Origin of the sequence: Ensifer adhaerens (genome assembly GCF_001270265.1) — a bacterium.
Classification (GTDB): domain Bacteria; phylum Pseudomonadota; class Alphaproteobacteria; order Rhizobiales; family Rhizobiaceae; genus Ensifer; species Ensifer adhaerens_B.
Genome location: NZ_LGAP01000008.1, coordinates 1 through 115,343 on the forward strand (window position 1 = coordinate 1; position 115,343 = coordinate 115,343).

The 115,343-nt window shown below is 62.8% G+C and carries 96 protein-coding genes, 1 tRNA gene and 2 pseudogenes; 42 read left to right on the forward strand and 57 right to left on the reverse strand.

What is annotated here, in order from left to right:
* Positions 1-212: 212 nt before the first annotated feature.
* From AC244_RS14465 to AC244_RS14475, 3 genes are all read right to left on the reverse strand, one after another.
* The gene (locus AC244_RS14465) at positions 213-1,157 is read right to left on the reverse strand and encodes a rhodanese-related sulfurtransferase (RefSeq protein WP_053249533.1); all 945 of its coding nucleotides are present in this window, start codon (positions 1,155-1,157) and stop codon (positions 213-215) included.
* 91 nt (positions 1,158-1,248) lie between these two features.
* Complete coding sequence (locus tag AC244_RS14470; protein WP_053249534.1) at positions 1,249-2,157, reverse strand: CHAD domain-containing protein; 909 nt, start codon at positions 2,155-2,157, stop codon at positions 1,249-1,251.
* Positions 2,154-2,627, reverse strand: coding sequence for a CYTH domain-containing protein (locus tag AC244_RS14475; protein ID WP_053249535.1), 474 nt, complete (start codon positions 2,625-2,627; stop codon positions 2,154-2,156). Before AC244_RS14475 ends, AC244_RS14470 begins: the two co-directional genes overlap by 4 nt.
* Before the next feature lie 200 nt (positions 2,628-2,827).
* Here AC244_RS14475 and AC244_RS14480 point away from each other — a divergent pair, with 200 nt between their 5' ends.
* From AC244_RS14480 to AC244_RS14495, 4 genes are all read left to right on the forward strand, one after another.
* Positions 2,828-3,466: a 2-dehydro-3-deoxy-phosphogluconate aldolase gene (locus AC244_RS14480; RefSeq protein ID WP_053249536.1), complete on the forward strand. Its 639-nt coding sequence runs from the start codon at positions 2,828-2,830 to the stop codon at positions 3,464-3,466.
* Positions 3,467-3,666: 200 nt separating this feature from the next.
* Entirely contained in the window at positions 3,667-4,374 is a 708-nt protein-coding gene (locus AC244_RS14485; RefSeq protein ID WP_053249537.1) for a tellurite resistance TerB family protein, read from the forward strand.
* A 145-nt stretch (positions 4,375-4,519) separates the two neighbouring features.
* Positions 4,520-5,209, forward strand: coding sequence for a GNAT family N-acetyltransferase (locus AC244_RS14490; RefSeq protein WP_053249538.1), 690 nt, complete (start codon positions 4,520-4,522; stop codon positions 5,207-5,209).
* 2 nt (positions 5,210-5,211) lie between these two features.
* Positions 5,212-5,448 (forward strand): hypothetical protein, encoded by a 237-nt coding sequence (locus AC244_RS14495; RefSeq protein ID WP_053249539.1) that lies wholly within the window; start codon positions 5,212-5,214, stop codon positions 5,446-5,448.
* Between the two features lie 63 nt (positions 5,449-5,511).
* Here AC244_RS14495 and AC244_RS14500 read toward each other — a convergent pair whose 3' ends face one another.
* The 4 genes from AC244_RS14500 to AC244_RS14515 form a co-directional block, all read right to left on the reverse strand.
* Positions 5,512-5,823 carry a hypothetical protein gene (locus tag AC244_RS14500; RefSeq protein WP_053249540.1) on the reverse strand — a complete coding sequence of 104 codons (312 nt, stop codon included), beginning with the start codon at positions 5,821-5,823 and terminating at the stop codon, positions 5,512-5,514.
* 111 nt (positions 5,824-5,934) lie between these two features.
* Positions 5,935-6,984, reverse strand: a complete 1,050-nt coding sequence (locus AC244_RS14505) for a nickel/cobalt transporter (protein WP_053249541.1) — start codon at positions 6,982-6,984, stop codon at positions 5,935-5,937.
* Positions 6,978-7,622, reverse strand: a complete 645-nt coding sequence (locus AC244_RS14510; protein ID WP_053249677.1) for a DUF1007 family protein — start codon at positions 7,620-7,622, stop codon at positions 6,978-6,980. Before AC244_RS14510 ends, AC244_RS14505 begins: the two co-directional genes overlap by 7 nt.
* Positions 7,623-7,713: 91 nt before the next feature.
* A complete protein-coding gene (locus AC244_RS14515; protein ID WP_053249542.1) occupies positions 7,714-8,607 on the reverse strand; it encodes a LysR family transcriptional regulator in 894 nt (297 codons plus the stop codon).
* Positions 8,608-9,315: 708 nt separating this feature from the next.
* On the opposite strand from AC244_RS14515, the gene odc2 reads away from it, so the two are divergent.
* Positions 9,316-10,449 carry an ornithine/lysine decarboxylase gene (gene odc2, locus AC244_RS14520; RefSeq protein ID WP_053249543.1) on the forward strand — a complete coding sequence of 378 codons (1,134 nt, stop codon included), beginning with the start codon at positions 9,316-9,318 and terminating at the stop codon, positions 10,447-10,449.
* A gap of 89 nt (positions 10,450-10,538) precedes the next feature.
* Entirely contained in the window at positions 10,539-11,129 is a 591-nt protein-coding gene (locus tag AC244_RS14525; RefSeq protein ID WP_053249544.1) for a GNAT family N-acetyltransferase, read from the forward strand.
* A gap of 104 nt (positions 11,130-11,233) precedes the next feature.
* Here AC244_RS14525 and AC244_RS14530 read toward each other — a convergent pair whose 3' ends face one another.
* The 3 genes from AC244_RS14530 to AC244_RS14540 are packed head-to-tail and all read right to left on the reverse strand — an operon-like array spanning position 11,234 to position 12,875.
* Complete coding sequence (locus AC244_RS14530; protein ID WP_053249545.1) at positions 11,234-11,641, reverse strand: VOC family protein; 408 nt, start codon at positions 11,639-11,641, stop codon at positions 11,234-11,236.
* Between the two features lie 30 nt (positions 11,642-11,671).
* Positions 11,672-12,244 (reverse strand): winged helix-turn-helix transcriptional regulator, encoded by a 573-nt coding sequence (locus tag AC244_RS14535; protein ID WP_053249546.1) that lies wholly within the window; start codon positions 12,242-12,244, stop codon positions 11,672-11,674.
* Position 12,245: 1 nt separating this feature from the next.
* Positions 12,246-12,875, reverse strand: coding sequence for a LysE family translocator (locus tag AC244_RS14540; RefSeq protein ID WP_053249547.1), 630 nt, complete (start codon positions 12,873-12,875; stop codon positions 12,246-12,248).
* A 257-nt stretch (positions 12,876-13,132) separates the two neighbouring features.
* Between AC244_RS14540 and AC244_RS14545 the strand changes: the two genes are divergently transcribed.
* A complete protein-coding gene (locus tag AC244_RS14545) occupies positions 13,133-13,576 on the forward strand; it encodes a glyoxalase superfamily protein (protein WP_053249548.1) in 444 nt (147 codons plus the stop codon).
* A gap of 285 nt (positions 13,577-13,861) precedes the next feature.
* On the opposite strand, the gene AC244_RS14550 is transcribed toward AC244_RS14545, so the two are convergent.
* Positions 13,862-14,851 (reverse strand): WD40 repeat domain-containing protein, encoded by a 990-nt coding sequence (locus AC244_RS14550; protein WP_053249549.1) that lies wholly within the window; start codon positions 14,849-14,851, stop codon positions 13,862-13,864.
* Between the two features lie 123 nt (positions 14,852-14,974).
* Positions 14,975-16,063, reverse strand: coding sequence for a CobW family GTP-binding protein (locus tag AC244_RS14555; RefSeq protein WP_053249678.1), 1,089 nt, complete (start codon positions 16,061-16,063; stop codon positions 14,975-14,977).
* A 198-nt stretch (positions 16,064-16,261) separates the two neighbouring features.
* On the opposite strand from AC244_RS14555, the gene AC244_RS14560 reads away from it, so the two are divergent.
* Positions 16,262-17,353 (forward strand): glycosyltransferase family 4 protein, encoded by a 1,092-nt coding sequence (locus tag AC244_RS14560; RefSeq protein ID WP_053249550.1) that lies wholly within the window; start codon positions 16,262-16,264, stop codon positions 17,351-17,353.
* A gap of 31 nt (positions 17,354-17,384) precedes the next feature.
* On the opposite strand, the gene AC244_RS14565 is transcribed toward AC244_RS14560, so the two are convergent.
* From AC244_RS14565 to AC244_RS14575, 3 genes are all read right to left on the reverse strand, one after another.
* Positions 17,385-18,263 (reverse strand): glycosyltransferase family 2 protein, encoded by an 879-nt coding sequence (locus tag AC244_RS14565; RefSeq protein ID WP_053249551.1) that lies wholly within the window; start codon positions 18,261-18,263, stop codon positions 17,385-17,387.
* 123 nt (positions 18,264-18,386) lie between these two features.
* On the reverse strand, positions 18,387-19,784 hold the full coding sequence (locus AC244_RS14570; protein WP_053249552.1) for a hypothetical protein: 1,398 nt from the start codon (positions 19,782-19,784) through the stop codon (positions 18,387-18,389).
* A gap of 97 nt (positions 19,785-19,881) precedes the next feature.
* Positions 19,882-20,673 (reverse strand): creatininase family protein, encoded by a 792-nt coding sequence (locus tag AC244_RS14575; RefSeq protein ID WP_053249553.1) that lies wholly within the window; start codon positions 20,671-20,673, stop codon positions 19,882-19,884.
* Between the two features lie 113 nt (positions 20,674-20,786).
* On the opposite strand from AC244_RS14575, the gene AC244_RS14580 reads away from it, so the two are divergent.
* From AC244_RS14580 to AC244_RS14590, 3 genes are all read left to right on the forward strand, one after another.
* Entirely contained in the window at positions 20,787-21,284 is a 498-nt protein-coding gene (locus AC244_RS14580) for a MarR family winged helix-turn-helix transcriptional regulator (protein WP_053249554.1), read from the forward strand.
* A gap of 93 nt (positions 21,285-21,377) precedes the next feature.
* Positions 21,378-22,400: a LacI family DNA-binding transcriptional regulator gene (locus tag AC244_RS14585; RefSeq protein WP_025424869.1), complete on the forward strand. Its 1,023-nt coding sequence runs from the start codon at positions 21,378-21,380 to the stop codon at positions 22,398-22,400.
* Positions 22,401-22,524: 124 nt separating this feature from the next.
* Entirely contained in the window at positions 22,525-23,493 is a 969-nt protein-coding gene (locus AC244_RS14590) for a 2-hydroxyacid dehydrogenase (protein WP_053249555.1), read from the forward strand.
* Positions 23,494-23,591: 98 nt separating this feature from the next.
* On the opposite strand, the gene AC244_RS14595 is transcribed toward AC244_RS14590, so the two are convergent.
* Positions 23,592-24,350: a gamma-glutamyl-gamma-aminobutyrate hydrolase family protein gene (locus AC244_RS14595; protein ID WP_053249679.1), complete on the reverse strand. Its 759-nt coding sequence runs from the start codon at positions 24,348-24,350 to the stop codon at positions 23,592-23,594.
* A gap of 419 nt (positions 24,351-24,769) precedes the next feature.
* Between AC244_RS14595 and AC244_RS14600 the strand changes: the two genes are divergently transcribed.
* The 6 genes from AC244_RS14600 (at position 24,770) to AC244_RS14625 (ending at position 31,909) form a co-directional block, all read left to right on the forward strand.
* Positions 24,770-27,079 (forward strand): putative bifunctional diguanylate cyclase/phosphodiesterase, encoded by a 2,310-nt coding sequence (locus AC244_RS14600; RefSeq protein WP_053249556.1) that lies wholly within the window; start codon positions 24,770-24,772, stop codon positions 27,077-27,079.
* A 278-nt stretch (positions 27,080-27,357) separates the two neighbouring features.
* Positions 27,358-28,080 carry an N-acyl amino acid synthase FeeM domain-containing protein gene (locus AC244_RS14605; protein WP_234716941.1) on the forward strand — a complete coding sequence of 241 codons (723 nt, stop codon included), beginning with the start codon at positions 27,358-27,360 and terminating at the stop codon, positions 28,078-28,080.
* A 289-nt stretch (positions 28,081-28,369) separates the two neighbouring features.
* Positions 28,370-28,594, forward strand: a complete 225-nt coding sequence (locus AC244_RS14610; protein ID WP_053249558.1) for an aa3-type cytochrome c oxidase subunit IV — start codon at positions 28,370-28,372, stop codon at positions 28,592-28,594.
* Between the two features lie 337 nt (positions 28,595-28,931).
* Positions 28,932-30,080 (forward strand): Re/Si-specific NAD(P)(+) transhydrogenase subunit alpha, encoded by a 1,149-nt coding sequence (locus AC244_RS14615; RefSeq protein ID WP_053249559.1) that lies wholly within the window; start codon positions 28,932-28,934, stop codon positions 30,078-30,080.
* The gene (locus AC244_RS14620) at positions 30,080-30,499 is read left to right on the forward strand and encodes an NAD(P) transhydrogenase subunit alpha (RefSeq protein ID WP_053249560.1); all 420 of its coding nucleotides are present in this window, start codon (positions 30,080-30,082) and stop codon (positions 30,497-30,499) included. The genes AC244_RS14615 and AC244_RS14620 overlap by 1 nt, the downstream gene beginning before the upstream one ends.
* 9 nt (positions 30,500-30,508) lie before the next feature.
* Positions 30,509-31,909, forward strand: a complete 1,401-nt coding sequence (locus tag AC244_RS14625) for an NAD(P)(+) transhydrogenase (Re/Si-specific) subunit beta (protein ID WP_053249561.1) — start codon at positions 30,509-30,511, stop codon at positions 31,907-31,909.
* 98 nt (positions 31,910-32,007) lie between these two features.
* Here AC244_RS14625 and AC244_RS14630 read toward each other — a convergent pair whose 3' ends face one another.
* The 3 genes from AC244_RS14630 to rpsU all read right to left on the reverse strand — a co-directional run bounded on the left by AC244_RS14630 (position 32,008) and on the right by rpsU (position 34,095).
* Positions 32,008-32,484 (reverse strand): DUF992 domain-containing protein, encoded by a 477-nt coding sequence (locus AC244_RS14630; protein ID WP_053249562.1) that lies wholly within the window; start codon positions 32,482-32,484, stop codon positions 32,008-32,010.
* 249 nt (positions 32,485-32,733) lie between these two features.
* Positions 32,734-33,618, reverse strand: coding sequence for a tetratricopeptide repeat protein (locus tag AC244_RS14635; RefSeq protein ID WP_082366857.1), 885 nt, complete (start codon positions 33,616-33,618; stop codon positions 32,734-32,736).
* A gap of 264 nt (positions 33,619-33,882) precedes the next feature.
* On the reverse strand, positions 33,883-34,095 hold the full coding sequence (gene rpsU, locus AC244_RS14640) for a 30S ribosomal protein S21 (protein WP_025424858.1): 213 nt from the start codon (positions 34,093-34,095) through the stop codon (positions 33,883-33,885).
* Positions 34,096-34,431: 336 nt separating this feature from the next.
* On the opposite strand from rpsU, the gene AC244_RS14645 reads away from it, so the two are divergent.
* From AC244_RS14645 to AC244_RS14665, 5 genes are all read left to right on the forward strand, one after another.
* Positions 34,432-35,685 (forward strand): sarcosine oxidase subunit beta family protein, encoded by a 1,254-nt coding sequence (locus tag AC244_RS14645; RefSeq protein ID WP_053249564.1) that lies wholly within the window; start codon positions 34,432-34,434, stop codon positions 35,683-35,685.
* A gap of 17 nt (positions 35,686-35,702) precedes the next feature.
* Entirely contained in the window at positions 35,703-36,023 is a 321-nt protein-coding gene (locus tag AC244_RS14650; RefSeq protein WP_053249565.1) for a sarcosine oxidase subunit delta, read from the forward strand.
* On the forward strand, positions 36,020-39,013 hold the full coding sequence (locus AC244_RS14655; RefSeq protein WP_053249566.1) for a sarcosine oxidase subunit alpha: 2,994 nt from the start codon (positions 36,020-36,022) through the stop codon (positions 39,011-39,013). Before AC244_RS14650 ends, AC244_RS14655 begins: the two co-directional genes overlap by 4 nt.
* Positions 39,006-39,557 carry a sarcosine oxidase subunit gamma family protein gene (gene soxG / locus AC244_RS14660; protein WP_053249567.1) on the forward strand — a complete coding sequence of 184 codons (552 nt, stop codon included), beginning with the start codon at positions 39,006-39,008 and terminating at the stop codon, positions 39,555-39,557. The genes AC244_RS14655 and soxG overlap by 8 nt, the downstream gene beginning before the upstream one ends.
* Positions 39,558-39,779: 222 nt before the next feature.
* The gene (locus tag AC244_RS14665) at positions 39,780-40,904 is read left to right on the forward strand and encodes a zinc-dependent alcohol dehydrogenase family protein (RefSeq protein WP_053249568.1); all 1,125 of its coding nucleotides are present in this window, start codon (positions 39,780-39,782) and stop codon (positions 40,902-40,904) included.
* Between the two features lie 167 nt (positions 40,905-41,071).
* On the opposite strand, the gene AC244_RS14670 is transcribed toward AC244_RS14665, so the two are convergent.
* From AC244_RS14670 to AC244_RS14725, 12 genes are all read right to left on the reverse strand, one after another.
* Positions 41,072-41,560, reverse strand: coding sequence for a MaoC family dehydratase (locus AC244_RS14670; protein WP_053249569.1), 489 nt, complete (start codon positions 41,558-41,560; stop codon positions 41,072-41,074).
* Positions 41,561-41,635: 75 nt separating this feature from the next.
* Complete coding sequence (gene glgX / locus AC244_RS14675; RefSeq protein WP_053249570.1) at positions 41,636-43,600, reverse strand: glycogen debranching protein GlgX; 1,965 nt, start codon at positions 43,598-43,600, stop codon at positions 41,636-41,638.
* Positions 43,601-43,671: 71 nt separating this feature from the next.
* Positions 43,672-45,300, reverse strand: a complete 1,629-nt coding sequence (locus AC244_RS14680; RefSeq protein WP_053249571.1) for an alpha-D-glucose phosphate-specific phosphoglucomutase — start codon at positions 45,298-45,300, stop codon at positions 43,672-43,674.
* 6 nt (positions 45,301-45,306) lie between these two features.
* The gene (gene glgA / locus AC244_RS14685) at positions 45,307-46,749 is read right to left on the reverse strand and encodes a glycogen synthase GlgA (protein WP_053249572.1); all 1,443 of its coding nucleotides are present in this window, start codon (positions 46,747-46,749) and stop codon (positions 45,307-45,309) included.
* An 11-nt stretch (positions 46,750-46,760) separates the two neighbouring features.
* Positions 46,761-48,023 carry a glucose-1-phosphate adenylyltransferase gene (glgC, locus tag AC244_RS14690; RefSeq protein ID WP_053249573.1) on the reverse strand — a complete coding sequence of 421 codons (1,263 nt, stop codon included), beginning with the start codon at positions 48,021-48,023 and terminating at the stop codon, positions 46,761-46,763.
* 222 nt (positions 48,024-48,245) lie between these two features.
* Positions 48,246-50,456 carry a 1,4-alpha-glucan branching protein GlgB gene (gene glgB / locus AC244_RS14695; RefSeq protein WP_053249574.1) on the reverse strand — a complete coding sequence of 737 codons (2,211 nt, stop codon included), beginning with the start codon at positions 50,454-50,456 and terminating at the stop codon, positions 48,246-48,248.
* Positions 50,453-52,918, reverse strand: coding sequence for a glycogen/starch/alpha-glucan phosphorylase (locus tag AC244_RS14700; protein ID WP_152975959.1), 2,466 nt, complete (start codon positions 52,916-52,918; stop codon positions 50,453-50,455). The genes glgB and AC244_RS14700 overlap by 4 nt, the downstream gene beginning before the upstream one ends.
* 226 nt (positions 52,919-53,144) lie before the next feature.
* A complete protein-coding gene (locus AC244_RS14705) occupies positions 53,145-54,398 on the reverse strand; it encodes a TadE/TadG family type IV pilus assembly protein (RefSeq protein WP_082366858.1) in 1,254 nt (417 codons plus the stop codon).
* A 176-nt stretch (positions 54,399-54,574) separates the two neighbouring features.
* The gene (locus tag AC244_RS14710) at positions 54,575-55,453 is read right to left on the reverse strand and encodes a transglutaminase family protein (RefSeq protein WP_053249576.1); all 879 of its coding nucleotides are present in this window, start codon (positions 55,451-55,453) and stop codon (positions 54,575-54,577) included.
* Between the two features lie 14 nt (positions 55,454-55,467).
* Complete coding sequence (locus tag AC244_RS14715; RefSeq protein WP_053249577.1) at positions 55,468-57,876, reverse strand: circularly permuted type 2 ATP-grasp protein; 2,409 nt, start codon at positions 57,874-57,876, stop codon at positions 55,468-55,470.
* Positions 57,877-61,203, reverse strand: a complete 3,327-nt coding sequence (locus AC244_RS14720) for a DUF2126 domain-containing protein (protein WP_053249578.1) — start codon at positions 61,201-61,203, stop codon at positions 57,877-57,879.
* Between the two features lie 136 nt (positions 61,204-61,339).
* Positions 61,340-62,374, reverse strand: a complete 1,035-nt coding sequence (locus AC244_RS14725; RefSeq protein WP_053249681.1) for an aldo/keto reductase — start codon at positions 62,372-62,374, stop codon at positions 61,340-61,342.
* A 111-nt stretch (positions 62,375-62,485) separates the two neighbouring features.
* Here AC244_RS14725 and AC244_RS14730 point away from each other — a divergent pair, with 111 nt between their 5' ends.
* Positions 62,486-63,394, forward strand: a complete 909-nt coding sequence (locus AC244_RS14730) for a LysR family transcriptional regulator (RefSeq protein WP_053249579.1) — start codon at positions 62,486-62,488, stop codon at positions 63,392-63,394.
* A 28-nt stretch (positions 63,395-63,422) separates the two neighbouring features.
* Here the strand turns inward: AC244_RS14730 and AC244_RS14735 are convergent, their stop codons facing one another.
* The 4 genes from AC244_RS14735 to AC244_RS14750 form a co-directional block, all read right to left on the reverse strand.
* Positions 63,423-65,183 (reverse strand): GGDEF domain-containing protein, encoded by a 1,761-nt coding sequence (locus tag AC244_RS14735; protein WP_082366859.1) that lies wholly within the window; start codon positions 65,181-65,183, stop codon positions 63,423-63,425.
* Between the two features lie 284 nt (positions 65,184-65,467).
* Positions 65,468-66,238, reverse strand: a complete 771-nt coding sequence (locus tag AC244_RS14740) for a VOC family protein (RefSeq protein WP_053249581.1) — start codon at positions 66,236-66,238, stop codon at positions 65,468-65,470.
* An 80-nt stretch (positions 66,239-66,318) separates the two neighbouring features.
* Positions 66,319-66,783: a DUF1579 domain-containing protein gene (locus AC244_RS14745; RefSeq protein ID WP_053249582.1), complete on the reverse strand. Its 465-nt coding sequence runs from the start codon at positions 66,781-66,783 to the stop codon at positions 66,319-66,321.
* A 169-nt stretch (positions 66,784-66,952) separates the two neighbouring features.
* Positions 66,953-67,681 (reverse strand): DUF899 domain-containing protein, encoded by a 729-nt coding sequence (locus AC244_RS14750; RefSeq protein WP_053249583.1) that lies wholly within the window; start codon positions 67,679-67,681, stop codon positions 66,953-66,955.
* A gap of 61 nt (positions 67,682-67,742) precedes the next feature.
* Here AC244_RS14750 and AC244_RS14755 point away from each other — a divergent pair, with 61 nt between their 5' ends.
* Positions 67,743-68,189 (forward strand): MarR family winged helix-turn-helix transcriptional regulator, encoded by a 447-nt coding sequence (locus tag AC244_RS14755; protein ID WP_053249584.1) that lies wholly within the window; start codon positions 67,743-67,745, stop codon positions 68,187-68,189.
* Positions 68,190-68,204: 15 nt separating this feature from the next.
* Here the strand turns inward: AC244_RS14755 and AC244_RS14760 are convergent, their stop codons facing one another.
* Positions 68,205-68,666 carry a MarR family winged helix-turn-helix transcriptional regulator gene (locus AC244_RS14760; protein WP_053249682.1) on the reverse strand — a complete coding sequence of 154 codons (462 nt, stop codon included), beginning with the start codon at positions 68,664-68,666 and terminating at the stop codon, positions 68,205-68,207.
* 100 nt (positions 68,667-68,766) lie between these two features.
* Between AC244_RS14760 and AC244_RS14765 the strand changes: the two genes are divergently transcribed.
* Both AC244_RS14765 and AC244_RS14770 read left to right on the forward strand, forming a co-directional pair.
* Entirely contained in the window at positions 68,767-69,174 is a 408-nt protein-coding gene (locus tag AC244_RS14765) for a GFA family protein (RefSeq protein WP_053249585.1), read from the forward strand.
* A gap of 163 nt (positions 69,175-69,337) precedes the next feature.
* Positions 69,338-69,742, forward strand: a complete 405-nt coding sequence (locus AC244_RS14770) for a GFA family protein (protein WP_053249586.1) — start codon at positions 69,338-69,340, stop codon at positions 69,740-69,742.
* 58 nt (positions 69,743-69,800) lie between these two features.
* On the opposite strand, the gene AC244_RS14775 is transcribed toward AC244_RS14770, so the two are convergent.
* Positions 69,801-70,229, reverse strand: coding sequence for a lipocalin-like domain-containing protein (locus tag AC244_RS14775; protein ID WP_053249587.1), 429 nt, complete (start codon positions 70,227-70,229; stop codon positions 69,801-69,803).
* A 281-nt stretch (positions 70,230-70,510) separates the two neighbouring features.
* On the reverse strand, positions 70,511-72,349 hold the full coding sequence (ilvD, locus tag AC244_RS14780; RefSeq protein ID WP_053249588.1) for a dihydroxy-acid dehydratase: 1,839 nt from the start codon (positions 72,347-72,349) through the stop codon (positions 70,511-70,513).
* Between the two features lie 302 nt (positions 72,350-72,651).
* Here ilvD and AC244_RS14785 point away from each other — a divergent pair, with 302 nt between their 5' ends.
* From AC244_RS14785 to AC244_RS14810, 6 genes are all read left to right on the forward strand, one after another.
* Entirely contained in the window at positions 72,652-73,158 is a 507-nt protein-coding gene (locus tag AC244_RS14785; RefSeq protein ID WP_053249589.1) for a hypothetical protein, read from the forward strand.
* Between the two features lie 11 nt (positions 73,159-73,169).
* The gene (dapA, locus tag AC244_RS14790) at positions 73,170-74,108 is read left to right on the forward strand and encodes a 4-hydroxy-tetrahydrodipicolinate synthase (protein ID WP_053249590.1); all 939 of its coding nucleotides are present in this window, start codon (positions 73,170-73,172) and stop codon (positions 74,106-74,108) included.
* A 114-nt stretch (positions 74,109-74,222) separates the two neighbouring features.
* Positions 74,223-74,405 carry a hypothetical protein gene (locus tag AC244_RS14795; RefSeq protein WP_053249591.1) on the forward strand — a complete coding sequence of 61 codons (183 nt, stop codon included), beginning with the start codon at positions 74,223-74,225 and terminating at the stop codon, positions 74,403-74,405.
* A gap of 36 nt (positions 74,406-74,441) precedes the next feature.
* Positions 74,442-74,717 carry a hypothetical protein gene (locus AC244_RS14800; RefSeq protein ID WP_053249592.1) on the forward strand — a complete coding sequence of 92 codons (276 nt, stop codon included), beginning with the start codon at positions 74,442-74,444 and terminating at the stop codon, positions 74,715-74,717.
* A 236-nt stretch (positions 74,718-74,953) separates the two neighbouring features.
* Complete coding sequence (locus AC244_RS14805; RefSeq protein ID WP_053249683.1) at positions 74,954-78,232, forward strand: adenylate/guanylate cyclase domain-containing protein; 3,279 nt, start codon at positions 74,954-74,956, stop codon at positions 78,230-78,232.
* 192 nt (positions 78,233-78,424) lie between these two features.
* A complete protein-coding gene (locus AC244_RS14810; protein WP_053249593.1) occupies positions 78,425-79,102 on the forward strand; it encodes a peroxiredoxin-like family protein in 678 nt (225 codons plus the stop codon).
* Positions 79,103-79,205: 103 nt separating this feature from the next.
* On the opposite strand, the gene AC244_RS14815 is transcribed toward AC244_RS14810, so the two are convergent.
* The 3 genes from AC244_RS14815 to cpdR1 form a co-directional block, all read right to left on the reverse strand.
* Positions 79,206-79,898, reverse strand: a complete 693-nt coding sequence (locus tag AC244_RS14815) for an alpha/beta fold hydrolase (protein ID WP_053249594.1) — start codon at positions 79,896-79,898, stop codon at positions 79,206-79,208.
* 375 nt (positions 79,899-80,273) lie between these two features.
* Positions 80,274-80,348: transfer RNA gene (locus tag AC244_RS14820), tRNA-Val, on the reverse strand.
* 272 nt (positions 80,349-80,620) lie between these two features.
* The gene (cpdR1, locus tag AC244_RS14825) at positions 80,621-80,983 is read right to left on the reverse strand and encodes a response regulator CpdR1 (RefSeq protein ID WP_025424823.1); all 363 of its coding nucleotides are present in this window, start codon (positions 80,981-80,983) and stop codon (positions 80,621-80,623) included.
* A gap of 195 nt (positions 80,984-81,178) precedes the next feature.
* On the opposite strand from cpdR1, the gene AC244_RS14830 reads away from it, so the two are divergent.
* Together AC244_RS14830 and hisN are read left to right on the forward strand one after the other, a co-directional pair.
* Positions 81,179-82,060 (forward strand): N-formylglutamate amidohydrolase, encoded by an 882-nt coding sequence (locus AC244_RS14830; RefSeq protein ID WP_053249595.1) that lies wholly within the window; start codon positions 81,179-81,181, stop codon positions 82,058-82,060.
* A 317-nt stretch (positions 82,061-82,377) separates the two neighbouring features.
* The gene (gene hisN, locus AC244_RS14835) at positions 82,378-83,151 is read left to right on the forward strand and encodes a histidinol-phosphatase (protein WP_053249596.1); all 774 of its coding nucleotides are present in this window, start codon (positions 82,378-82,380) and stop codon (positions 83,149-83,151) included.
* 27 nt (positions 83,152-83,178) lie between these two features.
* On the opposite strand, the gene AC244_RS14840 is transcribed toward hisN, so the two are convergent.
* Positions 83,179-84,144, reverse strand: coding sequence for an alpha/beta fold hydrolase (locus AC244_RS14840; RefSeq protein WP_053249597.1), 966 nt, complete (start codon positions 84,142-84,144; stop codon positions 83,179-83,181).
* 394 nt (positions 84,145-84,538) lie between these two features.
* Between AC244_RS14840 and AC244_RS14845 the strand changes: the two genes are divergently transcribed.
* Positions 84,539-85,000, forward strand: coding sequence for an Hsp20 family protein (locus tag AC244_RS14845; protein ID WP_025424819.1), 462 nt, complete (start codon positions 84,539-84,541; stop codon positions 84,998-85,000).
* A gap of 92 nt (positions 85,001-85,092) precedes the next feature.
* Here AC244_RS14845 and AC244_RS14850 read toward each other — a convergent pair whose 3' ends face one another.
* Complete coding sequence (locus AC244_RS14850; protein ID WP_053249598.1) at positions 85,093-86,082, reverse strand: bile acid:sodium symporter family protein; 990 nt, start codon at positions 86,080-86,082, stop codon at positions 85,093-85,095.
* A 96-nt stretch (positions 86,083-86,178) separates the two neighbouring features.
* Between AC244_RS14850 and AC244_RS14855 the strand changes: the two genes are divergently transcribed.
* Positions 86,179-87,036 carry a LysR substrate-binding domain-containing protein gene (locus AC244_RS14855; RefSeq protein ID WP_053249599.1) on the forward strand — a complete coding sequence of 286 codons (858 nt, stop codon included), beginning with the start codon at positions 86,179-86,181 and terminating at the stop codon, positions 87,034-87,036.
* 40 nt (positions 87,037-87,076) lie between these two features.
* On the opposite strand, the gene AC244_RS14860 is transcribed toward AC244_RS14855, so the two are convergent.
* Entirely contained in the window at positions 87,077-88,123 is a 1,047-nt protein-coding gene (locus AC244_RS14860) for a threonine aldolase family protein (protein ID WP_053249600.1), read from the reverse strand.
* Positions 88,124-88,679: 556 nt separating this feature from the next.
* On the opposite strand from AC244_RS14860, the gene gltB reads away from it, so the two are divergent.
* A complete protein-coding gene (gene gltB, locus AC244_RS14865; protein ID WP_053249601.1) occupies positions 88,680-93,404 on the forward strand; it encodes a glutamate synthase large subunit in 4,725 nt (1,574 codons plus the stop codon).
* A gap of 104 nt (positions 93,405-93,508) precedes the next feature.
* Positions 93,509-94,966 (forward strand): glutamate synthase subunit beta, encoded by a 1,458-nt coding sequence (locus AC244_RS14870; protein ID WP_053249602.1) that lies wholly within the window; start codon positions 93,509-93,511, stop codon positions 94,964-94,966.
* Positions 94,967-95,220: 254 nt separating this feature from the next.
* Here the strand turns inward: AC244_RS14870 and AC244_RS14875 are convergent, their stop codons facing one another.
* Positions 95,221-96,483 (reverse strand): DUF459 domain-containing protein, encoded by a 1,263-nt coding sequence (locus AC244_RS14875; RefSeq protein ID WP_053249603.1) that lies wholly within the window; start codon positions 96,481-96,483, stop codon positions 95,221-95,223.
* Positions 96,484-96,543: 60 nt separating this feature from the next.
* Complete coding sequence (locus AC244_RS14880; RefSeq protein WP_053249604.1) at positions 96,544-97,764, reverse strand: lytic murein transglycosylase; 1,221 nt, start codon at positions 97,762-97,764, stop codon at positions 96,544-96,546.
* A 415-nt stretch (positions 97,765-98,179) separates the two neighbouring features.
* On the opposite strand from AC244_RS14880, the gene galU reads away from it, so the two are divergent.
* On the forward strand, positions 98,180-99,067 hold the full coding sequence (gene galU, locus AC244_RS14885) for a UTP--glucose-1-phosphate uridylyltransferase GalU (protein ID WP_053249605.1): 888 nt from the start codon (positions 98,180-98,182) through the stop codon (positions 99,065-99,067).
* Between the two features lie 115 nt (positions 99,068-99,182).
* On the opposite strand, the gene AC244_RS14890 is transcribed toward galU, so the two are convergent.
* From AC244_RS14890 to AC244_RS14925, 8 genes are all read right to left on the reverse strand, one after another.
* The gene (locus tag AC244_RS14890) at positions 99,183-100,625 is read right to left on the reverse strand and encodes an outer membrane beta-barrel protein (protein WP_053249606.1); all 1,443 of its coding nucleotides are present in this window, start codon (positions 100,623-100,625) and stop codon (positions 99,183-99,185) included.
* A 215-nt stretch (positions 100,626-100,840) separates the two neighbouring features.
* Positions 100,841-101,299, reverse strand: coding sequence for an NfeD family protein (locus tag AC244_RS14895; RefSeq protein ID WP_053249607.1), 459 nt, complete (start codon positions 101,297-101,299; stop codon positions 100,841-100,843).
* 3 nt (positions 101,300-101,302) lie between these two features.
* A complete protein-coding gene (locus AC244_RS14900) occupies positions 101,303-102,301 on the reverse strand; it encodes an SPFH domain-containing protein (RefSeq protein ID WP_152975965.1) in 999 nt (332 codons plus the stop codon).
* 101 nt (positions 102,302-102,402) lie between these two features.
* Positions 102,403-103,440 (reverse strand): ferrochelatase, encoded by a 1,038-nt coding sequence (hemH, locus tag AC244_RS14905; protein WP_053249685.1) that lies wholly within the window; start codon positions 103,438-103,440, stop codon positions 102,403-102,405.
* 115 nt (positions 103,441-103,555) lie between these two features.
* On the reverse strand, positions 103,556-105,397 hold the full coding sequence (locus AC244_RS14910) for a bifunctional metallophosphatase/5'-nucleotidase (RefSeq protein ID WP_053249608.1): 1,842 nt from the start codon (positions 105,395-105,397) through the stop codon (positions 103,556-103,558).
* A gap of 231 nt (positions 105,398-105,628) precedes the next feature.
* Complete coding sequence (gene omp10 / locus AC244_RS14915) at positions 105,629-105,997, reverse strand: outer membrane lipoprotein Omp10 (protein ID WP_053249609.1); 369 nt, start codon at positions 105,995-105,997, stop codon at positions 105,629-105,631.
* Positions 105,998-106,168: 171 nt separating this feature from the next.
* Positions 106,169-107,620 carry a homospermidine synthase gene (locus AC244_RS14920; RefSeq protein ID WP_053249610.1) on the reverse strand — a complete coding sequence of 484 codons (1,452 nt, stop codon included), beginning with the start codon at positions 107,618-107,620 and terminating at the stop codon, positions 106,169-106,171.
* Between the two features lie 143 nt (positions 107,621-107,763).
* On the reverse strand, positions 107,764-108,642 hold the full coding sequence (locus AC244_RS14925; protein WP_234716942.1) for a heme-dependent oxidative N-demethylase family protein: 879 nt from the start codon (positions 108,640-108,642) through the stop codon (positions 107,764-107,766).
* 161 nt (positions 108,643-108,803) lie between these two features.
* Between AC244_RS14925 and AC244_RS14930 the strand changes: the two genes are divergently transcribed.
* Positions 108,804-109,754 carry a GGDEF domain-containing protein gene (locus AC244_RS14930; RefSeq protein WP_082366860.1) on the forward strand — a complete coding sequence of 317 codons (951 nt, stop codon included), beginning with the start codon at positions 108,804-108,806 and terminating at the stop codon, positions 109,752-109,754.
* Here AC244_RS14930 and AC244_RS14935 read toward each other — a convergent pair.
* The 3 genes from AC244_RS14935 to AC244_RS14945 form a co-directional block, all read right to left on the reverse strand.
* Positions 109,719-110,345 (reverse strand): aminotransferase class IV family protein, encoded by a 627-nt coding sequence (locus tag AC244_RS14935; protein WP_053249612.1) that lies wholly within the window; start codon positions 110,343-110,345, stop codon positions 109,719-109,721. The genes AC244_RS14930 and AC244_RS14935 overlap by 36 nt on opposite strands.
* Positions 110,342-111,499, reverse strand: coding sequence for an aminodeoxychorismate synthase component I (locus AC244_RS14940; RefSeq protein WP_053249613.1), 1,158 nt, complete (start codon positions 111,497-111,499; stop codon positions 110,342-110,344). The genes AC244_RS14935 and AC244_RS14940 overlap by 4 nt, the downstream gene beginning before the upstream one ends.
* 160 nt (positions 111,500-111,659) lie before the next feature.
* A complete protein-coding gene (locus tag AC244_RS14945) occupies positions 111,660-113,519 on the reverse strand; it encodes a M3 family oligoendopeptidase (RefSeq protein WP_053249614.1) in 1,860 nt (619 codons plus the stop codon).
* Positions 113,520-113,707: 188 nt separating this feature from the next.
* On the opposite strand from AC244_RS14945, the pseudogene AC244_RS14950 reads away from it, so the two are divergent.
* Positions 113,708-114,956 (forward strand): annotated as a pseudogene (locus AC244_RS14950) (sigma-54-dependent transcriptional regulator); the annotation flags it as partial.
* Positions 114,957-115,033: 77 nt separating this feature from the next.
* Positions 115,034-115,249 (forward strand): annotated as a pseudogene (locus AC244_RS38850) (helix-turn-helix domain-containing protein); the annotation flags it as partial.
* Between the last annotated feature and the right edge of the window lie 94 nt (positions 115,250-115,343).

Genomic DNA, 115,343 nt, shown 5'->3' on the forward strand with positions numbered 1-115,343 from the left:
ATCGGGCTTCGCTTGCGCAAGCGGCCCTGGCGACTGTTCGGGTTCGATGGAACGGCGGGCGAGGACCCAAGCTCTCCCACGGGCTTGCTGTCCCAAAGGTGCTTCGGTCTTTCGCCCGCTACCGCATCGTCCATTACACCTGCGAATGCGGTGATAGGGAAGTTACAAAGGTGGCGGCAGGCGGATGAGAGGCGACGTCTTCGACAGTCGCTTCAGCTTCCGAGATGTTTTTCGCCGCGCTTTTTGGCAAGCGTGATCTGGCGTTGCCGCTGCCGGTAGCGCTCGCGGTCCTCGTCGGTGCGGACCTCGTGGCAATGAATACAGGACACGCCTTCCTCGTGGTGCGGGGAGGCGAGGTCGGCCGGGGTCAGCGGCTGGCGGCAGGCATGGCACAGCGTGTGCTCGCCCTCTTCAAGCCCGTGCGTGACCGACACGCGGTCATCGAAGACGAAGCAGGCGCCTTCCCACAGGCTTTCTTCCTGAGGCACTTCTTCGAGATACTTCAGGATGCCGCCCTTGAGATGGAAGACTTCGTCGAAGCCCTGCTCCTTCATGAAGGCGGTCGCCTTTTCGCAGCGGATGCCGCCGGTGCAGTACATGGCGATCTTCGGCTTGTTGTGCAGGCCGGCGTTGTTGCGCACCCAGTCGGGAAACTCGCGGAAGGTCTTGGTCTGCGGGTCGACCGCGCCCCTGAAGATGCCGATCGCCGTCTCGTAGTCGTTGCGCGTGTCGATGACGATCGTTTCGGGATCGGAGATCAGCGCATTCCAATCCTTCGCATCGACATAGGTGCCGACGATCTTGTTGGGGTCGATGTTGTCGACGCCCATGGTGACGATTTCCTTTTTCAGCCGCACCTTCATACGCAGGAACGGCATGGAGGAGGCACGGCTTTCCTTGTGCTCCAGGCCCGCGAATTCCGGCTGGGAGCGCAGATAGGCGAGCACCGTCGTGATGCCGGCATCGGTGCCGGCGATCGTGCCGTTGATACCCTCATGGGCGAGAAGCAGGGTTCCCTTGACACCGTTCTCGTCGCAAACGGCTTGCAGCGGTTCGCGGAATTCGGCGAAACGCGAGAAGGCGACGAAATGGTAGAGCGCTGCGACCATGAACTGGCCATGCGTCTCCGGGCGCGGGGTCGTTGAAATGTCGGTCATGGGCCGTGCAAATACAGCTTTCGCGCCGCAAGTGCAATCCGGACCTCCTGTGCAGGGCCATCTGTCGCGGCCAGCGGCCAGCGGCCAGCGGCTAGCGGCTGGCGTCGAGCCAGAGCAGCCGGATGGTCCGGCTCTCGTCATCCGGCGCATCGAGAAAGACGCTCGCTGCGCGGTCCAGCGCGTCCGAGCGCAGGCTGTCCTGCCGAGCGATGACGGCGGAGATCAGGTATGCCTGATCCTGGCTGTTGCCGGCGAGACTGGGATCCTCGTTGACGAGCGAGGTCATGACGTCGAGATCATTGAGGTGGCCGAGAACATCGACCAGTGCCTTGGCATCCAGGCGCTTCGGCTGCATCGCCGACGGCCATGCCTCGCGCATCAGAGCCAGGTGCATGCGATAATCCTGCGCGCGCTTGCGCAACTCGTGGAAAGAGGCGGCCTCGGTGCTCGCCTGGCAATCCTCGCGGGCGCGGGCAGCACGCTTCAACGTGCGCCGCCAGCCCTTTGCCAGCCGGTCGGCCGTCTTGCGGCGACGGTCGTCGAAGGAGACATGGCCGAGCGCTGCCATGGCCTGTTCGCAATTGACGATGGTCGCCGCGATCCTGTCCTCGATATCGGTCTCGCCAGCGGCGATCCGGTCGCGCCGCTCGATCAGTCGCGAGCAGACGTGGTCGAGGGCCTTCTCTTCGTCGTCGCTGCGGGCGCCTTGATGCAGATAGCGGGCATTCTCGACGAGCGCGGCGGCGTCCCTGACGGTCGAGAGACTGCGCGCCATGTCGCGAATGCGCGCATTTTCCTGTTTTTGAAACGGCGACGCATCGGAGGCGATCAGCCGGTAGAGCGCGCGCACGCGCTTGAAGCATTTGCGGGCGTCGTGGATAGCCTCGTGCACGCCGTCCGGGCGAAGCCGGAGGACTTCGATCGCCTGCTCGAATTGTTCGGCGCCCACACTCCTGAAATCGTCGGTGAAGGCCCGACCGGGCCTGAAGGCGTAGGTCATGCCCGCTCTTCCATAAGTCCGTCGGTGGCGAGCGACTGGTTGGAATAGCGCCGGTCGCCGGTGATCTCCCGTCCGAGCCAATCGGGCAGCGCCGGCAGATCGGTTTCCCGCTTCATCTCGACCTCGGCGACGACGAGCCCTTCAAGCGCGCCTTCGTAGACGTCGACCTCCCAGGTGAAGCCCTTGTGCGGCACGCGGTAGCGCCGCTTCTCGATGACTACCCCCACCGCCTGGGTCAGCATTTCCCTGGCGTCGTCCATCGGCAGGTCATACTCGTATTCGTTGCGAACGAGCGCCGACTTGCCGATCTTGATCGTCAGCCTCGCCCATTTGTTGCCGTGGATCCGCACACGCACGGACCGGTCGTCCATGGTGACGACATAGGCCTGGCGGAGCTGGGTGCCCTTATCGGCCTGCTCCCGCCATCCGCTGGATGCCACCAGGAACTTGCGCTCTATCTCCTTCGCCATGGGTATCCCGCATTTCGAGAGGGTCGATCGTCATCAAACTATCGTTTTGCGGGCAAGGCTCAAGTATCTCTTTGTTGTCGATGTTATTTTCTTTTTTGCTTATGTACGAACGGCGTACGTGCTCTGCGTTCGGCCTCGACAAGCGACGGCAGGCGGAGTATGCGGAACGCATATTCAATCGTTTTAAAAGGACGATCTGCATGAGTGCGAAAACCGACAAGCTTCTTTCCATCCTCAAACTGCAGCCGGTCGTGCCGGTTCTGGTGATCGACGATGTGGCGACCGCCGTGCCGCTGGCGCGGGCACTTGTCGCCGGTGGACTGAAAGCGATCGAGATCACGTTGCGTACGCCCGCCGCCCTCGAAGCGATCAGTGCCGTCGCCAACGAGGTCGAGGGCGCGGTTGCCGGCGCCGGCACCATCCTCAATGCCGCCCAGTTCGAGGCAGCGATCGAGGCCGGTTCGCAGTTCATCGTCAGCCCCGGTACGACGCAGGAGCTGATCGACGTTGCCAAAGACCATGACGCCCCGCTTTTGCCGGGCGCTGCGACCGCGAGCGAAGTCATGGGCCTGCGCGAAGAAGGCTACGACGTCATGAAGTTCTTCCCGGCCGAGCAGGCCGGCGGCGCTGCCTACCTCAAGTCGCTGTCGTCGCCGCTTGCTGGCACCTTCTTCTGCCCGACCGGCGGCATCTCGCTTTCGAATGCGCGCGACTACCTGTCGCTGCCGAACGTCGTCTGCGTCGGCGGCTCGTGGGTAGCGCCGAAGGATCTGGTGGCAAAGGGCGACTGGGCAGGCATCACCAAGCTCGCGGCCGAAGCCTTTGCGCTCAAGGGCTGAGGCCTGCCCGATCGCGTGAGAATTCGAAGGCCGGGCGTCAGTCCGGCCTTTTTCGTGTGCCCGGCCCTTTTCGTGTGCAACGCGAATTTGTATTTCCGTTGCAACGTTCCTATGTCTCAATCGGTTTGATGGAGCGGGTGCAGGCGGCGCCCTGTTCCGCACGTTTTCATCCGCCTGGAACCGACAAGGAGCGAAACCCCATGTTCGACGCGAAGAAATTGCTGGACCAGTTTCTCGGATCGCAGGTCCCGGGAGCGGGCGGCTCGGTGCGCGACCGCGCCGGCCAGGTAACGCAGCTCGCCAAGGACAACCCGCTTGCGACAGGCGCGATCGCTGCGGTTCTGCTCGGCACCAAATCGGGTAGGCAGTTTGCCGGCAATGCGGCCGTGCTCGGGGGGCTCGCGGCCATCGCCGGCCTCGGTTACCAGGCCTACAAGAACTATCAGTCGGGCAACGCCCCGGTCACCGATCCCGCCGCCCAGAAACAGCCGGAGCTGCTGCCGCCGCCGGCCGATTCCGGATTTGCCGCCGAGCCGGAAAAAATCAGCAACGACTTCGCGCTTGTGCTCGTGCGCGCCATGATCGCCGCCTCTCGCGCGGATGGTCATATCGACGAGGTCGAGCGTCGCCATATCATGGACAAGCTCTCGGTGTCCGGCCTGTCGGCCGATGCGTCGGCGTTCCTTGAGGGCGAGCTTGCCAATCCGGTCGATATCGACGCCATCGTCGGTGCCGCGAAGACGGAAGAAGAGCGCGTCGAGGTCTACACCGCATCGCGCCTGGCGATCGAGCCGGAAAGCCGCGCCGAGCGGGGCTATCTCGATCTGCTCGCCGGTCGTCTCGGCCTTCCCGATGCGCTCGTCGATCATATCGAGGCGACGGTGTCGTCGGCCAAGGTCCCGGCGTGATCACATCGCTCATGGATTGATCACCAGTTTGAATTTGTGTCGGCTGCCACTCTGCCCTATGCGAAAGACTATAGCGCCGCGCGTCGTATCAGACGCGCAAAGGTCGCTATAGCACTTTGAATTGCTGCAGCAGGAGAGGTGGCCGATGCGTGATCTGAGCAACTGGAAGGGATGTCCCGCGCCGAAGCCGGTGGCGATCGAGGGGCGCTACATCAGGCTCGAACCCTATGACCGCGCCAAGCACCGGCAGGACCTGTGGGACGGGCTCGGCGGCATGGGCATCAACCCGCTGCTGAAGTATTTCGCGCAGGCTGATTTCGGCGGCATCGACGATTTCGATGCCTGGCTGACCGCCGCCCAGGAAAAATCCGGCTGGGTCACCGAAGTGTTTCGCGACAAGGCGAGCGGCAAGGTCGTCGGCATGGCGAACTATATGCGTGCCGACCCGGCGAACGGCGTCGTCGAGGTCGGGTCCGTTGCGCACGGCGCGGCGATGGCCCGCTCGCCGCTGTCGACCGAGGCGCATTACCTCATGGCCAAGCACGTGTTCGAGGACCTCGGCTATCGCCGCTACGAGTGGAAATGCAACAGCGAGAATGAGGCGAGCCGGACGACCGCCGTGCGTCTCGGTTTCAGTTTCGAAGGCATTTTCCGCCAGCATATGATATCCAAGGGTGGCAATCGCGACACGGCCTGGTTTTCGATGATCGACAGCGAATGGCCGCTGCTCAATGCCGCATTCGAAAACTGGCTGTCGCCTGATAATTTCGATGCCGACGGTCGCCAGAAGCGGCGGCTGGAAGATATTCGCGCGGACCTCGCGCCAAAGGAGTGAGCGTGAACGCGCCCGAGAAGAGCAGAGAAAACCAAGCGAACAAGGAAAAATCGCCGGCGATCGCCGCGGCGGTCATTCTGGCCGTTGTCGGCGTCGGCTTCTTCGTGTTGCCGTCGATCATGCTGAGGCTTGGCGATATCTCGGTGTGGCTGGCCGGCGCCTTCGGCGTGTTCTTCGTTCTCTGCTTCTTCCTGATCTTCTGGCTGCGGGCGCGGCATCAGCGCAAGCGCGGGCTGTGATCTAAGGTCGGGGACCGAGGTGCAGGGCGTTGCCTCGGAAGACCCGTCCACTGTGTGCCTGGCTCAAGAGCGTTTTTTCGTTCGGACACGCGTGAAGCCGATTTGATCGGGCGTCAATTCCGGCTCGTCTTCGAGGCGGTAGCCGAATGAATACCACGCGTCAGAGACATTCCGGGCGTCGGAAGGCGGTACCCAGTAGTGATCGACGACCCAGAACGAGTAGCCGCCTTTAACGTCGGTCGCCGCAATCCCGTGCGTTTCGGAAAGCCAGAGCCTGAAGGCGGCGGTTTCACCGGACCAGATGTATTTGATGGCCCAGCCGTCCCTTGCAAGTTTGGCGGCGATTTCCTCAAACTCAAGCGTGTCGAAGTTCATCTACCGTGTCCGTGTGGCGGCTCCGCGCGAGACGTAAATTGACCTCCCCTGGGTGGGGAAAGGGTTCGGGCTTGCGGAAGCGGCGCACGTCCTGGCGAACACATAACTGCCTTACCCCTGCAGCGCGGCGCCCAGCAAGACCAATCCGAGGATCAGAACGAGCAGCGCGCCGGCGATCTCGATGCCGTTCGCGATGCGGGTGGCCGAGGCGGCGCTTGAGGCGTAGCGCACGGCAAAACCCTTTGCCGTGACGGCCAGGGTCGCCAGGATCGATACCGTGATTGCCGTGCCGATCGACATGGCGAAGACCGACAGGATGCCGCCGAGATAAAGGCCGTTGAGCAGGGCGAAGGACAATACGATCAGCGCGCCCGAGCAGGGGCGCAGGCCGACGGCGACGATCGCCGACCAGGCCTCGCTGATGGCGAAGCGATCCCCCTTGAGCATCGACGGATCCGGCGCATGCGCATGGCCGCAGGTGGAGCAGACTTCGCCGGCGCCGTGGCTATGATCGTGGTGATGGTGCGTGTGGTCATGGCGATGGTGGGCGTGATCGTGATGGTCATGCTCGAGATGAACATGCCCGCCGCCAGCCGCTGCCATGACGACCGCTGGGCGCATCATCGAGCGCAGCTTGCGAAACAGAAGCCAGCCGCCAAAGGCGGCGATCAGCGCGTAGCTGGCAATTTCCAGCGAGCGGGTCGCGTCGGTCATGCTGATCGAGGAGCCGCGCAACAGCAGATAAACCGCGCCGACGAGCAGGATGGCGACGACCCCCTGCAGGATCGACGACATGAAGGAGAGCAGCACGCCGCGCTTCAGCTCGGTCTCGTTGGCGATCATGTAGGAGGAGATGACCGCCTTGCCGTGGCCGGGGCCGGCGGCATGGAAGACGCCATAGGTGAAGGAAAGGCCGATCAGCGACCAGAGCTGCCACGGGTTTTCGCGCATGCCCTTCAGCGCACCGGTCAGCGTGCGGTAGAAGCCCTGTTGTTCCGAGTTCACCCAGGCAAAGAAACCGCCGAGGAAGCCGGTCGTCTGAAAGGACGGTTCGGCGGTGCCGATGCCGAGCGGCGATTGTGCCGCGGCAAGGCCGGCCGTGGGGGCGGTCAACACAAGCGTGGCGGCAATCAGGCGGCCGATCCTGCGGGTGTTCAGCATGTGATCTCTATCCTGGTTGCAAAGAGCTTCGACATGTCGGTGCCGGTCGGGTCGCTCCAGAAGGCATCGGTCAGCGTGTCCTTGTTTTCAGCAAGGACTTCGTCAGGATCAGGGCGGACGACCTTGTGCTCGCAGGCGGCGATCTTGTCGCCGACCACGGTCAGGTCGTCGTCGGTCGGGAAATCCATGGCCGTGTACATGGTCGGGTCATAGACGCCGAAGGAGAGCTTGCCCTTGAGCGGCATCGGCTCGGCCGGCCTGACCGCGAACATCATCAGCAACTGGCCGTCCTTGTAGTCGACGGTGATATGCTCGGGCTTGTTGACCTTGATGGATTTGCCGTTTTCGAGCGCCGTCGTGTAGTAATTGTACTCCGACAGCGACTCCAGCACCGTCTGGCCGACTTCGGCCAGTTCGTCCGGATCGAGCGTGGCGTTCGAATTCTTGTCGAAGTCGAGAACGACACTTGCGGAAAACAGCTCGTCGAAACGCCAGACATTCCTCAGCTCGCTGACCTCGCCCTTGTCGTCGGAAGCCACTTCCAGGCGGGCCTCGGCGAAGATGTGCGGATGGGCGAAGACCAGCGTCGGCGCAAGCAGGGTGGCAAGGCCGGCCATGACGAGGCGCTTTATTCTCATGAAACGGCAATCCTTTTGGTCAGGGCGTGACAGCGCCTTCGAATCGTTCCGCAATGTACTGGAAATGGGACGGATTTGGGACCTTGCCGCGTTACCGCGGCTTGCGGAACCAGGCATGCAGGTAGTCGACGAGGGTGCGCACCTTGGCCGGCAGGTAGCGGCGGTGCGGATAGATCGCGTAGATGCCGCGGTCCCTGGGCAGGAAATCGTCAAAGAGCGTGACGAGTTCGCCGGTGGCGAGCTTGGGGCGGGCGATGAAGTCGGGAACCAGTGCCACGCCGATGCCGGAGACGGCGGCGCGCACGGAGGCGAGCGGGCTGTTGACCTCGATCGGGCCGCTGACGGGAACGGTGAAGGAGGAGCCGTCGGGTTCGATGAAGCGCCAGTTGGAATAGGATCTGCCATTGGTGTCGAGAATGCAGGGGAGCTTCGAAAGGTCGGTTGGGTGGGCGATCGGCCCGACCTTCTCCAGGAAATCCGGAGCGGCACAGATCAGGACCTGGAAATCGTCGAGCTTGCGGGCGATCAGCGTCGAATCCTCCAGCCGCGTGATGCGGATGGCGACATCGAAGCCCTCTTCAACGAGATCGACGAAACGGTCGTCGGAAACGATCTCCAGCGACAGCTCCGGATGCTGCTTGCCGAAATCCATCAGCGACTGGCCGATCTCGGCATCGACGAAGGTGCGGGGCGCGGTAATCCGCAGGCGGCCCTTGAGATCGGAATTGTTGGCGCGCACGAGATCGGCGAGATTGTCGATCTCCTTCAGGATTTCCGACGCGGTTCGGTAATAGGTGTGGCCGGCTTCCGTCAGCGAGAATTGCCGGGTGGTGCGGTTGAGCAAAAGCGCACCGAGTTCGTCCTCGAGCTCGCGCACGTATTTCGACAGCAGCGCCTTCGACTTGCCGACGCGGCGGGCAGCGGCCGAAAACCCTTCGGCGTCCACGACATCGATGAAGGCGCGGATGCGGGTGAGCGTGTCCATGGGCCGGTCTTTCTCTCGTCTTTTCTGGTCGCGGGAGCATTGATTCGCCGCGAATGCTTCTTTCACGTTTCTCTGTTCGACGGCTGTCTTTCCGGCCGGTTTCATCCGCTGCCGGGATTTTGACGACCGGATAGGCCAGGCGTCGAAATAAATCCAGATCTTTCAATCGCTTGCGGCGGTCGTCGTATCGGTGTCGATTGTTCAGTAAACGTGAACGCTGACAGTGTTGCCGGTCTCAAAAAAAATTCAACAGCCGACGCGAAAAAACTCTTGATTACGACAAGGTTTTTTCTTACCTACGCCCTTGCCCAAAGTCGCACGTGCCTGTGGGTGTCCGCCGACCCTCGATTAGGTGAGGGTATCGGTAAGGTACCTGGAACTAACCCCTCCAGTCGCTATTCCGGCCAACCGGGAAATGCGAGGACATCTTGAAGCAACGACGGTGCGGGCCTTTCTGGTGTCTGCCGGCTCTCCAACAGCCGGGGTTACTGAAGAGGCACACCTTCATTGCCGGAAGTGCGGTTGGGTTATCCCCTCCAATCCATGGCAGACAAAGCCGAATTGAAGCCTAGGCGGGCTTCGGTTCACCGTTCGCGCATCGAGCGCATGCTTGGTTCCGGGGTCTCCACCGGCTGGTTCCAGAGCATTCGCGCGTATGCCCTTTGTCCTTCGCGAAAGCGGAGCATTTTGGATCAGGGGAATAAGGCCATGACCACGGCACGCATCATCGACTTCATCAACACCCGACGACCCGAAGGCCCGTGCCTCGTTGTCGATCTCGACGTCGTGCGCAACAATTTCAAGGCCTTCCGCCACGCGCTGCCCGACAGCTCGATCTATTACGCCGTCAAGGCAAACCCGGCGCCGGAAATCCTGCGCCTGCTCGCCGGCATGGGCTCCTCCTTCGATTGCGCGTCCGTCGCCGAAATCGAAATGGCGCTCGACGCCGGTGCGACCGCGCAGCGCATTTCCTACGGCAACACCATCAAGAAGGAGCGCGACATTGCCCGCGCTCATGCGCTTGGGATCAACCTGTTCGCGGTCGACAGTCATGAGGAAGTCGAGAAGATTGCGCGTGCCGCCCCCGGCGCCCGCGTGTTCTGCCGCGTCCTGACCGATGGCGAAGGCGCCGAATGGCCGCTGTCGCGCAAGTTCGGCTGCGTCCCGCAGATGGCCGTCGACGTGCTCGTCTACGCCCATCAGCATGGCCTCGTTTCCTACGGCGTCTCGTTCCATGTCGGTTCGCAGATGACGAAGCTCGACGCCTGGGATTCGGCCCTTGCCGATGCCAAGCGCGTCTTCGTGCAGCTGGCCAAGCAGGGCATCGAGCTCAAGATGGTCAACATGGGTGGTGGCTTCCCGACGAAGTACCTGAAGGACGTGCCGACGGCTGAAGCCTACGGTCAGGCGATCTTCGGCGCGCTGAAGAAGCACTTCGGCAACCACATCCCGGAAACGATCATCGAGCCGGGCCGCGGCATGGTCGGCAATGCCGGCGTGATCAAGGCGGAAGTCGTTCTCGTCTCGAAGAAATCGGACAACGACGCCCACCGCTGGGTGTTCCTCGACATCGGCAAGTTCGGCGGTCTCGCCGAAACCATGGACGAGGCGATCCGCTACCCGATCCGCACGGCCCGTGACGGCGACGAAATGGAGCCCTGCGTGCTCGCCGGCCCGACCTGCGATTCGGCAGACGTGCTCTATGAGAAGAACATGTATCCGCTGCCGATCACGCTCTCGATCGGCGACGAGGTTCTGATCGAAGGCACCGGCGCCTACACGACGACGTACTCGGCCGTCGCCTTCAACGGCTTCGAGCCCTTGAAGTCCTACGTGATCTGATCCGGTCTGCTCCCGTCTTCGGGCGGGAGCGCCACTTCACAATTTTTTCTAGATGCCGCCTGAAGCGGTTTTGATGACGGGAGGCCCGAATGGCCGCTGTTGTTGATGCCCTGCGCGCGTTTTTCGCGCCGTCCACATTCGTTATCGATAGCGAAAACCCGGGTGACGTCGTTGCCCGCGAGAACCTGCTCGACCGGGCAATGGGTCCGGAGCGGCGCCGCAAGTCGTCGGAAAAGCTGCGGAATGGCCGCGTGCCGGCCGAAGGCCTCGCCTTCGTCGCCCGCGATCTCGATGGCCACGTCATCGGCAGCGTTCGCCTGTGGAACGTCGAGGCGGGCGTCAATCGCGAAGGTCACAGCATTCCGGCGCTGTTGCTCGGTCCGCTTGCAGTCGACCCTGCCCATGAAGGCAAGGGCATCGGCGGCATGCTGATGCGTGCGGCCATCGAGGAGGCCAAGAACCGCGGCCACGGCGCGATCCTGCTCGTCGGCGATGCCACCTATTACGAGCGTTTCGGCTTCTTCGCCACCCACACGCAGCATCTGGTCATGCCCGGCCCGTTCGAGCGCAACCGCTTCCTCGCGCTCGAACTTCGGGACGCCTGGCTGGAAGGCGCTGCCGGCCTGATCGTTGCCAGCGGCCGCAAGCTGGCGCTGCCCCCGGTCAAGCGCGCCGCCTGATCCCTTTCCGCCTCCAACCCTGCGGAGGCGGATTTTTCGCTGCTCCCCCGCCTGTCTCGTTCAATAGGTGGGGGAGCAGGGCATAACGCCCCATGCTCTTGAGATCACATCTCCGCGGCAGACGGCCGCGCGTCATAGCAGACGAAGGCAAGCTTGTTGCCGTCGGGGTCGCGCACATAGGCGGCGTAGAAACCCTCGCCATACTGCGGGCGAAAGCCCGGCTCGCCCTCGACACTCCCACCTTGTTCGATTGCCGTTGCAAACAGCCGGTCGATGACCGCAGCGCTTGGCGCGAGAAAAGCAGTCATGGCGCCATTGCCGACGCCGGCGGGATTTCCGTCGAAGGGATAGCCGGTGAAGAAACGCGGCGCGCGATCGTCATCCCTGCGTCCCCAGGATGCCACCTGTTCGTCGCACCAGCAGCGTTCCTGGCCGATCAGCGCCATCAGCGGATCGTAGAACCGTTCGGCGCGCTTGAGATCGGTCGTTCCGACCATCGTATATCCGATCATATCGTCTCCATTGCCTTTGCTGCGTGCCGCTCAAGCCCCGCCAAGAAAGGACCGGCCGCGCGGCGACAGCCGATAGCCGACCGTCAGGCTTTCCGTCAGTCCCATTTCCTTCAGCTTGCGGATGCGCGCCTTGAGCTTGAGCTTGTCCATGCCGACCTGTTCGGCAATCTCGGCGGCGGTGATGCCGTCGCGCGAACCGATCAGGCGGAGGGTCGGCTCGGCCCAGACCTTGTCGGCCGCCTCGTCGAACCGGCCGAGCCTGGCGGCGATCGCGGCCCGGTCGGCTTTCCCAAGCGTCGCGTCATCACGCAAGGCCAGGCGCGGATCGTCACCCGCACGGTGGAAGGCGACGCGGTAAAGCGTGCCTTCGGGGCGGCTATCGAGCTCGGCAAACAGCGCCTCGCGCGTCGGGTAGCCGGCGCGGCGTGCATCTTCCTTGCTGATGTCTTCGGGATCGATGACGTCGATCGTGCCGATCGACAATAGGCCGGCCGCCGTGCGCAGGTTGCCACCGGCCTTGACGGTCGGCCTCGTCCAGCGCCGGAAGGCCAGTGTTACGTCTCCTGTGGCAATCTGGTCGAGGATGACCTTGCGGAACAGCATGTCAGTTGGTGGCGCGGCGATAGAGGGCAAGCGAACCGGCAAGGGCGAGCAGGGCGCCGCCGCAGAGGCGATCGAGCCAAACGGCTCCGGAATGCTTGAGAAAGCGAGCGGCCTGCGAGCCGAGCAGGGCGTAGCCGAGCATGACGGCGAAGTCGACAAGGGCGAAGACGACGGCCAGCGCTGCATATTGCGGCGGCTGCGGCAAGGCGAGGTCGATGAGCTGCGGCAGGAAGGCCGAGAAGAAGAGATAGCCCTTCGGGTTGGTGACGGCGACCAGAAAGCTCTTCAGAAAGATCGCAGCGGTGGTGACGTCGGAGCTGTCCTTGTCGGCGGCGACATCGAGTGTTCCCTTCGACCGCAACAGCATGATCCCGAGAAAGGCGAGATAGGCGGCACCGAGCCATTTGACCACGGTAAACCAGAACTCGGAGGCGGCGAGCAGGGCGCCGAGGCCCAGCGCCACCGCGCCGATCAGCACAAAATCCGAGAGCACGGCGCCGACCATGCCGGCAAGTGCGCGCTTGATGCCGTAGCGCGAGCCGTTGGTGAGCGCCAACAGAACGGTCGGGCCGGGCGTGGCAATACCGATGAAAGCGACAAAGGCGAATGCGAGAATGGTGATTGCACTCATGATATCCTCCAGTGTGGCGCGGCAGGGGAAGTCGTCCCACACCTCAAGCTCCTGCGCAACAGGTGGCAGGGGCTGCATTTGACAGCTTCGGGCGCTTCCCCTATGGAGAGGGCAGGGCGAGGGCCCCTGCCGTCCGCGAGCGTCATGCTTTGGTGAAGCCCTTATTTTCAGACACGGTCAGCCGAAACGGCATGCGAACCGGTGGCAATGCGGGCTCCCATCCCTCAAAATGCATGCCGCAGCAGGAGACCCCGTCAATGCGCGGATCAAACACGCTACCATCGCTCGATGCCCTCAAGGACCAGGCCAAACGCCTGCGATCGCGGCTATCCTCAGAAGGCGAGGATATCAGCCACTCCCGTTCCCTCGAACTGATCGCCGCCCAATACGGCTACCGCGATTGGAATATCCTTCATGCTGCCGCCGGCAATCGGCCGCCGTTCAATCCCTGGATGCTCGGTTCGCGCGTCAAAGGTCTTTACCTCGGCCAGCCCTTCGAAGGCGAGATCCTTTCGGTGCAGGCGCTGACGGCCCAGCCCGGGCGCTACCGGTTGACGATGAAGTTCGACGAGCCGGTCGATGTCGTGACCTTCGAGAGCTTCTCTGCGTTTCGCCAGCGAGTGACGGCGACTGTGGACGAGACCGGGCGTACAATCGAGAAGACGTCCAACGGCCGTCGGCAATTGGAACTGGAATGGTGAGCAGCTCTTGCTGCGATTGCGCCTCGGCCATTGAGGTTGCCGCCTGCCGGCCATTTGTTGCTCAGCCTATGTCTCCGAAGCCGGGCGCTTCGGGGGCATAGCCATCGCATCTTTCCCGTCTGGACGGGGAGGAGGAACTTGTGGCGCGGTTTCGCCCGGCCAGTTGCTACGGCATCCTTTGACAGAGCGTGTGCCACGTCCCCTCGCCCCGCTTGCGGGGAGAGGGTTAGGGTGAGGGGCCGGTGCCAGCGTGCACCATAGGCGGGACGCAGCAGGGAGTGGACTTTATCCGGCGATATCGACGACGCCGCAGTCGCCCTCGGCCGAACCGAAGACGAGCTGGCGTCCATCCTTGCTCCAGGCCATGGCGGTGACCGCGCCCTTGCCGGGGCGGCGCAGCAGCACTTCCTTGCTGTCGGCGAAACGCGCGGCCAGGATCATGCCGTCCTGATAGCCGATGGCGACGATGTCTTCGGCCGGATGGCAGGAAACGGAGGTGACCATGATGTCGGCGCGGGTGCCGAGTTCCAGCGGCGCCTTGCCCATCGGCCCGTCCTTGCCCTGGAAGGGCCAGACGATGGCGGCTGGCGCGCCTGAGGAGGCGAGCCATTTGCCCTTGGCGGACCAGGAGAGCGACTTCACCTTGGCGGGATATCCGGTCATGCGCATGTGGCGCGCCTCGGCGCCGGGCTTGGCGTCGAGCTTCCAGCCATGCAGGGCGTTTTCCTGCATCGTGGTCACGAGGAAACGGCCGTCGGGGGAGAAGGTGACGCCGGTATGGGCACCCTTCCAGTCGAGATCGATCGGTTGGCCCGCGGTCGCGACCCAGTGCATCGACACGCCGTTGTAGCGGGCGGCGGCAACGCGCAGGCCCTTGGGCGCAAAGGCGACGCCCTCGACCGTGCGCTCCTCGGCAAACTCCTTCGACGTGCCGTCGGCGAGCCGCACATGCGTGGTCTTGCCATAGGCATAGCCGACGGCACCTTGCGGGCCGGCGGCGATCTGGGTGATCCACTTGCGCGGCGCTTCAGCCACCAGCGTCGCCGTGCCGTCGGCGGCTGTGCGCATCACCTTGCCGTCCTCGCCGCCGGTCAAAAGCGTGTCGTTCGCCTCGTCGAGAACCAGAGACAGCAGGCCTTCATGGACTTCCGTCGTCTTGTGGCCATGGTCGAGACGGTGGATGGCGCCGGTGGCTTCGGCGAAGAAAGGTATGCCCTTGAGAAAGGCCACGCCAACGACGTGGCCTTCAAGATCGAGCGGAGCGACTGTCGGCATCAGATTGTTACGGTCCCCTGGTTCGGCATGCTCTGCCTATTTGATCTTAGGGCGGATGATTTCAGCGCGATTTGACCTGGAATCATCCGGCTCTAGAGTGAAGCCGCATCGCGGCTTCCAATATCAGGCTGAAGCTTCGCAGGCCTTGAAGGTGCGCTCCAGCTTTTCGCGGTCGAGGTCGCGGCCGATGAAGACCAGACGGCTTTCGCGCTTTTCGCCTTCCTTCCAGGCGCGCTGATGGTCGCCCTCGATGATCATGTGCACGCCCTGCACGACATAGCGCTCGGCGTCGCCGGCAAAGGCGATGATGCCCTTCAGACGCAGAATGTTCGGGCCGTCCGTCTGGGTGATCTTCTGGATCCAGGGGAAGAAGCGATCAGGGTTCATCTCGCCACCGCGCAGCGAGATCGACTGCACCGTCACGTCATGGATCGGCGAGGGGGCGTGGTCATGGTGGTGATGGTCGTGGTCATGATCATGGTGGTCATGATCGTGGTGATGATGATCGTGGCCGCAATCCGGACCGCAGGTGTGATCGTGTTCATGATCGTCCTGCTCAAGGAAATGCGGGTCGTTTTCCAGCGCCTTCTCGAGGTTGAACGCGCCCTGGTCGAGAACCTTGGTCAGGTCGATGTCGGAGCGCTGCGTCTTGTAGATGCGGGCCGACGGGTTGATCACCCGAACGGTGGCTTCGATCCGATCGAGTTCCTCGGGGGTGACGAGATCGGTCTTGTTCAAGAGCACGACGTCGGCGAAGGCGATCTGGTCCTCGGCCTCGCGGCTGTCCTTCAGCCGGAGCGGCAGGTGCTTGGCGTCGACCAGTGCGACAACGGCGTCAAGCTCGGTCTTGGCGCGAACGTCGTCGTCCATGAAGAAGGTCTGGGCGACCGGAACCGGGTCGGCAAGGCCGGTGGTCTCGACGATGATCGCATCGAAGCGGCCGGGGCGGCGCATCAGGCCTTCCACCACGCGGATCAGGTCGCCGCGCACGGTGCAGCAGACGCAGCCGTTGTTCATCTCGTAGATTTCCTCGTCGGATTCCACGATCAGGTCGTTGTCGATGCCGATCTCGCCGAATTCGTTGACGATGACGGCGTATTTGCGCCCGTGGTTCTCGCTGAGGATGCGGTTCAACAGCGTCGTCTTGCCGGCGCCGAGATATCCGGTGAGCACGGTGACGGGAATCGGCTTCTGCGGGGATGTTTCAGTCATGGGAACCTCTGGGATCTCGGGATGCTGGGAGCGGGCATCCATGTCGCGTTTCATATAGGAGATGCGGCGGCGATGCGCAAATGGCCAAGCCCATTTTGGCAGCGCCTTTGCCGCCACCAAGACGGGCCAGCCGGGCAGCGATAACGCTCCTTTCATCAAAATCAGGGAGAGTTCGCGTCCTATCGAAGGGGTGCGTGCGTGAAGACGATTTCCATCAACGGCCGGTTCCTGACCCAGCCGCTTACCGGCGTGCAGCGCTTTGCCCGCGAAATCACCCGGGCGCTCGACGCCCGCATTGCCGCAGGCGACGTGCCGGCGGCGCTGAAGGATGTGCGCTGGCGGCTGCTGGCTCCGGCGTCGGCACCGGATGATCTTCAGCTATCGGCGATATCGATCGAGCGTTTTGGTTCCGGCCCCGGCCATCTCTGGGAGCAGGGACCACTTTATTGGCGGACGCGTGGCGACACGCTGATCGGCCTCGGCGGCAGCGGACCGGTGCTGCATTCCGATCAGGTGGTGGTGATCCATGACGTTACGCTCTTTCGTCATCCGGCTTCCTTCGGTCGCGGCTACCGTCTGTTCCATGGCGCGCTCGGCTACATCCTGACCCGCCGCGCGAAGATCGGTACCGTTTCGTATTTTTCTCGTGGCGAGTTGGCGGACGTTTTTCGCGTCCCGGCTACGGGCATCGACGTGATCTACAACGCCACCGACCATTTTTCGGGCCTGCAGCCGGATCGAGAAATCGTTGCGAAGCTTGGCCTTGCCGATACCCCCTTCTTCCTTCTCGTCGGCACCTTGAAGCCCAACAAGAACGTCGAATTCGCCGTGCGTGCCTTCGAGGCTTTAGGGGAGACGGGCAGCAAGCTCGTCGTCGTCGGCGGCACGGACCCCAGCGTTTTTCGCGACATCGCCCCGACGTCTCGCGGCAACCTGGTCTTTCCCGGGCGTCTCACCGACGCCGAGATCGCCGGGCTGCAGCGTCACGCCACGGCCTTTTTGTTCCCGAGCCTCTATGAAGGGTTCGGTATCCCGCCGCTCGAGGCGATGACGCAAGGGTGTCCGGTGCTTGCGGCCGACATCCCGCCGGTCAGAGAGGCCTGCGGCGAGGCCGCTCTCTACTTCGATCCGACGAAGGCGGAAACTCTGGTCGAGGTCATGCGGCACATATCCGTCGATGCTGCCCTTCGGCGGCAGCTTGCGCGCGCCGGGCACGAGAATGCCGAGCGGTTCTCATGGAACGCAAGTGCGGTCGTTCTGCTCAACCTGCTGGCGGCAGGGCGGGGCTGACCAGCTTGCCTGGTCGGAGCTGAATGCCCAATCAGAGTTCGAGCATGCGCAGGGGGTCGATCCGGCCGCGCAGGAGATCGGCGAAGGCGATGAGGTTTCCCTTGAGCCGACCGCGTCGATCGACGAGCCCTGGAGGTCTCAGGCTGCCGATCGTGTTTGCGGCGACATTGCTGCCCATGAGATGGAGGGTCCACTTCAAGCTGACACTGCCCTTGCGGAAGAGGTAGAGCGGGTTGGCCACCTGGGAGTAGCCGAAGCGCAGGCCCGAGGTGCGGCCGCGTTTGTTGCCGAGGTGCACGCCACGCAAGTCGCCGCTTCGAACGATGCGGCCGTAACGCGCGAGACGGCGGCAGAAATCGACATCCTCCTGCCAGCCATAGAGCGGCAGTCGTTCGTCGAACCGGGTGCCGTCGACTTCAATGGCCGACAGTCGGAACACCATGTTGCAGCCATAGGCGTTGTAAACAGGTTCGAGCGTGGCCTGGCTGCCCGCCGCCCGATCGCGCTCGAGGATTTCCAGCCCTTCCTTGACCGGGATGCCGGGACCATGGATGCCATCCGCCAGCACCAGCCCCGTCGCAACCACAATGTCCCGTTCCTTGAGGAAAAGCGTCTCCGCGTTTGCCAAGAAGTCGACTTGCGGCAGAAAGTCGTCGTCAAAAAAGACGAGCAGGTCGCCGGCGTCGATCGCCGACAGAATGGCATTTCGCTGTTTTGTCAGCCCGCGCTCGCCCGCGACGATCGTCACCGGAACAGAGAGTGTTTCGGCGAATGTTTCATCCACGTCGTCCTGCGAAGAGGGGCAGACGAGGATCGCGTCCGGTTTGCGATCCTGCCGGGTCAGGTGCAGCAATGTTTCGGACAGCACCTCGCGGCGACCCGCCGTGGCTATTCCGACAATGATCTTCATGGTGTTCGTCGCCTCTACGTTGGCTCAGATATACGCGCAAAGAGGTTCAGTTTTCCTTATCGCCCGAGGTCACTATCGCGCCTGAGGTCACTATCGCGCCTGAGGTCACTATCGCGCCCGAGGTCACGTAGCGTTTGACGCGCGCATGCCAAGCCGCAGGCGATTGAGCGACAAGAGGCAGCAGGCCCCACCAATGACGATGCCGGCCGCTGTGGCGACGTAAGCGGACTGGTACGACAGCGCGAAGGCGAGAATGGTAACGCTGAGGCCCGCGGCGGCGAAGAGGACCGGCGGCCAGGTGAAATCGAAGGCCAAAGTCGCCATCAGGCGCAGGCCGATCAACGATGCGAATATGGCGCCGAGCGCGCCGCCGGCCATCATGATTGCATCGGTCGGCGCCAACAGGAAGCCGGCGGTAAGGGCGACAAGATTGAGAAGCGCGCAGTCGATGGCGGCGAGCGCGAAGATTGCGGTAAGGCGCTGCTTCAGGTGCAGCGGTGTCGGCAGCATGATTTGTGTCAGCACGCGCGCGAGCGAAAGGATGATGACGAAGGGGGCCGTCGCAAGGAATCCTGTCTGCAGGTTCGGGCTGATCACCAGCCATGTCGCCGGCACCAGCACTGCGAAGATGCCGGCCGCCATCATCAGTGCGAAACTCGTCAGCAAGGCGTAATACTGTCCGAGCTGGCGGCGAAGCACCGGGGTTTCGCCGCCCTTGTCATGTGCGGCGACGATTTCGGGATACTGGATCGCCTGCAGGGCGGAGACGATCAGCACGAACGGGCGCTGCAGCAGATCGAGTGCGAGCAGCGCACCGGCCGCACCGCCGGGCCCGAGAGCCGATGTGAAGATCGCCTTCAGTGCAAGCGGCGCGAACATCGAGGCGCTGGCCGCACCCGCGGAAACGCTGCCATAGACGAGATGCTTTCGCACGCGTGCCATGTCCAGCGATGCGGAAGGCCGCGGCCCTGCTCTCCGCGACAGCAGTGCTGCCAGCAGCGCGTAGAGGGCATAACCGCCAAGCAGGCCCGTGACCGTCGACAGGAAGGTCGGCGACACCATCGCACCGATCAGCGTTCCCATCGCCAGAATGGTGGCACGAGAACCCTGCAGCACCGAGAAGGCGCGAAAATCCTGGCGGAAGCGCAGCATGGTCAGGTGCAGGTCGCTGCCGCCTTGTGCGACGGCAACGAGGCCGCCGACGAGCGCCACCAGCGGAGAGATGCCGAATGCGAGCGACACGGCCGCAGCGACAAGACAGAAAAGCGCGCAGGCCGCTGCCTCCGCAGCAATCGTTCGCCGCTCCGCCGCTTCGCTTTCCACCGTCTGGCCGGGGTAGAACCGCATGCAGGAGAAACGCACCCATTCGAAGGCGGCGATCGCGCCGAACTGGCTGAGCGAAATGAAGAGCGAATAGGCGGCATAGTCGGCTGGGGCCAGCCAATGGGCGATGATGATCAACAGGCCGAAGGCGATCAGGGCCTGATAGAAATAGGCGCCGAGCGCGATGATCTTCGCCATGGGTTTCCGGCCGTGCCGCCTGTCGTCGTTTGCTGTTGCCAATGCTGATAGCGCAAAAGCACAAACAAAGTGTTTGCCGGCGCGACCGCCCGATTGCTCAGGCGAGTTCGGCCATGTCGAAGCCGGCGACATCGGTCAAAAGCTCGATCACGCCCTTGACCGCGTGCGCCAGCAATTGCTCGCCGCGCGCGGCGGTAGCCACTGAAGCATTGCCGGCAACACCGTCGCGGTTGAGGTCGGACATCTTCCAGCCGAAGGCATGCGGACCATAGGCGCGCAAATGCCTGAAGCGTCCGGCATAGTCGCTCTGGCGCGAGGGGAAGGCACGGGCCTTCGCCATCTCGACCTTTTCCGGATGCAGCGCCAGCATCACCGACGTCTCGATATCGCCGCCGTGAATGTCGATCGCCTTGTCCTCGGGCGCGATCCAGCCGTCCGGCTGACCGAAGCGGGTCCAGCTGGTCGCAACCGCCAGCATGCCGAAACGCACCCGTGCCTCGGTCGCAACGATCGTCATCAACGGCGAATTGCCGCCATGGGCGTTCAGCATCACGAACTTGCGGATGCCGAGACCGTGCAGGTTTTCGGCGATGCCGAGCCAACGGCGCACAGCCTCGTCGTAGGCGAGCGACCGGCTGCCGGCGACATCCATGTGCTCGATCGAATAACCGACCGGTTCGGCCGGCAGGAAGGTCACCGGCAAGTCGTCGGGCAGAGCCGCGATGCAGCGTTCGACGATTCCTTCGGCAATCAGAGTGTCCGTGTCGAAGGGCAGGTGCGGGCCATGCTGCTCATGAGCGCCGAGCGGCAGCACGGCGATCCAGTCGCGCCGGGCTTGTCGCGGAAGGTCGGTCGGATTGTCCTGCCATCGGGCCTGGGGCATCGACATTTCTCTTCGATCCTTCACGTCAATCGTCGTAAAAATGTTATTTGAGTCATACAGTTCGTAATCTCAAGCTGTATTGCTATAAATGTCGGAGACGGGATTCGGCAGGAGGTCCAATGGGCAAGAAGAACAAGGCCGAAAAGAAGGGCAAGAACGGCAAGAAGAAGGACGAGCTTCTCGCCGAACCGCACGATCTCGCCTCGATCCTGGTCCAGGCGGCACGCTCCATGCGCACGGTCCTGTCGCGCAACCTGCTCGAAAGCGGCCTTTATGCCGGCCAGGACGGCGTGATGCTGGCACTTGCCGAAACGGACGGGCTGACGGCGGGCGGGCTTGCCGCCAAGCTCGGCGTCAAGGCGCCGACGATGACGCGCACCATCGGCCGCATGGAAGCGCAGGGGTTCCTCGAACGCCGACCCGACGATGACGATGCGCGGCTGACCAAGGTCTATCTCACCGAGCCCGGGCGCAACCGGCTGCAGACGATCGCCGAGGCCGGACAGCATTCGGAAAATCTGGCGACGCGCGGACTGACCGACAAGCAGGTGCGCACGCTGATGAAGCTTTTGCGGGCTGTCGACAGCAATCTGCAGGCGGCGCGGGCCGCCGACTGAGCCTTGTTTCGCGGCATATTGCGGCGGCGATTTAAACAGTTTAAATAGGATTTAAATTCGAGGGTAGGCAACTAGGCTTAAACAGGGGGCATCGTGGCGCAAAAGGTCAAGCTTTCGACGATCGCGGAAACACTCGGTCTTTCGACGGCAACGGTATCCCTGGCATTGCGGGACAGCCCGCTAGTGGCGACCCTCACACGCGACAAGATCAAGGAACAGGCCCGCGCGCTCGGCTATATCTATAACCGCCGCGCCGCCAGCCTCAGGACGTCGCGCTCCGGCATCATCGGCGTGGTCGTGCACGACATCATGAACCCGTTCTACGGGGAAATTCTGAAGGCGATCGAAGCGGAGCTCGATCGCGACAAGCAGACCTTCATCCTCTCCAACCATTACGACTCGGTCGACAAGCAGCGTGACTTCATCGAGACGCTGCTGCAGCTCGGCGGCGACGGCGTCATCATGTCGCCGGCCATCGGCACACCGCCGGAGGATATCCAGCTTGCCGAGGACAACGGCATGCCGGCGATCCTGATCGCCCGATCGATCGAGGGGCTGGACGTGCCGATCTTCCGTGGCGATGACGCCTATGGCATTTCGCTGGCGACCAACCACCTGATCGGCCTTGGCCACCGCTGTATCGCCATGGTCGGCGGCACCGACCAGACCTCGACCGGTCGTGACCGCTACCAGGGTTATGTCAACGCGCTGCGCAAGGCCAACATCGAGGTCGATCCCGAGCTGCGCATTCCCGGTCCGCGCTCCAAGCAAGGCGGCTTCGAGGCGGCGGTGCATCTGCTGTCGCTGCCGCAGAAGCCGACCGCGGTCGTCTGCTGGAACGATCTGGTGGCGATCGGCATGATGAACGGCATCGCGCGCGCGGGGCTCGTTCCCGGCGTCGATATCTCCGTCACCGGCTATGACGACCTGGAAGAGGCGTCGATCGCGACGCCGGCATTGACCACCGTCTGGAACGGCCAGGCCGATGTCGGCCGCAGTGCGGCGCGCGCGCTTCTCGACAAGCTTTCCGGCAGCCATGAGCCAGACGGCATCCACCTGATCAAGCCGGAAATGCGCATCCGCCAGTCGACCGGCCCGCTGCGCGTCACCGCCTGAAGAAATCCAAACGCGTGTCGCGCAAAAGTGTGCAGCGGTTTTGCGCGGCATGCGCAAAACAAGAACTTAAACTGCGGTAAGCGAATCCCATAGATCGCGACGCGCTTTAATATCAGGAGTACCCATGTCCGCGACCCTTCCCCGCATCCTCGTGCCCGGAAAAATCAACGAACGGGTGCTGCAGCGGCTGCCCGACACGTTTGAAATCGTGCGGCTGGAACGTGCGGACCCTGACCTGGTCACCGCTGACATGATCGACGTCAAGGGCATTGCCGTCTCCGGTCGCGTTCCCGCCGGCCTGATGGATGCGCTGCCCGGTCTCGAGATCATTGCCAATTTCGGCGTCGGCTATGACGGGGTCGATGTGAAACATGCCGCCTCCAAGGGCATTGTCGTCACCAATACCCCCGACGTTCTGACAGAAGAGGTCGCCGACACCGCCATCGGTCTGCTCATCAATACGCTGCGGCAGCTGCCGCAGGCAGAGCAATGGCTGCGCCAGGGCCGCTGGGCACGGGACGGCGCCTTTGCGCTGTCGCCCTTGTCGCTGCGTGGCCGCACGGTCGGGCTTTATGGTCTCGGACGCATCGGGCTTGCCATTGCCAAGCGGCTCGAAGCCTTCGGTGTTTCGGTCGCCTATCACACCCGCAGCCCACGCGATGGCCTGACCTATGCCTACTATCCGACGCTCGAAAGGCTTGCCGCCGCCGTCGATACGCTTGTTGTCATCGTTCCGGGAACGGAAGCGACACGAAAGACGGTGAACGCCCAGGTGCTTTCGGCACTCGGAAGCAACGGCGTTCTGATCAATGTCGGCCGCGGTTCGACTGTCGATGAGGCAGCGCTGGTCGCGGCGCTTCAGACCGGCGTGATTGCGGGGGCGGGGCTCGACGTTTTCGACAACGAACCGTATGTGCCTGATGCGCTGTTGGCGCTGCCTAATGTTTCGCTATTGCCGCATGTGGCGTCGGCTTCGGTCGTCACCCGCAACGCCATGGCGGATCTGGTGGTCGACAACCTCAGGGCCTGGTTCTCGGCCGGCAAGGCGCTGACGCCGGTGCCGGAAACGCCGCTCACGCGACGGGTCGGCTAGCGCGTTTCCCGTTTAGACGGAGACGCAGAAATGCTCTATCTCTTTGTTTTTAAGCATTTCCTGACGGAAAACCGCTTGGCACTTTTCCTGGAAATGCTTTAGGCGGCCATGCGCCGCGCTGCGTAGGCACGGACGGCATCGCCGAACGCCCTAAACAGGCTCGCCGATGGGGCGTCAGTCCGTACCCAATATTCCGGATGCCATTGCACGCCGACGGCGAAGGCCTTGGAGCCGATCACCGAAACCGCTTCGATGGTGCCGTCGTCGGCCACCGCTTCGACGGCCAGGCGCGGGGCCGCGGCGCCGATTGCCTGCCGATGCAGGGAATTGACGCGCACGCGGCCGGCACCGAGCACCGGCGCGAGACAGCTGCCTTCCCTAACGATCACGTCCTGGCGGATGCCATAGGCGACATCCAGCTCGGAAACGTCGGGCTTGCGGTGATCCCAGACGCCCGGCTGCTCCTGGATTTCGGTTGCGAGTGTGCCACCGAGGGCCACGTTGAGCTCCTGGATGCCGCGGCAGATGGCAAACAGCGGAACGCCGCGCTCGAGCGCGCGCCGGATCAGCGGCAGGCTGGTCGCATCGCGGCCCGGATCGAAGGGGCCGTCCGTCTCCTTGGCCTCGCGGCCGTAGAGCGAGGGATGAACGTTGGAGCGGGCGCCGCTTGCCAGCACGCCATCGACACGATCGAGGATCTCATCGATATCGTTGCCGGTCTCGAGCGCCGGAATGAGGAAGGGCATGACGCCGGCGCCTTCGACGGCGGCACGGACATACTGGTTGGCAACGACATGCCAGACATTGCCGTCGAATTCGCGGAAATCGCAGGGGATGGCAACGACAGGTTTCGACATCATCAGGCTCCGTATCTCGCTTTGCAAAGCCTTGCCGCCAGTTGTGGCTGAAAGTCAACTGCGAAGCTCATTGAGGTGAAGGTGGCGTCGGCCGGCTCGAGGCTCGAAAACGCGCGGCAGGATTTGATGATTTTTCTTCAGCTTTGGGTAACCACATCCCGAGTGAATCGGTGGATATGATGTTTGCCAAGCAGAATTGCCTTAAATACAATGTCAGAAAGTAATACGTGGTTTTGTCTATGCATGGTTGTAGAAAATATCTGCCGTTCGTTGGTTTCGCAATACTAGGTTGAGTTTCGGGAAAACTCCCACGGGGCACCGTTTAAATGTTGCAATACAAGGCTTCGAAGCGGTGTTTTCACGAAATCTTTCGTTAAACCATCGCCTCTAAAAATCCGGAAAACCGGAGCTATGGGTTCATGACGCGCAATGAACGGGGCGCTCTCCCGACGGATGTCTATCTGTCGTCGGTGAGTTCGCTCTACGAACATCGCAGGACTCTGCTGATCGGCATGCTTTCGCATGCCGTGACTTTCGTGCTCGTCTACTTCAAGACCTTCGACCCGCTCTATCTCATCTGCACCGCAGCCATCGTCGTGCTCTGGGTGCTGCGCAATCTCGACATGGCGCGCTTCGATCGTCAGGATTTCTCCAACGCCGATCGGGCCATGGTCAGAAAATGGGAGAACCGCTACATTGTCGGCGGTGTCGGCGTGACGCTCACCTGTGGCATTGCCTGCGGTTACGCGATTGCGGTCAGCCAGGATTCATTCTCGGAGCTCGCCTGCATCTCCGTCACGCTCGCGTCGATGATTTCGCTGGTCGGGCGAAACTACGGCTCCGAACGGGCGGTGCTGCTTCTGTCTTCGTCCGCCTGCCTGCCGATCGTGATCGGGCTGATCACACTGCAGGATGGATTCATGCTCATCCTGGCGGTTCTGATCCTGCCTTTCATCTTCTCGACCTGGATGATGGCCAACAATGTGCGCGCCTTTCTCTATGAGAACGTGCTGGCCGCCCGAGAAATCGCGACGATTGCCGGCCAATTCGACGCGGCGCTCAACAACATGACGCACGGGCTCTTGATGCTCGACCGCGACAATCGCATCGTCGTTGCCAACGAACGCGCCTGCGAGTTGCTGATGCTCGGCGACAAGGCCGACCTCAGGGATCGGCTGCTGGACGACGTCGTGCGTCGCGGCGTCCGGCGCATGTCGCTCAGCGTCGAAGAGACGCGCGCGATCTCCCGGCAGCTCGACCTGCTGATCAAGGGCAAGAAGACCCAGGTTCTGGTCCCGGTGACCGATGATCTGTTTCTCGAGTTTTCCGCCGGTCGGCGCGAAAACGGCGAAGTCGTGCTGATTTTCGAGGACGTGACCGCGCGCGTCCAGGCCGACAGGCAGATCCTTCAAATGGTGCGCTTCGACACGCTGACCGGCTTGCCGAGCCGCGACTATTTCGCTGAACTTGCTCACAGCGCCGTGGCGCTCGAGGGCAGGCAAGACGTCGAGGTCGGCCTGATGGTGGTCGACGTCGCCGAGTTCAAGCATGTCAACGACATGCGCGGCCACATCGTCGGCGATCGGCTGCTGCAGGCGATTGCCGGGCGGCTGAAGACATTGGTCGGCAATACGGCGATCGCCGCCCGCCTGATGGGCGACGAGTTCGTTGTCTTCTTTCCCAACAGATTGCACCTGCCCGATCTCGAAGAGCAGATGCGCGCAGTCCACGCCGGATTGCGCGGCGCCTATGTGGCGAGCGGCTTCACCTTCAACATGACCATGAGCGCCGGCGTGGTGATTGTGCCGAGCAGTGCCTTCCGGCTGGAAGAGCTGCAGATCAAGGCCGATCTTGCGCTGTCGGAGGCCAAGGCGCGCAACAAGGGCGGCTGCACTGTGTTCGAAGACGAGATGGACGCGCGCTATCTCGACCGCCAGAAGCTGAAGAGCGATCTGCGCGATGCGATCAACGCTGGCGCGCTGACGCTTTCCTACCAGCCGATGTTCACACCGAATGGCGCGCGTCTTGAATGCTGCGAAGCTTTGGCGCGCTGGACGCATCCCGAGCGCGGGCCGGTGCCGCCGAACGTCTTCATCCAGCTTGCCGAGGAGTTGGGTCTCGTCACCGAGATCACCCGCTTCGTATTGGAGCAGGCGTGCAAGGATTGCATGGGCTGGCCCGGCGAGGTCTCCGTTTCGGTCAATCTGTCGGTGCTCGACCTGCGCAGCAACGATATCGTCACCGTGGTCGCCGACATACTGCAGGCGACCGGGCTTGATGCTTCTCGTTTGCATCTCGAGGTCACGGAAAGCTGCCTGATGGATGAGCCGGTCAAGGTGCAGGCGATTCTTGCCGAGCTGCGCGACAGCGGCATCACCATCGCCATAGATGATTTCGGTACGGGCTATTCCAGCCTCAGCTACCTCGACGCATTGCCGGTCAACATCATCAAGATCGATCGGTCGTTCGTGCGCAACATTCGCGAGGATTCGCGACGCTTCAAGCTGCTGCGCGGCACGGCCAACCTCGGTCGTGCCCTGGGCCTGAAGATCGTCGTCGAGGGTGTGGAAACGGCGGACCAGTTGCAGCTGATCAACGACTACCACTGCGCCGATCTGATACAGGGTTTTGTGTTCGCGGCCCCCATGCCGGCGTCCGCCATCGAGGCATTCTGCAAGAATGGTGTCCAGAAACCGGTCACCAAGCCGACGAGCAAGCGTATAGCCTGACAACCCGGCACGCAGCCCCTCGTTTCCTCCTCTATCTGCGTCCTCCATCCCCCCTTGTACGCCGCCTTTCCAAGATGGCGCTTTTGCGATCTTAACCGATTGTTAACCACAAAATTTAACGAAATATTAAGGTTAACAATAAGTTAAAGGAAGGTTGTGCCATTTTGTTGTTGCTGCGGGACCGGCCGTCAATAGGTTAACGATTTGTTAACTATGAGGGTCAAGAAATGGGTGAAGGTCTTCACCGGGCGGAGCCTGGGAGTTTTTCTGAGAAGCTGATGCTTCTTCTCGACCGCGTCGAATATCGGCGGGTCGAGACGGGCGAGGATATGGAGGACATCGCCCGGCTTCGCTACAAGGCCTACAAGGCCGTCAACCTGATGGAGTTGACCGGCTCGACCCTGATCGACGATCTCGATCTCGACAGCCACGCCTATGTCTTCGGCATCTATCTCGACGAGAACCTGGTCAGCACGGTTCGCGTTCATCATGTCACGCCGGAGCACAGGGCCAGCACGTCAGGGCTGATCTTCGCGCCCGAGATCGATGTTTTTCTCGACGCGGGCATGGTGCTGGTCGATCCCGGCCGGCTGGCGGTCGATCCGGATGTCACTGGCGACGAGATGCGGGCACTTCCCTACCTGACGCTGCGCCCGGTGGCGATGGCGTGCGAGTATTTCACCGCCGACCGGTGCCTGACCGCCTGCCGACCGCGGCACGCGGCGTTCTACAAGCGCATCTTTGCTTCCGAGACCGTTGTCGCCAAGCGCGAGAACCTCGGCGTCTACAATGCCGACGGTGCGCTGCTGGTTGCGCAGGTGAGGGGGCAGCGGCCTTCGATTCTCGACCGCTATCCGATCTTCGATTCCGAACCGTTCGAGCGTCGCCTGATGTTCGCGGATCGCCAGGAAGTGCCGTTCGCGCCACTCACGATTCTGCCGACGGCGCGCATCGCACAGAACGGTTCCGGCCGTTCTTATCGCACATCCGTGTTCCGCTAGCGCATGTCGCGCAAAAGTGTGCATCGGTTTTGCGATAGCGACATGCGAAAAAGAGTCTAAAGCGCACTGAGCGATTCTGAAAGATCGTGACGCGCTTTAGAGACGCACGCGGCATATCGCCCCAGGCGACCGGGCGCGGCGGCGGGTTTTCGTTGCGCCCGGGCCCGGCATTGTGTATGGGCAGCTAAAGGGCTTGTGTGCGGTTTTCCGGCAAAGCCGTATCGTGGATCAAGGTTGAAGGGTGGCGAAGACCAGAGGTCGCGCCGCAGCATTCTGGGAGAATTGGACGATGGCTGAGCATCATTCTGGACCGGTCGAGATGGGCGCTCCGATGGATTATGCGGAACACGAGAAGACCTACGATTTCTTCATCAGTGCAACGAAGTACGGCACGCTGTTCTGCGTGGCCCTGCTGATCGCCATGGCCGCCGCCTTCTTCACCACGATGGGCTTCTTCAGCTCGCTCGTGCTGTTTATCCTTCTCAACGTTGCCGGTTTCTTCTTTCTTCGCTAATCGGCCTCACTGACACGTCTTGTCGAGGACGGGCCGGGTGGAGGTCTGTCCTTGAGCGCCGGATGCAAGTCCGGACCGAAGCCGCATGGTGCCGACAGGGAGCGTCGACGATCATGCTTGGGCTTCAACAGCTCGCAGCGCCTGCGATGCGTTCATGAGAACGCACGGCGCTTTATCCTCACCGCGTGAGGGGGAGTGGAGGACAGGCCGAGCCTGTCTCCAGGGGAATGTGTGCTTTGCACATGGGAGCGCGCCGGCTCGAAGGAGCGGCCGCTTTGCAGTCGGACAGGATGCCCGCATTCCAGCCTTGGCTTGATTGCGGCCAGGGAGGGGACTTGTGAGCGAAATTGTCTTTATCGCCAAGGAAACGGATCCGAATGAGGGTCGCGTTGCGGCATCACCGGATAGTGTGAAGAAACTCAAAGGGCTCGGCTTCGACGTCGTCGTCGAGACCGGCGCCGGGTCTCGGTCACGCATCCCGGATGCGGAATACGAGAAGGCCGGTGCCAGGATCGGCGCGATCGCCGATGCGAAGTCGGCCGATGTCGTCCTTAGGGTCCGCCGGCCGAACAGCGCCGAAATCGCTGGCTACAAATCCGGCGCCATCGTGATCGCCATCATGGACCCCTACGGCAACGAGGATGCGGTCGCCGAAATGGCCAAGGCCGGCCTCAGTGCCTTTGCGATGGAGCTGATGCCGCGCATCACCCGCGCCCAGTCGATGGACGTGCTGTCGAGCCAGGCAAACCTTGCCGGCTATCAGGCGGTCATCGACGCGGCCTGCGAATATGACCGGGCGCTGCCGATGATGATGACGGCCGCGGGCACGGTTCCTGCCGCTAAAATCTTCGTCATGGGTGCCGGCGTTGCCGGCCTGCAGGCGATCGCGACTGCACGTCGTCTCGGGGCGATGGTTTCGGCGACAGACGTTCGCCCGGCCGCCAAGGAACAGGTTGCCTCGCTCGGCGCCAAGTTCATCGCCGTAGAGGACGAGGAGTTCAAGGCGGCCGAGACCGCCGGTGGCTATGCCAAGGAAATGTCCAAGGAGTATCAGGCGAAACAGGCGGCACTCGTCGCCGAACACATCGCCAAGCAGGACATCGTCATCACCACAGCGCTGATCCCGGGCCGTCCGGCGCCGCGCCTCGTCACGCGCGAGATGTTGAAGGCAATGAAGCCAGGTTCGATCGCGGTCGATCTCGCTGTCGAGCGCGGCGGCAACGTCGAGGGCGCCGAGGCCGGCAAGGTCGCCGATGTCGAGGGCGTCAAGGTGATCGGCCATCTCAACGTGCCCGGCCGGATCGCCGCATCGGCATCCGGCCTCTACGCCAAGAACCTCGTCACCTTCCTCGAGACCATGGTCTCGAAGGAAACCAAGGCGCTGGCGCTCAACATGGAGGACGAGCTCGTCAAGGCGACGGCGCTCACCCATGGCGGCGCCATCGTCAACCCGAATTTCGAGCCGAAGAAGAAGGGGGATCTTTGATGGCGAACGAAGCATTGGAAAAAGCGCTCGATGCGCTCGACAAGGCGGTTGCGGCTGTCCAGCAGGCAGCGCTCAACTTGCCCGAGACCGCGGAAGCGGCCGGCGCGCTGGCGCATGGCGCCACCGGCGGCGCGATCGACCCGTTCGTCTTCCGTCTGGCGATCTTCGTTCTGGCGATCTTCGTCGGCTACTACGTCGTCTGGTCGGTGACGCCGGCCCTGCACACGCCGTTGATGGCGGTCACCAACGCGATCTCCTCGGTCATCGTCGTCGGTGCACTGCTGGCCGTCGGCATCTCGGCTTCGGGGCTTGCGACCAGTTTCGGTTTCATCGCGCTCGTGCTCGCCTCGGTCAACATCTTTGGCGGCTTCCTGGTCACCCAGCGCATGCTCGCCATGTACAAGAAAAAAGACAAGTGAGGCCGGCCGATGAACGCTAACTTCGCAGCCTTCCTCTATCTCGTCTCGGGCGTGCTCTTCATTACGGCGCTCCGCGGCTTGTCGCATCCGGCCACCAGCCGCAAGGGCAACACCTACGGCATGGTCGGCATGGGCATCGCCATCGTCACGACGCTGCTTCTGGCAAAGCCCACCTTCGGCGGTTTTCTGCTGATCGTGCTCGGGCTTGCCATCGGCGGCGGTGCCGGCGCGGTGATCGCGCGGCGCATCGCCATGACCTCGATGCCGCAGCTTGTCGCCGCCTTCCATTCGCTCGTCGGTCTGGCGGCGGTCATGGTCGCGGCGGCAGCGATGTATGCGCCCGAGAGCTTCGGCATCGGCGCCGTCGGCGACATCCACGCTCAGGCGCTGGTCGAAATGTCGCTCGGCGTTGCCATCGGCGCCATCACCTTCACCGGTTCGATCATCGCCTTCCTCAAGCTCGACGGACGCATGTCCGGCAAGCCGATCATGCTGACCGGCCGTCACTTCGTTAACGCAGGCCTGGCGATAGCGCTCGTCGTCCTGGTGTTCATGCTGGTCTTCACCCAGAGCACCACCGTGTTCTGGCTGATCGTCGCCCTGTCGCTGGCACTCGGCGTATTGATCATCATCCCGATCGGCGGCGCCGACATGCCGGTGGTCGTCTCGATGCTCAACTCCTATTCGGGTTGGGCCGCGGCCGGTATTGGTTTTACGCTCGGCAACCTCGCGCTGATCGTTACCGGGGCGCTCGTCGGCTCGTCCGGTGCGATCCTGTCCTACATCATGTGCAAGGGCATGAACCGGTCGTTCATCTCGGTCATCCTCGGCGGCTTCGGCGGCGAGGCGGCGGCAGCCGCCGTTGACGACGGCGTCCAGCGCACCGTCAAGCAGGGGGCAGCCGACGACGCGGCATTCCTGATGTCGAATGCCTCCAAGGTGATCATCGTTCCGGGCTACGGCATGGCCGTTGCCCAGGCACAGCATTCACTGCGCGAACTCGGCGACCAGCTGAAGGCGGCAGGCGTCGACGTGAAGTATGCGATCCATCCGGTTGCCGGCCGTATGCCTGGTCACATGAACGTGCTGCTCGCTGAAGCGAACGTTCCTTACGACGAGGTGTTCGAACTCGAAGACATCAACTCGGAGTTCGCCCAGGCGGATGTCGCCTATGTCATCGGCGCCAACGACGTGACCAACCCGGCCGCGCGCGACGACTCGTCGTCGCCGATCTACGGCATGCCGATCCTCGATGTCGACAAGGCCAAGACCTGCCTGTTCGTCAAGCGCTCGCTCGGCTCCGGCTATGCCGGCATCGACAACACGCTGTTCTACAAGGACGGCACGATGATGCTGCTCGGCGACGCCAAGAAGGTAACGGAAGACATCGTCAAGGCACTAAACCACTGAGATGGCCGCGACCAATGTTGGAATAGAAGACGCCCGCCTTATGGCGGGCGTTTTCGTTTGAGACGTAGAACCGCCGGCTGGGCAGGCACCTCACCTCATCAGCTTGCAGGGGCGAGCGTCAGTTCGTCGATGCCGATCGCGATGTTCAGCCCCTCCTGAACCTGCACGTTGACCGGCTGCAGCATGAAGGCCTTGTTGGTGCCGCCGCCGATCACCTTGGCGCCACCGCCAACGGCGAGGCTCGCATCGGCGCCGATGCCGTAATATTCACCGGCGAGCGCGTATTCGGTCATCGGGGTTCCGGTCTTGGCCAGAACATCCCAGATCATGGTGCTCTTGCCTGTTTTGCCGATGTCGATACCGATCTTGCGTATGGTGCCGGCATAGGTCGCGCCCGGCGAGCCGTTGGCCGGCTTGAAGGTGCACAACAGGTTCTTCGTCGAGGTCAGGATCATGCCCGTGCCACCGTCGGAGCCGCAGACGAGGCGGCCGAGCGCGACATAGTTCTGGGCTGCGGACGGCCCGGCGTAAAGGGCTGCCAGAGCCAGCGTCGCGATGAAGGTTTTCTTGATCATGGCTCAGTCTCCGTTTTTGGTTCCTTTGGCAAACGGATGGTGGCCGGGAAGGTTCCCGTTCGTCTCCGGACGAGCCACTGCATAGTTCCTTAAATCGGAATCGATTTAAGGAGAAAATTATGCAGCAGGTTTAAAGCGTTGCAGCGTCCTTTGCGCGTCATACCGGACGCGCTGCAATGGCCTGACGGACAAACGAAAACGCCCGCGACGTGGTCGCGGGCGTTGAAACAAGAGAGGAGCCGTTGCTTCTTACGAGGCTTTCACGCGGGCAAGGCCTGCGCGTGCCGGCTCGTACTTCGGGTCGAGCTGCAGCGCGTGTGAGTAGGACTTCGAGGCCTTGGCCTTATCGCCCTTGCGCTCATAGACCAGCGCCTGGTTGGCCCAGGATTCGGCAACCTTGCCGTCGAGCGTGATGGCGGTGTTGAAGTCGGAGAATGCATTGTCGTCATCGCCCTGGGCGACGTAGGAAATGCCGCGACCGTTGTAGGGCTCCGGCGAACTCGGCGACAGCGAGATCGCTGTCGAGAAGTCTTCGATGGCCTGGCCGTGCTGGTTGCGCGCCTGGTAGATCAGGCCGCGATTGTGGTAGGCGCGCGGGTCGGTGGTGTCGAGCTGGATCGCCTTGTTGAAGTCGTTGAAGGCGGAATCGAGCTGGCCGGCCTGGCGATAGAGATTGCCGCGGCCGATATAGGCGACGTCATAGTTGGCGTTCAACTGCAGCGCCATGTTGTAGTCGGCAAGTGCGGCCTGGGTGTTGCCCATGTTGCGGTGAACGAGCGCGCGGTTGGCAAAGGCCTGGTAGAAGCGCGGGTTGAGCTGGATCGCCTGGTCGAAATCGGCAATGGCCCGGCGGTATTCGCCGGCACGGCCATAGGCGGAGCCGCGAACGTTGTAACCTTCGGGATCGCTCGGGTTGGAGGCGATCACGCTCGACAGCGATGCGATATTTCCCTGCGAGCCCTGTTCGCGCTCGACCTTGGCCATCGATTCAGGTCCCTCGGTCTGGCATCCCGCGAGCAGCAGAGCCGATCCGAGGAGGAACATGGCCGCAAGCTTCGGCTTGCGCTGGTGGCGGCGGCGCGCCTCTTTGGTGGTGAAACCGGCGACGTCCGCAGTCATGGCAGCAAGTGTCAAAGGTCGATCCCTCAATGCGACTAGGTCCGAAAGCCATCGGCTTCCCGTTCAAGGAGGCCGGCGAAATTCGCGGGGCCCCACAGCCGAGGCTACCAGGGCCTGCGGCAAACCGTCCGGCGTCAAACGCCGCGACCGGCCACCGTTGCCGGCTGCGACTGTCACGCTAGCCCGACGACGGAAAAGATGTCCATACCAAAAGAAAGGCGGCGGCGATATTTCGCCCCCGCCACGACTTAGATCGAAAAGCGTCGAAAAATCGACAAATTAACGGGCCACGAGGCCTTCGCGCTGTGCACGCTTGCGCGCCAGCTTGCGGACGCGGCGAACGGCTTCAGCCTTTTCGCGGGCGCGCTTCTGGGACGGCTTTTCGTAGAAATCACGCATCTTCATTTCGCGGAAAATGCCTTCGCGCTGCATCTTCTTCTTGAGAGCGCGGAGCGCCTGATCAACATTGTTATCGCGGACAAGTACCTGCACGTGAATCCCGTTCCTTTGGTTGTTTAGAGTTGTCGCCTCACGTCAGGTGTCGGAGGCAAAAAAAGCTACGTTCGCTGAGCCGAAAGCTCGACGATTGAAGGTGCGGATACCAGATCGTCAGCGGAAAGTCCAGCAAGGACATGAGGCTGTGCGGAAAAAACCGCAATGGTGGCCCGGCATGTGTATCATCGCGTCGCGGATGGCGTGATGTCGCGATGTCGCAACTCCGCGCAAGTCCGCCCGTTTGCGTCGCAAAAGAAACGTTGCACGGGCGCCGGATTTGCGATTTCTAACGCCAACGAGAATGATCACCGGGGTTCATGGAGTAACAGGCGGATGCGCAAATATTCAGTTTTTGCCGTGGCGCGCGAGGCTTTGCGCGGCCACAAGGGATGGGGCCCGCAGTGGGCCTCGCCCGAGCCCCGCAAGGACTATGATGTGATCATCATCGGCGGCGGCGGCCATGGGCTGGGTGCTGCCTACTATCTTGCCAAGGAACATGGCATCACCAATGTCGCAGTGCTCGAAAAGGGCTGGATCGGCGGCGGCAACACCGGCCGCAATACCACGATCATCCGGTCCAACTATCTCTACGAAGAGAGCATGGACATCTACGAGCATTCGCTGAAGCTCTGGGAAAACCTGTCGCAGGACCTCAACTACAACGTCATGTATTCGCCGCGCGGCGTCATGATGCTCTCGCACAACATCCACGACCAGCAGTCGTTCAAGCGCCATATCAATGCCAACCGTCTCTATGGCATCGACAATGAATGGCTGACGCCGGAGCAGGCCAAGGCCTATTGCCCGCCGCTCGACATCGCCAAGAACGCCCGCTACCCGATCAATGGCGCGGCGCTGCAGCGGCGCGGCGGCACGGCCCGACATGACGCGGTTGCCTGGGGCTATGCCCGCGGCGCGTCCGATCGCGGCGTGCACATCATCCAGAATTGCGAAGTGACCGGCATCCGCCGTGACGAGAACGGCCGGGTGACCGGCGTCGATACCAATCGCGGCTTCATCGGCGCCAAGAAGATCGGCGTTTCCGCTGCCGGGCATTCGTCAGTGCTGATGGAAATGGCCGATGTGCGCGTGCCGCTGCAGAGCCAACCTCTGCAGGCGCTGGTGTCCGAGCCGCTGAAGCCGATCTTCCCCTGCGTCGTCATGTCGAACTCCGTGCATGCCTATATCTCGCAGTCCGACAAGGGCGAGTTCGTCATCGGCGCCGGCACTGACCAATACAATTCCTACTCCCAGACGGGCGGCCTGCAGATCATCACCCATACGCTGGATGCGATCTGCGAGCTCTTCCCGATGTTCCGCCGCGTCAAGATGATGCGGCAGTGGGGCGGCATCGTCGACGTCACGCAGGATCGCTCGCCGATCCAGGGCATCACGCCGGTTCCAGGCCTGTTTCTGAACGCCGGCTGGGGTACGGGCGGCTTCAAGGCGACGCCGGGCTCGGCCAACCTCTTTGCGCACCTGATCGCAAGGGGCGAACCGCATCGGCTGGCCGCCGGGCTGACGCTCGACCGCTTCCGCACCGGCCGATTGATCGACGAGGCGGCTGCCGCCGCCGTTGCGCACTGATTGCCAAGGATTTCGAGATGCTTCTGATCTATTGCCCCTATTGCGAGGAAGAGCGCTCCGAGCTCGAATTCCGCAATGCCGGTGACGCCCATATCGTCCGGCCCGCCAACATTGCCGAGATCAGCGACGAGGAGTTCGAGGAGTTTTTCTTCCTCCGTCAGAACCCCAAGGGCCTGTTCTTCGAACGCTGGCGCCATATCCATGGCTGCGGCCGGTTCTTCAACGCCGCGCGCGACACGGTGAGCGACCGGTTCTACACCACCTACAAGGCGGGCGAACCGAAGCCCGACGTTGCCGCCATTCTAAACGGCGAGCAGGACAAGGGAGCGGCACGATGAGCGCAGCCAATCGTATTGCGGGTGCCGGCCGTCTGACGCCGGCGCGTATCGCCCGCTTCACCTTCGACGGACGCACGCTGACGGCACTGGAAGGCGATACCGTCGCTTCGGCCTTGCTTGCCAATGGCATTCATCTGGTCGGCCGTTCGTTCAAGTATCACCGTCCGCGCGGCATTCTTTCCGCCGGCGCTGAAGAGCCGAACGCGCTGCTCGACGTCTCGCGTGACGCGGCCCGTCGCCAGCCGAACGTGCGCGCCACGGTGCAGGAAGTCTTCGACGGCATGAAGGTGGAATCGCAGAACCGCTGGCCGTCGCTCGCCTTCGACGTCGGTGGCTTCAACGATCTGCTGTCTCCGTTCTTTGCCGCCGGCTTCTACTATAAGACCTTCATGTGGCCGAAGGCGGCCTGGCACGCGATCTACGAACCCTTCATCCGCCGTGCGGCCGGTCTCGGTGTTGCGCCGACGGAAGCCGACCCGGATCATTATGCCAGCCGCTATGCCCATTGCGACGTGCTGGTGATCGGTGCCGGTGCTGCCGGCCTCTCCGCAGCGCTTGCAGCCGCCAAGGCCGGCGCCAAGGTGATCGTCTGCGACGAGCAGCCCGAAGTCGGCGGTGCGCTGCGCTACGAAAGCGGCACGACGATCGACGGCAAGGATGGCTGGGACTGGGCCCAGGCCGCGGCCAAGACACTTGCCGCGATGGACAATGTCACGGTGCTCACCCGCACAACGGGCTTCGGCTACTACAACCACAACTTCGTCGGCCTCGTCGAAAGAGTGACGGACCATCTGCCCGCGCTCGACAAGGCGCTGCCGCGCGAGCGGCTCTGGCAGGTACGCGCCAAGAAGGTGATTCTCGCCAACGGTTCGATCGAGCGCCACATGGTGTTTGCCAACAACGACCGTCCGGGCATCATGCTCGCCTCGGCCGGCCGTACCTACCTCAACCATTACGGCGTCGCCGTCGGCTCCAAGGTCGGCGTCTACACCGCGCACGATTCCGCCTACGAGGCCGCCTTCGATCTCAAGCGCGCCGGTGTTGCCGTTCCGGCCATCGTCGACTGCCGCGACAATCCGGGTGAAGCGGTGCTGGCGGAAGCCCGCCGCCTCGGTATCGAGGTGCTGACCGGACACTCCGTCGTCAATGCCGGCGGCAAGTTGCGGGTCAACTCGATCAGCGTTGCCCGCAACGGCGGCGGTTCGGCGCGCAAGATCGCTGTCGACGCCCTGCTGGTTTCGGCCGGCTGGACGCCGTCGGTGCATCTGTTCTCGCAGTCGCGCGGCAAGGTGAAGTTCGACGCGGCGACGCAGCGCTTCCTGCCCGGCACCTATCTGCAGGATTGCCTGTCGATCGGCGCCTGCAACGGCACCGACGACCTGCAGGCAACGATCGACGAGGCGCTGGCTGCCGGCGAACTGACCGCACGTGCTGCAGGCGCCGAGGGCGGCGCCCAGGTGACGCTCCACGGCGAAAATGCCTTCAGCTGGACCGGCGGCATGATCGGCGCTGCCGAAGGGGCGGGGCCGGACACCACCGTCAAGGCCTTCATCGACTTCCAGCACGATGTCTGCGCCAAGGATATCCGGCTTGCGGTGCGCGAAGGCATGCACTCGATCGAGCACATCAAGCGCTTCACCACCAACGGCATGGCGTCCGACCAGGGCAAGCTGTCGAACATGCACGGTCTTGCCATTGCCGCCGAAACGCTCGGCAAGGACATCCCGCAGGTGGGTCTGACGACCTTCCGCCAGCCCTATACGCCGGTGACCTTCGGCGCGATCGTCAACCACTCGCGCGGAAGCCTGTTCGATCCCGCCCGCAAGACGCCGATCCACGCCTGGGAAGAGGCGCATGGCGCCGAGTTCGAGGATGTCGGCAACTGGAAACGCGCCTGGTTCTATCCGAAGGTGGGCGAGGGCATGCATGAGGCGGTCGGGCGCGAATGCAGGACGGTGCGCGAGGTTGCCGGCCTGTTCGACGCCTCGACGCTCGGCAAGATCGAGGTGGTCGGCCCGGATGCGGCTCAGTTTCTCAACCTGATGTACACCAACGCCTGGGACACGCTGAAGCCCGGCCGCTGCCGCTACGGCATCATGCTGCGCGACGACGGCTTCGTCTATGACGACGGCGTGGTCGGCAGGCTTGCCGAGGATCGCTTCCACGTGACGACCACGACCGGCGGTGCGCCGCGCGTCATGCACCACATGGAAGACTACCTGCAGACCGAGTTCCCGCATCTGAAGGTGTGGCTGACGTCGACGACGGAACAATGGGCCGTCATTGCCGTGCAGGGTCCGAAGGCGCGCGAGATCATTGCCCCGCTTGTCGAGGGCATCGACCTCTCCAACGAGGCCTTCCCGCATATGAGCGTTGCCGAAGGCAAGATCTGCGGCGTGCCGACCCGGCTCTTCCGCATGTCGTTCACCGGCGAACTCGGCTTCGAAGTCAACGTACCTGCCGACTATGGCCAGGCGGTCTGGGAAGCGATCTGGGAGCGGGCCGAACCCATGGGCGCCTGCGCCTACGGCACCGAGACCATGCACGTGCTGCGCGCCGAGAAGGGTTACATCATCGTCGGCCAGGATACCGACGGGACGCTGACCCCTGACGATGCCAGCCTCTCCTGGGCGGTCTCGAAGAAGAAGGCCGATTTCGTCGGTATTCGCGGCCTCAAGCGCCCGGACCTCGTCAAGGACGGTCGCAAACAGCTCGTCGGGCTGCTGACCAAGGATCCGAAGGTGGTGCTGGAGGAGGGCGCACAGATCGTCGCCGATCCGAACCAGCCGAAGCCGATGACGATGCTCGGCCATGTGACGTCGTCCTACTGGTCGGAAAACTGCGGTCGCTCGATCGCATTGGCTGTCGTTGCCGGTGGACGCGCACGCCTTGGCCAGACGCTCTACGTGCCGATGGCCGACAGGACGATCGCCGTTGAGGTGAGCGACATGGTGTTCTTTGACAAGGAAGGGGGTCGCCTCCATGGCTGATCTGGCAACTGCAACCCGCAACGCCGCTCTTACGACCCGCGGCGGTTTCGCCGAGGTGGTCCTGACGCCGGCACCCGCCGCTTCGCGCCTTTCGCTGAGGGCTGGTGCCGATGCGCTGCCCGGTCTTTCGGCGGCCCTCGGCGTCACCTTGCCGACGCGGCCGAAGACCTCCGCTTTGAGCGGCAAGCGCCATGCGCTCTGGCTCGGGCCGGACGAGTGGTTGCTGATCGACGAGGGCGAGGGTGACCTGATGGCCGCGGCTGCCTCGAGCGGCACGCTGCACTCGGCCGTCGACGTGTCTCATCGCAACGTTGCCGTCATCGTCAGCGGGCCCGGTGCAGAAGTGGCCATCAACAGCGGCTGCCCGCAGGATCTGTCGCTGGCGATCTTCCCGATCGGCGCTTGCTCGCGCACGATCCTCGGCAAGGTGGAGATCGTGCTCTTGCGCATCGCCGAGGACACGTTCCGCGTTGAATGCTGGCGGTCGTTTTCCCCTTACGTCTTCGGCATGCTGTCCGAGGGTGCGGCGGACGCCGGCCACTGAGCTTTTCCAGGAAAAGCGCGAAGCGGTTTTCCGTCAGGAAATGCGTAAAACAAAGAAATAGAGCGTTTCCACGACACCGTTTAGGATGGAAACGCTCTCACGCCGACGATTTCCCGCGCGTGCTTGCGGATCCGCAATGCCTGTGGCCAAGCCCACGATGTGACCTTGCCGCCGGAGTTCTCCGGCGGCTAAGCTGTCCCCTGACGCAAGCGGGAGGATAGTTTGAAAACACGTGCAGCAGTGCTGAGGCACGCGCCTGTCGAGCGGCCCTATGCCAGGTCGCGGCCACTCTCGATCGAGATCGTTGACCTCGACCCACCGGGACCCGACGAACTGCTGGTGCGCATCGGCGCTGCCGGTCTCTGCCATTCCGATCTTTCGGTGATCAACGGCGACAGGCCACGGCCTGTGCCGATGGCGCTCGGTCATGAGGCGGCAGGCACGGTCGAGGCGGTCGGCAGCGCGGTGCGCGACCTCAAGCCCGGCGATCGGGTGGTGATGAGCTTCATGCCGAGCTGCGGCCACTGCCTGCCGTGTGCGGAAGGGCGCCCGGCGCTCTGCATCCCGGGGGCGGAGGCCAATGGCAAGGGCACGCTGCTCTCCGGCGCTCGCCGGATCCACTGCGACGCCGTTCCGGTTCACCATCATCTCGGCGTTTCCGGCTTTGCCGACTATGCGGTGGTGTCGCGCCATTCGGCCGTCAAGGTGGAAGGTGATCTGCCGCTGGTCGAGGCGGCGCTCTTCGGTTGTGCGGTGCTGACGGGCGTCGGGGCGATCGTCAATACCTGCCGTGTTCAGGCGGGCCAGTCGGTTGTCGTCGTCGGTCTCGGTGGCGTCGGGCTTGCCGCCGTGCTCGGAGCGGTCGCGTCGGGCGCGGAGCGGGTGGTCGCGATCGATCTCTCCGAGGACAAGCTGGCACTGGCACGTTCCCTTGGCGCGACCGACACCTTTGTCGCCACCGATCCTGACGTGGGGGATGCGATCCGCGAGGCGACCGGCGGCGGCGTCGATCATGCGCTGGAGGCGGCCGGTTCGGTCAAGGCGTTCGAGCTTGCCTATCGCGTCACTCGACGCGGCGGGGCGACCGCATCGGCCGGCCTTGCGCATCCTTCGAGCCAGTTTGCCATTCCGGCGGTCAGCCTGGTCGCCGAGGAGCGCACGCTTCGCGGCAGCTACATGGGAAGTTGCGTGCCGAGCCGCGACATTCCGCGCTTCATCGGGCTTTATCGACGCGGCAAGCTGCCGGTCGACAGGCTGTTGTCGGGCACCGGTCCGCTTGAGGAGATCAACGCGGCGTTCGACCTCCTGGACCAGGGCAAGGTCATCCGGCACGTGATCACGTTCTGACCAGATCCTGAACGTCGAGATGCGGCGGTCAAGCCGCGGCGGTGTCGAACAGGCACCGCATCTCAACGACGCGATCACACATTCTGCCAGCAGGCCGCGCTCGATCGGTTCAGGATTTCGGCTGGTCGCCAAATGCGCCGCGCACGCCCTGTTCGCTTGCCTCTCCCTCAGGCATCGGCAGGGCGGTCCTTGGGATCGAACTGGATGATCGTCTGCCAGGTGGCTGTCAGCGCCGGCTTGCGCTCGCCCTCGATTTCGACGGTGACATCATAGGTGATCATCAGCATGCTGCTGCCGCGGAAGCGCGCATCTGCCATGGTGAAGTGTCCGCGCACGCGGGCGCCGCTCTTTACCGGGGCGATGAAGCGCACCTTCTCGAACCCGTAATTGATGCCCATCGTCTGTTCGCGGATCTTCGGCAGGCAGCTGTAGTTCATCGCCGACAGCAGCGACAGCGACAGGAAGCCATGGGCGATCGTGCCGCCGAACGGCGTTTCGGCGGCGGCGCGCACCGGGTCGACATGGATATACTGATAGTCGCCGGTTGCCTCGGCGAACTTGTCGATCGTTTCCTGCGTGACCGAGATCCAGTCGGAGACGCCGATCTCGGTGCCGACCAGCGGCCTGATTTCGGAAAGTGAAATATCCTTCAGCATATGGCTGTCCTGAAAGTGGCCCCCCGACGAATCTATAGGACGGTCGGGTGAGTTCTAGCAAGTGGTCGGAATAGTTCAGAAATTTTCGACGAAGAAGGAAACGGAGCGGGCAGGCACGAAGGTCGGCGGGGGCTTATCGAAAAGCGCATCCTGCCAGCGGCCGTCGAGGCTTTCGGGCAGATGGATCGGGTGCGGCGCGTGGCTGCGATTGACGACGACGGCAAGCCGCGTCGGCCGCTTTTTCTTGCCGTCTCGGGTGGCAAGCACCATCATCAGGTTGTCCGTTGCCGGATGTTCCCAATCCACCACCGCCATCGGGCGGCCATCGAGGCGCAGCCATTCGACATCACCCTTGCCGGTGAAGAAGGCAGTCTCGCCGAAGACGCCGAAGCGCTTTCTCAGCGCTGAAAGCGCTGCCGCATGGGCGACCAGCGCCTCGTCCATCGCGCTCCAGTCGATCCAGGTGGTGTCATTATCCTGGCAATAGGCATTGTTGTTGCCGCGTTGCGTGCGCCCACCCTCGTCACCGGCGGTCAGCATGATCGTGCCGCGGGAGGCAAACAGCGTGCCGAGCAAGGCCATGACATCATGCCGGCGCGCGGCCGTAATCTCGGGATCGGCCGTCGCGCCCTCGGCGCCGTTGTTCCACGAGTGGTTTTCGTTGTGGCCGTCGCGGTTTTCCTCGCCGTTCGCTTCGTTGTGCTTGCCGGCATAGGCAACGATGTCGGCAAGGGTAAAGCCGTCATGGGCGGCGATGAAGTTGACCGTTCGGGTACCGGCGTCGCCCCAGCGGGAGAACGTATCGGAAGAGCCCGCAAGAGCGGTCGCAAGCGCACCGATCACATGCCGGTCGCCGCGCCAGTAGAGCCTGACGTCGTCGCGTGCCCGGTCGTTCCATTCGAGAAATGGAGCGGGAAAATTGCCGAGTTGGTAGCCGCCGGGGCCGACATCCCAGGGCTCGGCGATCAGCACGCGATCGGCAAGGACCGGATCGGCATGGATCGCCTCAAACAGGGGCGCGTCGCGATGGAAACCGCCCATGTCACGGCCGAGGATCGAGGCAAGGTCGAAGCGGAAACCGTCGACGCCGGCCGCCTGTACGAAGTGGCGCAGGCTGTCGAAGATCAGCGTCTGGACGACAGGATGGTCGCAGGCGATCGTGTTGCCGCAGCCGGTGTCGTTGATGAGGTCGCCCGGCCTCTCGGTGACGTGACGGTAATAGGCGAGGTTGTCGAGTCCCCGCATCGACAGCGTCGTGCCGAGCCGATCGCTTTCGCCGGAATGGTTGAAGACCAGATCGAGGATGACGCCGATGCCCGCCTTGCGCAGCGCCTCGACTGTCTGGCGCAATTCGCTAATCCCGCCGGGCACAAGCCGCGGATCAAGTGCCATGGGGGTGATCGGATTGTAACCCCAGCCATTGTTGAGCCCGAGCGGCGGCAGGTGACGCTCGTCGATCCAGGCGACGATCGGCATCAGTTCGACGGCGGAAACGCCAAGGCGCTGCAGATGATCGATGACGACAGGCTCGGCGAGCGCTGCGACCGTGCCGCGTTTTGCCTCCGGAATACCTTGATGCAGCATGGTGAAAGGTTTGACCGCGATCTCGTAGATGAGACCGCCCGCTCTAAAGATCGGCGGCTTCGGCTTGGCCGTCTTGACGTCGGTGACGATCGCCTTCGGCACGAGATCGGCGGTGTCCTCGCCGAAGATGGTCAACCTCGGATCGTGCCGGAACGGCCGGTCGAGTTCGATGGCGTAGGGATCGACGAGCAGTTTCGACGGATCGAACCAGAGGCCGTGATCGGGCGAATAGACGCCATCGGCGCGAAAACCGTAACGGGTTCCCTTCGGCGCATCGGCAACCACCAGGCTGTGCACGTCGCCGTCGCGTACCATCGGCAGCTGGCGCAAGGCCTTGGCGCCCGCCTGGTCGAACAGGCAGAGGTCGATGCGTGCGGCATTGCGCGACCAGACGGCAAAGCGCGTGCCTTCCGGGGTTAACGTGGCGCCGAGGGGTGGCAGTCCGGCGGTCGGCATCAATCAGGCACCCCTCGGTTTTCTTGCAGTGTCAGGTCTTCGAGCGCCCCCGATGAGGCGCTCCGGCTCCGTCAGGTGATCACGCTCGGCTCGGTGCGGCCGGTGCGGGTCTTGATGCCGGCGATCTCGTCGGCAACAGTGATCAGGTCGGCGAGCGCCTCCTGGGTGTCGATATCGTGGCGGGCCTGATCCGGCTCGAAGCGCTCGATATAGACGCGCAGCGTCGCACCCGAGGTGCCGGTGCCGGACAGGCGGAAAACGACGCGCGATCCGCCTTCGAACAGGATGCGGATACCCTGGTTCTTGCTGACGGAATGGTCGACCGGATCGTGGTAGGAGAAGTCGTCGGCGGTCGCGACCTTGAGCGCGCCGAAAGATTTCCCGGGCAGGGTCGCGAGCTGGTCGCGAAGTGCTGCCACCAGGCCGTTGGCGGCATCGGAATCCACTTCTTCGTAGTCGTGGCGCGAATAGTAGTTGCGGCCGTAGGTTGCCCAGTGCTTGCGGGCGATGTCGAGCGCGCTTTCCTTGCGCACGGCAAGGATGTTGAGCCACAGCAGGACTGCCCAGAGACCGTCCTTTTCGCGCACGTGGTTGGAGCCGGTGCCCGCACTTTCCTCGCCGCAGATCGTCGCCATACCCTCATCGAGCAGATTGCCGAAAAACTTCCAGCCGGTCGGCGTCTCATAAATGCCGATGCCGAGCTTCTCGGCGACCCGGTCGGCCGCACCGCTTGTTGGCATCGAACGGGCGATGCCGGCAAGCCCCTTGGCGTAGCCCGGCGCCAGATGCGCATTGGCCGCCAGCATCGCCAGGCTGTCGGACGGGGTAATGAAGATGCCGCGGCCGATGACGAGGTTGCGGTCGCCGTCACCGTCGGAGGCGGCGCCGAAATCGGGCGCGTCGGGCGCCATCATCGTCTCGTAGAGCGCGCGGGCGTGCACGAGGTTCGGGTCGGGATGATGGCCGCCGAAATCCGGCAGCGGGATGAAGTTCATGACCGAGCCCTTCGGCGCGCCCAGACGCTTCTCGATGATCTCCTTGGCGTAAGGCCCGGTGACGGCGCTCATCGCATCGAAGACGACGCGGAAGCCGCCCGAGAGCAGCTTGCGGATGGCGGCGAAGTCGAACAGGCTTTCCATCAGTTCGGCATAATCTGACACCGGGTCGATGACCGTAACGGTCATGCCGTCGATCTGCTGCGAGCCTTCGGCATCGAGATTGACGTCGGCGACATTGGAAATCTTGTAGGTGTCGATCACCTGGCTGCGGGCATAGATCGCGTCGGTGACCTTCTCCGGTGCCGGGCCGCCATTGCCGATATTGTACTTGATGCCGAAGTCCTCGGTCGGGCCACCGGGATTGTGGCTGGCCGAGAGCACGATGCCGCCGAAGGCCTCGTATTTGCGGATGACGTTGGAGGCGGCGGGCGTCGACAGAATGCCGCCGCGGCCGACGAGCACGCGGCCGAAGCCGTTGGCGGCGGCCATCTTGATGGCGATCTGGATGACTTCGCGGTTGTAGAAGCGGCCATCGCCGCCGATCACCAGGGTCTGGCCGGCAAAGCCTTCCAGCGCGTCGAAGATCGACTGGATGAAGTTCTCGGCGTAGTTCTTCTGCTGGAACACCGGAACCTTCTTGCGCAGGCCCGACGTGCCGGGCTTCTGGTCGCCATAGGGTGTGGTGGTGACTGTTCTTATCATTCTGACTTAGCCTTTCCCGAGAAGACCGGAATATAGAGAGACGTAGCGCTCGGCACTTCTGGCCCAGGAAACGTCCGATTTCATGCCCTGGGTCTGCAGACGCGCCCAGACTTTCGGTTCGTTGTATGCACGGAAGACGCGCCTGATCGCAAGACGCAACCCGTCGGCGTTGACCGGCGTGAACTGGAAGCCGGTCGCCACCTTGGCAGACAGCCCGGCTTCGTTCGCGTCGATGATGGTGTCGGCAAGGCCGCCGGTGCGCGCGACCACTGGCACGCAGCCGTAGCGCAGGCCATAGAGCTGGGTCAGCCCGCAGGGCTCGAAGCGCGACGGAATGAGGATCGCGTCCGATCCGGCCTGCATCAGGTGCGACAGCGGTTCGTTGTAGCCGGTGACCATGCCGACATGGCCGCGATGGCGCGAGGCGGCGGCGAGAAGCGCGCCTTCGAGCGCCGTGTCGCCGGAGCCGAGAACGATGAGCTTGCCGCCCATCGCCACGATCTCGTCGGTGACTTCGGCAAGCAGATCCATGCCCTTCTGCCAGGTCAGCCGGCTGATGACGCAGAAGATCGGGCCATTGCCCTGTTCCAGCCCGAAACGCTCTTCGAGCGCGCGCCGGTTGGCGGCGCGCTGCTTCAATGTCGTCGCGCTGAAATGCTGGGCGATCAGCGGGTCGCTCGCCGGATTCCAGACGTCGGCGTCGATGCCGTTGACGATGCCGACGAGGTCGGAAAGCCTGCTTTTGAGCAGGCCCTCGAGGCCCATGCCGAATTCCGGCGTCAGGATCTCCTGCGCATAGGACGGGCTGACGGTGGTGATCGCGCTTGCCGTCTGAAGGCCGCCTTTGAGGAAGCCGACATCGCCGTAATATTCGACGAACTGCATCGAGAAGGCTTCGGGCGGAAGTGCCAGCTCGGCGAAGACCTCCGGCCCGAACTGCCCCTGGAAGGCGATGTTGTGGATCGTCATCACCGTCGGCGTCGAGGCGGCGCGGCCGAAACGCATATAGACCGGCGTCAGCGCCGTCTGCCAGTCGTGCACATGAACGATATCGGGCTTCCAGCCGGACACGACATCGCCGGCGGCGATTTCGGCCGCGGCCAGAGACAGGGCCGCGAAGCGGCGGAAGTTGTCGACATAGTCGCGGCCGGTGGCGTCGACATAGGGGCCGCCGTCGCGCTCGTAGAGAACAGGCAGATCGAGCACCAGCAGATCGAGCCCGTCGACATCGGCTGCGAGAACCGAGGCCGGGCTTCCGAACAGGTCGGCAAAGCTGCCGACCTTCTTTTTCTTCTTCAGCTTCTGCAGCACCGCGGGATAGCCGGGCACCAAGGTGCGGGTACGGATACCGTGCGGCGACAGTGCTGCCGGCAGGGCGCCGACGACGTCGGCAAGCCCCCCGGTCTTGACCAGCGGATACACTTCTGACGCAACGGAGAGGATGTTCATCAGGGGCGGACCTAAATTCCCAGCTTGTCGATCATCGTTTGGGTGATCAGGCAAACGCCGTTTTCCGAACGGCGGAAGCGCTTCGCATCCAGCTCCGGGTCTTCGCCGACGACGAGGCCCTCCGGAATGACCACGCGACTGTCGATCACCACATTGCTGAGCAGCGCGTGGCGACCGATCTTCACATCGGGCAGGATGACGGCATTTTCCAGTCGGGAATACGAATTTACTCTGACACCGGTGAAAAGCAGGCTGCGATTGAGCGCAGCGCCTGAGATGATGCAGTCGCCCGATACGAGCGAGGAGGTGGCCGAGCCGCGACGGTTCTCGTCGTCATGCACGAATTTGGCCGGCGGCTTGATCTCGGCGAAGGTCCAGATCGGCCAAGTGCTGTCGTAGATGTCGAGCTCTGGCGTCACATGGGTCAGATCGATATTCGCCTGCCAATAGGCATCGATCGTGCCGACGTCGCGCCAATAGGCCTCGCGTTCGAAATCCGAGCGCACGCAGGACCGGTTGAAGCGATGGGCAACCGCCTTACCGTTCTCGACGATATAGGGGATGATGTCCTTGCCGAAGTCGCGGCTCGATTTCGGATCGGCCGCGTCGCGCCGCAACAGATCCATCAGGAATTTGGTGTGGAAGACATAGATGCCCATCGAGGCAAGGGCCATCTCGGGATTGCCGGGAATGCCCGGCGGGTCGGCCGGTTTTTCGACGAAGGCGATGATGCGGTCCTTGTCATCGACATGCATGACGCCGAAGCCGGTTGCTTCCATGCGTGGCACTTCGAGGCAGCCGATGGTGACGTCGGCGCCGGAATCGACGTGCTGCTGCAGCATCAATTCGTAGTCCATCTTGTAGATGTGGTCGCCCGCCAGGATGACCATATATTCGACGCCGTGATCCTCGATGATGTCGATATTCTGGTAGACCGCGTCGGCGGTGCCTTCATACCATTGCGTTTCGGAGACGCGCTGGCTTGCCGGCAGAATGTCGAAGCTTTCGTTTCGTTCGGGGCGGAAGAAGTTCCAGCCGCGCTGCAGGTGGCGGATCAGCGAATGGGCCTTGTACTGCGTGGCGACGCCGATGCGGCGGATACCGGAGTTCAAGGCGTTCGAGAGTGCGAAGTCGATGATGCGGGCCTTGCCGCCGAAATAGACGGCCGGCTTTGCCCGTCGGTCGGTCAATTCCTTCAGGCGGCTGCCGCGGCCGCCTGCGAGAACATAGGCCATGGCATCACGGGCCAGAGGTTGCGTACGCTTTTCCACCATTTGTCCTCCCCAAAATCATTGTCCTTCGGGATCGTCACGGCGACTTTCTGCGACGCCTTGCGGCCCTCGAAATTTCTTCTTGCGCTCCCGCCCCCCGGTTCATCCCGTCAGGCCGGAACATGCTAGCGTTTCCGATTTAAACGGAGTCGAAGAAACGCTCTATCTCTTTGTTTTTACGCATTTCCTGACGGAAAACTGCTTCGCACTTTTCCTGGAAATGCTCTAATCCTGCTCCAGCATCAACGTTGCCAAGGGCGGCAAGGTGATGGTGGCTGTTATTGCTCCTGTCTGATCCTTTTGTGCCTGAACGGCGCCGCCGTTGCCCTTGCCGCTCCCTCCATAGATTTCCGCGTCGGTGTTCAAGATTTCCTTCCAACGACCCGCAACCGGAAGCGGGATCGTGTAGTTTTCCCGATAGACGGGCGTGAAATTGGTGATGACGGCGACGAGCTTTTCACCCGGCGCCTTGCGCAGCCAGGCAAAGACCGAATTGTCCCGGTCGTCGGCGAGCAGCCATTCGAAGCCATCGCCCTCGCAGTCGCGCGCATGCAGCGCCGGCTTCGAACGATAGGTGCCGTTGAGATCGCGCACCAGCCGCCGCATGCCCTCGTGCAGGTGATATTCCAGCAGGTTCCAGTCGAGGGCGCGCTCCTCCGACCATTCGCGCCACTGCGCAAACTCCTGTCCCATGAACAAGAGCTTCTTGCCGGGATAGCCCCACATGAAGCCGTAGTAGGCGCGCAGGTTGGCGAACTTCTGCCAGTCGTCGCCGGTCATCTTGGCGATCAGCGAACCCTTGCCGTGCACGACCTCGTCGTGAGACAGCGGCAGCACGAAGTTTTCGCTGAAGGCGTAGAGCAGACCGAACGTCAGGTCATTGTGGTGGTGGCGGCGGTGGATGGGCTCGCGCGACATGTACTGCAGCGTGTCGTGCATGAAGCCCATGTTCCACTTGAAGCCGAAGCCAAGGCCGCCGGCATGGACCGGGTGGGAAACCTTGGGCCAGGACGTCGATTCCTCGGCGATCGTCAGGATGCCCTTGTGGACCCCGTAGATTTCGGTGTTCATCGTCTGAAGGAAGCGGACCGCCTCCAGATTCTCGTTGCCGCCGTATTCGTTCGGCACCCATTCGCCGTGTTTGCGCGAATAGTCGAGATAGAGCATCGACGCGACGGCGTCGACGCGCAACCCGTCGACATGGAACTTCTCCGCCCAATAGAGCGCGTTGTTGACGAGGAAGGACAGCACTTCCTGGCGACCGAAATTGTAGATCGCCGTGTTCCAGTCGGGATGGAATCCCTGGCGCGGATCCTCGTGTTCATAGAGTGCCGTGCCGTCGAACCAGCGCAATCCGTGCTCGTCGGTCGGGAAATGCGCCGGGACCCAGTCGAGGATGACGCCGAGGCCAACCTTGTGGCAGCCGTTGACGAAACGCGCGAACCCTTCCGGTTCGCCGAAGCGTGCCGTCGGCGCATAGAGGCCCGTCGTCTGGTAGCCCCAGGAGGGGTCGTAGGGGAATTCGGAGATCGGCAGGAATTCGATATGGGTGAAGCCCATGTCGACGCAATAGGGGATCAGGCGGTCGGCAAGCTCGTCCCAGGACAGCATGTCGCCGTTGTCGCGGCGCTGCCACGACCCGGCATGCACCTCGTAGATCGAGATCGGCTGGCGGCGGGCGTCGGCCGATGCCCAGTGGGCGCGATGCGCCTCGTCTTCCCACACCTGCGCGATCTCAGGCGTCGTCACCGAGGCGGTGTTGGGCCGAAGCTCCGAGCGGCGGGCGAACGGGTCTGCCTTCAGCGGCAGCAGCGTGCCCTGGCGGTCGGGGGGTTTGTATTTGTAGGCAAGGGCCCCCCCACCCCCGGGGGGGAAGATCTCCCGGATGCCGGTGTCGGTGCGAAGGCGCATGACATGGCGACGCCCGTCCCAGTCATTGAACTGGCCGACGACGGAGACGCGCCGCGCGTTCGGAGCCCAGACGGCGAAATGGTAGCCTTGGGCGCCTTCGTGGTCGACCGGATGGGCGCCCATCTTGTCGAACAGCCGGAGATGCGAGCCCTCGCGGATGTAGTAATCGTCCATCGGCCCGAGCACGGGCCCGAAACTGTAGGGATCGACGACGACCCACTCGCCGCCGTCGTTGCGGGCGCGATAGCGCACCGGCTGCATCTTGCGCAGCGAGACCGGCCCCTCGAAGAAACCGGCGTCGTCGCGCCGCTCGAGGGCTCCGAGTTCCTTGCCCGCCAGCGTTTCCGCAACCACGTTGACGGCATCCGGCACGAAGCAGCGGGCGACGTAACCTTTCCCGGCTGGATGCACGCCGAGAACGGCAAAGGGATCGTCGTGCGTACCCGAGAGGATGGCCGCAATGGCCGGCGTTGACAGCAGGGCTGCGGCTGCGGGTTCCGGGTCCTTGCCGGCCGAAGGGGTCATCCGGCTCTCCAAATTTCCCCGGCATATTGCCGGATGGTGCGATCGGACGAGAACCAGCCCATGCGCGCGGTGTTGCGCACGGCCTGCGAATACCAGGCGGACGGCGTCGTCCACAGTTGGTCGATCTCGCGCTGCGCCTTGGCGTAGGCTTCGAAGTCGGCCGCCACCATGAACCAGTCGTGATTGTAGAGACCATCGACGAGGCTGGTGAAACGGTTGCGGTCATCGGGCGAAAACACACCCGAAGCGATCGCCTGCAACGCCTGCGACAGCTCGCGCGATCCCTCGATGATGGCGCGCGGATTGTGGCCTTCGGCACGGGCATTGGTGACTTCCTCGGCCGTCAGGCCGAAGATCTTGATGTTCTCCTCGCCGACCCAGTCGCGCATCTCGACATTGGCGCCGTCAAGCGTGCCGATCGTCAGTGCGCCGTTCAGCGCGAACTTCATGTTGCCGGTGCCGGAGGCCTCCATGCCGGCCGTCGAGATCTGCTCGGACAGATCGGCAGCGGGGACCATGATCTCGGCCAGCGAGACGTTGTAGTTGGGGACGAAGACGATCTTCAAGAGACCGCGGACGGCCGGGTCGTTGTTGACCACGCGAGCGACGTCGTTTGCCAGTTTGATGATCAGCTTGGCGTTGTGGTAGCTCGGCGCCGCCTTGCCCGCGAACAGCTTGACGCGTGGCACCCAGTCGAGTTCGGGGTGCGAACGGATCTGGTCGTAAAGCGCCACCGCCTCGATGATGTTCAGGAGCTGGCGCTTGTACTCGTGGATGCGCTTGATCTGGATGTCGAACATTGCCGACGGGTCGAGCCTGATGCCGAGGCGGCTTTGAACGAGCTGCGCCAGCTTCACCTTGTTGGCGCGCTTGACCGCGGCAAAATGCTCCTGGAAATCCGGCTTGTCGGCGAAAGCATCGAGTGCCTGCAGCGCCTCGGTGTTGTCCATGAATTCGTCGCCGATCGCCTCCCGGATCAGGCTGAACAGGCCGGGATTGCACTGCATCAGCCAGCGGCGCGGGGTGATGCCGTTGGTCTTGTTGTTGATGCGATCGGGGTAGAGCCGGTGCAGGTCGGCAAACACCGTTTCCTTCATCAGCTCGGTGTGCAGCGCCGACACGCCGTTGATCGAGTGAGAGCCGACGAAAGCAAGATTGCCCATGCGCACCCGGCGGTCGCCGCTTTCGTCGATCAGTGAGATGCTGCGGACTTCCTCGTCGGTAGCGCCCTTCTGCTTGCGTGCCTCGATCAGGATCTTGGCGTTGATCGCATAGACGATCTGCATGTGGCGCGGCAGCAGGCGTTCGAACAGCGGCACGGGCCAGCTTTCGAGCGCTTCCGGCAGCAGCGTATGGTTGGTGTAGGAAATGGTTCTGCGGGTGATATCCCAGGCCTGCTCGAAATCGAGGCCGTGCAGATCGGTGAGCAGGCGCACCAGCTCGGCGACCGAGACCGCGGGGTGGGTGTCGTTGAGCTGGATCGCGACGGCATCGGGCAGCGAGGTGAAATCAGGATATTGCTGCAGGTGCCGGCGCAGGATGTCCTGCAGCGAGGCGGACGAGAAGAAAAATTCCTGGCGCAGACGAAGCTCCTGGCCGGCCGGCGTCGCGTCGGCGGGATAGAGCACGCGCGTCAGGCTCTCCGCCTTGTTGCTTTCGCGCAGTGCGCCGATATGGTCGCCGGCGTTGAAGGCATCGAGCAGGATCGGGTCGATCGGCTGTGCCGTCCAGAGCCGGAGCGTATTGACACGCTTGGCGCGCCAGCCGACGGCCGGCGTATCGAAGGCGGTGGCAATCACGCGCTCGGCCGGCTTCCAGACGAAGCGCTGGATCTCTTCGTCGACATTGGCGGTTTCGACGACCCCGCCAAAACCGATCTCATAGGAGCTTTCGCGCCGCTCGAACTCCCAGGGGGTGCCATGGGCAAGCCAGGTCTCCGGCAGTTCCACCTGCCAGCCATCGGCCATCTGCTGGCGGAACAGGCCGTGCATGTAGCGGATGCCGTAGCCATAGGCGGGCACATCGACGGTCGCCATCGATTCCATGAAACAGGCAGCAAGAAGGCCGAGGCCGCCGTTGCCGAGTGCTGCGTCGGGCTCAAGCAGAGCGATGACGTCGATATCGACCCCGAGCGAGGCGAGCGCATCGCGCATCTCCTCCATCAGGCCGATATTGGTCATGGCGTCGCGCATCAGCCGGCCGATGAGGAATTCGAGTGAGAGATAATAGACGCGCTTGGCACCGGTCGCGTAGGTCTGGCGGGTCGAATCCATCCACTTGTCAGTGATGCGGTCGCGCACCACGAGGATAGCGGCGGTCAGCCAGTCGTGCGGCTTCGCGACCTTCGGATCCTTGCCGATGCGGTACTTCAAGCGCTCGAGGATTTCGACTGCAAGCTGGTCGGGTTCGGAAGAACGAAGTGCGGGCTGCGGCAGCTCGTTGGCGGAAATCTTGTTCATCATCAGAACTGTCTTACCCTTTTGCGTTGGGAGGTCGCAGGCCGGAACCGACCGGGGATGGGGCAATTTATGCATCGATCCGAAGCGCTTGCAACAGCTCTTTTTAAAAGGATTAGAATTGCCTGAATAGAAGGGATTGCCCGACGCAGAGATGCGGCTTGGGTGGTCGCGAAAACGAAAAATGCCGCCCGGCTGGACCGGGCGGCATATTGGCGCGCGCCTTTTTGGGTTACTTTGTCAGGCGGGTTGCCATGGCCGAAGCCTTCTCGCCGATCGCCTTGAAGGCCGCGATCAGGTCGGCAGCTTCTTCCGCCTGGAAGTAGTTGGCGGTGGTGGTCGCGCAGGACTTGAGCAATGCCTTGCCGCGATCGGGTGCCATGAAGGCGACGGTATAGACCTGAACGTTGTTCTTGCGCGCCGTATCGCACCACGTCAGCGTCGTTGTGTCGTCGCTCGTGTTGTTGTTGTCGCCGTCGGTCATGAACACGATGTACTTTGTCGGGACCTGACCGTTCTTGGCCTTGTGCGCGGTATTCTCGGCCGCGGCAGTAACCTTGTTGTATGCCGTCTTGAAGGCGTTGCCAGATGCCGTGCCGCCGGTTGCAACCAGCGCGTTGACATAGGTCGCGGTTCCCGTCGTGCCCCAATCGAGATTGCCGGCCGTATCCTGCGCCGAGTTATAGGAAACGGCTGCCGTGCGGACATAGAGGTCCTTCGGGTCAGCGGTCTTCAACTGCGCAAGCAAATCCTTTACGGCAGCCTTCAATGCATCGATCTTGGTGACGTAGCAGGGGCTGGTCGCTGCCAGATTAGGGTACTTGCCCCAGTTTGATTCGGTATAGTTGGGGCACGAGCTTTTGGCTGTGTTTTTCGTGTTGGTCTTCCAGGCCATCGAACCGGAACGGTCGAGCACAAGATACATCGATAGCGCGTTCTTGGTTTCGGTTGCGCTTTCTGCGGTGGCTCGGGTTTCGAGCTGAGTCCATTTCTGGCCGAGCAGTCGCGTCATCGCGTTGAACTCGATCGTATGCTTGTTGACGATCGAGACCTTGAAGGTCTTTCCGGTTGCGCCGTTGCTGCCCTCGATGATGTCGACGGTCGCTTCGTCGGCAGGAGGCGCGTCGTCCGATGCCAGGTCTGCCGATGCTGACTTGAATGCCGCGTCGCCGGTGCCGCCGGATTCGCCCCAACCTTCACTAGCGCTGCCGGCCGACTGGGCCTTCAGGAAGTTCAAGGCGATCTCCTTGGCTTTCTCCGGCGTCTCCGGCGTCTTGGCGGCCAGCGCGGATGCTGCCGCAAGAGCCGCCGCGTCGGCGGCATCCTGCATCTGGTTCTTCATGGTCACCATGTTCGCCAGGTCGATGGCGACGCCACCGGCGGCAAGGATCAATGGCGTTGCCAAGGCCGCCATCATGCCGAAATTGCCGCCACGGTCCTTCAGCATCGCCATGAAGGACCGGTTGATCGTGGATCGTTTTCCCATCTCTGCACACCCCAAGGAACACGTTGCAAACTTGAGGGCGACATTAGCGGCGATGACTTACGATATCGTGCAGGTGATCGATTCAATTTTAGCGGAATGCAGGAAAACCAGTGCTTACAGCGGGTTCCGGCGACGCTGTGGTGTTTGAAAACGGGAATGCCATGTCTCAAATCGGGTCAGGTGACCGGAATGACGTCGACGGCCTGTTCGGTCTTCTGCCCGCCGTAGCTCTTCAGCACGCCGATGACAGGTGCGACGTCGCCGTAGTCGCGGCCGTGACCGACGACGATATGGTCCGTTCCGGCCGGGATATTGTTGGTCGGGTCGAGTTCAAGCCAACCCGCGGTAGTGCCGCACCAGATGCGAACCCAGGCGTGCATGGCGTCGGCCCCTTCCAGGCGCTCCTTGCCGGCGGGGGGGATTGTTCTTAAGAATCCACTAACATACCCGGCGGGGATGCCGAGGCTTCTGAGCGCCACGATCATCACATGGGTGAAATCCTGGCAGACGCCGCGCTTGAGCTGGAACGCCTCTCCCGGTGTGGTGTTCACCGTCGTCGCCTCGCTGTCGTAGACGAAGTCCCCGTGAATGCGTGCGCAGATCGCCGTGGCGATCTGGCGGATCGTCATTCCGGGCGTGACCAAGGCTCGCGCGTAAGCCGCGATCTCCTGCACCTCTGCCAATAGCGGGCTCGGGCCGACGAAATGATGCGGTGCTTCCGGATCGACGGACCAGCAGGCGGCCAGCTCCGACGGCAAGCGCGACAGATCGGCCGAAAAGTCGGCGGTCAGCGGCAACGGCTCCACCTGCACGCGCGCCTGCATGCGGATCACAAGGTCGTCATGCGCGGAGCGAAACAGGATCGCGGTGAAGGGATTGGCGAAGAAATCGACGCTTTCGGAGCGTTCCGCCGGCATCGGGTGACAACTGAGCGAGCCGGCGACGAGCCGCTGCCGGCCGGGCAGCGTCGCCGGCATGACGCGCACCAGATGGCGCCCGCCGGAGACCGGCACTTCGTAGCCGTAGGTGATCTTGAGGCTGACATCATAGAGCATGTGCGTCCTGCCGATCAGCCGAGATAGGTGTTGGCGAGAATATTGGAGAGCTGTTCCAGATCCCGCTCCAGCCTGTTGTAGACGCCGAGGTTCATCGCCTCCGGCGTCATGACGGCAAGACCGGAATGCAGGCGCATGGTCTCGCGGTAGAAGGGCGACATCTGGCCGTTGACATAGGCGTTGGGCAGAAGCTCCACCTCGTTCTTGATTTCGTTCAGCTGGTAGAGCACCGAGCGCGGGTTGAGTGGATCGAGCGCCAGCAGGTCGGTCACGGTCAGCGCTGCCGTGTTGACGTTGTAGCGCCGGCGATGGGTCATGACGCTGTCGCCGATCTCCAGCAGCATGTCGTAGGCGCCGTCAGGCGCATCCGGGCCGGACATATGGCCAAGCAACCGCGTCATGTGCAGGCCACGCTCTATATAGCGGCCGATCGAGAGAAAGCGCCAGCCGGTGAAGCGGTACATGTTCTCGTGCACGAGACCGGCAAAACCCGCGAGCTTGCGCAGAAGCACGGTCATGGCGCGGGTGGCATCGTCGCCCGACTGCACGGTCGCATGAAACTTGCGGGCCGTCTGCGACAGGTCGTTGAGCGCCAGCCAGCCGTCCGGCGAGAAGCGATCGCGGATATTGCCGGCGCTGAACAGCGCGCTTGAAATATTGGCGAGCAGGCTGTCGGGTACCGCCTGGCGGGTGTCGATATCGAGGGCTGCCAGATAGTCGGTGACGTCCTGGAGCAGCGGCAGGCTCGGGTCGGCGGTCTCGGCAAACCGGCCGTGCCAGGCCCGCAGGATGCGCAATGCCCCTTCCGACCGCTCGATGTAACGGCCGAGCCAGAACAGGTTGTCGGCAGCCCGGCTCGGCAGGCTTCCCGGCATGTTGCGGGTGAAGCTTTCCTCGGCCGGGAGCAGGGTGGTGCGTTCGACCGGCCGGTCGCTGACAATCCAGACATCAGCCGCCGTGCCGCCCGCCTGCATGGCGATGGCGGCAACATCGTCGCCGGAGCCGATGCGGGCAAAGCCGCCGGGCATGATCTGCCAGCCGTCGCGGGTGCGGGCGGCGAAGACCCGCAAGCTCATCGGTCGCGGCGTCAGGCGGCCGCGTACCCAGGCCGGCGTGGTCGACAGCGTGACCGCCTCCTGGCCGACAAGTTTTCCGCCCTCGGCATCGAGCCAATCGGAGATCGATGCCTTGTCCTTTTCGGCCAGCGACGCCCCGAGCACAGATTGGCCGTTGTCGTCGAAGAAGGGGCGCGTCGCATTGGCCGGGCCGATGACCATGCGCTCGATATTGGCGGCGACCTGCGCGCGCTCGGATGTCTGGCCGCACCACCAGGTGGCGATCGACGGCAGCTTCTGTTCCTCGCCAAGCAGATGCCGGCAGATGGCCGGCATGAACGCGAGGAAGGCGCGCGTCTCGACGATACCGGAACCGAGGGCGTTGACGATTGCGACGGACCCGGTTCTCAGAGCCTCGACGATGCCGGGCGTGCCGATCTGCGAGGACTGGTTCAACTCCAGCGGATCGGCGAAGGCGGCGTCTAGGCGCCGCCACAGCACGCCGACCGGTTTCAGGCCGGCAACTGTGCGTACCATCACCCGGCCGCCGATGACCGTCAGGTCTTCGCCTTCCAGCAGCATGAAGCCGAGATAGCGGGCGATATAGGCATGCTCGAAATAGGTCTCGTTGGCGATGCCGGGCGAGAGCACGGCGATGCGGTCGTCCGGATGCAGCTTGCGCGCCTGCAGCGTGTCGCGGAAGGCGCCGAAGAAGCCGGCCAGGCGATGCACATGCGTTTCGGCGTAGAGATTGGAGAAGGCGCGGGTGGTGGCGACCCGGTTTTCCAGCGCGAAGCCGGCACCGGACGGCGCCTCCGTGCGATCGGAGAGGACCCACCAGTTGCCGTCAGGCCCACGCCCGATCTCGAAGGAGATGAACTGCAGGAAGTGGCCATCGGCCGGCTTGACGCCGACGAGCGGCCGGAGAAATTCTGGGTTGGAGGCGATCAGTGCCGGTGGCAGCAGGCCTTCGCGCACGAGGCGATTTTCGCCGTAGACGTCGGCGACCACCTTCTCGAGAAGTTCTGCGCGCTGGATGAGGCCTTGCGAAACCGTCGCCCATTCGTGCTCGTCGATCAGGACCGGAATATGTGACAGCGGCCAGCTTCTCTCCGAGCTGTCCTTGCCGCCATAGACCCGGTAGAAGACGCCGGCGTCGCGCAGGTAGCGGTCGGCGCGCGCGAAGCGATTGGCCAGATCCGTTTCGTCGAGACGGCCGAGCGTCGAAAGCAGCCGCTGCCAGACGGGGCGCACATTGCCATGCGCGTCGAGCATCTCGTCGGCAATGCCGGGGAGTGCACGGTAGCCGAAGACCGGATCGTCATTGATGCCCAGCCGGTCTGCCGCTGCTGTGTGCTTCTTCGCCATTTACGCTCCTGGCGGACGCCTGAGATCAAGCGTCATCGGAAATTCCATCGACGGGCTTTCCGGATGAAGCAGGTAGCCTCCCGGGGTGTGGCCCCAGGGCTCGAACCGCGCCAGTCGCCGCGCTTCTGCCTCGTTGCCGTTGACCGGAAATGTCTCGTAACTGCGTCCGCCCGGATGGGCGACATGGTAGACGCATCCGCCAATCGCCCGATTCGACCATGTATCATAGATATCGAATGTAAGGGGAGTGTTCACGGGCAAAACCGGGTGAAGGCCAGCGGCCGGTTGCCAGGCCTTGTAGCGAACGCCGGCAACGGCGCTGCCGTTGGCGCCACTCTTGGCAAGAGGGAGGGGCCGGCCGTTGCAGGTGACCGTGTAACGCTCGGGATTTGGGGTGTCGAGCTTGACCTGCAGCCGCTCGACGGAGGAATCGACATAGCGAACGGTGCCGCCGATCGCTCCCTGTTCGCCCATGACATGCCAAGGCTCCAGCGCCTGACGGATTTCCAGCTTGCCGCCCTCGTACTCAACCTCTCCGCAGAACGGGAAGCGGAACTCGAGCTGGGCTTCGAACCATTCCGGCCGCAGATCGAACCCGTGGGCGCGCAGATCGGCAAGCACTTCGAGGAAATCCTGCCAGACATGGTGCGGCAGCATGAAGCGGTCATGCAGTGCGGTGCCCCAGCGCACGAAGCGGCCGTCGAGCGGGTGTTTCCAGAAACGGGCGATGAGCGCGCGCACAAGCAGTTGCTGGGCAAGCGACATGCGGGCGTTGGGCGGCATCTCGAAGCCGCGGAATTCGACCAGGCCGAGGCGGCCGGTCGGTCCGTCCGGCGAAAACAGCTTGTCGATGCAGATTTCGGCGCGATGGGTGTTGCCGGTGACGTCGACGAGCAAGTTGCGGAACAGCCGGTCGACCAGCCAGGGCAGTGGCGGCGGCGTTGCGGAGCCGGGCAGCGGCACCTGCGCAAGCGCGATTTCCAGTTCGTAGAGCTGATCGTGCCGGGCCTCGTCGATCCGCGGGGCCTGGCTGGTCGGCCCGATGAAGAGGCCGGAAAACAGGTAGGAGAGCGACGGATGGCGCTGCCAATAGAGGACGATGCTCTTCAACAGGTCCGGCCGGCGCAGGAACGGGCTGTCGTTGGGATTGGCGCCACCGACGACGACGTGATTGCCGCCGCCGGTGCCGGTGTGGCGACCGTCGATCATGAACTTGTCGGCGCCGAGCCGGCTTTGGCGCGCCTCTTCATAGATCGCCGTGGTGATATCGACGCAATCTCGCCAGTTGGCCGCGGGATGGATGTTGACCTCGATGACACCTGGATCGGGCGCAACGCGGATGACATTGATGCGCTCGTCGTGCGGCGGCGCGTAGCCCTCGATGTGGACCGGCAGGCCGAGCGCTGCCGCGGCGCGTTCGGTCGACGCGATCAGGTCGAGATATTCCTCGATGCTTGTCGTCGGCGGCATGAAGACGCAGAGCCTGCCGTCGCGCGGCTCGACGCTGATGGCCGTGCGCACCAGCCCGGCGATTTCGTCACGTGGCTGCGGCTGCGGGGTTTCCGGCACTTGCGATGCCTGGAAGCGCGAATGCTGCGGGCGGGCGCTGGTTTCGGCGAAATCAGGCAGATCGTTGCGCGGGACGGTCGGGTCGACCGGATGGATATAGGGATAGGCGGACGGCGCGACATAGGGCAGGGCGCCGAGCGGCAGGCGATAGCCGACGGGGCTGTCGCCTGGGACGAGGAAGATGCGGCCGCGGCGCGTCTGCCATTTCTCGCTCATCCATCGCACGCCGGTGGCGCGCGCATTCCAGGCCTGCACCGGCAGCACGTAGCCGGTCGGTGCCGTCAGGCCGCGCTCGAACACGCGGGCCATGCGGCTGCGCTCCTCGGGGTCCTTCAGCTTGGAGTTGGCGGGATCGACGTTGTCGGGAAGGTTTGCTTCCTTGAGCAACCAGTCGGCGGGATCTTCGAAGGCCGGCACGACCATCTCGGCCGGCACGCTCAACTCGCTTGCCACGACATGCAGCAGGCGTTCGGCGTCCTCTGCCGTCACATCATGCCGCCCGTTCTCCTCGGCGATCAGATCGGCCTGTCGCCAGATCGGCACGCCGTCCTTGCGCCAGTAGAGCGAAAAGGTCCAGCGCGGCAGGCTTTCGCCCGGATACCATTTGCCCTGGCCGTAGTGCAGGAACCCGCCGGGCGCGAAGCGTTCGCGCAGCCGGCGGATGAGGATATCCGCCTTCTCGCGCTTGGTCGGTCCCACGGCCTCCGTGTTCCATTCGTCGGATTCGAAATCGTCGATCGATACGAAGGTCGGCTCGCCACCCATCGTCAGGCGCACATCGTTTTCGGACAGCACCCGGTCGACATGATCGCCGAGCGCGTTCAGCGCCTGCCAGCTTTCGTCGGAAAACGGCTTGGTGATGCGCGGATGCTCGGCGACGCGCGAGACCTTCATGTCGAAGGCGAAGTCGGTGCGGGTTTCGGGATCGCCGAAGAAGCCGCCGGAGATCGGAGCGGCGTTGCGGTAATGCGGCGTGGCGGCGAGCGGAATATGGCTTTCGCCGGTCAGGAGGCCGGAGGTCGGGTCAAGGCCGACCCAGCCGGCGCCTGGCAGGTAGACCTCGGCCCAGGCATGCAGATCGGTAAAGTCGTGTTCGGTGCCGGATGGGCCGTCGAGCGCCTTGAGATCGGGCGCCAACTGGATGAGGTAACCGGAGACGAAGCGGGCGGCAAAGCCCAGATTGCGCAGGATCTGCACGAACAGCCAGCTCGAATCGCGGCACGAGCCCCTGGCAGAGGTGAGCGTCTCCTCAGGCAGTTGGACGCCGGGTTCCATGCGGATGACGTAGCCGACTTCCTGCTGGAGCCGGGCATTGAGGCCGACAACCATGTCGATGGTCCGCTGTCGAGAGCGGTCGACGGTCGCCACGAACGCGGACAGCGCCGGCCCCATCGGCTCCGGCGTCATGTAGATCTTCAGGTCGTCGATCAGGTCCTCAGGGTAGGCGAAGGGCCAATGCTCGGATTCTTCTTCGATGAAGAAGTCGAAGGGGTTGTAGACGGTCATGTCGGCGACGAGATCGACTTCGATCTTCAGTTCGGTGACCGGTTCCGGGAACACATAGCGGGCGAGGTAGTTGCCGTAGGGATCCTGCTGCAGATTGACGAAGTGGTTGGCCGGCGAAACTTTCAGCGAGTGGCTGATGACCTTGGTCTTGGAATGGGCCGCCGGTTTCAATCGGATGATCTGCGGTGAAAGCCTGATCGGGCGGTCATAGGTATAATGGGTCAGGTGGTAGATGCTGGCCTTGATCGACATACCGGATTTTGTCCCCTTGATGGCAGGTCGTTATTACGCCCCCATTCCCGGGAAGTTTGTGCAATGCGAAGAGAGAAAGCAAGCGCGAAAGACAGCGCCGGATTTCTCCGGCGCGTCGATCGGCAGACGTAGACGATCACACCGCCGGAGGGTTCAGGCGCGCGAAGCCTTCCTGGAGGTGATAGGGGAAGTGGGGGTAGGCGGCGGTCTTCTGGCTGGCCCTGTCGAGCCGTGCCGTCTGTTCGGCGGTCAGCGACCAGCCGACAGCACCCAGGTTCTGCCGCAGCTGCTGTTCGTTGCGGGCGCCGATGATAACGCTCGATACGGTCGGGCGCTGCAGCAGCCAGTTGATGGCGATCTGCGGGATGGTCTTGCCGGTCTCTCCTGCCAGCGCGTCGAGCACATCGACAATATCGTAGAGCTTGTCGTCATCGACCGGCGGGCCGAAGGAGGCCGTGTCGTGCAGGCGGCTTCCTTCGGGCCAGGGCTGGCCGCGTCTGATCTTGCCGGTCAGGCGCCCCCAGCCGAGCGGGCTCCAGACAAGCGCGCCGACGCCCTGGTCGAGGCCAAGCGGCATCAGCTCCCATTCGTAGTCGCGCCCGACCAGCGAATAATAGACCTGATGGGCGACGTAGCGCGGATAGCCGTGCTTTTCAGCGGCAGCGAGCGACTTCATCAGCTGCCATCCGGCGAAATTGGAAACGCCGACGTAGCGCAGCTTGCCGGCGCGCACCAAGGTGTCGAGCGTCGAAAGCACCTCTTCGACCGACGTGCCGGCATCGAAGGCGTGCAATTGCATCAGGTCGATATAGTCGGTGCCGAGCCGGCGCAGGGCATCCTCGACCCCCTTGATCAGGCGCGAGCGTGAGGAGCCGGCGTCGTTCGGACCATCACCCATCGGCAACGACATCTTGGTGGAGATCAACACGTCGTTGCGCCGTCCCTTGATTGCCGCACCCAGCACCTCTTCGGAGGCGCCATCCGAATAGACGTCTGCCGTATCGAACAGATTGACACCGGCCTCGATGCAGATGTCGACGAGACGGCGTGCCTCGGCATCGTCGCTGTTGCCCCAGGCGCTGAAAAGCGGGCCTTTGCCGCCGAACGTGCCGGCGCCGAAACTCAGCGCCGGAACCTTCAATCCGGACGATCCAAGCCGTCTGTATTCCATCATTCGAACTCCTCGTTGCGGGTCATGCCTGAATTGGCAAGAGTAAGGTGGTGTCTCCGTGATTTGAGAGGTAGACCATTTGCAGGAACATCATTTGTGAGTTGAAGTCACATGTCGCGACACTCGATCAACCGCTCCGGCGAAATGGCCGTCTTCGTCAGGGCTGTCGAACTTGGCGGCTTCTCGGCGGCGGCACGCGAATGCTGCATGACGCCATCGGCTGTGAGCAAGCTGGTGCAGCGACTGGAAGACAGGCTCGGCGTTCGGTTGATCAACCGATCGACGCGGCAATTGCAATTGACGCCGGAGGGTTGTGCCTTTCACGAGCGGGCTGCCCGCATTCTCGCCGATATTGACGACGCGGAAAGAGAGGCGGCTGCCGGCGACGTGCCGGCGGGCCGTGTTCGCCTCAATGCCAGCGCCTCCTTTGCCACCCATGTATTGATGCCGCTGCTGCCGGAATTTCTGAGCGCATACCCGGAGCTTTCGGTCGACATCATCCAGACCGATGCTGTCGTCGACCTGATGGCGGAGCGCGTCGACATCGCGATCCGCGGGGGTCCGCTCAAGGCCTCTCGGCTGATTGCGCGCAAACTCGGCAGCACGTCGATGACCATCGTCGGGGCGCCGTCTTACCTAGCGCGTTGCGGCAAACCCGACAGCCTTGACGAGCTGATGGCGCACAACCGCCTGAGCCTCAGCTATACCAGGGCCGTCGACGGCTGGCCGCTGTTGTCCAATAGCGAAACAATATTGGTGCCGCCGAGTGAAAAGGTGCGGGTGAGCGACGGGGAGGGGTTGCGTCGACTGGCGCTTGAAGGCGCCGGGCTGGCGCGGATGGCGACCTTCACGGTCCGAGACGACATCGATGCCGGCCGGCTGGTGCCGCTTGTCGAACATCTCAATCCGGGAGATCGCGAGACGTTTCACGCCGTGTTTCAGGGCCAGGGCGGCGCGCTGCCGTCGCGCGTCAGGGTGATGCTCGATTTTCTGGCGACGCGGGCACGGCTGTCCGGCTGATGACGAGACGAGGCGTTCAGCTGTCGGGTTAGCCGCAGACGCGATTTCGCCCTGCCGATTTCGCGCGATAAAGCTCGGTATCGGCGCTTTCGATCAGGCCTTTCCAGCCCGGATTGGCATTGGCGCCGGCGACGCCGAAGCTTGCGGTGACGTTCAGTTCCCGGCCGTCGGCAAAGGTGATCGGCGCACGCGCAAGGTTGGACCGGATGCGCTCGGCAAGGGCGCGGGCTGCCTCGAGATCGTCGCCCGGCGTGATGACGGCGAATTCCTCGCCGCCAAAACGCGCGACCAGATCGGACGAGCGCACGGAGTAGCGAAGGATACGGGCGGTTTCCTTCAGCACGATGTCGCCGACGAGATGGCCGTGGGTGTCATTGATCTGTTTGAAGTGGTCGATATCCATGAGGATCAGGCAGGCGTTCTTGTCGCTACCTGCCGCATCCTCGGCGCCGCCGATCAGTTCCAGCGCACGACGATTGAGCAGCCCCGTCAGCTCGTCGGTTTCGGCCTGGCGTTCGAGGTGCTGCATCAGCAGCGTGCGTTCGTCGAGCCGCTGTCGCAGCACGTCGATCGCATCGAAGAGCCGTCCCATTTCGCCTTCGCCACCCTTGCCGCTCAATCGCGCGATCGGGCGGTCATTGGCAAGTTCGATGATGCTGTGGCGCGCAAGCAGCAGCGGTTCGAAGACCATCGATCGCGCGCGGCGCATGAGGATGAGAAGGACGATGAACAGGGCGAAGGTTGCGGTGGTGGCGATCGCCAGTTTTACCGACGCCTGCGTCTTGCTGCTGGCGAGCCTCTCCACCGTTACATCCATGAAGTCGCGGCGAAGGATCTCGAGCGGCTTCATTTTCGGAACGTAGCGGTCGGTAAATTGCTCGGCCGTCATCGGGTAGTGCCCGGTATGCCTGCCGACTGACACGACGCTGTCGACGATCGCAAAACCTTCGCCGAAGAACTGGTGCTCGATCGCGGCGATATCAGCGATGTTCTTCGGCTTCAACCCCGGCAGCGCGCCCGGCTTGCCGACGACGGACCAGATTTCCTGCAGGCGGCCGCGCGTTCGCTCGCTGTCGGCAATATTCTTGGCCTGCAATGGTCTTCCGACTGCGACCGGAGCCATAAGCTGAGATGCAAGGCGGCCACCGTCTTCGCGCAGATTGGCGAGCATATGGGCGGCGATGGCGATGCCCGCCAGATCAGGATCGGTGTTCGTCAGGCGCTGGATGTTCCAGTCGAATGCAGGGCGCATCGCGTCGATCACCGCGAACATGCCTTCGATCGCCCTCTGGATTTCCTTGAGGTCGCGCTGTTCCGGCGGCATGGCGGCGATGCGATCGATCTCGGCGCGGGCGCTCTGAAGGCGGCGCTGGACTTCGGCCAGGATGGGCGAGAGTGCCGCCGCCGGCTCCGACCGGCTGCCATCGGTCGCGCCGGCCACGATCTCGGCGAGTGCTGCGTCGCTGCGCGCCCGGAATTCGGCAAGGCGCCCCTGAACCGGAGAGCCCGGAGCCACTCCGATGCCCATCACCCCATTCGACGGCCCGCGCTCGGCCGAGAGATAGGTTGCCGTGTTCAACACACGGCAGAACGCGATCACTTCCGTGAGGTTGCGGCGGGCAATGACGAAGTCGGTATAGGAGGCGGCGATGATTTCGGTGGCAAGCACGCCCGTACAGGCCACCACGATGGCAACAAGCCACTGCAGTTTGCGGCGCAGCATCTTGGCGGAGCGAATGTCGCGACCACTCTCGCTGCCCTGTCGCTCATTATGGGTGTGCTTGGTCATTTGCGCGAAGTTGGTCCACCAATTCTACCGGTCATCGTGCCGGAGTCGCGACAATTTCTTGCCGCGGAGAAGGAATGCTTTCCGCGATCAGTGCTGCATGCCGCTGGACTATCGCATAAGGTGTTAAATATCCCTGAAATACCCTAAAATACCATGGGTAAAACCGCAACTGAGGGATGCGTACTGCGCACGCCACGCGCAATTGCGAGGGCATGGCGGACGGGGGCGGTTCGGCCTGCCTGGAGCCCATCGATGGACGCCAGGCAGGTCCGTTTCGATTGCGCTCAGCCTCTCTGGCCGACAAGGGCGAAGAGGGCACCTTGCGGGTCGAGCGCCTGGATGATCCAGGCTCCACCCGGCACTTCCATGGGCTCAAGGACGATCTTGCCACCGCCGGACTTGATGCGCTCTATAGCCGTGTCGAGCGCTGCGACGTTGATGTAGTAAAGCCAATAGGGTGACGGGATATCCTTCGGCTTGGTCATCATGCCGCCGGACTGGGCACCTTCGATGGCAAAGATCCGATAGGTGCCCATCTCGCCCATATCCATGTCGTGATCCTTGGTCCAGCCGAAGAGGTCGGCATAGAAGGGGAAGGCCGCGTCGAGGTCGCCGGACATCAGCTCATGCCAGCCGATCTGCCCCGGCGTCATCGGGTCGACAGGGGGCGGCGGCTCGCCGGTGCCGGTGAACAGGGCGAAAACTGCTCCATGCGGGTCGGTGGCGATGGCGAAACGGCCGATGCCGGGGATATCGTCGGGCGCCCGGTGGATCTTGCCGCCCTTGGCCGCAACCTTCGCCGCCGCCGCATCGACATCGTCGACGCCGATATAGCCGAGCCAGGCGGGTGGCACGCTCATCTCCAGCGCGCCTTCGGGCATGGTCATCAGGCCCGCGACCTGCTGGTCGCCTTTGGTAAACAGGGTGTAGCTGACGTCGGGCATGCCGGCGTCGCGGGCGTCCCATCCGACGACGTCCTTGTAAAAGGTTTCCGCCGCCTTGGTGTCCGTCGTCATCAGTTCGTACCAGACGAATTTGCCGTGATGGCCTGCCATCTTCTGTCCTCCGGTTGCAAAGTTGGAAGCCGCTGCCGACCGAGGCCGGCGAGGCCGAGTGATGTGTTTGAAATTCACTGTCAGAGGCGGGTGTACTCCGCCGTCATCATTTCCCTCCAGGTCCCGTCATCCGTCCTGACATGGGTCGTCAGCAGGCGTCGAGCTTGGCCGTCAAGGGTTATTGCGTCGCGATACCTGGCCTGTTTGCCTGGAACATCGAAGTCCGGCCCATCGCTGTAGAGTGACAGCGTCAGCCCGTCGGGCTCGAGTTCGCCGTCATAGATCCACATGTGGGTCATCATCGATCCGACCCAGGTTCCAATGAAGCGACGTGTTTCGGGGTTGTAGCCGAGCGTCATCAGGGTCAGGCCGAACTTGCCGTCGGGCATGGTGCCCTGACCTTCGCAGACCACCCAAAGCCCCTGAAGGCTATGGACATGTTCCGTCCACGGGGTGCCCGTTTCCGGTACGCCCGATGTGCGCACCTGCCAATCGCCGAGCAATTGTTCGAGCCAGCGATGCGCTTCTTCCGGTTCTGCCTTCACAGAAGCTTCCTCTCCCAGGGGGTACGCAAAATTCGATCAGAGATACGACCATGTCGATCAGGGATACGACCGGGTCGACCAGAGATACGAGTGGATCGATCCGAGATACGAGCGGGATGAAACGCGCCCGGAGCAAAAAGGTTCCGTTCCGGGCGCGGTGCCGGGAGGCTTAACCGGCCTTGCGCCGAGGCACATCGTCGTATTCGTCGTGGCGGCGGACGAACCCTTGCGTGCCGTCCTCGTTTCGCCCCTTTGGCGCGCGGTCGAGAAGCATCAGCGTGCCGACCATTTCCTCCAGCCCGCGGGCATAGGTGGAATAGGTGTGGTAGACGGTGCCATCGTCGGCCTTCTGAAAGGCGCTGAGGCCCGGCAGCTCCTCATGCGCATTGGCGCTTTCCGTCTCGGTGAAGTTGTAGACGACCTTGCCCTCAGCGAGTTCGGCCTGAGTGAAAGCGACGTGAAAGTCGCTGTTGAAGCCGTTGCCCTCGGCCGAGACCCAGGGGAAATGCCAGTCCATGCGTTTCTTGTAGGCTTCGAGCTTCGAAAGCGGGGCGTTTGATGCGGCGATCAACGTGACGTCGTGATGATTGAGGTGCGGCAGCATGCCGCCGAAATGGTCGGCGAGGAACGAGCAACCGGGGCAACCGGCCTCCCAGGTCGGGCCGAACATGAAGTGATAGACGACGAGTTGGCTGCGTCCGTCGAAGAGTTCGGCCAAGGACTTCTGACCGCTCGGCGTGTCGAAGAGGTAGGACTTTTCCATCTTCACCCAGGGCAAGGCGAGGCGCGCCGCATTGACCTTGTCTCTGAGGTGGGTGTGCTCTTTTTCCAGTTCCAGAAGGGCTTTTCGCGCTTTCAGCCATTCCTGTGGCGATACGACCGCATGACCCTGTCTCATGCCCGTTCCTCCTTCCAACGTTGCACTTGACTAATTACGTTGATATCAACATTAATCACTTATGTCAAAATCGCCCATGATTCCGTTCGAGACCACATTGTTCGTGAAGGACACCTGTCTGTGCCTGCATGTCCAGCGCGCCGCTCGTGCGATCGCCCGCCAATTCGATGAGGCCTTGCGGCCGCTCGATATCACCAACGGGCAGTTTTCCCTGCTGATGTCGCTCAATCGCCCGGCACCGCCGAACATGCGCGCTGTAGCGTCGCTGCTTGCCATGGATCGCACGACGTTGACGGCGGCGCTGAAGCCGCTGGAGCGGCGCGGGCTTGTCGAGATTTTCGCCGACGAGGAGGACCGGCGGTCGCGTCGGCTGCGGTTGACGCTGGAGGGAGAGCATCTGCTGGCGCGGGCGGTCCCGATCTGGAAGGCGACCCACGAGATGGTCGACGAGAGGCTTGGCCAGGGCGGGCCAGAACGCTTGCGCGCCGATCTCCTGCAGTTTGCGTGACCAAGCGTCAGCGCGCTAACCCGTCGTCGGGCGATCCCGCAGCAGGGCGATAGCTTCGCCGATCAATGCGGTTGCCCGTCGCAGTCGCTCCTCTCCAAGCTCCGCGCCAAAGGTATCCGCCCAGATGGCCTGCCTGGCCTTGATTTCATCGAGTACTTCTTCGCCGCGCGGCGTCGGTACCATCAGCTTGGCACGCTGGTGCGCCGGATTGTCGCCATAGGCAATCAGTCCCTCTTCTTCGAGCAGATCGGCGATGCGCTGCACGCCCTGCCGCGCGAGGCCGAGCGCGCGGGCGGCATCGGCGACCGACATCGGTGCGTGGCTCGCGGCCGCCAATACCTGCCAGCGCGCGCTGGTCTGCCCCGAGGGTTTGGCGAGCACGTCGCCTGCCGCCGTCAACGGACCGGCCAGGCGAAGCACGGAGATGGCGAACTGGGCGAAGGCGTCGCCGGCGGGGGTGCGAACAGGGTCATTCATGTTGACAGCGACTGCCATTGTGCCATGGTGGATAATGACAGCATGTTGTCATGATGCTGTGCTTGTCGCAAGCGTTTTGATCGCATCAAGGGAAATGGGAATGGCCAAGTGGACTTACAGAGGCAGTTGCCACTGCGGCACTGTGCGTTACGAGGCCGATTTCGACCTCGATGCCGGCACGACCAAATGCAATTGCTCGCTCTGCGCCAAGGTGCGCTATTGGGGCGTTCAGATCCAGCCCGGCGATTTTCGCCTGCTGTCTGATGAGGCCCATGTCGGGGACTACCAGTTCGGCGCCAAGGTCGGGCATCACCGCTTCTGCCGGGCCCGCGGCATCATGCCGTTCAGCCATGGCTACGTCGAGGAATTGGGTGGCGCCTACTATTCCGTCAATCTCGCCTGTCTCGACGACCTCGACCCCTCTGTGCTCGCCGAGGTCCCCATCGACTATATGGATGGACGCAACGACAACTGGGGCAACGCCCCTTCGGAGGTCCGGCATCTCTAGATTGGGTGCACCTTGCGGGCATCGCGCTCGCCCCGTCCGGTTCCCTTTTTTCGGAAACCGTCGCTGGATGTAATTGACAATATGTTGTCACTGCGCAAAGGTGAAATGACAATAAGTTGTCATATTGGCGCATTGAAATATGCGCTGCATGGGAGTGAAGGTAATGAAACAGACCTATCGGGGAAGCTGCCATTGCGGAAAGATCCGCTATGAGGCCGATATCGATCTCGACGCCGGTACGGGCAAGTGCAATTGCTCGATCTGCTGGAAGAAGCGCTATTGGGGCGCGATCGTGAAGCCGGATGCGTTTCGGCTGCAGGCCGAGGAAGTCGATATCGCCGACTACCAATTCGGCAGCGACAGCGTGCATCACCGCTTCTGCAAGACCTGCGGCATTGCTGCCTTTGGGCATGGTTATATCGAGGAGATCGGCGGCGCCTACTATTCCGTCAACGTCGCGACGCTCGACGACGTCGATCCCTCCGTGCTTGCCGAAGCGCCGGTGCAATATATGGACGGCCGCAACAACAACTGGTTCCACCCGCCGGCCGAAACGCGCCATCTCTAGGCCGTCGGGCCCTGGAGGGGTAAAGGCGCCCGCTTTGCTGGGGCGCAGGGGCCGACCTTCAGACTTTGCGGAACTCGAGGTGGTAGGTGACCTCTTCGCCCGTGGTCGGATCGATACCCGGCGCGCTGTGGATCACCAGCCGCTTGCCGTCCAGAACAAAGGGGCGGATCAGGTCCGAAGTGCCCCAGTTGGGATTCCAACTCGCATCGACATGATGAATGACCTTGCCGTCCTCAAGCGTATAGGAACCGGCATAGGCGAGCATGGAATCGAAGAGCGCGACCTTTTCCTCGTCGGTGGGCGTCGTGCCGTTCGGCACGGGCCGCTGACGCTGGACCACCACCGCGGTCATGCGGCCATCCGGCTGGTAGGAGAGGTAGCCGATAGGGTCGGGACCCATCGCATCGGTGACTTCGCCCGATGCCACCGCCTTGCGGGTCCAGGAGAGCATTTTCCAGGTGCCGAGCAGGTCCGCCGCGTTTGCCATCGTTCACCTCTATGGAAATTAGATAAATCTAAAATACCAGGTGAATCGCGATCGGAACAGATTGGCTGCGCTTGGATTGAACTGCGGCGAGCGTGGTCGTCGCTTTGGAACGACGGCATAGAGCGCATAAAAAAGGCCCCCGCGCAGGCGGGAGCCTCTTATCTGTTGCCAGTCGACCTTTAGATCATTTCATTGTTTCATTGAAACAGTGAAATGATCTAACTCTTTGAAATTACGCAATTCCTGACGGAAAACCGTTTCACACTTTTCCTGGAATCGCTTTAGAGGTCGCCGAGGTCGCGAACCGCGCCGCGGTCTGCGGAGGTGGCGAAGGCGGCGTAAGCCTTGAGTGCTGTCGTCACCTTGCGCTTGCGCACTTCGCTCGGCTTCCAGCCCTTGGCGTCCTGCTCGGCGCGGCGGCTGGCGAGTTCTGCCTCGTCGACGCGCAGGCTGATCGTGCGGTTGGGGATGTCGATGTCGATCATGTCGCCTTCGCGCACCAGGCCGATCGTACCGCCGTTTGCCGCTTCCGGCGAGACGTGGCCGATCGAAAGACCCGAAGTGCCGCCGGAGAAGCGGCCGTCGGTGATCAGCGCACAGGCCTTGCCGAGGCCCTTCGACTTCAGATAGCTCGTCGGATAGAGCATTTCCTGCATGCCCGGGCCGCCCTTCGGACCTTCGTAACGGATGACGACGACGTCGCCGGCCTTGATCTCGTTGGCGAGGATGGCCTTGACCGATGCGTCCTGGCTTTCGAACACCCGTGCCGGGCCGGAGAACTTCAGGATGCTTTCGTCGACGCCGGCGGTTTTCACGATGCAGCCGTCGAGCGCGATGTTGCCCTTGAGCACGGCGAGGCCGCCGTCCTTGGAGAAGGGATGTTCGACCGAGCGGATGACGCCCTTTTCGCGGTCGGTGTCGAGCTCGTCCCAGCGGGCTTCCTGGCTGAAGGCGACCTGGGTCGGAATACCGCCGGGGGCCGCGCGGAAGAAATTGCGCACGGTTTCGCTCGTCGTGCGGGTGATGTCCCAACGGTCGATGGCGTGGCCGAGGGTTTCGCTGTGCACGGTCGGGCAATCGCGGTTGATCAGCCCACCCTTTTCGAGTTCGCCGAGGATCGACATGATGCCGCCGGCGCGGTGCACGTCTTCCATGTGCACGTCGCTCTTGGCCGGCGCCACCTTCGACAGGCAGGGAACCTTGCGCGACAGTCGGTCGATGTCGGCCATGGTGAAGTCGACCTCACCCTCATGGGCGGCGGCGAGAATGTGCAGAACGGTGTTGGTCGAGCCACCCATGGCGATGTCGAGTGCCATGGCGTTTTCGAAGGCCTGCTTCGAGGCGACGTTGCGCGGCAATACGCTGTCATCGTCCTGCTCGTAGTGGCGGCGGGCGATGTCGACGATCAGGTGGCCGGCCTCGACGAACAGGCGCTTGCGATCGGCGTGGGTTGCGAGTGTCGAGCCGTTGCCCGGCAACGACAGACCAAGCGCTTCCGTCAGACAGTTCATCGAATTGGCGGTGAACATGCCGGAACAGGAACCGCAGGTCGGGCAGGCGGAACGCTCGATGACCTTGACGTCCTCGTCGGAGATGTTGTCGTCGGCAGCAGCAACCATGGCGTCGACCAGATCGAGCGCATGCGTCTTGCCGTGCAGCACGACCTTGCCGGCTTCCATCGGGCCGCCGGAGACGAAGACGGCCGGAATGTTAAGGCGCAGTGCCGCCATCAGCATGCCGGGGGTGATCTTGTCGCAGTTGGAGATGCAGACCATGGCGTCGGCACAATGGGCATTGACCATGTATTCGACGCTGTCGGCGATGATCTCGCGCGACGGCAGCGAATAGAGCATGCCGTCATGGCCCATGGCGATGCCGTCATCGACGGCGATCGTGTTGAATTCCTTGGCAACGCCGCCGGCCGCCTCGATCTCGCGGGCGACGAGCTGGCCGAGGTCCTTGAGGTGCACGTGGCCCGGCACGAACTGCGTGAACGAGTTGACCACCGCAATAATCGGCTTGCCGAAGTCGCTGTCCTTCATGCCCGTCGCGCGCCAAAGGCCGCGGGCGCCGGCCATGTTGCGGCCGTGGGTGGTGGTGCGGGAGCGATAGGCAGGCATGGACGTTTTCCTTCAAGGACGAAATGTCATTGGCTGATATGACGATCACCGACCGCCAGTGCAGGGGCTACCTAGCGCAAAATTGCGTGCACGTCATCTTTTGCGTCAGATTATTTCGACGCCGCACTGCCCGCATCTTGGCTGGATATCCGCCCCTCGCGGCACTGTAGCCGGGTGCCTTTGCCTTGGACACCCGGCATTTGATCTCCCTTATGAAAATCTTATGCCACCGGATGCAAGTCGCAATCGAAACCGGACGCGGGGCGGGGTTAGCCTTCACTCATCGACAACGGGTGAGCACCATGACCCTTTACGATTTCAGCTTTCGCCATCGTCCCGAGACACCGGATCGCCAGCCCGGTATCGATCGCTTCGAGGGGGCGGACCGCGCCGAAAGCGGGCCGGATGCCTTGAAGCTCCTGCTCCTGCGCATCGCGGCGGTGCGTCGCCTGCGTGAACACCACGTCTGGGAGGCCGTGCGGTTGCTCCAAGACATGCCTGAGCTGGTCGCTGAAGACTGGCCGTCGCGCCGCTTCCGCGAGCTCATGGCCGCCGACGCGCTGGTCGACGCCGTGATCCACTTGACGACCGCGACCGAAGCCAAGCTCTGCCTGCGCACCCTCAGCCATGAATGCGGCCTGTGGACCTGCACACTTCGCTACGCACCGGCCGATGCCGGCCGCCTGACATTCAAGGCCCGCCACGCCGATCTGGCATCGGCCATCCTGGCCGCCTTCCTGCAATGCTGCCGCGTCTATCGGCTTTCAATCGAAAGCGACGGCACCCGCCGCGGCCATCTCCCAACCTGAAGGACATTTCCATGAGCGATCATTCGCTTCGCCTCGAAGGGGCGATCACGGCGTTGGTCACGCCATTTCGGGACGGCAAGGTCGATACGATCGGCCTGATGTCGCTGGTCGAATGGCAGATCCGCCACGGTATTTCCGGCATCGTCGCCTGCGGAACCACCAGCGAAGCGGCAACGCTTTCCCGCGCCGAGCGATCGATGGTCATCGAACGGTGCGTCGAGGTCGCCGAAAGGAAAATCCCGGTTGTCGCCGGCACGGGCACGAACTCTACCGAAACGACGATCGAATTGACCGCTGAGGCCAAGGCGCTCGGCGCCGACGCTGCGCTCATCGTTGCGCCGTACTACAACAAGCCCTCCCAGGAAGGGATCTATCGCCACTATGAGGCCCTCGTCCGGGCGGTCGATCTGCCTGTGATCGTCTACAACGTGCCCTCGCGCACCGGCGTCGATATCGCGCCGCGCACGCTCGAGCGATTGGCGCAGCTGCCCGGCATCGTCGGCATCAAGGATGCGACGGGTGACGTCGGTCGTTTCCTCGCCTCGCCGCCATCTCTCAAAGCGCGGCTCTGCCAATTCTCCGGCAGCGACCAGACGGCGCTGCCGTTCAATCTTTGCGGTGGGCACGGCACGATTTCGGTGGCGGCGAATGTCGTGCCGAGGCTGATGGTTTCCCTGCATCACGCGATCGCAACCGGCAACGCCCAAGCGGCTGTCGCCATCCATCAGCGGCTCCAGCCTGTGTTCACCGCACTTGAACGCGAAACCAATCCGGGCCCGATCAAATACGCCTTGCATCTGGCACGGGGGCTCAGCCCCGAGGTCCGGCTGCCGCTGACGACGGTGTCGCCGGAAACCGCCGCCGAGATCCGCTCGGCACTCGAACCGCTGATCGAGGTTCGTGGCGGTCAACATGCCAGCCCGCGCTTGCCCCTCGCGCTTGTGAGCTGAGGCCACGGCCATCGACGGGGCGGTTCCATGTCATCGCAGATTGGGCGGCTTTTGCCGCTGTGCACGACTGGCACGGCACGCGCTTCGTATCAAACACAACAAAGGAGACAGACCATGTCACGCTTCCCCCATCTTGCCGCACAGGCGGAACAAAGACGCCGGTCGCAGGGGACCGACAGCTATCCCGCCGACAACAGTGTGGTTCGCGACGCCTTCCTCGGCATCGGCATCCGCCTCGGTATCGTGCTCGGGCTCGCCTACGGCATCCAGACCGTCATTCCCTGGCTCGCCGGTTGAGCCGTCGCACTCTTCGTCAACAAGGAACATTCGACCATGGGCAGTATGCAGCAGGTACGTCGCGGTTTTCTGGCGCGCGCGCGTTTCGTCGTCGGGCGCGATAGCCACGGCTGGTGGGTTGTTTCCGACCGCAAGGGATTGGTCGGAGGGCTGTTCACCAACGAGGCGGCAGCGATCCATTTCGCAATGGAAGCAAGCGATCGCCATCCCGAAGAGGTTTGCCGGGCGCCCGACAGCGCCGCCATCGACCTCGGTACGTTTGCGAGCAGATCGAGCGCGCGCAGGCAGCCCCGGCGCCGCGCCCACTCCTGATCTCCAAGCCCTTGTTTCCGTCGGTCGCGGGATCGCGTGACCGACGGAAACAGAATGCAGCATACCTCCCAAGGCGGTCATGGTGCGGCCTGTTCGGATCCTGTCAGCCCCTGATATCTTGATGTTAGTGCTTGCTTGCAAAGCCGTGCGAGCGGGTCCATTCTTTTACGTTGATTGTGTCCAAACGGCTCTGGATGGCATGCGGCACGCCGGGCCTCTTCGAAGGTTCGCCATTGATGAACTGTCATGAATGCGGTTGCGAGATCGAGGGGCGATTTTCGTTCTGCCCGAGATGCGGAGCCAAGCAGCGGAGCCTGTGTCCGAGCTGTGGCGCGGAGTGTCTCCCCAGTTTCGCTTTCTGCCCGAATTGCGGCACGCCGATGGACAAGCCGGCGGCAGCAAAAGTTTTGGTGTCTGGGCAGGCTGCGGTGATACCGGCGCCAAGGGCGGCACGGGATCCATCCGTACCGGCATCGAGTGACAACGAAAATGCCGACCGCCGCACCGCAACCATCCTTTTTGCCGATCTGTGCGGCTTCACAGGCCTTGGCGAACATATGGATCCGGAGATCCTGCAGACGTTTCAGAACGAACTCTTTGCAGAATTGACAGAAGCGGTCGAAGCCTATGGCGGGTTCGTCGATAAATTCATCGGCGATGCGCTGCTCGCCCTTTTTGGCGCCCCGGTGGCGCATGAGGACGATGCCGAGCGAGCCCTTCGGGCGGCGATCGACATGATCGCGCGCGCAAGCCTGATTGGTGAACGCTGGCAGGATCGCATTGGTGCGCCGCTGAACCTGCATATCGGGTTGAATACCGGTACCGTGGTTGCCGGCGCCCTGGGAGCCGGAGACAGCAAATCCTATTCGGTCACGGGCGATGCGGTGAACACCGCCCAGCGCCTGCAGTCAATGGCAGGGCCCGGTGAGATCCTCGTTGGACCGGTCACATACCGCGTGACCCGCCATGCCTTCGCTTATGAGGCGCTGGGTGCAACCGCATTGCGCGGCAAAGCTGGCATCGTCGAGGTGTACCGACTGATCGAGGTTCTTGATGCACCCGGGGCCGCACGCGGTCTGGAGGCCCTGGGCCTGACAGCGCCATTGGTCGGGCGCGATGGGGAAATGAAGCGTCTGCTCGATTGTCTGGAACTTGCCTGTGACGGGACCGCGCAATTGGTGCGGCTGTCCGGTGAAGCGGGGATGGGGAAATCGCGGCTCGTCAACGCGTTTCTGGCGCTGGTCGCCGTCGATCCGCGCTTCGGCCACGTCGTCGTTCGCCGCGCAAGCTCTTCGTCGCTGGGCGAGCCGTCCTACGGGGTTCTCGCGTCTGTCTTGCGCGGGGCCTACGGCATTTCGACCTTCGACACATTGGCGCGGACCACCGAGCTTCTTACCGCGGGGCTAGCGGAGATCGGCTTTACGCCTGAAAAGCTGGAACAGCTTGTGCCGCTTTTCCTTCGCATCCTGGGGATGGGGACGCACGACGAAATGTTGCGGCATGTGGAGCCGGAGCAGATGCGTCGCCAGCTCTTTGCGGCGGTGCGAGCCATCTTCGAGCGGCGCCTGTCACGCGCGCCGCTGCTGCTGGTGATCGAGGATCTGCATTGGGCCGATGCCGCGTCGCTCGATGCCATTGCGTTTGTCCTCGACCGGATGGAGGGCGGTCCGTTGATGATGCTGACGACGCAGCGCCCCGACGCGGCGGTCGAGCGGCTGAAGCCTGGTCGAACGAGCCTCACGGCGTTGCGGCTCACGCCGCTGACCGAGGTTGAGGGGCGAAGGCTGCTTTCAGCCTTCTTCGGTGCGGATGGCCTGCACCGGGGACTGGCCGGCCGTATACTGGCACGTGCGGGCGGAAATCCACTGTTCATCGAGGAAATCGTACGCGGTTTGATTGAAGTCGACGCCCTGAAGCACCACGGGACCGCCTGGCGGGTGGTCGAGCGCGAGGCAACCGTCGATATTCCCGTGACCATCGAAGCCATGTTGCTGGGCAGGATCGACCGGCTGCAGCCGCAATCGCGCAGACTGCTTCATTATGCGGCGGTCATCGGTCCGCGGTTTGACGTCGACTTGCTGCGGATCGTTGCCGGCGACGAAACCACGATCGATGCGGCGCTGGATCTTCTGTGCGATACCGAGATTATCGAGGAGACGCGGGACGGCCGCTTGCAGGGCGTGCAGACCTACCGCTTTACCCAGACCCTGCTGCAGGAGGTGGTCTACAACAACCTGCTTCTGCGTCGGCGCGCGGAGATACATGCTGTTGTCGCCGAAAGTCTCGAGCGTCGCTACGGAGCACAGACCACAAGGCTGGAGGAGATGGCGCTGCTTGGCCACCATTTCAGCCAATCGGAGGAAAAGTCGAAAGGCGCACACTATCTGATGGCGGCTGGAGAACACGCGCAGGCGATCTATGCGAACGACGATGCCATCCGGTTCTACCAGCAGGCTATGGCCGCCTGGGCAGCGGTTGGCGAGGAAGGGGCCGAATGGCTTGCCGCCCGCGAGCGAGTTGCCGATCTGCTCAGCCCTTCGGGCCAGCGCGACGCGGCTGCAGGGCACTACGCTTGGCTCCTCGACGTCTATCGCACGACCGACAACCGGGTCTCCGCCGCTCGCATTCAGCGCAAATTTGGACATCTCCTATGGGAAACGGCGCGGCGCGACGAGGCCCTGACAGCGTTCGCGGCGGCGGCCCTTCTTTTGGAGAACGCGGACGCGCCGATCGAAAGCGCCCACCTCTCGCAGGAACGCGGTCACCTGGCCTTTCGTATGGGCAACTGTGTCGACGCCATGGCCTGGGCCGACGATGCGTTGAAGCGTGTCGGGACCTTGGCGCCCGAAGCGTTGGATGCTCGACGCGAGATGGATCGCGTAACGGCGGAAGCCCTCAATACCAAAGGCGTGGCATTGGCGCGCCTTAACCGCGGCACCGAGGCAATTGCAACGATCGAGCGCAGTGTCGCGGTCGCCGAGGCGGCCGATCTGCTCAATGCAGCTTGCCGAGGCTACACCAACCTTGCCGTTCTCTACACGATCATCGAGCCGCGACGGGCAATCGAAGTCTGCAAATTCGGCTTCGACCTGGCGCAGCGTATCGGGGATCTCGGCTTTCAGGCGCGCCTTCTTTCCAATCTGGCCGTGGCCTATTGCACCTTTACGGACCGCTGTGCCGCCGATGGCATTCCGGCAGCCGAACGGGCCATCGCCATCGACCGCGAACTCGATCAGCGCGATCACCTGCCGGTATCGCTGCTGGTGCTGGGACAGATCGACCAGTGTCACGGTCGCCCCGATGTCGCGCGTCTCCTGTACGAGGAAGCACTCGAACTCGCTTTCGAAACGCGAGAGGCGCAGCTGCTGTTTCCGTGCTATGATGGCTTGGCGACGCTCTGCCTTGATGCGGGTGATCTCGATGGTGCGGAAAGGCACTTCGCCTCGGCTCGCGACATATGCACTCGGCACGGTCTTGATCCCGAAGCGTTGATGATATTGCCGTTCCTCGACTAGGGCGCCGCAGGGCAGGTCCGTCGAAGGTAAATACGAAGATCCAGATTGCATGATCGGCCGCCGACGGTTTCCGAAAGAGAGACCTGTGTCGCCAATCGGTTCTGCACCGGACGAGGTGGTTGCGTTCATGTCATTGCGCGAGACTTGCCCCCGCATCTCCGTAACCCACGACCGGCATGAGGAGACAAAATCATGGTTGAACAACACAATGGACCACTACAGCCCGGTGACCGGGCGCCGAACGTGGTGCTCGATGCGATTACCCAGGACGGGCAGATTGCCATTGACGATTTTCGCGGTCGCAAGCCGGTGCTGGTCGGCCTGTTCCGCGGCCTGCATTGCCCCTTCTGCAGACGGCAGATCGCCGCGATGGCGCAGCTCGACGGGGCGCTGCGCGAAAAAGGCATCGAGAGCCTGACGATCGTCAACACGCCGATCGAGCGGGCCCGGCTCTATTTCCGCTACCACCCGCTGCCGCATCTGCTGGCGGCTTCCGATCCGGAGCGGGTTTCGCATCGGGCGTTCGGCTTGCCCAATCTTCAATTCACCGAGGATGAGGACGAATGGCCTCACAAGGTCGCCAAGAAAACTATTCTGGCGATGCGCGTCGACATGCCGGGCGAGCTGCCCACGGCGATGGATCCTTGGGCAGCGTCGGCCTATCTCGACAAGACGGACGGGTATGAAATCACGCAGGACGACGAACGCATGATGGCCACGGGCGAAGGGCAGCTCGTCGGCGAGTTCCTGCTCGATCGGGATGGGATCGTCCGGTGGAGCTTTACCGAGGTAACGGCCGACGGACATAACATGTTCGGCGTGCCCCGCCGCGAGGAACTGATGTCGGCTGCGTCGAGCGTCGGCCATTGACGACGGCGGGGTTGCCCCGTCCCTGCCGCTCCCACCTTTAAGAACAATGCTGCCCCAGAGACGGAAACGTCTCTGGGGCAGCACGTTTGAGTGAGGGCTGACGTCAGCCGAGGGATGCTGCCGCTTCCTCGATCAGCGCCACGATCTCCGGGGCATGCGAGGCCAGCGACGCGTGGCTCGCGTCGAGCGTGATCGTCTTTTTCGCCTTGATGCGCTCGGCCATCCATTGTTCGGTTTCCGGCGGTATCATGTTGTCGCGGCTCGACACCTGATACCAGCTGGGCTTCACCTTCCAGGCCGGCGGGCCGGACTTGTCTTCAAAGCAACGTCCGGCAATCGGCTTCTGCGCGACGGCCATGACAAGCGCTTCGGTCTCGCCGAGATCCTGGCCGAAGCTCTGGCGGAACGTCGCCTGGTCGAGCCAGAGGAAACCATCCTTGTCGGGCCGGATACTGCCGGCGCCGGACGGGGCGTCGCGGCGGGCGAAGATGCTGCCGAGGCTGTCGCCTTCGTCGGGCGCGAAAGCGGCGATGTAGACCAGACCGGCGACATTGTCTGCGTGGCCGGCGCCGGTGATCACGGCACCTCCGTAGGAGTGGCCGACCAGCAAGGTCGGCCCGTCCTGTGCGGCCACAAGTTTCGATGTCCGGTCGATATCGTCGGCAAGCGACGTCAGCGGGTTCTGGACCGCGGCGATCTTGTAGCCCTTGGCGTGCAGCGGCGGTATGACGTGACGCCAATGCGAGGCGTCACCCCAGGCGCCATGTACCAGGACGATGTTCTTGATGGCTGGCATTGTCCGTTCCTTTCTCTCCCACGCGGGCTTTCGAATCCTGGGCTCTTTGCCGCCGACATGGTGCATGCTTCATGTCGGGTGGATGCGATCAGATCGCGAGAGCAAGGTAGGGCGGCAAGACAGGACGATCCATGACGCGGGCCTGTTATTTCGCGCAGCGGCTCCGGTTGCGGTGCCATCGCTCGGTGTCTTGCGCGGCAATGCCGTCAAGGCGCCGGTTTCCGATCTGCGCTCGTCGGTCTTTGGCCGGGGGCAGATGCTGTATTCGGGAGTTTATAAGCGATAGGCAGCGCCGGCGCTTGATCGCCGAACCTGCATTTCGTTTTTCGTCTGTGTGAAAGTTTCCGGCGATGGGGAAGTTCGCCCGGGTAAGGATGGTGGGCGTGACAGGGATTGAACCTGTGACCCCTACGATGTCAACGTAGTGCTCTCCCGCTGAGCTACACGCCCATCCGATGAGGCGCATAGACCATAGAACCCGCCGTCGCGTCAATAGGGTTTTCGAAGGTTTTTTGACAGAAATTTTGCTGGCCGTTTTGAGCCCTTGCACGCCGCCTGTGGCGGCCCGCGGGAAGCCCCGGATTTCCGGGCTTTGCGCTTAAGTCACTGAAATGAAAAGACCGCCGAAGATCCCTGTGGATCGCGGCGGTCGATCTGAAATCCGCTCCGATCCGGAGCAAGTGTCGCGGACGGCGGCGGCGGCTGTGGAAAAATGTCTGGTCTCAGGCGGCCAGCATCTTGTTGACCTCGTCGACGAGGTCACGAAGGTGGAAGGGCTTCGACAGGACCTTGGCGTCCTTCGGGGCCTTCGAATCCGGGTTCAGCGCGACCGCGGCAAAGCCGGTGATGAACATCACCTTGAGATCCGGATCGAGTTCGGTCGCCCGGCGGGCAAGCTCGATGCCGTCCATCTCGGGCATGACGATGTCGGTCAGGAGAAGCGAGAAGGGCTCTTCGCGAAGGCGGTCGTAGGCGCTGGCGCCGTTGTCATAGGACATGACCTTGTAGCCAGCCTTTTCGAGCGCCTTCACCAGGAAGCGGCGCATATCGTTGTCGTCTTCGGCAAGAAGGATTTTCACAGTCATGAACTCGGCCGTTGCTTCTCTTTATTCATTGCGTATGGATTGCGGCGTTCTATCCAAACCGCAACGGGGTAAATATCTCGTGAACGCGGCGCGTCAACTCCCCAGAAACCGGAGTGGGCGCACTATGGACACAGAGCCGACCAACTGGCAACATGATGACAACAGCAAGAACCGGACATGGTAAAAAGGGTTCCGATGGGGGAGATCACGGAGAGGGAGCTGTTTGAGGTTCTGGAACCTGCAGGTCAGCGGATTCCCTTCGTATTCAACTCGCCCCATAGCGGCCGCTCTTATCCACAGGCCTTTCTCGATCAGTCGCGCCTGGATGCGCTGGCGATCCGCCGTTCCGAAGATCACTACGTCGACGAGCTGTTCCAGAATGCGACGTTCCTTGGTGCGCCGATGCTGTTGGCGCATTTCCCGCGGGCCTTCCTCGACGTCAATCGCGAGCCTTACGAACTCGACCCGCGCATGTTCGACGGCCCTGTGCCGCCTCACGCCAATATCAGTTCGATGCGGGTGGCAGGCGGTCTTGGAACCGTGCCGCGGCTCGTCGCCGAGAACATGGAAATCTATCGCGGCCGCTTCCCCGTCGAACAGGCGCTGGCGCGGATCGAGACGATCTACAAGCCCTACCATGCCACCTTGCGCAAGCTGATTGCCCGCACACATGTCCAGTTCGGCCTGTCGGTGTTGATCGATTGCCATTCGATGCCCGGCAACGTGCAGCTGCCGGGCAGCGCCCAGCGGCCGGACTTCATCATCGGCGATCGTTACGGCACCAGCGCTGCGGCGGAGCTTTCGAGGATGGCCGTCGATCTGCTGCAGGAGCTCGGCTATACCGTTGCCCGCAACAAGCCCTATGCCGGCGGCTTCATTACCGAACACTACGGCCGGCCGAGCCGCGGCCTGCATGCGCTGCAGATCGAGATCAATCGCGGGCTCTATGTCGATGAGACGACGCTGGTCAGGAAGCCCGGTTTCGGCGCGCTGGTCGCCGATCTCACCAGCTTTATCGCTTCGCTGGCGCGTCATGTCGAGGATTATGGTGCCTATCTGCCGCTTGCCGCGGAGTAGCCCGGTTTTCCCTATGCTGACCTCAAAAAGAACCGCGCCGATGGCGCGGTTAAGTCTAGGGAGGAAACACCCAAGGAGGGTATTTACAGTCACGAGTGACTGTAGAAAAACCCTAATATTGCACTGCACAATTGTCAAGTTGAACCAGTGAAAACTTTTGCAGTGCATCAAAGGAATTTCACTGCATCGACAGCGTTGAAGCGATCGGCACGCCACCCCTTATCCGATCGCTGACAGCGGTCGCCTGCCGTTTGCCTTTCTGCAAATTTCGTCTATGCAGATCGGACCTTCCTGTTTCCTTCCCTAAAGAGAGTGACATGCTACCGGACCGCTCCTTTTTCGATCGTCTCGCCGATGCCGCCAAGGCGGAAACCTTGCCGCGCTTTCGTATCGGCACGAGCGTCGTCAACAAGCTCGAGGGCGGTTTCGACCCGGTGACGGAAGCCGATCAGTCGGCGGAAGCTGCGATCCGTGCCTTGATCGAGGCGAATTTTCCCGATCACGGCATCCTCGGCGAGGAGCATGGCAATGTCGGGCTCGATCGCGAATATGTCTGGGTGATCGACCCGATCGACGGCACGCGCGCCTTCATCTCCGGCTTGCCGGTCTGGGGCACGCTGATCGGTCTTTATCGCAATGGCGATGCGGTGATGGGTCTGATGGACCAGCCGTTTACGGGCGAACGCTTCCTTGCCGATGGCAAGCAGGCGCTCTATCGCGGCCCCGACGGCGACAAGGTGCTTTCGACCCGCGCCTGCGACGCGCTCTCCGACGCGGTGCTGTTCACGACGTCGCCGCATCTCTATACCGGCGACAACAAGACCCGCTTCGAGGCGCTGCAGGACAAGGTGCGTCTGTTCCGCTACGGCTGCGATTGCTACGCCTTTGCGCTGCTTGCGGCCGGCCATGTCGACCTGGTGATCGAGTGCGGGCTGAAGCCCTATGACGTCGGCGGCCTTATCCCGCTGATCGAGCAGGCCGGCGGCATCATCACCAACTGGCAGGGCGGCCCGGCGGAAATGGGCGGCGAAGTCATCGCTGCCGGCAGCGCCGAACTGCATGCGCAGGCGCTGGAAATTCTCAGAGGCTGATACCCACCTGTGCTGATATGACCCTTCTCAGGCCGCTTCGCCCTCGTCCTTGTCGTCTTCCTCGGGAATGACGAAGGCAAGAATGGCCGCCATGGCCTGGGCGCGATAGCGATCGGCCTCGTGCAGCAGTTCGTGGCGGGCGCCGTCGATCGGGATCATGTGGGCAGCGCGGAAATTGCGCGCCAGCCACTCGACGGCGAGATGCGGCACCAGGCGGTCGGCTGTCGGTGCCAGGATGATCGTCGGCAGGGTGATGCGGGTTAGGTGTTCGCGTCGGGCGACACGTCGCATCGCGCGAAACGCTTCACTCAGCCAGCGCGCCGACGGCGGCCCAAGCCGCAATTCCGGATAGGCTCCTGTCATGGCCAGGTTACGCGCATAACGCCGGCGATCGGCGGTCAGCACATTGTTTTCAAAGGGACGATTGCCCTTGTCGGCGTGCAGCGGCAGCCGTCCGAGGCCGAGCCAGCGCATCACCGTTGCCATGCTGGCGATGCTGCGCTCGCCGATTATCTGGCCACCGAGGCCGACAAAGGGGGCGAGCACCACCAACCGATCGATGCGGCTCGAAAGCAGCGGGGCGAGCGACAATGCGACCAGCGCGCCCATGGAGTGAGCGACGATGGAAAAGGGCAGCCGGGTGTCCGGCAGCACGATCTGCTCGAGGAAGGTGGTCAGGTCGCGCTCGTAATCGGAGAAACGCTCGACATGGCCGCGCCGGGCATCGGGCAGGAGCCGCTCCGAGCCGGCCTGGCCGCGCCAATCGAAGGTGGCGACCCAGAGGCCGGCAGCGTTGAGTTCGGCAATGGTCTCGAAGTATTTCTCGATCGATTCGTTGCGGCCCTGCAGCAGCACCACCGTGCCGCGCGCAACCGGCGTTCTGGTCTTGAAGATGGCATAGCGGATCTTGCGGCCACCGGCTCCATCAAAGAAGCCCGCCACGTGATTGTCCGGTATCGGATTGTCCGGTGTGGAGCGGAGGATCGAGGTCATGACGGATGAAACCAGGGTGAAGACACGTTGATCGTAATCATCAGGGATAGGCGGCGGGTCTGGCGCCGTCAAAGAAAAAAGCCGGAAACGGTGGGTGAAATCCGGACGATCACCGTTTCCGGCTGCTGAAGGAGAAGGGACGTGTCACTTCAGCCCCGGGAGATTTCCTCCCAGTGTGGCTGTTCTAACGCGTGCGATCTGAACCGCGGCCGAACCGTCCATTCATCGGCCATTCACCTCTCAAGAATCTTGAACCGGCATGCCTTGAACTGACGAAATCGCATTCCCATGTTCTGGTCACGGACGCCGATGACGGGTCCGTTCACCGGTCGCGCCGCTGCCTGGATGGGGTGGCAGACCAGACATCGCAAACAGTTGCTCCCAGGAGGACACCATGCGTCACGTTGATTTTTCCCCCCTCTATCGCTCCACCGTTGGCTTCGATCGCCTCTTCACGATGCTCGACAGCCTCGGCCAGCCTGACCAGGCTCAGACTTATCCGCCCTACAACATCGAGCGCACCGGCGAGAACGCCTACCGCATCACGATGGCGGTTGCCGGCTTCGACGAAACCGAACTGTCGATCGAAGCGCGCGAACATACGCTGACGATCAAGGGCGAAAAAAGCGAGGACAAGGCCGAGGAAAACCAGTTCCTGCATCGCGGCATTGCCAAGCGCGCCTTCGAGCGCCGCTTCCAGCTCGCCGACCATGTGGAGATCAAGTCCGCTTCGCTGAAGAACGGCCTGCTGCACATCGACCTCACCCGCGAGATCCCGGAAGCCGCCAAGCCGCGCCGGATCGACATCACGTCGGTCGCATCGCAGCCGAAGCAGATCGAGGCTCAGAACCTCTAATCCGCACCTCCCAAGCTTGAAGAGGCGGCGCCCGAGAGGGCGCCGCCTTTTTTTTGTTGGATCGTTATTTTCTCGCTTTACCAGGACAGGCTTTAGGAACGAACGGGTTCGGCGACCGCGTCCGGCTCCTTGCGGGCGGCATAACGCTGGGCGATCACCGCGCAGGCCATCAGCTGGATCTGGTGGAACAGCATGACCGGCAGCACGATCGCGCCGATGTTCTGGCCGGCGAAGATGGCGCTCGCCATCGGAATGCCGCTCGCAAGGCTCTTTTTCGAGCCGCAGAAGGTAATGGCGATCTCGTCGGCCCGGTTGAAACCGAGCAGGCGGCTGCCGAACATGGTGACGGCGAGCACGAGCGCCAGCATGACCACCTCGATTGCGACCAGCACCCCGAGATCGGCGAGCGAAAATGTCTGCCATAGCCCCGATGTGACGGCCTGACTGAAGGCGAGATAGACGACCATGAGGATCGAGCCACGGTCGACGGGCGAAAGCAGACCCTTGCGCGCCCGGATCCAGGCGCCGATCCAGGGCTGCAACAGCTGGCCGACGATGAACGGTGCCAGCAGCTGCAGCAGGATCTGTTCCAGCGCATCCAGCGACACGCCGCCATGGCCGCCGGCTGAAAACAACAGGCCGACGAGAAGCGGCGTCAGGAACATGCCGAAGATATTGGAGGCGGACGCGGAGCAGATCGCTGCCGGGACATTGCCGCCGGCAACCGACGTGAAGGCGATCGACGACTGCACCGTCGAGGGCAGCACGCAGAGAAACAGGATGCCGGTATAGAGCGCCGGCGGCAGGATCGATGACGGCACGAAGCCGACCGCAAGGCCGACAAGCGGGAACAGCATGAAGGTCGATGTCAGGATCGCCAGATGCAGCCGCCAATGCAGGAAGCCGGCGACGACGACGTCGCGTGACAACCTCGCGCCATGCAGGAAGAACACCATGCCCACGGCCACCTTCGTTGCGATGGCGAACCAGGCGGTCGCCTCGCCATGGATCGGCAGCAACGATGCCAGCAGCACCGTGAGGAGCAGGAGCAGGGTGAACGTGTCGGGAAGGTAGCGGCGCATGTCTGTCACTGGTTTGATGGAGAAAACGTCTTGCCGAGAAATGTCATTATGAAGCAGGATGCAAGGAATAACAGTTATCGCGAAATTGGATAATGTATGCTGGACCTCGTGCAACTGCGCAGCTTCGTGGCGCTCGAACAGGTGGGCAGCTTCACCCTCGCCGCCGAAAAGCTCGCACTTGGCCAGTCGACGGTCAGCCAGCATATTCAAAGGCTTGAGGCGTCGCTTGGGCGCAAGCTCGTTGCCCGCGACACGCACCGGGTGTCGCTGACCACGGACGGCCAGGCCCTGCTTGCCCATGCGCGTTCGATGCTGGCGATCGACGACGAGGTCAAGGCGCTGTTTGCCGAAAGCAGCCTTCGCGGTCGGTTGAGGCTGGGCGTGTCGGAGGATTTCGTCACCAGCCGGCTGCCGGGCGTGCTTGAAGATTTCGTTCGCGCCCATCCGTCGGTGGAACTCGAATTGACAGTGGCGCTCAGCGGCGTGCTCTACCAGATGCAGGACGGCGGCGAGATCGACCTGGTGCTGGCAAAGCGCCGGCTGGGCGATCCGCGCGGCGAGCTGGTCTATCGCGAGCCGCTGGTCTGGCTGGCGCGCGATCCCGAGCGCATAAAACGCGACAGAGTGCTGCCGCTGATAGCCTTTCCGCCGCCGAGCATCACGCGCAGCGTGGCGCTCGAGGTGCTCGACCGGCATCGGCTGCCGTGGCGGATCGTCTGCACCTGCGGCAGCCTCAGCGGGCTGACGGCCGCGGCTCAAGCGGGCATGGGCGTGCTCGTCCAGCCGCGCAGCATGGCGCCGCAGGGCCTGCGGGAAATACCCACCGGCACCTTGCCGCCGCTGGAGGATGTCGAATTCGTGCTGGTCCCGAGCAAAGGCGCCGATCGGACGCTGATCGCGGCGCTCTCAGCCGAGATCCTGTCGAAGGTGCGGACGCTGCAGGGCCAGCCGTGAGCCACAGCGTCGCGCTTCGAATCCGATTTATGCAGGCGCCTCAGCAGGCCGCGACGAAGCGATCGACGTCGTCGGCCTTGGTGGCAAAGCTCGTCACCAGGCGATAGAGGCCCTCGTCGGCCGCCAGGCTTCCGGCGAGATCGTGTGGAACCGGCCAGTCGTAAAAGACCGCGCCTTGCTCCTGCAATTTCTTCGCCACGTCCTTCCTGAGGATGACGAAGACTTCGTTGGCGTCGACCGGCCAGCCGAGGCGGCTGTTGCGCGACGCGGTGATGCCGTCGGCAAGGCGCCGGGCCATGGCGTTGGCATGCCGGGCGAGGTCGAGCCAGAGATGGCCTTCGAGATAGGCGTCGAACTGGGCGGAGACGAAGCGCGATTTCGAGAACAGCTGGGCCGAGCGCTTGCGCAGGAAATGCATCTCATGCGCCTTGGAAAGATCAAAGAGGATGAGCGCCTCGGCACACCAGCAACCGTTTTTCGTGCCGCCGAAGGATACGAGATCGACGCCACGCTTCCAGGTCATTTCGGCCGGCGTCGCACCAAGGCTGACAAGCGCATTGGCAAAGCGTGCGCCGTCCATGTGCAGCGGCAATTTGTGCGCCTTGGCGACGGCCGAGATCGCTTCGATTTCGTCGAGCGAATAGACGGTGCCGCTTTCGGTCGCCTGTGTCAGCGTGACCGCCATCGGCTGGCCGCCATGGACATTGTCGAGCGGGTAGCGGCGAATTTCCGCTTCCAGATGGGACGCGTCCATCTTGCCGTGTTTGCCGTCGACCGGCTTCAGTCTCGAGCCATGGGTGAAGAACTCAGGAGCGCCGCATTCGTCGGCGGTCACATGGGCCTCGCGGTGGCAGAATGCGACGCCGCCGGCGCGGCTGGTGCTGGCCAGCGCCAGTGAATTGGCGGCGGTTCCGGTGCCGACGAAGAAGACCGCGACATCACGCTCGAAAACCGCCGACAGTTTTTTCTCCACCTTCCGGTCGAGCTCACTGGTGCCGTAGGCGGATGCGTAACCATCGGCATGGGTCACGAGGCTCTGGGCGATGGCCGGGTGGGCACCGGCCCAGTTGTCAGAGGAAAAAATCATCACATGTCGTCCTGTTTCACGGTCTCTTCGACGTCGTTCGGGCGACCATAACCCACTTCCCGGCCGGATCAATCGCGGTGCCCGCCAGGAAGGCCAACTGGATACCAGTTTGAAACCAAAATGAAGAAAACGTCGGTTTGCCGTAATTAAATTATAAAACCGGGAAATTTCCGGCAATGTTCGGCAAAATCTCTTCTAATATTTGCTCATATGCCCCTTGCGGAGGGGGGCGGTTTCTGGCATAGAGCGCATGAAATAGGACAGTCTTGCTGTCCTATTTCGGTCTAGGGACCGGAACAATCGCCGCAAGTGCCCAAAAAATCGGCAATCGGCGTGTGGCGCAGGGGGATCCGCCGGATTTCATCCGGTTGTTAACGCCTGCCATCAGGATGGTCACTAACATCAATGCCTGATGATGCCGTGCATTATTTGCGACCTGATCAGGATCATGAGACGATGAATGCCCCGGCTTTGCGGCACGTGGATGCGTGCGACGGAGAGCCATGCGCGGGCGCAGGTATGCCCGGACGTGCCGGGTTCAACAGGAGGGAAGACGATGACGGATCACACGCCATCACAGCAATCTGGGCTCAACCTCGCACACACTGTTGCGACGGCTGAAAAAACGCCCGCATTCCCGTCCGGCCTGCCGCGAAAACAGGGTCTCTATGATCCGCGCAACGAACACGATGCCTGCGGCGTCGGCTTCGTCGCGCATCTAAAGGGTGAGAAGTCGCACCAGATCGTGCGTGACGGCCTCTTCATGCTCGAAAACCTGACGCACCGCGGTGCCGTTGGTGCCGACCCGCTGATGGGTGACGGCGCCGGTATCCTCGTGCAGATCCCCGACCGCTTCTTCCGCGAGGAAATGGCCAAGCAGGGCGTCACCCTGCCGAAGGCCGGCGAGTATGGCGTCGGCTATCTCTTCATGCCGCGCGACGAGAAGCTGATCGCCCACTTCAAGGACGTGATCAGCGAAGTCGTCGCCGAGGAAGGCCAGCACGTGCTCGGCTTCCGGGATGTGCCGGTCGACAATTCGTCGCTTTCCAAGGCTCCGGATATTGCCGCGACCGAACCGCACCATGTCCAGGTGTTCATCGGCGCCGGCCGCGATGCCGCAACCAACGCCGAATTCGAGCGTCGCCTGTTCACACTGCGCAAGGTGATCTCCAACCGCATCTATGCGGAAGCCGAAGGCGGCGATCTCGGCTTCTACGTCGTGTCGTTGTCGACGCAGACCATTGTCTATAAGGGCATGTTCCTGGCCTATCAGGTCGGGGCTTACTACAAGGATCTGGAGGACGAACGCTTCCAGTCTGCGGTCGCCCTGGTTCACCAGCGCTTCTCGACCAACACCTTCCCGTCGTGGAAGCTCGCGCACCCCTATCGCATGGTCGCCCATAACGGCGAAATCAACACGCTGCGCGGCAACGTCAACTGGATGGCGGCCCGCCAGGCCTCCGTGTCCTCGCCGCTGTTCGGCGACGACATCTCCAAGCTCTGGCCGATCTCCTACGAGGGCCAGTCGGACACCGCCTGTTTCGATAACGCGCTCGAATTCCTGGTGCAGGGCGGCTACTCGCTGTCGCATGCGGTGATGATGCTGATCCCGGAAGCCTGGGCCGGCAACCAGCTGATGTCGCCCGAGCGCAAGGCGTTCTACGAATACCATGCAGCCCTGATGGAGCCGTGGGACGGACCGGCAGCGGTTGCCTTTACCGATGGCCGCCAGATCGGCGCGACGCTCGACCGCAACGGCCTGCGCCCGGCCCGCTATATCGTCACCTCTGATGATCGCGTCATCCTCGCGTCCGAAGCCGGCGTGCTTCCGGTCGACGAGAGCAAGATCGTCAAGAAGTGGCGTCTGCAGCCGGGCAAGATGCTGCTCATCGACATGGAGCAGGGCCGCATCATCTCCGACGAGGAGGTGAAGTCCTCGCTCGCCGACAAGCATCCCTATCGCAAGTGGCTCGACGATACCCAGCTGATCCTGGAAGAGTTGAAGCCGGTGGAGCCGCGCGCACTGCGTCGCGATGTTTCCCTGATCGACCGCCAGCAGGCCTTCGGCTACACGCTCGAAGACACCAAGATCCTGATGTCGCCGATGGCCACCACCGGCCAGGAAGCCATAGGTTCCATGGGCACCGACACGCCGATCTCGGCAATGTCGGACAAGCGCAAGCTGCTCTATACCTACTTCAAGCAGAACTTCGCGCAGGTCACCAACCCGCCGATCGACCCGATCCGCGAAGAGCTGGTGATGAGCCTCGTCTCGTTCATCGGTCCGCGCCCGAACCTGCTCGACCATGCCGGCATGGCGCACGCCAAGCGGCTTGAAGTGCGCCAGCCGATCCTGACCAATGGCGATCTGGAAAAGATCCGTTCGATCGGTCACACCGAGGACCGGTTCGACACCAAGACGCTCGACTTCACCTACGACATTTCGCGCGGTGCCGAAGGCATGCCCGAAATGCTCGATCGCCTCTGCGAGCGTGCGGAAGCGGCGGTCAAGGGCGGCTACAACATCATCGTGCTCTCAGATCGCCAGGTCGGTCCGGACCGCGTCGCCATTCCGGCGCTGCTGGCCACGGCCGCCGTGCACCATCACCTGATCCGCAAGGGTCTGCGCACCTCGGTCGGCATCGTGCTGGAATCCGGCGAACCGCGCGAGGTGCATCACTTCTGCCTGCTCGCCGGCTATGGCGCCGAAGCGATCAACCCGTATCTCGCCTTCGATACGCTCACCGACATGCACAAGCGCGGCGATTTCCCCAAGGAAGTCGACGGCAGCGAAGTGGTCTACCGCTACATCAAGGCGGTCGGTAAGGGCATCCTCAAGGTCATGTCCAAGATGGGCATCTCGACCTACCAGTCCTATTGCGGCGCGCAGATCTTCGACGCCGTCGGCCTGTCGTCGAAGCTCGTCGAGCAGTTCTTCTTCGGAACGGCGACGACGATCGAAGGCATCGGCCTCGAAGAGATCGCTGCCGAAACCGTCGCCCGCCACAAGGCGGCCTTCGGTGCCGATCCGGTGCTTGCCAACACGCTCGATATCGGCGGCGAATATGCCTACCGCATGCGCGGCGAAAGCCACGCCTGGACGCCGGATGCGATCGCCTCGCTGCAGCACGCCGTGCGCGGCAACGCCCAGGACCGCTACCGCGAATTCGCCGAGATGGTGAACAACTCGGCGCTGCGGATGAACACGATCCGCGGCCTGTTTACCGTCAAGAGTGCGGAGGCTGCCGGCCGCAAGTCGATCTCCGTCGACGAGGTCGAGCCGGCCACCGACATCGTCAAGCGCTTCTCGACCGGTGCCATGTCCTTCGGCTCGATCAGCCGCGAGGCGCATACGACGCTGGCGATCGCCATGAACCGGATCGGCGGCAAGTCGAACCCCGGCGAAGGCGGCGAGGAAAGCGATCGCTACCTGCCGCTGCCCGACGGCTCGACCAACCCGGAACGTTCGGCGATCAAGCAGATCGCGTCGGGCCGCTTCGGCGTGACCACCGAGTATCTGGTCAATGCCGACATGCTGCAGATCAAGGTGGCCCAGGGCGCCAAGCCCGGCGAGGGTGGCCAGCTGCCCGGCCACAAGGTGGATGCGACCGTCGCCAAGACCCGGCATTCGACGCCGGGCGTCGGCCTCATTTCGCCGCCGCCGCACCACGACATCTACTCGATCGAAGATCTGGCGCAGCTGATCTACGACCTGAAGAACGTCAACCCGGAAGCCGACGTGTCGGTCAAGCTGGTCTCGGAAGTGGGCGTCGGCACGGTTGCTGCCGGTGTCGCCAAGGCACGCGCCGATCACATCACCGTTGCCGGTTTCGACGGCGGTACCGGCGCATCGCCGCTGACCTCGCTGAAACATGCCGGCAGCCCCTGGGAAATCGGCCTTGCCGAAACCCAGCAGACGCTGGTGCTAAACGGTCTGCGGTCGCGCGTCGCGCTTCAGGTCGACGGCGGCCTGAAGACCGGCCGCGACGTCATCATCGGCGCACTTCTCGGCGCCGACGAGTTCGGCTTCGCCACCGCGCCGCTGATTGCCGCCGGCTGCATCATGATGCGCAAGTGCCACCTCAACACCTGTCCTGTCGGTGTCGCGACCCAGGATCCGGTGCTGCGCAAGCGCTTCAAGGGCACGGCCGAGCACGTCATCAACTACTTCTTCTTCGTCGCAGAAGAAGTGCGCGAGATCCTCGCGTCGCTCGGCGTGCGCAGGCTCGATGAAATCATCGGTGCTTCCGACCTCTTGGAGAAGGACGGCGCGCTTGCCCATTGGAAGGCCAATGGTCTCGATTTCTCGAAGATCTTCCACAAGGTCGACGCTCCGAAAGAGGAGACCTACTGGACCAGCCGCCAGAAGCACCCGATCGACGACGTGCTCGATCGCACGCTGATCGAAAAGGCCAAGGTCGCGCTGGAAACCAAGGCGCCCGTTGCCTTCGAAGCCGAGATCAAGAACGTCGACCGGTCGGCCGGCGCCATGCTTTCGGGCGCGCTTGCCAAGCGCTGGGGCCATAAGGGCCTGAAGGACGATACGATCCACGTCACCCTCAAGGGGACGGCGGGCCAGTCGTTCGCCGCCTTCCTGGCGCGCGGCATCACCTTCGACCTGGTGGGCGACGGCAACGACTACGTCGGCAAGGGGCTTTCCGGTGGTCGCATCATCGTTCGGCCGCCTGAAAACGCCAGGATCGTGCCTGAAGACTCCATCATCGTCGGCAACACCGTGCTTTACGGTGCGATCTCGGGCGAATGCTACTTCAACGGCGTTGCCGGCGAACGCTTCGCGGTGCGCAACTCCGGTGCGATTGCCGTCGTCGAAGGCGTGGGCGACCACGGTTGCGAATACATGACCGGCGGTGTCGTCGTCGTTCTCGGCACAACGGGCCGCAACTTCGCGGCCGGCATGTCCGGCGGCGTCGCCTATGTGCTGGACGAGGAAGGCGATTTCGCCCGTCGCTGCAACATGGCGATGGTCGAACTGCAGCCGGTGCCGGAAGAAGACGACATGCTCGAGAAGCTGCATCACCACGGCGGCGACATCATGCACAAGGGCATGGTCGACGTATCCGGCGATATGACGCGCCACGACGAGGAGCGGCTCTATCAGCTGATCTCCAATCACCTGCACCACACGGGTTCGCCGCGGGCAAAGGCGATCCTCGATCATTGGGCAGACTACCGGCCGAAATTCCGTAAGGTCATGCCGGTCGAATATCGTCGTGCGCTCGAAGACATGGAACGCATGAAAATGGCAGAGGCGGCCGAATAGAGGCCCCGGTGAAAGGGGCTCCCGGTTCCGAAAAGAGTTCGGGGGCTCATCACGCGCGCTTGTCACAAGCGCCTGTTCAGACGCGAAGCTATCAGGATGATACGATGGGTAAGGTAACAGGTTTTCTCGAGATCGACCGGCAAGTGGCAAAGTACCAGCCGGCGTCCGACCGCATCCGCCATTTCCGCGAATTCACCATTCCGATGTCGGAACCCGAAGTGCAGAAGCAGGCGGCGCGCTGCATGGACTGCGGCATCCCCTACTGCCATGGGCCGACCGGATGTCCGGTGCACAACCAGATCCCCGACTGGAACGATCTGGTCTACAACGGCAACTGGGAAGAGGCGATCCGCAACCTGCATTCGACCAACAATTTCCCGGAATTTACCGGCCGTGTCTGCCCCGCGCCGTGCGAGGAGGCGTGCACGCTGAACCTCGAGGATGCGCCGGTCGCGATCAAGACCGTGGAGCAGGCGATCGCCGACAAGGCCTATGAGATGGGCTACATCGTGCCGCAGCCGGCCGTGACCAAAACAGGCAAGAAGGTCGCCGTCATCGGTTCCGGCCCAGCCGGCATGGCGGCTGCCCAGCAGATGGCGCGCGCCGGCCACGAGGTTCACGTCTACGAGCGCGAGAGCAAGCCAGGTGGTCTGCTGCGCTACGGCATCCCCGACTTCAAGATGGAGAAGAACTTCATCGATCGTCGCGTCGAGCAGATGAAGGGCGAAGGCGTCACGTTCCATTGCGGCATCAACATCGGCGTCGACCTGCCGGTCGAACACCTGACCGACGGCCACGATGCGGTGCTCTATTGCGGCGGCTCCGAAACACCGCGCAATGCCGGCATCCCCGGCGTCGAATTTGCCGGCGTGCATGATGCCATGCCCTACCTCGTGCAGCAGAACCGTCGTGTCGGTCGCGAGAACATCGACAGCACCGGCTGGCCTTCCGCACCTATCCTCGCCGGCGGCAAGCATATCGTCGTCGTCGGTGGCGGCGACACCGCATCCGACTGCGTCGGCACGGCTTTCCGCCAGGGCGCCGTCAAGGTCACCCAGCTCGACATCCGTCCGCAGCCGCCGGAGAAGGAAGACAAGCTCGCCGTCTGGCCGTTCTGGGCGACCAAGATGCGCACCTCCTCCAGCCAGGCCGAAGGCGCGATCCGCGAATTCCAGGTCGCGACGTTGGAGTTCGTCGGCGATGAGGACGGCAATCTCATCGGCGTCAAGTGCTGCCAGGTGGACGATCGCCGCAAGCCGATCGCCGGAACGGAGTTCATCATCAAGGCCGATCTCGCCTTCATCGCCATCGGCTTCAGCGGCCCGTTCACCGATAGCGTGCTGAAGGACCTCGGCGACAAGCTGACGCTCAACACCGACCGTCGCGGCTCGACCAACGTCGTTGCCAACGACCGCGACTACAAGACCTCGGTCGACAAGTTCTGGACGGCCGGCGACGTGCGCCGCGGCCAGTCGCTCGTCGTGTGGGCGATCCGCGAAGGCCGGCAGGCCGCCCGCGCGATCGACGAGGCGCTGATGGGATCGTCGATCCTGCCGCGCTGAGACCATAACTCGCAAACAGGAAAGGGCTCCGCCGGATGACGGCGGAGCCCTTTCGGTTTCAAGACGAGTTATCTTGCGTGGGGATCGCGGGAAGGTCGGGGGTCTCTTCCTGCTCACGCGCGGCCACTGTTGCTGGCGGCCTCTCGAAAGAGCTAGAGTGTTTCCGGTTTAGACGGTGTCGTAGAAACGCTCTATCTCTTTGTTTCTACGCATTTCCTGACGGAAAACCGCTTCGCACTTTTCCTGGAAATGCTCTAATTCCTGATCACCGGATTGCTGATGACCGTGCCCGGCTTGGCAAGGCGGAAATCGTCGACGCGGCCGACTGGTGCTGCTGCCACGTCGCCCTTGTCGACCAGGCGGTCGCGCGGGCTCTTGCCGGTGCCCTTGTTGGGTGCAGCATCGCCGAGCAGTGCTGCAGCGCCATCGAGATCGGGATCGGTCAGGCCGATCGGCTGCGTCTTGACGATGTCCTCGTTGGCCAGCGGCGCGGTAACGACCAGGTCCTTCAGCCCATCGGCGCCCGGCACGTCCTTGTCGGTCGCGGCGGCATCCCCGAGCAGGCGGCGAATGTCCTTTTCCACGTAGAAGGCGAGCTTGCGCTTGCCGGCCTTGGTCAGGTTGATGCCGTCGGCGCCGCGCAATCGAACCTGCTGGCCGTTGATGTCGGAGCCGGTCAGGACGAACTTGCCGGCTTCATCGACGAAACCGTCCCAGATATCGACGAACTGGCCGCCGACCTTTTCGACTTCCTCGCGGTAGATGCCGTTGAACGTCACCATGTCGGCGGTCATCGCGGCCGACTGGAACGGCGGCATGCCGACCCACAGAACCGGCAGCTTTTCCTTGTGCGCAAGCTCCGCCAGCGCATGGACGCGCTTACGGTATTCCCCGGTCCAAAGCTCGCTGCGGTACTTTTCCTTGATGCTGCCGATCTGCATCTGCTGGCGATCGTTGGCGCCGAGGCTGATGATGATGACGGAAGGCTTGATCTCGCCCACATAGGTCGGCAGCGTCACCGGCCAGTTGAAATAGTCTTCGCGCACCAGGCCGGACGAACCGTTTGCACGCGTTTCGATGGTAATGCCCGGCGTCATCTCGAATGCGGTCTTCAGGCCATCCCCAAGGCTGCCGGCCATGAAGTCGCCGACGACCAGAACCTTCTTGGCGTCCGGCGCCTTTTCAACCGGCTGCGGCACCGGAGCCGCATCGGCAATGGTGGGCTTTGCCTTTTGCTGGCCCGGGGCCTTCTGCCGTTGCGGGGTTTGGCTCTGGCGCGCGCGCCTGGGCCGCGGCTGTTGCGGAAACTCGTATCGCTCGTCGATAACGGGCCGCCGCTCGCGCGTGAGGCCGCCGAACAGCATCTGGAAGAGGTTGCGCCGCGGCACCCGTTCCTGGGCTTCGGCAAAACTTGCGGCAAAACCGACGAACAGCATCGCGGCCGCGGCGATGATCATCGTCGCAATCCTCAAGGGCATTTCGCCACGTGCCGTTCGGGCCTTGGTTTTCGCTTGCATGTCTGATCATCCATCGAACGGACGGCGGCTTCAAGGCCGCCGTCGCATTTCGGGCGTGTGTCAGTTGCGCAGGGCGCGCAGCAGATGTTGTGTCGGCTGGCCGTCCGGCGCCAGGCCGTTCTTCGATTGGAACGCCTGGATCGCCGCCTTCGAGCCGGATCCGAAATTGCCGTCGACTTCGCCGCTGTAATAGCCGAGTTCCTTCAGGCGGTTCTGCAATTCGAACTTCTCGCTGATATCGAGTGAGCCGTCCGGGCGCGGCCAGCGCTGCTGCATTCCGGCATAACCGGCGATCTGGTCGGCAAGAAGACCGACGCCGAGCGCGTAACTGTCTGACGCATTGTAGCGCTTGATGACGAAGAAGTTCTTGGTCATCAGGAAGCCGGGACCGTCACCGCCGCTCGGCAGCTTCAGCTCGGCGCGCGAATTGCCATTGCGGAAGCCCTTGCCGTTCGGCCTGGTGAAACCGAGCGCCGCCCACTGGGCGAGCGTTTTCGTCTGGCCCGAATATTTCGCGGCGTTGGCTGGCGTTGCGATCTCGTAGCCCCAGGTCTCGCCCGCCTGCCAGCCGTTCTTCTTCAAAAGGTTGGCGGCGGTCGCAAGCGCGTCGGGCACCGAGTTCCAGATGTCTCGATGGCCGTTACCGTCCGCGTCGATCGCGTAAAGCAGATAGCTGGTCGGGATGAATTGCGTGTGTCCCATGGCGCCTGCCCAGGAGCCGGTCAGTTCGCGCGGGGTGATGTCGCCGCTCTGCAGGATCTTGAGCGCGGCAATCAGCTGGGTCTTGGCGAACTTCGCACGCTTGGGATCGGCATAGGCAAGGGTTGCCAGCGCCCGCGGCACGTAGTGCAGGCGGTCGTCCTTTTCGAGAACGGCGCCGTAGTTCGATTCCATCGACCAGATCGCCAGCAGGATCGTCTTGTCGACGCCGAAGTGCTTTTCGATCGAATTCAGCGTGCGGGCGTGCTTGGCGGCCATCTCCTGGCCGATGCGCTTGGTGTAGGGATTGACGCGGGAATCGATGTATTCCCAGATCTTGTGCTTGAACTCAGGCTGGTAGTTGGCCTTTTCGATCACGGTGGCGTCCGGGGTCTTCACGCCGGCAAAGGCCTTGCGATAGGTCGCCTGGGTGATGCCGCTCTTTGCAGCCGTGGCATAGAAATTATTGATCCAGGTCTGGAATCCGGCATCGGCGCGCGCGGGGGAGGTGCCAAGCGCGACGGCGGATAGGACGAAGGCGGCTGCGATATGACGGAAAAACGTCCTGCGGGTTCTGATCATCAGCTGTCGGTTCCGTTTTTCTGCGGCGCCTCAGCCGTCATAGCCGGGACATCTCCGCATGGTGGCAGTCTGGAGCCAGCCTTGCGGTTCGTCGACCGCCGGCGGTTCCCGTTCTCGGATCCAGCCGCAGTCGATGCAGCGCCGGATTTACGACGAATCTACAGAAACGTGGTCAACAAACCCTTTACCATGAAAAGGCCATTGCGTCTTCCGTGGAAGAAAACGCTTCTCCCGGGGAAGAAAATGCGAATCCGTCAATATCAGGATTTTTTTCGTCCCGGTTCAGCGTGCGTTCACATCGTTACGTAGAGATTGCCGCCGCACTGCAAAGCGCTGCACGATTCCTTAAATTGACTTTGATTTAAGGATTTTTACAGCAACACTCAGGATTGAAATCCGATTGAAGGAGGTACCGATGACCGACAAGCGTAAAGTCCGCAAAGCCGTGTTCCCGGTCGCTGGTCTGGGCACGCGTTTCCTGCCGGCCACCAAGGCCGTGCCGAAGGAAATGCTGACGGTGGTGGACAAGCCGGTCATTCAATACGTGGTCGACGAAGCGATGGAAGCCGGTATCGAGCACCTGATCTTCGTCACCGGCCGCAGCAAGGCCGTCATCGAGGATTATTTCGATATTCAGGTCGAGCTCGACCAGACCCTGCGCGAACGCAACAAGAAGATCGAGATCGAGCTTCTTGACAACATTCTGCCGAAGGCCGGCACGACAAGCTTCACCCGCCAGCAGGCGCCGCTCGGCCTTGGCCACGCCGTCTGGTGCGCCCGCGAGCTGGTCGGCAACGAGCCGTTCGCGCTGTTGCTGCCCGACATGATCATGAAGGGTGAGAAGGGCTGCCTGAAGGGCATGGTCGAGCTCTATGAACAGAGCGGCGGCAACGTCATCGCAGTCGAGGAATGCGCACCGGATCAGGCCCACAAATACGGGATCGTCGGTGTCGGCGACAAGGTCGGCGACGGCTTCAAGATCACCAAGATGGTCGAGAAGCCCGCACCGGGAACGGCGCCGTCGAACTTCTTCATCAACGGCCGCTACATTCTGCAGCCGGAAATCTTCCCGATCCTGGAAAAGCAGGAGCGCGGCGCAGGCAATGAGATCCAGCTGACCGACGGCATGCTGAAGCTTTCCGAAACCCAGCAGTTCGCTGCCTATCATTTCCGCGGCGAGACCTATGACTGCGGCGCCAAGGACGGCTTCATCCTCGCCAACGTCGCCTTCGCGCTGGAGCGTGGCGACATCCGTCCGATCGTCGAGGGTCCGCTGAAAGCGCTGCTCAGCAGCTTGAAGTAGTTCCGGTTCCACCGAAACGAGAAGGCCGCGTTCCCCGGGGAATGCGGCCTTTTTCTTTGGCTGTTGGCAATGAGCGTTGTTACAACTCTAGCTTTGCCGGCGGCTGACCTTTGGCTCAACGCCGCAGGACGAGGCCGACGCCGACGCGGGTGATGTCGGTTGTTTCGCCGACGTCGGGCGTGGTGCGCTCGTAGCTGACGTCGCCGGTCAATGCGAGGTAACGGTTCATGTCCCAGGTGAGGCCTGCGCCGGTGCGCCAGGTTGTCTCGTCGAAGGAGCTGGAGTCTGACGGATATTTGCGGATGATCAGGGTGTTCGACAGTCGTGCAACCAGGTCGGAGCGCATCTCGTGGGTGATGATGTTGGTCAAGGTATAGTCGAGCGATCCGGAAACGCCCGCCGTCGTCGACGGGTTGAGGCCGGTCGACAGCCCTAAGAGGACATCCGTGCCGCGCTGCGGCGACCAGTTGAGACGGCCGTCGATGGACAGGCCGCTGACGTCGCTGAGCCGGTCGTCCTCGAAACGATAGGTCTCGTAGCCGAGCGCGAGCTCGCCGTTGAGCTTTTCACCGAGGTCGACCTCCAGGCCGCCGCGCGTCGCGTAGCTTTGGTAGGATCGTTCGAAGCCGAGCGTGTCCTGGCGAAGATCGTAAATCGACCTGCCGACTGCGGCCTCGATGAACGGGATCAGTGCCGGCGACATTTCATAGCCGACGCGTGCCGTCAGGGTTCCGCTGTTGCGGTTGCGGTCCTCGACCGAAAGCGTCGTGCCGTTTTCCAGCTCGACGTCGCCATAGGTCCGACGGTCGAGATCGAGCCCGACCGAGCCGCGGATGAGGCCGAAGTCGCGCTCGATGGCCGCACCCAGCCTGTAGGTGTTGACGCCCGATTGTGTCTTGGCATTCGAGATCGCGTTCGGATCGTCGGCGTCCTCGCGCTCGAAGCTATAGCCTGCCCGCAGGCGCGCAACGGTTTCATCCCAGAGATCGAGGCGCAGTTCGGCGTCGATGTCGGCGCGCGGTTCTTCCTCGCCTTCGCCGGAAATATTGTTCTGCAACACGCCGGCGCCCGTGACCGTCAGCTCATGGCGGGACCAGTCCGACGTCAGGGTGCCGCGGATGCCGGTTTCCAGATAGCCGCGGTTTTGCTTGGTATCGCCGTCCTTGCGCCATTCGTGGTTGATCGTTTCGCTGATTTCCGGCCGCAATGTGAACGTGCCGATGCGGACACCGGCTGCGCGGTCGTCTTCCGGGTCTATACGCGCCCGCAATCCATCGATCGTTGGTTCGCGGCGGTTGAGACGGAGCAGATCTTCATCGGAAGCCGGAGACAGATCGTCGGCGCTGACCGCTCCCGTCGTCTGCGGGTCGGCGATCGCCGGCGCTGCGGCTGCAGTGCCGGGGGCAGCGAGGCCAGGGGTCGTCGGCACGGCGGAATTGGCGACGGTTTGGGCGCGCGCCGACAGTGGTACAGCCATCGCGGTGCCGGCGAGCAACAACGCCGTCAGCGTCAAACGCCGCGCGTCTCTTCCGGTCGAGCGAGAGTTGTCTGGCACCATCTGCCGTTTGTCCGCGAGCCTGATTGCAATCCTTTCGCAATCGTAAAGCCGCGTGGTTAACCAATCGTTTCCAAACGGGAAAAACGCATTAACGACGGGGAGATGGCAAGGCGCGAGCAGAGCGTTTCCGGTTTAGACGGAGTCGCAGAAACGCTCTATTTCTTGTTTTACGCCCTTCCTGGCGGAAACCGCTTCGCCCTTGTCCGGGAAATTCTCTAGGCGCTCTCGACCGTCAAATGGCGCCCGTGGCTGGCAACGATGCGTACACGTGTGCCGGCGGGCAGATCGGGGCCTTCGACGATCCAGATCGTATCGTCCAGACGCACGCGGCCGTGGCCCTCGGCGATCGGCTTATCGAGCACGGCCGTCCGGCCGACGAGGCTCTGGGCCCGTTGGTTGAGCAGCGGTTCGTCCGTCTCCCCGGACGATGAGGAGATGAAGCGCCGCCCGACGAGGACGGCGCTGATGGAGAGCAATGCGAAGACGACGAGCTGAACCTGCCAGCCCCAGACGACGGTGTCCCACAGCAGAAGCGACAGAACACCGGTGATGAGTGCCGCAATGGCGATCCAGACGAGGAAGACGCCGGGCGCCACGACTTCGGCGGCCAACAGTGCAAGACCGAGAACCCACCAGCTCCAGGGGCCGAGTTCAAGGATGATGCGCTGGACCATCGCCTATTGTCCCTGCGGTTCGAACGGACCGGAGGCCGGGCCGGTGCGTGGCGTCGTCGATTGGCGCTGCCGGGGGGCGGGCGCCTGGTTGTCGCCGAACACCTCTTTGGCAATCGCGCCGATGCCGCCGAGCGAGCCGATCAGCGCGGACGCTTCCATCGGCATCAGGATGATCTTCTGGTTGTTGGCGGTGCCGATCGAGGCAAGCGCTTCGGTGTATTTCTGGGCGACGAAGTAGTTAATCGCCTGAACATCGCCGGCGGCGATCGCTGCCGACACCATCTGCGTTGCCTTGGCTTCGGCCTCGGCCAGGCGTTCGCGCGCCTCCGCGTCGCGGAAGGCGGCCTCTCGCTGTCCCTCGGCCTGCAGGATCGCCGATTGTTTGGCGCCTTCGGCACGCAGGATCTGGGCGTTTCTCGACCCTTCGGCCTCCAGCACCTGGGCGCGCTTCTCGCGCTCGGCCTTCATCTGCCGCGCCATGGCGTCGACGAGGTCCTTCGGCGGCGCGATGTCCTTGAGTTCGACGCGGGTGATCTTGATGCCCCAGGGGTTAGCGGCGTCGTCGACCACGCGCAGCAGCTTTTCGTTGATGGTGTCGCGGTTCGACAACAGTTCGTCGAGGTCCATCGACCCCATGACCGAGCGGATGTTGGTCATCGTCAGGTTGAGAATGGCGTTCTGGAGATCGGACACCTGGTAGGCGGCCTGGGCGGCGTTCAGCACCTGATAGAAGGCGACGGCATCGGCCGACACGCTGGCGTTGTCCTTGGTGATGACTTCCTGGGTCGGAACGTCGAGGACCTGCTCCATCACGTTCATCTTGGCGCCGATGCGGTCGATGAACGGAATGATGATGTTGAGCCCCGGTTCCATCGTCTTGGTGTAGCGGCCGAAGCGCTCCACCGTATAGCGATAGCCCTGCGGCACTGTTTTGACCATGGTAATGATCACAAGGATCGCCAAGACCACCAATGCGATGACCGCAATATCCATACCGCCCAAAGACAAGTCCCCCATGATCACAACCCCAGTTTGAGGTGACACTCTAACCCAGACGTGGGGATTGGCCAGTCTATTTCAAGCGGTTGCCGCAGATTTCGGCTTCAAAGCCAGCCGCTTAGCTCCCGCCGCACGACATGCTCGAGAACGGTCATGCCCGCGGCACTGTCATTGAGGCAGGGGATATGCGCAAACTTCTCGCCGCCATTGTGATGGAAGCTCTCGGCCGCCTGCTCGGCGATCTCCTCGAGCGTTTCCAGACAGTCGGAAACGAAGCCGGGGTTGATGACGGCGATGCGCTTTACGCCGTCCTGCGCCAGCTTCTCGACCGTCTTGTCGGTATAGGGCTGCAGCCACTCTTCCGGGCCGAAGCGGGACTGGAAGGTCACCTGCAGCTTGTCCTTGGACCAGCCGAGCTTTTCGCGCAGCAGGCGCGCGGTCTTCTGGCACTGGCAATAATAGGGATCGCCCTTTTCGAAGTAGCTCTTCGGGATGCCGTGGAAGGAGGTCAGCACGACTTCCGGCTCCCAATCGAGTGTGCCCAGATGCCGCGTGATCGAGGTCGCCAGCGCGTCGATATAGACCGGATCGTCGTGATAGGGCGGCACGGTGCGCAACGCCGGCTGCCAGCGCATCTTCAGCAGGGCCTCGAACGCCTTGTCGTTAACGGTGGCGGTCGTTGCTGCGGCGTATTGCGGATAAAGTGGGAACACCAGGATGCGCTCGCATCCGGCCTTCTGCAGCGCCTCCATGCGCGAGGCGATCGACGGCTGGCCGTAGCGCATGCCCCAATCGACGACGATGTGCGACTGATCGGCGAAGGCTTCCGCCATCAATGTCGCCTGGTTGCGGGTGTAGGTGCGCAGATAGCTTTCGTTCAGATCCTTGTTCCAGATCATCTCGTAGGCCTTGCCGACCTTGCCGGGGCGGGTGTTGAGCACGATGCCGTAGAGGATCGGATACCAGAACAACCGCGACCATTCGATGACGCGGCGATCGCTCAGGAACTCCTTGAGATAGCGGCGCATCGAGGTGTAGTCGGTGCCATCGGGCGTGCCGAGATTGACCAAGAGAACGCCGACCTTTCCGGATTTAACGGTCGGGTGATCGCTGGGGGCGGTCGCGGCGGGCGCGTTGGTCATCTCGATCCTCATGGTCACGTATGCGTCGGGACATGCATTTTGCTTCACGTCCTTCTAAGAAGAAAAGCCGGCGCGGGGAAGCCCGCGCCGGCTTTCGAAGGGGAGGCAAATTGTCTTACTTTGCCGGAATCTCCAGTTCGGTGCCGACATGCAGGTGGCGCGGAGCCGGCTTGCCATTGGCCTCGGAGATCTTTGCCCACAGCGCACCGTCGCCGTAGAACGACTTGGCGAGATCCCAAAGCGTGTCGCCCTTGGCGATGACATGCTTCTGCGGACCGGAAGCCGGCGTGGTGGCGGCAGCGCCTGCGGCGGCTTGTGTTGCCGTTGCGTCGGTCGTCGTGCCGGCGGCGGCAGCAACTTCGGTGATGCGGCTATCGGTGTAAGGCTTGAACGGCTGGTGCGCGGCGAGGTAGTCGGCCAGCACGGTTTCGAGGCCCGGACCGTAGTCATAGGCGTTCTCGCCCTTGGTCTTGAACACGTCGTAGCCGTCGCCGCCATTGCGCATGTAGTTGTTGGTGACCAGCGAGTAGGTCTTTGCCGGATCAAGCGGGCCGTATCCTTCTCCTTCCTTCACCTCGACCGAAACGACGCGGCTGCCGACCGGCTTCGAACGATCGAAGGAATATTTGAGGCCGGCAACCTGCGGGAAGCGGCCGCCTGCCTCCTCGAGCTTGCTGAGGCCGTTTTCCAGCGCTTCACGGATGCCGTCACCCTTGATCTGGAAGGTCGCAACCGTGTTCTGGAACGGCAGGACGGTGATCACTTCACCCATCGAGACGTCGCCGGCATCGATCGAGGCGCGCAGGCCGCCGCCATTGGTGATGGCGATCGTCACACCCTGGTCCTTGACGCGGTCGAGCATGGCGTCGGCGACGAGGCTGCCCATCTCGCATTCCTTGGTGCGGCAATTGTCGCGCGAGCCGTCGATCGGCGCTTCGGTCTTGGCGATGATCTTTGAACGGAGTTCCTCGATCGGTTTGGCCAGTTCGGCCACGCGGGTGAGCACCGCCTGATCCGGCTTGACGGAGGAATCGACCAGGATCGGATCGCCCTTGGCGGCCTTTACCACACCCTTGTCGTCGAAGGTAACGACGAGATCGCCGAGATATTTGGTGTAGGAAGCGGCCTGAACGACGGGAACCTTGTAGCCGCCAGGATTGTCGACCATGGTCGGGTAGGGGCCTTCGGCCTTTTCGTCAGTGTTCGAAAGCAGGCTGTGCGAATGGCCGCCGACAACCACGTCGACATCGGGGATCTTGGCGATCGCGGCAAGGTCGCGCGGGTAGCCGACATGGGTGAGCGCAATGATCTTGTCGACGCCCTGCTTCTTCAGCTCTTCGACAGCGGCGGTCGTGGTGGCGACGTCGTCGCCGATCAGGATGTCGGGGCCGGGGGAGGAGAGCTCGGGCGTGTCGTTGGCAACGGCGCCGACGATGCCGACCTTCTGGCCGCCGACTTCGAGAACGATCGACGGCTTGATCCGATCACCGATCTTCGACTTGTGGCTGGGCAGAACGTTGGCGGTCACGACCGGGAATTCGATCTTGTCGAGGAAGCCGGCAAGGCCGTCCTCGCTCTCGTCGAATTCATGGTTGCCGACGGTCATCGCATCGAACTTCATCAGGTTGAGGAATTCGGCTTCGACGAGGCCCTTATAGGTGGTGAAGAACAGCGATCCCTGAAAATTGTCGCCGGCGTTCAACAGCAGCACGTTCTTGCCCGAAAGGTCCTGGCGCTTCTGGTCGATCAGAGACTTCAGGCGCGCGACGCCGCCGAAGCACTCGTTCTTGCCTTCCTCTTCGGCCGAGCAGGTCGAATCGAACTTGTTGATCGATTCGATACGGGAATGGAGATCGTTGATGTGCAGGATGTTCAGTTCATAATCGGCGAAGGCTGCGCCCGAGGAGAGGGCAAGAATGGACGCGGTCATCAGGCCGGTCCGCATGTGTCTGATCATGATGTTCTCCTGTTTTGCCTGTTGTCTGCCGGCCGATTGCAGACCCGTGTCACAGGTCCGGTCCCCACGGTCGGTGTGGCTTTGCCGGGGCGGATGTTTTCATCACTTCGAGGCGACTTCAAGCGTTAAAACCATCCTGCGGTTGCCGGATCTGTAACTAGGGTTAAGTCATACAACAGCAACAAAAAAAGCCCCCTTGCGGAGGCTTTGATTTGGGTGTCTGAGGCAATCTCAGCCGCGTCGCGCCAGCGAGAACTGGGCACCGGCATCGGTGGTGCAATTCAGCTGGTTGGTGGTGACCAGCGCGCAATTGACCTTGGACTGGGTGTTGCGCACCAGCGACGTCATGTTGATTTCGACGAGCGTCGGGCTGAGCTTCACATAGTTGCCGGAAGCCAGCAGCTGGTTGCTGTCGGTGGTGCGGGTCGAGAAGGTTCCGCCCGCAAAGGTCGACACGATGCCGTTCGGATCCGTCCATGAGCCTTCGACACCCGTTGCCTGGCGAGCGGGCGGTCCCCCTCCGATCTCCCGTGGCGACGACTGGCAGGAGGCCAGGGCCGCGGCGGTCGCGAGAAGGGTCAGAATTGCGAATGGCTTCATTGGCGATTTCCCTCGCTTTGTGCCGAGCGTCCGTTTCGTTTCGCCGAACCATGCCGCGATCAAGAGTTGAAAGCAAGAGCGGCCGGGTCGGCCCGCCGGGCTTTTCCCATATCGATAAAAAAAGCCCGGGGCAATAATGCCCCGGGCCGGATGCTTCGCAATGTCAGCGGTTTAGCGAACGAGGATGTTCTTGAACTGCCACGGATCCTTAGTGTCGATCTCTTCCGGGAACAGGCCCGGGCGGCCGTCAAGCGGAGTCCAGTCGGTGTAGTGGCCCTCGACCGGGCCGAGATAGGGCAACTGCACTTCCAGGCAGCGCTTGTAGTCCATCTCGTCGGCTTCGACGATGCCTGCCTTCGGATTTTCCAGCGCCCATACCATGCCGGCGAGCACGGCCGAGGTCACCTGCATGCCGGTCGCGTTCTGGTAAGGGGCGATGCGGCGGGTTTCTTCCAGCGACAGGCGCGAGCCGTACCAGTAGGCGTTCTTGTCGTGGCCATAGAGCAGTACGCCGAGCTCGTCGATACCGTCGACGAGTTCCTTCTCGTCGAGGACGTGATGCATCGGCTGGGCGTTGCCGCCGCTGCCGAACATCTCATGCAGCGACAGAACAGCGTCGTTAGCCGGGTGGTAGGCGTAGTGGCAGGTCGGGCGATAGGTCGCTTCGCCGTCCTTGTCGCGAACCGTGAAGAAGTCCGAGATCGAGATCGCCTCGTTGTGGGTGACGAGGAAGCCGTATTGCGGGCCCGGCGTCGGGCACCAGGTGCGCACGCGGGTGTTGGCGCCCGGCTGCTCCAGATAGATTGCCGCCTTGCAGCCCTTCTTGTGCTTCTTGGCGTTCTTCGGCATCCAGTTCTCGTGGGTGCCCCAGCCGAGCTCGGCCGGTTGCAGGCCTTCCGAGATGAAGCCTTCCACCGACCAGGTGTTCCAGAAGGTGTTGTAGGGTTTCGGGTTCTTGGTGCGCTGGGTATCGCGCTCGGCGATGTGGATGCCCTTGACGCCCACCTTCTTCATCAGCTTGGCCCAGCCGTCGCGGTCGTCCTGATGCGGCTCGTCGTATTTCACGCCGAGGTCGTTGGCGAGGTTCAAGAGGCCCTGCTTGACGAACCAGGAGACCATGCCCGGGTTTGCGCCGCAGGTCGAAACAGCCGTGGTGCCGCCCGGGTTCTTGTCCTTTTCCTTGCGCATGGTCTCGCGCAGCGCATAGTTGGTGCGCGCGGCGTTGTCCATTTCGGCATCGAAGTAGAAGCCGAGCCACGGCTCGACGACCGTGTCGATGTAGAGAACGTCGAGCTTGCGGCACATTTTGATCAGGTCGAGCGAACCGGTGTCGACCGACAGGTTGACGCAGAAACCCTGGCCTTCGCCCTCGGTCAGGAGCGGCTTCAGCAGTTCCTTGTAGTTGTCCTTCGTCACATGGGCGCGAACGTGGCGGACGCCATGGCGCTCGAAGAGCTCGTTGTCGGCAGCATCCTCACGCGGCTCCACCACGATCAACCGGTTCTTGTCGTATTTGAAGTGGCGCTCGATCAACGGCAAGGTGCCGCGGCCGATCGAACCGAAGCCGATCATGACGATCGGGCCGGTGATCTCGCCGTAAACCGGGTAGGTGGTGTCTGCCATTTTGGTCTTTCTCCTGAGGAAACTTTCCCTGTGACGGTGTTGAAAGTATCTGAAAATGAGGCTCGCGCCGTGCGATAGGCCCTAGAGCATAGTTTGCTGTCACAATAAAGGGCCGGCGGGTCAACGCTGATCTGCGATCTTGTTTAACCGGCAATGGAAAGCAGGGCCGATATCAGGGCATCCCGCTTGCTGACGAGGCCCTTGTAGGCCGCCTGCGGCAGATCGAGACTGCGCAACTGCTCGACGAAGGAAAGGGCCAGCGTGGCCGCATCCGCTCTCTGTCGCAGCAGCGCCAAGGGATCGGAATAGATCCGGATGGTGAAGACGATCGCGCCGGTCTCGGGCAGCTTTCTGAGCGTCTGGCGCTCGATGCGGATGAAGGTGCGCTCTTCAGTCAGCTCGACGGCACCTGCCGAAAACCCTTCCGATTTCGACTTCGGCAGATGCAGGGAACCATCGACATTGACGGCCCAGTTGAAGCGTTCGACGAAGCGGCCGGGCGGCAGGTTGTCGAACATGCGGCCGATCAGTTCGGCGTTGCGCGTGCCGTGCTCGAAGCCGGGAACCGGGGCGTGGATCTCGTCCATCGTGCGCCCGAACTTTTCGGCAAGCGACCAGGATGAAGGGAAGGCGATGTAGGCGGCGCCAAGGCGCCAGCCGCGGTCGCCGCGCTGCATGATCGCCAGGTCGTCCTGAACGAGCGAGCCCGCAACCACAAGCGCGTCGTCGCCGGACAGGGCCACCCGTCGCCCGCTGACCATCATCGCATCGTCCTGCCGACAGTAGATGTCGGGATATCGAGCCGGCAGGTAGTCGGACAGGGTCTGCAGCAGTTCATTCTGCGCCTGCTGCGTCCCGTCCTCGGCAACGAAAACGGCGCTGCGGGACTGTGCCAGCAACTGCGCCTTCTGGTCGAGATAGTGCTGCAGCTGATCATCCGGCTCGATCCAGCGATCGGGATCAAGCTGCGTCAGGCCGATGGTGAAGGGCTTGGAGGAGCCGTCGTAAGGTGTGTGCTTCATGCGGACTGGTCGGATCATTCGCGCGATTTAACCATATTCCCTTTCGTTTCGCATGGTGCGCAGCTTGTCACAAGCACTTCGTGCTATAGCTTTGATACAACTATCCGCCTCGCGCCATGATTGTTGTTTCCTTGCCAACCTGGAGGCGTTGCAGACTGAACGTGACCGGCGACCACATAAAGACCTTGATGGGCCTGCAGGCCCAAACGCCCGTGCTGATGGCGCTCTACGATCAGCACGACCGGCTGCAATTTGCCAATGAAGCCTTTCGCGCCGCCTATTTCATCGGCGCCGACGAGACGCCGACCTGGACCGACATCATGCGGCGCAACCATGCCGCCGGTCGTGGAACCGTGCTCAAGACCAGCGACATCAATGCCTGGATAGCCTCAACGGTCAGCCGGCGCGGCAAGATCCCGTTTCGCGCGATGGAGACCGACCTGCATGACGGCCGCTGGTTATGGATGACGGAAACCGTCGATGCCAAGGGGTGGATGCTCTGCGTCGCCGTCGACATCACCACCATTCGTGTGGAAGAGCGCGCGCTGCGGCAGGATCGCGATTTCGCGCTGCGTGCCTCGCAGGTCGATGAACTCACCAATGTGCCCAACCGACGCTATACGATGGGGCGGCTCGGCGAATTCATCGCCAACTGCGCCCAGAACCCGCATATGTGGGGCTGCGTCGCCATCATCGACATCGACTACTTCAAGGCGATCAACGATCGCTATGGCCACCATCAGGGCGACGAGGTGCTGCTAGACTTCGCCCGCCAGATGCAGGAGTTCGTGCGCCGTTCCGATTGCTTCGGCCGCATCGGCGGCGAAGAGTTCATGCTGATCCTGCCCGACACCACCATCAGCGAAGGCAACCTTATTCTCGACCGCCTGCTCGACAAGGTGCGCGGCGCCAGGCCGCTCGCAAATATTCCGGAGTTTTACTACACCTGTTCGGTGGGGCTGGCGGAGTATCGGGAAGGCGACGGCGTCAAGGACATCTATGCCCGCGCCGACGAGGCGCTCTATCTCGCCAAACGCGACGGGCGCGACCGGGTTAAGCGGTACACCTTGCCGGGATCAGACCCCGAGCTTCGCCCGGATCAGGCCCCGTAGCGAATTTCCGACATAGAGCTGGCCCTCTGCCAGATCGCCGAGCGACAGGCGGGCGACACGCGCCCGCCGCTGGCAGATGAGTTCTGTCCGCAGCACCCCGGCCAGGAGCCCGCAGGCGATCGGCGGTGTCTTCAACGTGCCGCTGCCGTCGTCGAGGAAGATCGACGTGATGGTTCCCTCGCAAACATCGCCCTTTTCGTTGAGCAGCAGGACCTCGTCGATCTCGGACGCCGGGTATTCTGCACGCGCCGCCTCGTAGACGCCGCGGCGCGTGGTCTTGACCCGCAGGAGTTTGTCTTCGGAAGAGAGCCTCGTTTCTGCAAAGCGCACGCGCCAGACAGTGTCGCCGGCAAGCGGTGTGAAGGGCGCCGTGGTGACGGCGATCGCGCCGTTGCGGTCAAGCGTGAGGCGGACGCGGAGGGGACCAGTTGCACCCTGAACGGTGGCGTGCAATTCGGCTTGGGCGCGATCAGCGCCGGCAAACCCCAACCGCCTTGCGGATCGTTTCAGTCTGGCGAGATGCAATTTCAACCGAACGAAGCCCGCGTCGGGTTCATAGCGCAGGGTCTCGATCAGGGAAAAATCCGTCATCGCGCGATCTCGGCATCGCCGACGGCAAAGCGCGCCTTCAGCAGGCATTCGTCATATTCGGACTGGGCGCCGGAATCAAAGACGATGCCGCCGCCGACATTGAAGACCGCCTCGCCGTCGGCAAACAGCGAGATGGTGCGGATCGCGACGCTGAAGCGCATGATGCCGTTGGGCGCGATGAAGCCGATCGCGCCGCAATAGGCGTCGCGCGGGCCGTCTTCGAGCGCGTGCAGGATCTCCATCGCCCGCATCTTCGGCGCGCCGGTGATCGAGCCGCAGGGAAAGAGTGCTGCGAAAATGTCGGTGATGCCGACGTCGGGCCGCAGCTTGGCCCTGACGTGGCTGACCATCTGGTGCACGGTCGGATAGGTCTCGATGTCGAAGAGTTTCGGGACGTCGAGCGTCCCAACCTCGGTGATGCGCGAGATGTCGTTGCGCAGGAGGTCGACGATCATGCGGTTTTCGGCTTGTGTCTTCTCGTCGGCGCGCATGGCCTCGATGATCTCGGCATCCTCCTTCGCCGAGGCACCGCGCTTCGCCGTACCCTTCATCGGATGCGTTTCGATCCACCTGTCCGCATCGACCCGGAAGAAAAGCTCAGGCGAGCGCGAGACGAGGATTGGGCCGTCGAGCGCGACGAGGGCGCCGTACTTGACCGGCTGACGTTCGATCAGCGACCAGAAGGCGGCTCGCGGATCGCCGGACCAGCGGGCGCGGATCGGCATGGTCAGGTTCGCCTGGTAACAATCGCCCTGGCGCAGGTGCTGATGCAGACGGTCGAACCGCTCGCGATAGGTAGAAAAATCCCAGGCGGCACGCGGCTCGGCCAGAAAAGGCTCGTTCTCCATCCGCCGTTGCGGCTCGGCCAGCGGATGGTCGTCGCTCGGCGCATCGAAGATGCCGAAGGACATCAACGGCGTTTCGCGACCCTCCTCGGCAAAGGGGCTCAGCTTCTCCTCGAAGAGATGGCCGGCCTCATAGGCCATGAAGCCGGCAATCCATTTGCCCGCCTGATGGGCACGTTCAAGCTCGGCGAGGCCGTGGCGGAATTCGGCTTTGGTCCGCGCCGTGACGACGCGCTCCGGCTCAGCGAAAACCGTGGTCCGATTTTCGCTGTCGTCCCGGAAAAGCACATAAGGTGCGTTTTCGTTCATCAATGCCGCTTTGCTGCCAGCCCATCCAACCCCAGAGCGTTTCCGTCTTAAACGGAGTCATGGAAACGCTCTATCTCTTTGTTTTTCGCATTTCCGGACGGAAAACCGCTTCGCACTTTTCCTGGAAAGGCTCCAGACCGCGGGCCCGGCCCGCGTCGGATCACGCCTTATCAAGCGCCTCGAGTTCGTCGATCAGCCCTTCGATCATCGACAGCCCCTGTGCCCAGAACGACGGATCGGTCGCATCGAGGCCGAAGGGGGCAAGCAATTCCGAATGGTGCTTGGTGCCGCCGGCTTTCAGAAGCTCGAAATACTTCTCCTGGAAGCCCTTGTCGGCGTTCTGGTAGACGGCATAGAGCGAGTTCACCAGGCAATCGCCGAAGGCATAGGCATAGACGTAGAACGGCGAGTGGATGAAGTGCGGGATATAGGCCCAATAGGTCTCGTAGCCCTCGGAAATCCGGATCGCCGGCCCGAGGCTTTCCGCCTGCACCGAAAGCCACAGATTGCCGATATCCTCGGCGGTCAGTTCGCCTTCCTTGCGGGCGGTGTGCAGCTTGCGTTCGAATTCGTAGAAGGCAATCTGGCGCACGACCGTATTGATCATGTCCTCGACCTTCTGGGCGAGCATGGCCTTGCGCTCGCGCTTGTCCTTCGTCTGATCGAGAAGGGCGCGGAAGGTCAGCATTTCACCAAACACCGATGCCGTCTCGGCAAGCGTCAGCGGCGTCGAGGCCATCAGCGCGCCCTGTTCGCCGGCGAGCACCTGGTGCACGCCATGGCCGAGCTCGTGGGCGAGCGTCATCACGTCGCGCGGCTTGCCCATATAGTTGACGAGCACATAGGGATGCGCCGACGGCACGGTCGGGTGGGCGAAGGCGCCCGGGGCCTTGCCGGGGCGCACGGGCGCATCGATCCAGCGGTCATCGAAGAAACGACGGGCAATCGCGGCCATCTCGGGATCGAAGGCATGATAGGCCGAAAGCACCGTGTCCTTCGCCTCGTTCCAGGAAATCAGCGCATTCGGCGTTTCCGGCAGTGGCGCGTTGCGGTCCCAGAACTCCATCTGTTCCATGCCGAGCCACTTTGCCTTCATGGCGTAGTAGCGGTGTGAGAGGCGCGGATAGGCTGACTTCACGGCTTCCGCGAGCGCATCGACGACCTCGCGCTCGACGCGGTTGGCGAGGTGCCGGCTGTCGGCGATATCCTCGAAGCCGCGCCAGCGATCCGAGATTTCCTTGTCCTTGGCGAGCGTATTGGTGATCAGCGTGAAGGTGCGGATATTGGCCTTGAAGCTTTCGGCAAGCGCCATCGCCGCCTTCTTGCGCACTTCGGTCGAGGGATCCTGCAACAGGTTCAGGGCCACTTCGAGCGGCATCGTCTCACCGTCGACGGTGAAGGTCAGAGACGCCATGGTCTCGTCGAACAGGCGGTTGAAGGCGGCCGGTCCGGTCATCGACTTCTCGAGGAACAGCTGCTCGAGCTTGTCGTCGAGCTGATAGGGCTTGTCCTTGCGCAGGTCGAGAAGCCAGGGCTTGTAGTGCGCGGCCAGGCTGTCATTGGCGAGTGCCGCGTCGATCACGGCATCGTCGATGCGGTTGAGTTCGAGCGAGAAGAACAGGAGATGCGCCGACATGTCGGTCAGCTTCGACTGCACGTCGCCATAGAGCTTGCCGTTTTCCGGCTTGGAGGTGTCGGAGAAATAGGTGAGGCCGGCAAAGGACGCGATGCGCCCCATGATGTCTTCCAGCGCTTCGAATTCCTTGACGGCGGCACCGATGCCGTCGTTGCCGGTCTTCGTGGCGGCGGCCGCAAGCTTGCCTTTCCACTTGCCCTCGAACGCGATCGAATCCGTCTCGGCCTTCTTCATATCGGAGCGGAAGGCGTCCGAGGTTGCAGAGGGATAGAGGTCCTCCAGCCGCCACGAGGGCAGATCGCCGAGCTCGGCCGCAGCGCCTTGGGCGGGGCCGGCTGCAGTGCGGACGACGGTTTTCTCAAGGGCGAAGGTGCGGAAGGTCATCGTCGGATTTCTCTTGTTCGTGACAGGAAGAGGCAAGCGATATGGGTCCCATTGCTATCGCCGGCAATGGATAAAATGCAAGCATTTCTCAAAACATGATGTTCAGCCCTTTATGGCACAGATGCCTGACGTGATTTGGCACATGACGTTGGCCAAAAAGTACCGCGTGTCCAAAGCAGGAGGCTTCCGTGACATCACACATTCTTGTCATCGATGACGATCCGGTGCAGCGCCGGTTGCTGACGAACATGATCGAGCGTCTCGGTCATGTCGCGCATCTCGCCGACAATGGCCGCAGCGGCCTGGAGCTGCTCGAGCGCAAGGGCGGCATCATCAACGTCATCCTTCTCGACCTGCTGATGCCTGAAATGAACGGCCACGGCTTTCTCGAGGCGCTGGCGGAACGGGGCGTCGATACGCCCGTCATCGTGCAGACCGGGCAGGGCGGTATCGAGACCGTCGTCCATGCGATGCAGGCCGGCGCCTTCGACTTCCTGGTCAAGCCGGTTTCGCCGGAGCGGCTGTCGGTGGCGCTCGGCAACGCGCTGAAGATGGCGAGCCGCGACGGCAAGGTCAAAACGTCGCGTCGTCCGCGCGGCGGCGCCGTCGGCTTCGATGACGTCGTGTCGGCGAGCCCGGCGATGATCCGGGTGATCGATCTCGCGCGTCGGGCTGCGCAGTCCAATATCCCGATCGTGCTCGAAGGCGAATCCGGCGTCGGCAAGGAAATGGTGGCGCGGGCGATCCAGTCGGCCAGCGATCGCTCGGGCAAGCCGTTCATCACCGTCAACTGTGGCGCCATCCCGCACAATCTGGTCGAGAGCATTCTCTTCGGCCACGAGAAGGGCGCCTTCACCGGTGCCACCGAAAAGCACAGCGGCAAGTTCGTCGACGCCGACGGCGGTACCTTGTTCCTCGACGAGATTGGCGACCTGCCGCTCGAAGTGCAGGTGAAGCTGTTGCGCGCAGTACAGCAGGGCGAGATCGAGACGATCGGCGCCCGCCATCCGCACCGGGTCAACGTGCGGCTGATCTCGGCCACCAACAAGGACCTTATCAACGAGGTGCGCGAGGGCCGGTTCCGCGAGGATCTCTACTATCGTCTCAACGTCTTCCCGATCACCATTCCGGCGCTGCGCCGGCGCAAGGAGGACATCCCGGTGCTTGTGCGCTCCTTCGTCGATCGGTTCGCGTCCGAGCAGAGGCTGAGCACACCGCTCACCGTTTCGAGCGGTGTGATGGCGTTGCTCACAGCCTATGACTGGCCGGGCAATATCCGCCAGCTGGAAAACGCGATCTTCCGTGCGGTCGTTCTGGCCGAAGGCAACGAGTTGACGGTCAAGGATTTCCCACAGATCGCCACGCAGATCCCCGGCTACGTCGTCTCCGACCGCTCCGGTTTCTCCTGGGGCGATGCCGGTCCAGAGCGCCCTGCTGCTGTTGATCCGGCCTCGAGCGTCTATCCCGATTTTGCCAGCACGGCGAAATCGATGGAGGCCGAGGCGTCGCATGATGGCCGCATGGAGAACGCAATTGCCAGCGTCGACGAGGGTGGAGACGTGCGCAAACTTGCCGAAGTCGAGGAGGAACTGATTCGTTTTGCGCTGAAATTCTATCGGGGCCAGATGAGTCAGGTGGCGCGCAAACTTGGCATCGGCCGGTCGACGCTTTACCGCAAACTCAAGGATTACGGCATCGATCCCGACAATCCCCTGCGCGAGGCGGCATAAAATCGACGCATTCACGACTCATTCGCCGTGCAATTCGGTCACCGCCGTTTAGACCTTGTTAGTGAAGTATTCACTATATTATAAGGGGCGGTGA

Bases quoted from the DNA above. Each gene is read 5' to 3' on its own strand.
- AC244_RS14590 (WP_053249555.1), top strand. From the start codon at position 22,525: ATGTCCGCGACCCTTCCCCGCATCCTCGTGCCCGGAAAAATCAACGAA.
- AC244_RS14570 (WP_053249552.1), bottom strand. From the start codon at position 19,784: ATGGCGAAGATCATCGCGCTCGGCGCCTATTTCTATCAGGCCCTGATC.
- AC244_RS14760 (WP_053249682.1), bottom strand. From the start codon at position 68,666: ATGAATGACCCTGTTCGCACCCCCGCCGGCGACGCCTTCGCCCAGTTC.
- AC244_RS14870 (WP_053249602.1), top strand. From the start codon at position 93,509: ATGGGTAAGGTAACAGGTTTTCTCGAGATCGACCGGCAAGTGGCAAAG.
- AC244_RS14720 (WP_053249578.1), bottom strand. From the start codon at position 61,203: ATGTCGATCAAGGCCAGCATCTACCACCTGACCCATTATACCTATGAC.
- AC244_RS14740 (WP_053249581.1), bottom strand. From the start codon at position 66,238: ATGGCAGGCCATCACGGCAAATTCGTCTGGTACGAACTGATGACGACG.
- AC244_RS14490 (WP_053249538.1), top strand. From the start codon at position 4,520: ATGCGTGATCTGAGCAACTGGAAGGGATGTCCCGCGCCGAAGCCGGTG.
- AC244_RS14810 (WP_053249593.1), top strand. From the start codon at position 78,425: ATGGTTGAACAACACAATGGACCACTACAGCCCGGTGACCGGGCGCCG.
- AC244_RS14840 (WP_053249597.1), bottom strand. From the start codon at position 84,144: ATGACCTCGATCCTCCGCTCCACACCGGACAATCCGATACCGGACAAT.
- AC244_RS14895 (WP_053249607.1), bottom strand. From the start codon at position 101,299: ATGGTCCAGCGCATCATCCTTGAACTCGGCCCCTGGAGCTGGTGGGTT.
- AC244_RS14785 (WP_053249589.1), top strand. From the start codon at position 72,652: ATGACCCTTTACGATTTCAGCTTTCGCCATCGTCCCGAGACACCGGAT.
- AC244_RS14755 (WP_053249584.1), top strand. From the start codon at position 67,743: ATGTCAAAATCGCCCATGATTCCGTTCGAGACCACATTGTTCGTGAAG.
- AC244_RS14535 (WP_053249546.1), bottom strand. From the start codon at position 12,244: ATGCTGTTCCGCAAGGTCATCCTCGACCAGATTGCCACAGGAGACGTA.
- AC244_RS14875 (WP_053249603.1), bottom strand. From the start codon at position 96,483: ATGCAAGCGAAAACCAAGGCCCGAACGGCACGTGGCGAAATGCCCTTG.
- omp10 (WP_053249609.1), bottom strand. From the start codon at position 105,997: ATGAAGCCATTCGCAATTCTGACCCTTCTCGCGACCGCCGCGGCCCTG.
- soxG (WP_053249567.1), top strand. From the start codon at position 39,006: ATGGCTGATCTGGCAACTGCAACCCGCAACGCCGCTCTTACGACCCGC.
- AC244_RS14575 (WP_053249553.1), bottom strand. From the start codon at position 20,673: ATGTCGATGCCCCAGGCCCGATGGCAGGACAATCCGACCGACCTTCCG.
- AC244_RS14555 (WP_053249678.1), bottom strand. From the start codon at position 16,063: ATGACTGAAACATCCCCGCAGAAGCCGATTCCCGTCACCGTGCTCACC.
- AC244_RS14860 (WP_053249600.1), bottom strand. From the start codon at position 88,123: ATGATTTTTTCCTCTGACAACTGGGCCGGTGCCCACCCGGCCATCGCC.
- AC244_RS14770 (WP_053249586.1), top strand. From the start codon at position 69,338: ATGAAACAGACCTATCGGGGAAGCTGCCATTGCGGAAAGATCCGCTAT.
- AC244_RS14545 (WP_053249548.1), top strand. From the start codon at position 13,133: ATGCGCGGATCAAACACGCTACCATCGCTCGATGCCCTCAAGGACCAG.
- AC244_RS14500 (WP_053249540.1), bottom strand. From the start codon at position 5,823: ATGAACTTCGACACGCTTGAGTTTGAGGAAATCGCCGCCAAACTTGCA.
- AC244_RS14945 (WP_053249614.1), bottom strand. From the start codon at position 113,519: ATGACCTTCCGCACCTTCGCCCTTGAGAAAACCGTCGTCCGCACTGCA.
- glgX (WP_053249570.1), bottom strand. From the start codon at position 43,600: ATGCCGACCGCCGGACTGCCACCCCTCGGCGCCACGTTAACCCCGGAA.
- AC244_RS14730 (WP_053249579.1), top strand. From the start codon at position 62,486: ATGTCGCGACACTCGATCAACCGCTCCGGCGAAATGGCCGTCTTCGTC.
- AC244_RS14910 (WP_053249608.1), bottom strand. From the start codon at position 105,397: ATGATCAGACACATGCGGACCGGCCTGATGACCGCGTCCATTCTTGCC.
- odc2 (WP_053249543.1), top strand. From the start codon at position 9,316: ATGACCACGGCACGCATCATCGACTTCATCAACACCCGACGACCCGAA.
- AC244_RS14650 (WP_053249565.1), top strand. From the start codon at position 35,703: ATGCTTCTGATCTATTGCCCCTATTGCGAGGAAGAGCGCTCCGAGCTC.
- glgA (WP_053249572.1), bottom strand. From the start codon at position 46,749: ATGAACATCCTCTCCGTTGCGTCAGAAGTGTATCCGCTGGTCAAGACC.
- AC244_RS14485 (WP_053249537.1), top strand. From the start codon at position 3,667: ATGTTCGACGCGAAGAAATTGCTGGACCAGTTTCTCGGATCGCAGGTC.
- AC244_RS14550 (WP_053249549.1), bottom strand. From the start codon at position 14,851: ATGCCGACAGTCGCTCCGCTCGATCTTGAAGGCCACGTCGTTGGCGTG.
- AC244_RS14515 (WP_053249542.1), bottom strand. From the start codon at position 8,607: ATGGACACGCTCACCCGCATCCGCGCCTTCATCGATGTCGTGGACGCC.
- AC244_RS14625 (WP_053249561.1), top strand. From the start codon at position 30,509: ATGAACGCTAACTTCGCAGCCTTCCTCTATCTCGTCTCGGGCGTGCTC.
- hisN (WP_053249596.1), top strand. From the start codon at position 82,378: ATGCTACCGGACCGCTCCTTTTTCGATCGTCTCGCCGATGCCGCCAAG.
- AC244_RS14530 (WP_053249545.1), bottom strand. From the start codon at position 11,641: ATGATCGGATATACGATGGTCGGAACGACCGATCTCAAGCGCGCCGAA.
- AC244_RS14765 (WP_053249585.1), top strand. From the start codon at position 68,767: ATGGCCAAGTGGACTTACAGAGGCAGTTGCCACTGCGGCACTGTGCGT.
- AC244_RS14630 (WP_053249562.1), bottom strand. From the start codon at position 32,484: ATGATCAAGAAAACCTTCATCGCGACGCTGGCTCTGGCAGCCCTTTAC.
- AC244_RS14855 (WP_053249599.1), top strand. From the start codon at position 86,179: ATGCTGGACCTCGTGCAACTGCGCAGCTTCGTGGCGCTCGAACAGGTG.
- gltB (WP_053249601.1), top strand. From the start codon at position 88,680: ATGACGGATCACACGCCATCACAGCAATCTGGGCTCAACCTCGCACAC.
- AC244_RS14725 (WP_053249681.1), bottom strand. From the start codon at position 62,374: ATGGAATACAGACGGCTTGGATCGTCCGGATTGAAGGTTCCGGCGCTG.
- AC244_RS14845 (WP_025424819.1), top strand. From the start codon at position 84,539: ATGCGTCACGTTGATTTTTCCCCCCTCTATCGCTCCACCGTTGGCTTC.
- AC244_RS14465 (WP_053249533.1), bottom strand. From the start codon at position 1,157: ATGACCGACATTTCAACGACCCCGCGCCCGGAGACGCATGGCCAGTTC.
- AC244_RS14670 (WP_053249569.1), bottom strand. From the start codon at position 41,560: ATGCTGAAGGATATTTCACTTTCCGAAATCAGGCCGCTGGTCGGCACC.
- AC244_RS14795 (WP_053249591.1), top strand. From the start codon at position 74,223: ATGTCACGCTTCCCCCATCTTGCCGCACAGGCGGAACAAAGACGCCGG.
- AC244_RS14580 (WP_053249554.1), top strand. From the start codon at position 20,787: ATGGGCAAGAAGAACAAGGCCGAAAAGAAGGGCAAGAACGGCAAGAAG.
- AC244_RS14680 (WP_053249571.1), bottom strand. From the start codon at position 45,300: ATGATAAGAACAGTCACCACCACACCCTATGGCGACCAGAAGCCCGGC.
- dapA (WP_053249590.1), top strand. From the start codon at position 73,170: ATGAGCGATCATTCGCTTCGCCTCGAAGGGGCGATCACGGCGTTGGTC.
- AC244_RS14815 (WP_053249594.1), bottom strand. From the start codon at position 79,898: ATGCCAGCCATCAAGAACATCGTCCTGGTACATGGCGCCTGGGGTGAC.
- AC244_RS14525 (WP_053249544.1), top strand. From the start codon at position 10,539: ATGGCCGCTGTTGTTGATGCCCTGCGCGCGTTTTTCGCGCCGTCCACA.
- AC244_RS14805 (WP_053249683.1), top strand. From the start codon at position 74,954: ATGAACTGTCATGAATGCGGTTGCGAGATCGAGGGGCGATTTTCGTTC.
- AC244_RS14715 (WP_053249577.1), bottom strand. From the start codon at position 57,876: ATGGCGAAGAAGCACACAGCAGCGGCAGACCGGCTGGGCATCAATGAC.
- AC244_RS14710 (WP_053249576.1), bottom strand. From the start codon at position 55,453: ATGCTCTATGATGTCAGCCTCAAGATCACCTACGGCTACGAAGTGCCG.
- AC244_RS14510 (WP_053249677.1), bottom strand. From the start codon at position 7,622: ATGAGAATAAAGCGCCTCGTCATGGCCGGCCTTGCCACCCTGCTTGCG.
- AC244_RS14890 (WP_053249606.1), bottom strand. From the start codon at position 100,625: ATGGTGCCAGACAACTCTCGCTCGACCGGAAGAGACGCGCGGCGTTTG.
- AC244_RS14700 (WP_152975959.1), bottom strand. From the start codon at position 52,918: ATGATGAACAAGATTTCCGCCAACGAGCTGCCGCAGCCCGCACTTCGT.
- ilvD (WP_053249588.1), bottom strand. From the start codon at position 72,349: ATGCCTGCCTATCGCTCCCGCACCACCACCCACGGCCGCAACATGGCC.
- AC244_RS14800 (WP_053249592.1), top strand. From the start codon at position 74,442: ATGGGCAGTATGCAGCAGGTACGTCGCGGTTTTCTGGCGCGCGCGCGT.
- AC244_RS14595 (WP_053249679.1), bottom strand. From the start codon at position 24,350: ATGTCGAAACCTGTCGTTGCCATCCCCTGCGATTTCCGCGAATTCGAC.
- AC244_RS14920 (WP_053249610.1), bottom strand. From the start codon at position 107,620: ATGGCAGACACCACCTACCCGGTTTACGGCGAGATCACCGGCCCGATC.
- AC244_RS14655 (WP_053249566.1), top strand. From the start codon at position 36,020: ATGAGCGCAGCCAATCGTATTGCGGGTGCCGGCCGTCTGACGCCGGCG.
- AC244_RS14750 (WP_053249583.1), bottom strand. From the start codon at position 67,681: ATGAGACAGGGTCATGCGGTCGTATCGCCACAGGAATGGCTGAAAGCG.
- AC244_RS14705 (WP_082366858.1), bottom strand. From the start codon at position 54,398: ATGGGAAAACGATCCACGATCAACCGGTCCTTCATGGCGATGCTGAAG.
- AC244_RS14600 (WP_053249556.1), top strand. From the start codon at position 24,770: ATGACGCGCAATGAACGGGGCGCTCTCCCGACGGATGTCTATCTGTCG.
- galU (WP_053249605.1), top strand. From the start codon at position 98,180: ATGACCGACAAGCGTAAAGTCCGCAAAGCCGTGTTCCCGGTCGCTGGT.
- AC244_RS14850 (WP_053249598.1), bottom strand. From the start codon at position 86,082: ATGCGCCGCTACCTTCCCGACACGTTCACCCTGCTCCTGCTCCTCACG.
- AC244_RS14540 (WP_053249547.1), bottom strand. From the start codon at position 12,875: ATGAGTGCAATCACCATTCTCGCATTCGCCTTTGTCGCTTTCATCGGT.
- AC244_RS14475 (WP_053249535.1), bottom strand. From the start codon at position 2,627: ATGGCGAAGGAGATAGAGCGCAAGTTCCTGGTGGCATCCAGCGGATGG.
- AC244_RS14620 (WP_053249560.1), top strand. From the start codon at position 30,080: ATGGCGAACGAAGCATTGGAAAAAGCGCTCGATGCGCTCGACAAGGCG.
- AC244_RS14830 (WP_053249595.1), top strand. From the start codon at position 81,179: ATGGGGGAGATCACGGAGAGGGAGCTGTTTGAGGTTCTGGAACCTGCA.
- AC244_RS14505 (WP_053249541.1), bottom strand. From the start codon at position 6,984: ATGCTGAACACCCGCAGGATCGGCCGCCTGATTGCCGCCACGCTTGTG.
- AC244_RS14775 (WP_053249587.1), bottom strand. From the start codon at position 70,229: ATGGCAAACGCGGCGGACCTGCTCGGCACCTGGAAAATGCTCTCCTGG.
- AC244_RS14610 (WP_053249558.1), top strand. From the start codon at position 28,370: ATGGCTGAGCATCATTCTGGACCGGTCGAGATGGGCGCTCCGATGGAT.
- AC244_RS14470 (WP_053249534.1), bottom strand. From the start codon at position 2,157: ATGACCTACGCCTTCAGGCCCGGTCGGGCCTTCACCGACGATTTCAGG.
- AC244_RS14935 (WP_053249612.1), bottom strand. From the start codon at position 110,345: ATGACGGATTTTTCCCTGATCGAGACCCTGCGCTATGAACCCGACGCG.
- AC244_RS14645 (WP_053249564.1), top strand. From the start codon at position 34,432: ATGCGCAAATATTCAGTTTTTGCCGTGGCGCGCGAGGCTTTGCGCGGC.
- AC244_RS14940 (WP_053249613.1), bottom strand. From the start codon at position 111,499: ATGAACGAAAACGCACCTTATGTGCTTTTCCGGGACGACAGCGAAAAT.
- hemH (WP_053249685.1), bottom strand. From the start codon at position 103,440: ATGACCAACGCGCCCGCCGCGACCGCCCCCAGCGATCACCCGACCGTT.
- AC244_RS14880 (WP_053249604.1), bottom strand. From the start codon at position 97,764: ATGATCAGAACCCGCAGGACGTTTTTCCGTCATATCGCAGCCGCCTTC.
- AC244_RS14735 (WP_082366859.1), bottom strand. From the start codon at position 65,183: ATGACCAAGCACACCCATAATGAGCGACAGGGCAGCGAGAGTGGTCGC.
- AC244_RS14925 (WP_234716942.1), bottom strand. From the start codon at position 108,642: ATGAAGCACACACCTTACGACGGCTCCTCCAAGCCCTTCACCATCGGC.
- glgB (WP_053249574.1), bottom strand. From the start codon at position 50,456: ATGACCCCTTCGGCCGGCAAGGACCCGGAACCCGCAGCCGCAGCCCTG.
- AC244_RS14605 (WP_234716941.1), top strand. From the start codon at position 27,358: ATGCTTCTTCTCGACCGCGTCGAATATCGGCGGGTCGAGACGGGCGAG.
- AC244_RS14480 (WP_053249536.1), top strand. From the start codon at position 2,828: ATGAGTGCGAAAACCGACAAGCTTCTTTCCATCCTCAAACTGCAGCCG.
- cpdR1 (WP_025424823.1), bottom strand. From the start codon at position 80,983: ATGACTGTGAAAATCCTTCTTGCCGAAGACGACAACGATATGCGCCGC.
- glgC (WP_053249573.1), bottom strand. From the start codon at position 48,023: ATGGTGGAAAAGCGTACGCAACCTCTGGCCCGTGATGCCATGGCCTAT.
- AC244_RS14565 (WP_053249551.1), bottom strand. From the start codon at position 18,263: ATGAAGATCATTGTCGGAATAGCCACGGCGGGTCGCCGCGAGGTGCTG.